The organism is Pleomorphomonas oryzae DSM 16300, from assembly GCF_000422965.1.
GTDB lineage: Bacteria > Pseudomonadota > Alphaproteobacteria > Rhizobiales > Pleomorphomonadaceae > Pleomorphomonas > Pleomorphomonas oryzae.
In genome coordinates this window covers 111881-227223 of record NZ_AUHB01000001.1, presented here as the reverse complement: position 1 = coordinate 227223, position 115343 = coordinate 111881, and the positions used below count along the sequence as shown (strand labels likewise).

94 protein-coding genes, 2 tRNA genes and 1 pseudogene (2 of these 97 running past the window's edge) are annotated in these 115343 nt (G+C 62.8%); 49 read left to right on the top strand and 48 right to left on the bottom strand.

The genetic code is table 11. The features are described from left to right. Positions 1-3292: the 3' portion of an error-prone DNA polymerase gene (locus G522_RS24980; RefSeq protein ID WP_051227997.1), read on the top strand. It extends 68 nt beyond the left edge of the window; only the last 3292 of its 3360 coding nucleotides appear in the window; its start codon lies off the left edge, out of view; it ends in the stop codon at positions 3290-3292. Between the two features lie 59 nt (positions 3293-3351). Then, on the top strand, positions 3352-3987 hold the full coding sequence (locus tag G522_RS0101070; RefSeq protein ID WP_026789467.1) for a LysE family translocator: 636 nt from the start codon (positions 3352-3354) through the stop codon (positions 3985-3987). A 9-nt stretch (positions 3988-3996) separates the two neighbouring features. Here G522_RS0101070 and G522_RS0101065 read toward each other — a convergent pair whose 3' ends face one another. From G522_RS0101065 to G522_RS0101055, 3 genes are all read right to left on the bottom strand, one after another. Continuing rightward, positions 3997-5484, bottom strand: coding sequence for a UxaA family hydrolase (locus G522_RS0101065; protein ID WP_026789466.1), 1488 nt, complete (start codon positions 5482-5484; stop codon positions 3997-3999). A gap of 84 nt (positions 5485-5568) precedes the next feature. Beyond that, complete coding sequence (locus G522_RS24975; RefSeq protein ID WP_036837542.1) at positions 5569-7038, bottom strand: tagaturonate reductase; 1470 nt, start codon at positions 7036-7038, stop codon at positions 5569-5571. Positions 7039-7054: 16 nt separating this feature from the next. Next, entirely contained in the window at positions 7055-8068 is a 1014-nt protein-coding gene (locus G522_RS0101055) for a zinc-binding alcohol dehydrogenase family protein (protein ID WP_026789465.1), read from the bottom strand. A 247-nt stretch (positions 8069-8315) separates the two neighbouring features. Between G522_RS0101055 and G522_RS0101045 the strand changes: the two genes are divergently transcribed. Next, on the top strand, positions 8316-8825 hold the full coding sequence (locus tag G522_RS0101045; protein ID WP_026789464.1) for an HXXEE domain-containing protein: 510 nt from the start codon (positions 8316-8318) through the stop codon (positions 8823-8825). A 136-nt stretch (positions 8826-8961) separates the two neighbouring features. Then, positions 8962-9444, top strand: a complete 483-nt coding sequence (gene fldA, locus G522_RS0101040; RefSeq protein WP_026789463.1) for a flavodoxin FldA — start codon at positions 8962-8964, stop codon at positions 9442-9444. Between the two features lie 67 nt (positions 9445-9511). On the opposite strand, the gene G522_RS0101035 is transcribed toward fldA, so the two are convergent. From G522_RS0101035 to G522_RS24970, 3 genes are all read right to left on the bottom strand, one after another. Next, positions 9512-10231, bottom strand: coding sequence for an LrgB family protein (locus G522_RS0101035; protein ID WP_026789462.1), 720 nt, complete (start codon positions 10229-10231; stop codon positions 9512-9514). Beyond that, complete coding sequence (locus tag G522_RS0101030) at positions 10228-10614, bottom strand: CidA/LrgA family protein (RefSeq protein ID WP_026789461.1); 387 nt, start codon at positions 10612-10614, stop codon at positions 10228-10230. Before G522_RS0101030 ends, G522_RS0101035 begins: the two co-directional genes overlap by 4 nt. Before the next feature lie 106 nt (positions 10615-10720). Continuing rightward, entirely contained in the window at positions 10721-13189 is a 2469-nt protein-coding gene (locus G522_RS24970) for a putative bifunctional diguanylate cyclase/phosphodiesterase (protein WP_051227994.1), read from the bottom strand. Between the two features lie 193 nt (positions 13190-13382). On the opposite strand from G522_RS24970, the gene G522_RS0101020 reads away from it, so the two are divergent. The 5 genes from G522_RS0101020 to G522_RS24965 all read left to right on the top strand — a co-directional run bounded on the left by G522_RS0101020 (position 13383) and on the right by G522_RS24965 (position 16533). Continuing rightward, complete coding sequence (locus G522_RS0101020) at positions 13383-13742, top strand: ArsR/SmtB family transcription factor (RefSeq protein WP_084632672.1); 360 nt, start codon at positions 13383-13385, stop codon at positions 13740-13742. A gap of 89 nt (positions 13743-13831) precedes the next feature. Further along, positions 13832-14182, top strand: coding sequence for a rhodanese-like domain-containing protein (locus G522_RS0101015; protein ID WP_051227991.1), 351 nt, complete (start codon positions 13832-13834; stop codon positions 14180-14182). Positions 14183-14328: 146 nt separating this feature from the next. Further along, entirely contained in the window at positions 14329-15120 is a 792-nt protein-coding gene (locus tag G522_RS0101010) for a transporter substrate-binding domain-containing protein (RefSeq protein WP_051228196.1), read from the top strand. Between the two features lie 7 nt (positions 15121-15127). Next, positions 15128-15952: an amino acid ABC transporter permease gene (locus G522_RS0101005; RefSeq protein ID WP_026789457.1), complete on the top strand. Its 825-nt coding sequence runs from the start codon at positions 15128-15130 to the stop codon at positions 15950-15952. 68 nt (positions 15953-16020) lie between these two features. Further along, positions 16021-16533, top strand: coding sequence for a dihydrofolate reductase family protein (locus tag G522_RS24965; protein WP_051227988.1), 513 nt, complete (start codon positions 16021-16023; stop codon positions 16531-16533). Between the two features lie 58 nt (positions 16534-16591). Here G522_RS24965 and G522_RS24960 read toward each other — a convergent pair whose 3' ends face one another. From G522_RS24960 to G522_RS0100980, 4 genes are all read right to left on the bottom strand, one after another. Beyond that, positions 16592-18211 (bottom strand): methyl-accepting chemotaxis protein, encoded by a 1620-nt coding sequence (locus G522_RS24960; RefSeq protein ID WP_051227985.1) that lies wholly within the window; start codon positions 18209-18211, stop codon positions 16592-16594. Continuing rightward, entirely contained in the window at positions 18186-18710 is a 525-nt protein-coding gene (locus G522_RS0100990; RefSeq protein ID WP_026789456.1) for a PAS domain-containing protein, read from the bottom strand. Before G522_RS0100990 ends, G522_RS24960 begins: the two co-directional genes overlap by 26 nt. 282 nt (positions 18711-18992) lie before the next feature. Beyond that, positions 18993-21437, bottom strand: a complete 2445-nt coding sequence (locus G522_RS0100985; RefSeq protein ID WP_026789455.1) for a glycoside hydrolase family 94 protein — start codon at positions 21435-21437, stop codon at positions 18993-18995. 318 nt (positions 21438-21755) lie between these two features. Continuing rightward, complete coding sequence (locus G522_RS0100980) at positions 21756-22679, bottom strand: ketopantoate reductase family protein (RefSeq protein WP_026789454.1); 924 nt, start codon at positions 22677-22679, stop codon at positions 21756-21758. Between the two features lie 167 nt (positions 22680-22846). Between G522_RS0100980 and G522_RS0100975 the strand changes: the two genes are divergently transcribed. Continuing rightward, positions 22847-23686: an aldo/keto reductase gene (locus G522_RS0100975; RefSeq protein WP_210162864.1), complete on the top strand. Its 840-nt coding sequence runs from the start codon at positions 22847-22849 to the stop codon at positions 23684-23686. A gap of 99 nt (positions 23687-23785) precedes the next feature. Here the strand turns inward: G522_RS0100975 and G522_RS0100970 are convergent, their stop codons facing one another. From G522_RS0100970 to G522_RS0100945, 6 genes and pseudogenes are all read right to left on the bottom strand, one after another. Continuing rightward, positions 23786-25222 (bottom strand): gamma-aminobutyraldehyde dehydrogenase, encoded by a 1437-nt coding sequence (locus G522_RS0100970; RefSeq protein WP_156886781.1) that lies wholly within the window; start codon positions 25220-25222, stop codon positions 23786-23788. 33 nt (positions 25223-25255) lie between these two features. Beyond that, a complete protein-coding gene (locus tag G522_RS0100965) occupies positions 25256-26062 on the bottom strand; it encodes an ABC transporter permease (protein WP_026789451.1) in 807 nt (268 codons plus the stop codon). Continuing rightward, positions 26052-26990, bottom strand: coding sequence for an ABC transporter permease (locus G522_RS0100960; protein WP_245586563.1), 939 nt, complete (start codon positions 26988-26990; stop codon positions 26052-26054). The genes G522_RS0100965 and G522_RS0100960 overlap by 11 nt, the downstream gene beginning before the upstream one ends. Then, entirely contained in the window at positions 26980-28002 is a 1023-nt protein-coding gene (locus G522_RS0100955) for an ABC transporter ATP-binding protein (RefSeq protein WP_026789449.1), read from the bottom strand. The genes G522_RS0100960 and G522_RS0100955 overlap by 11 nt, the downstream gene beginning before the upstream one ends. Positions 28003-28190: 188 nt before the next feature. Further along, a pseudogene (locus G522_RS0100950) lies at positions 28191-29267 on the bottom strand (ABC transporter substrate-binding protein); the annotation flags it as partial. 213 nt (positions 29268-29480) lie between these two features. Further along, on the bottom strand, positions 29481-30392 hold the full coding sequence (locus tag G522_RS0100945) for a LysR family transcriptional regulator (RefSeq protein WP_026789447.1): 912 nt from the start codon (positions 30390-30392) through the stop codon (positions 29481-29483). A gap of 344 nt (positions 30393-30736) precedes the next feature. On the opposite strand from G522_RS0100945, the gene G522_RS0100935 reads away from it, so the two are divergent. Next, positions 30737-31879: an AI-2E family transporter gene (locus tag G522_RS0100935; protein ID WP_245586562.1), complete on the top strand. Its 1143-nt coding sequence runs from the start codon at positions 30737-30739 to the stop codon at positions 31877-31879. Between the two features lie 24 nt (positions 31880-31903). Here the strand turns inward: G522_RS0100935 and G522_RS0100930 are convergent, their stop codons facing one another. Both G522_RS0100930 and G522_RS0100925 read right to left on the bottom strand, forming a co-directional pair. Next, entirely contained in the window at positions 31904-32500 is a 597-nt protein-coding gene (locus G522_RS0100930; RefSeq protein WP_026789445.1) for a deaminase, read from the bottom strand. A 218-nt stretch (positions 32501-32718) separates the two neighbouring features. Next, a tRNA-Gln gene (locus G522_RS0100925) sits at positions 32719-32793 on the bottom strand. Between the two features lie 232 nt (positions 32794-33025). On the opposite strand from G522_RS0100925, the gene G522_RS0100920 reads away from it, so the two are divergent. Next, positions 33026-33102: transfer RNA gene (locus tag G522_RS0100920), tRNA-Pro, on the top strand. A 144-nt stretch (positions 33103-33246) separates the two neighbouring features. On the opposite strand, the gene G522_RS24955 is transcribed toward G522_RS0100920, so the two are convergent. Then, positions 33247-34038: a sugar phosphate isomerase/epimerase family protein gene (locus G522_RS24955; RefSeq protein ID WP_245586561.1), complete on the bottom strand. Its 792-nt coding sequence runs from the start codon at positions 34036-34038 to the stop codon at positions 33247-33249. 301 nt (positions 34039-34339) lie between these two features. Continuing rightward, positions 34340-35680, bottom strand: a complete 1341-nt coding sequence (gene guaD, locus G522_RS0100910; RefSeq protein WP_026789444.1) for a guanine deaminase — start codon at positions 35678-35680, stop codon at positions 34340-34342. 166 nt (positions 35681-35846) lie between these two features. On the opposite strand from guaD, the gene G522_RS0100905 reads away from it, so the two are divergent. Together G522_RS0100905 and G522_RS0100900 are read left to right on the top strand one after the other, a co-directional pair. Further along, positions 35847-37520 carry a formate--tetrahydrofolate ligase gene (locus tag G522_RS0100905; protein ID WP_026789443.1) on the top strand — a complete coding sequence of 558 codons (1674 nt, stop codon included), beginning with the start codon at positions 35847-35849 and terminating at the stop codon, positions 37518-37520. Positions 37521-37637: 117 nt separating this feature from the next. After that, entirely contained in the window at positions 37638-38024 is a 387-nt protein-coding gene (locus G522_RS0100900) for a winged helix-turn-helix transcriptional regulator (RefSeq protein ID WP_084632636.1), read from the top strand. Between the two features lie 36 nt (positions 38025-38060). On the opposite strand, the gene G522_RS0100895 is transcribed toward G522_RS0100900, so the two are convergent. Together G522_RS0100895 and G522_RS0100890 are read right to left on the bottom strand one after the other, a co-directional pair. Further along, positions 38061-38369 (bottom strand): PilZ domain-containing protein, encoded by a 309-nt coding sequence (locus G522_RS0100895; RefSeq protein ID WP_026789441.1) that lies wholly within the window; start codon positions 38367-38369, stop codon positions 38061-38063. Positions 38370-38466: 97 nt separating this feature from the next. Then, positions 38467-39396 (bottom strand): carbohydrate kinase family protein, encoded by a 930-nt coding sequence (locus G522_RS0100890; protein WP_026789440.1) that lies wholly within the window; start codon positions 39394-39396, stop codon positions 38467-38469. Between the two features lie 543 nt (positions 39397-39939). Between G522_RS0100890 and G522_RS0100885 the strand changes: the two genes are divergently transcribed. From G522_RS0100885 to G522_RS0100850, 8 genes are all read left to right on the top strand, one after another. After that, a complete protein-coding gene (locus G522_RS0100885; RefSeq protein WP_026789439.1) occupies positions 39940-41436 on the top strand; it encodes a sugar ABC transporter ATP-binding protein in 1497 nt (498 codons plus the stop codon). 21 nt (positions 41437-41457) lie between these two features. Further along, positions 41458-42420 carry an ABC transporter permease gene (locus G522_RS0100880; protein ID WP_026789438.1) on the top strand — a complete coding sequence of 321 codons (963 nt, stop codon included), beginning with the start codon at positions 41458-41460 and terminating at the stop codon, positions 42418-42420. Positions 42421-42450: 30 nt separating this feature from the next. Further along, a complete protein-coding gene (locus tag G522_RS0100875; protein WP_026789437.1) occupies positions 42451-43455 on the top strand; it encodes a substrate-binding domain-containing protein in 1005 nt (334 codons plus the stop codon). A gap of 225 nt (positions 43456-43680) precedes the next feature. Further along, positions 43681-44697, top strand: a complete 1017-nt coding sequence (locus G522_RS0100870) for an ABC transporter permease (RefSeq protein ID WP_084632635.1) — start codon at positions 43681-43683, stop codon at positions 44695-44697. An 83-nt stretch (positions 44698-44780) separates the two neighbouring features. After that, positions 44781-45719: a sugar-binding protein gene (locus tag G522_RS0100865; RefSeq protein WP_026789435.1), complete on the top strand. Its 939-nt coding sequence runs from the start codon at positions 44781-44783 to the stop codon at positions 45717-45719. A 57-nt stretch (positions 45720-45776) separates the two neighbouring features. Continuing rightward, complete coding sequence (locus G522_RS0100860; RefSeq protein WP_169453447.1) at positions 45777-47306, top strand: sugar ABC transporter ATP-binding protein; 1530 nt, start codon at positions 45777-45779, stop codon at positions 47304-47306. Continuing rightward, positions 47300-47731: an L-fucose mutarotase gene (fucU, locus tag G522_RS0100855; RefSeq protein ID WP_026789433.1), complete on the top strand. Its 432-nt coding sequence runs from the start codon at positions 47300-47302 to the stop codon at positions 47729-47731. Before G522_RS0100860 ends, fucU begins: the two co-directional genes overlap by 7 nt. Positions 47732-47885: 154 nt before the next feature. After that, positions 47886-48905: a LacI family DNA-binding transcriptional regulator gene (locus G522_RS0100850; protein WP_026789432.1), complete on the top strand. Its 1020-nt coding sequence runs from the start codon at positions 47886-47888 to the stop codon at positions 48903-48905. A gap of 17 nt (positions 48906-48922) precedes the next feature. On the opposite strand, the gene G522_RS0100845 is transcribed toward G522_RS0100850, so the two are convergent. Further along, positions 48923-49846, bottom strand: coding sequence for a carbohydrate kinase family protein (locus tag G522_RS0100845; protein WP_026789431.1), 924 nt, complete (start codon positions 49844-49846; stop codon positions 48923-48925). Between the two features lie 120 nt (positions 49847-49966). Continuing rightward, a complete protein-coding gene (locus G522_RS0100840; RefSeq protein ID WP_026789430.1) occupies positions 49967-51214 on the bottom strand; it encodes a D-amino acid dehydrogenase in 1248 nt (415 codons plus the stop codon). Positions 51215-51467: 253 nt separating this feature from the next. Here G522_RS0100840 and G522_RS24950 point away from each other — a divergent pair, with 253 nt between their 5' ends. Then, entirely contained in the window at positions 51468-52061 is a 594-nt protein-coding gene (locus G522_RS24950; protein WP_051227979.1) for a DUF1131 family protein, read from the top strand. A 38-nt stretch (positions 52062-52099) separates the two neighbouring features. On the opposite strand, the gene G522_RS0100830 is transcribed toward G522_RS24950, so the two are convergent. The 5 genes from G522_RS0100830 to G522_RS0100810 all read right to left on the bottom strand — a co-directional run bounded on the left by G522_RS0100830 (position 52100) and on the right by G522_RS0100810 (position 59165). Next, positions 52100-53584, bottom strand: coding sequence for a C13 family peptidase (locus G522_RS0100830; RefSeq protein ID WP_026789429.1), 1485 nt, complete (start codon positions 53582-53584; stop codon positions 52100-52102). A 162-nt stretch (positions 53585-53746) separates the two neighbouring features. Then, entirely contained in the window at positions 53747-55063 is a 1317-nt protein-coding gene (xylA, locus tag G522_RS0100825) for a xylose isomerase (protein ID WP_026789428.1), read from the bottom strand. 40 nt (positions 55064-55103) lie between these two features. After that, on the bottom strand, positions 55104-56567 hold the full coding sequence (xylB, locus tag G522_RS0100820; RefSeq protein ID WP_026789427.1) for a xylulokinase: 1464 nt from the start codon (positions 56565-56567) through the stop codon (positions 55104-55106). A gap of 47 nt (positions 56568-56614) precedes the next feature. Further along, entirely contained in the window at positions 56615-57637 is a 1023-nt protein-coding gene (locus G522_RS0100815; protein ID WP_036837540.1) for a LacI family DNA-binding transcriptional regulator, read from the bottom strand. A gap of 142 nt (positions 57638-57779) precedes the next feature. Further along, positions 57780-59165 (bottom strand): M20/M25/M40 family metallo-hydrolase, encoded by a 1386-nt coding sequence (locus tag G522_RS0100810; RefSeq protein ID WP_026789425.1) that lies wholly within the window; start codon positions 59163-59165, stop codon positions 57780-57782. Between the two features lie 716 nt (positions 59166-59881). Between G522_RS0100810 and G522_RS0100805 the strand changes: the two genes are divergently transcribed. Then, positions 59882-60592 (top strand): helix-turn-helix transcriptional regulator, encoded by a 711-nt coding sequence (locus G522_RS0100805; RefSeq protein WP_036837537.1) that lies wholly within the window; start codon positions 59882-59884, stop codon positions 60590-60592. Between the two features lie 167 nt (positions 60593-60759). After that, on the top strand, positions 60760-62400 hold the full coding sequence (locus tag G522_RS0100800) for a helicase HerA-like domain-containing protein (RefSeq protein WP_026789423.1): 1641 nt from the start codon (positions 60760-60762) through the stop codon (positions 62398-62400). Positions 62401-62436: 36 nt separating this feature from the next. Here the strand turns inward: G522_RS0100800 and malQ are convergent, their stop codons facing one another. Both malQ and G522_RS0100790 read right to left on the bottom strand, forming a co-directional pair. Continuing rightward, entirely contained in the window at positions 62437-64434 is a 1998-nt protein-coding gene (gene malQ / locus G522_RS0100795; protein WP_036837534.1) for a 4-alpha-glucanotransferase, read from the bottom strand. Between the two features lie 124 nt (positions 64435-64558). Beyond that, on the bottom strand, positions 64559-65218 hold the full coding sequence (locus G522_RS0100790; protein WP_026789421.1) for a haloacid dehalogenase type II: 660 nt from the start codon (positions 65216-65218) through the stop codon (positions 64559-64561). A gap of 206 nt (positions 65219-65424) precedes the next feature. Here G522_RS0100790 and G522_RS0100785 point away from each other — a divergent pair, with 206 nt between their 5' ends. Both G522_RS0100785 and G522_RS0100780 read left to right on the top strand, forming a co-directional pair. Further along, positions 65425-66279, top strand: a complete 855-nt coding sequence (locus G522_RS0100785) for a branched-chain amino acid aminotransferase (protein ID WP_342663862.1) — start codon at positions 65425-65427, stop codon at positions 66277-66279. Positions 66280-66397: 118 nt separating this feature from the next. Further along, on the top strand, positions 66398-66706 hold the full coding sequence (locus G522_RS0100780; protein WP_026789419.1) for a hypothetical protein: 309 nt from the start codon (positions 66398-66400) through the stop codon (positions 66704-66706). A 3-nt stretch (positions 66707-66709) separates the two neighbouring features. Here G522_RS0100780 and G522_RS28720 read toward each other — a convergent pair whose 3' ends face one another. From G522_RS28720 to G522_RS24940, 6 genes are all read right to left on the bottom strand, one after another. Continuing rightward, positions 66710-67480: a response regulator gene (locus tag G522_RS28720; RefSeq protein ID WP_051227977.1), complete on the bottom strand. Its 771-nt coding sequence runs from the start codon at positions 67478-67480 to the stop codon at positions 66710-66712. Between the two features lie 191 nt (positions 67481-67671). Continuing rightward, entirely contained in the window at positions 67672-68268 is a 597-nt protein-coding gene (locus tag G522_RS0100770; RefSeq protein ID WP_026789418.1) for a superoxide dismutase, read from the bottom strand. Between the two features lie 147 nt (positions 68269-68415). Beyond that, positions 68416-70503 (bottom strand): S9 family peptidase, encoded by a 2088-nt coding sequence (locus tag G522_RS0100765; RefSeq protein ID WP_026789417.1) that lies wholly within the window; start codon positions 70501-70503, stop codon positions 68416-68418. An 83-nt stretch (positions 70504-70586) separates the two neighbouring features. After that, positions 70587-70940: a DUF1491 family protein gene (locus G522_RS0100760; protein ID WP_026789416.1), complete on the bottom strand. Its 354-nt coding sequence runs from the start codon at positions 70938-70940 to the stop codon at positions 70587-70589. A 163-nt stretch (positions 70941-71103) separates the two neighbouring features. Beyond that, positions 71104-72024 (bottom strand): peptidoglycan-binding domain-containing protein, encoded by a 921-nt coding sequence (locus G522_RS0100755; protein ID WP_026789415.1) that lies wholly within the window; start codon positions 72022-72024, stop codon positions 71104-71106. A 3-nt stretch (positions 72025-72027) separates the two neighbouring features. Beyond that, positions 72028-73812 (bottom strand): sensor histidine kinase, encoded by a 1785-nt coding sequence (locus tag G522_RS24940; RefSeq protein WP_051227974.1) that lies wholly within the window; start codon positions 73810-73812, stop codon positions 72028-72030. 507 nt (positions 73813-74319) lie between these two features. Here G522_RS24940 and G522_RS0100745 point away from each other — a divergent pair. Then, on the top strand, positions 74320-74697 hold the full coding sequence (locus tag G522_RS0100745; RefSeq protein WP_026789414.1) for a DUF5330 domain-containing protein: 378 nt from the start codon (positions 74320-74322) through the stop codon (positions 74695-74697). Between the two features lie 159 nt (positions 74698-74856). After that, the gene (locus tag G522_RS0100740) at positions 74857-75279 is read left to right on the top strand and encodes a SufE family protein (RefSeq protein WP_026789413.1); all 423 of its coding nucleotides are present in this window, start codon (positions 74857-74859) and stop codon (positions 75277-75279) included. Positions 75280-75420: 141 nt separating this feature from the next. Here G522_RS0100740 and G522_RS0100735 read toward each other — a convergent pair whose 3' ends face one another. Both G522_RS0100735 and G522_RS30240 read right to left on the bottom strand, forming a co-directional pair. Continuing rightward, positions 75421-75840: a Ros/MucR family transcriptional regulator gene (locus G522_RS0100735; RefSeq protein WP_026789412.1), complete on the bottom strand. Its 420-nt coding sequence runs from the start codon at positions 75838-75840 to the stop codon at positions 75421-75423. Positions 75841-76300: 460 nt separating this feature from the next. Beyond that, on the bottom strand, positions 76301-77434 hold the full coding sequence (locus G522_RS30240) for a DUF2336 domain-containing protein (protein ID WP_026789411.1): 1134 nt from the start codon (positions 77432-77434) through the stop codon (positions 76301-76303). Between the two features lie 484 nt (positions 77435-77918). On the opposite strand from G522_RS30240, the gene G522_RS30235 reads away from it, so the two are divergent. Beyond that, positions 77919-78794, top strand: a complete 876-nt coding sequence (locus G522_RS30235; protein ID WP_169453444.1) for a hypothetical protein — start codon at positions 77919-77921, stop codon at positions 78792-78794. Between the two features lies 1 nt (position 78795). Here G522_RS30235 and G522_RS0100715 read toward each other — a convergent pair whose 3' ends face one another. Genes G522_RS0100715 through G522_RS24930 form a run of 3 tightly spaced genes read right to left on the bottom strand, consistent with a single transcriptional unit; the run spans position 78796 to position 81995 of the window. After that, the gene (locus G522_RS0100715) at positions 78796-79332 is read right to left on the bottom strand and encodes a hypothetical protein (protein WP_026789409.1); all 537 of its coding nucleotides are present in this window, start codon (positions 79330-79332) and stop codon (positions 78796-78798) included. Next, positions 79329-79910 carry a DUF1214 domain-containing protein gene (locus G522_RS0100710; protein ID WP_026789408.1) on the bottom strand — a complete coding sequence of 194 codons (582 nt, stop codon included), beginning with the start codon at positions 79908-79910 and terminating at the stop codon, positions 79329-79331. The genes G522_RS0100715 and G522_RS0100710 overlap by 4 nt, the downstream gene beginning before the upstream one ends. A 12-nt stretch (positions 79911-79922) precedes the next feature. Beyond that, positions 79923-81995 carry a transglycosylase domain-containing protein gene (locus tag G522_RS24930; RefSeq protein ID WP_210162863.1) on the bottom strand — a complete coding sequence of 691 codons (2073 nt, stop codon included), beginning with the start codon at positions 81993-81995 and terminating at the stop codon, positions 79923-79925. Between the two features lie 243 nt (positions 81996-82238). Between G522_RS24930 and G522_RS0100700 the strand changes: the two genes are divergently transcribed. Continuing rightward, positions 82239-82745 (top strand): YcgN family cysteine cluster protein, encoded by a 507-nt coding sequence (locus G522_RS0100700; RefSeq protein ID WP_026789407.1) that lies wholly within the window; start codon positions 82239-82241, stop codon positions 82743-82745. A gap of 1 nt (position 82746) precedes the next feature. Here G522_RS0100700 and G522_RS0100695 read toward each other — a convergent pair whose 3' ends face one another. Then, positions 82747-82956, bottom strand: a complete 210-nt coding sequence (locus tag G522_RS0100695; RefSeq protein WP_026789406.1) for a TOBE domain-containing protein — start codon at positions 82954-82956, stop codon at positions 82747-82749. A 266-nt stretch (positions 82957-83222) separates the two neighbouring features. On the opposite strand from G522_RS0100695, the gene G522_RS0100690 reads away from it, so the two are divergent. Beyond that, entirely contained in the window at positions 83223-83837 is a 615-nt protein-coding gene (locus tag G522_RS0100690) for a YitT family protein (protein WP_245586560.1), read from the top strand. Between the two features lie 9 nt (positions 83838-83846). Here G522_RS0100690 and G522_RS24925 read toward each other — a convergent pair whose 3' ends face one another. Then, positions 83847-84593, bottom strand: a complete 747-nt coding sequence (locus G522_RS24925) for a helix-turn-helix transcriptional regulator (protein ID WP_051227968.1) — start codon at positions 84591-84593, stop codon at positions 83847-83849. A gap of 693 nt (positions 84594-85286) precedes the next feature. On the opposite strand from G522_RS24925, the gene bluB reads away from it, so the two are divergent. Beyond that, positions 85287-85916 (top strand): 5,6-dimethylbenzimidazole synthase, encoded by a 630-nt coding sequence (gene bluB, locus G522_RS0100680; RefSeq protein WP_215905469.1) that lies wholly within the window; start codon positions 85287-85289, stop codon positions 85914-85916. A gap of 1241 nt (positions 85917-87157) precedes the next feature. Here the strand turns inward: bluB and G522_RS0100675 are convergent. Continuing rightward, entirely contained in the window at positions 87158-87409 is a 252-nt protein-coding gene (locus tag G522_RS0100675; protein WP_026789403.1) for an HP1242/YdcH family protein, read from the bottom strand. Positions 87410-87759: 350 nt separating this feature from the next. Between G522_RS0100675 and G522_RS0100670 the strand changes: the two genes are divergently transcribed. The 13 genes from G522_RS0100670 (at position 87760) to G522_RS0100610 (ending at position 103394) form a co-directional block, all read left to right on the top strand. Beyond that, positions 87760-88023, top strand: coding sequence for a PepSY domain-containing protein (locus G522_RS0100670; protein ID WP_156886780.1), 264 nt, complete (start codon positions 87760-87762; stop codon positions 88021-88023). 16 nt (positions 88024-88039) lie between these two features. Further along, entirely contained in the window at positions 88040-88702 is a 663-nt protein-coding gene (locus tag G522_RS0100665) for a response regulator transcription factor (RefSeq protein ID WP_026789401.1), read from the top strand. Beyond that, on the top strand, positions 88699-90081 hold the full coding sequence (locus G522_RS0100660) for an ATP-binding protein (protein ID WP_036837528.1): 1383 nt from the start codon (positions 88699-88701) through the stop codon (positions 90079-90081). The genes G522_RS0100665 and G522_RS0100660 overlap by 4 nt, the downstream gene beginning before the upstream one ends. A gap of 165 nt (positions 90082-90246) precedes the next feature. Beyond that, positions 90247-90708 carry an RT0821/Lpp0805 family surface protein gene (locus G522_RS0100655; protein ID WP_026789399.1) on the top strand — a complete coding sequence of 154 codons (462 nt, stop codon included), beginning with the start codon at positions 90247-90249 and terminating at the stop codon, positions 90706-90708. Positions 90709-90852: 144 nt separating this feature from the next. Next, positions 90853-92250, top strand: coding sequence for a hypothetical protein (locus tag G522_RS0100650; RefSeq protein WP_026789398.1), 1398 nt, complete (start codon positions 90853-90855; stop codon positions 92248-92250). A 132-nt stretch (positions 92251-92382) separates the two neighbouring features. Then, positions 92383-93501 carry a c-type cytochrome biogenesis protein CcmI gene (ccmI, locus tag G522_RS0100645; protein ID WP_026789397.1) on the top strand — a complete coding sequence of 373 codons (1119 nt, stop codon included), beginning with the start codon at positions 92383-92385 and terminating at the stop codon, positions 93499-93501. 8 nt (positions 93502-93509) lie between these two features. Continuing rightward, positions 93510-93980: a cytochrome c maturation protein CcmE gene (gene ccmE, locus G522_RS0100640; protein WP_026789396.1), complete on the top strand. Its 471-nt coding sequence runs from the start codon at positions 93510-93512 to the stop codon at positions 93978-93980. Between the two features lie 11 nt (positions 93981-93991). Continuing rightward, entirely contained in the window at positions 93992-95974 is a 1983-nt protein-coding gene (locus G522_RS0100635) for a heme lyase CcmF/NrfE family subunit (RefSeq protein ID WP_026789395.1), read from the top strand. An 11-nt stretch (positions 95975-95985) separates the two neighbouring features. Further along, positions 95986-96459, top strand: a complete 474-nt coding sequence (locus G522_RS0100630) for a cytochrome c-type biogenesis protein (protein WP_026789394.1) — start codon at positions 95986-95988, stop codon at positions 96457-96459. A 142-nt stretch (positions 96460-96601) separates the two neighbouring features. Next, on the top strand, positions 96602-98125 hold the full coding sequence (locus G522_RS0100625; protein ID WP_026789393.1) for a Do family serine endopeptidase: 1524 nt from the start codon (positions 96602-96604) through the stop codon (positions 98123-98125). A 122-nt stretch (positions 98126-98247) separates the two neighbouring features. Beyond that, the gene (locus tag G522_RS24920; protein WP_036837524.1) at positions 98248-98967 is read left to right on the top strand and encodes a response regulator transcription factor; all 720 of its coding nucleotides are present in this window, start codon (positions 98248-98250) and stop codon (positions 98965-98967) included. Further along, complete coding sequence (locus G522_RS0100615; protein WP_026789392.1) at positions 98946-100334, top strand: sensor histidine kinase; 1389 nt, start codon at positions 98946-98948, stop codon at positions 100332-100334. Before G522_RS24920 ends, G522_RS0100615 begins: the two co-directional genes overlap by 22 nt. A gap of 111 nt (positions 100335-100445) precedes the next feature. After that, positions 100446-103394, top strand: coding sequence for a bifunctional [glutamine synthetase] adenylyltransferase/[glutamine synthetase]-adenylyl-L-tyrosine phosphorylase (locus tag G522_RS0100610; RefSeq protein WP_026789391.1), 2949 nt, complete (start codon positions 100446-100448; stop codon positions 103392-103394). A gap of 3 nt (positions 103395-103397) precedes the next feature. Here G522_RS0100610 and G522_RS24915 read toward each other — a convergent pair whose 3' ends face one another. Then, on the bottom strand, positions 103398-105845 hold the full coding sequence (locus G522_RS24915) for a sensor histidine kinase (protein ID WP_084632631.1): 2448 nt from the start codon (positions 105843-105845) through the stop codon (positions 103398-103400). A 272-nt stretch (positions 105846-106117) separates the two neighbouring features. After that, entirely contained in the window at positions 106118-108766 is a 2649-nt protein-coding gene (gene pepN / locus G522_RS0100600; protein ID WP_026789390.1) for an aminopeptidase N, read from the bottom strand. A gap of 353 nt (positions 108767-109119) precedes the next feature. On the opposite strand from pepN, the gene G522_RS0100595 reads away from it, so the two are divergent. The 3 genes from G522_RS0100595 to preA all read left to right on the top strand — a co-directional run bounded on the left by G522_RS0100595 (position 109120) and on the right by preA (position 114838). After that, complete coding sequence (locus tag G522_RS0100595) at positions 109120-111327, top strand: anthranilate synthase component I (protein WP_026789389.1); 2208 nt, start codon at positions 109120-109122, stop codon at positions 111325-111327. Positions 111328-112183: 856 nt separating this feature from the next. Then, positions 112184-113518: an NAD(P)-dependent oxidoreductase gene (locus G522_RS0100590; RefSeq protein ID WP_026789388.1), complete on the top strand. Its 1335-nt coding sequence runs from the start codon at positions 112184-112186 to the stop codon at positions 113516-113518. 12 nt (positions 113519-113530) lie between these two features. Next, on the top strand, positions 113531-114838 hold the full coding sequence (preA, locus tag G522_RS0100585) for an NAD-dependent dihydropyrimidine dehydrogenase subunit PreA (RefSeq protein WP_026789387.1): 1308 nt from the start codon (positions 113531-113533) through the stop codon (positions 114836-114838). A gap of 120 nt (positions 114839-114958) precedes the next feature. Here preA and G522_RS0100580 read toward each other — a convergent pair whose 3' ends face one another. Then, positions 114959-115343, bottom strand: partial view of a LysR family transcriptional regulator gene (locus G522_RS0100580; RefSeq protein ID WP_036837521.1) — the 3' portion only. The gene runs 503 nt beyond the window's last position; the window shows 385 of its 888 coding nt (coding positions 504-888); its start codon lies off the right edge, out of view; its stop codon occupies positions 114959-114961.

Sequence of the window (115343 nt, the reverse complement as noted above, 5' to 3'; positions counted from 1 at the left end):
GGAGATGGTGGGAACGGCCGGTCAGCTTGGTTATGCCGGCATCGGCATCGCCGACCGCAACACGCTGGCCGGCGTGGTGCGCGCCCATGTGGCGGCCAAGGAATATGGCGTGCGGCTTGCCGTCGGTTCCCGTCTCGTCTTCACCGATGGCACGCCGGACCTTCTCGCCTATCCCAAGGATCGCGCCGCCTACGGCCGGCTCTGCCGGCTGCTCACCAACGGCAACCGGCGAGCCGAAAAAGGCGACTGCATTCTGACGGTTGCTGATCTCAAGGAGTTTTCGGAAGGGCTCAGGTTGATCGTCGTGCCGCCGCGCCGCCTGCTGCCGGCCTTCAGTGCTCAGGTGAAGAAGCTCGCTGCCGATTTGCACGACCAACTTTGGCTCGGCATCACCATGCCGCGGCTTGGCGACGATCGTCGGCGGCTTGCCGCCTTCGCGAAATTGGCCAAGTCGACCGACTTGCGGTCAATCGCCCTTGGCGATCCGCTCTATCATACCCCGGAGCGACGGCCGCTGCAGGACATCGTCACCTGCATCCGCGAGCATGTCACCATCGACGAGGCCGGCTTCCGCCTCGAACAGAATGCCGAACGCCACCTCAAGCCACCGGAAGAAATGGAGCGGCTGTTTGCCGACCTGCCACAGGCGGTGAGCGAAACGGTACGCTTCCTCGACGGGCTCGACTTCTCGCTCGATCAACTCCGCTACGAATACCCCCGCGAGTCCTTTGTTGGCTACGACACGGCGGCCGAAGCTCTGGTGGCGCTGATAGAGGAGGGGGTTCGGCGACGCTTCCCGGACGGAGTTGACGATCGGATCCGCAAGACCATCGAGCATGAACTCGCCATCATCGCCACGCTCGAATATGAGCCCTATTTCCTCACTGTCTACGATATCGTCCGCTTCGCACGATCGAAGCGTATCCTCTGCCAGGGGCGCGGATCGGCCGCCAATTCCGTCGTCTGCTATTGCCTTGGAATTACCGATGTCGACCCCAGGCGCGGTGAGCTTCTGTTCGAGCGCTTCATCTCGGTCGAGCGGGGCGAGCCGCCGGATATCGACGTCGATTTCGAGCATGGCCGGCGCGAGGAGGTGATCCAATACATCTATGAGCGCTACGGTCGGGAGAAGGCTGGCATCGCTGCCACGGTGATCACCTATCGCGGCCGCAGCGCCGTGCGCGAGGTGGGTAAGGTGTTCGGTCTCACCGATGACGCGGTGACGGCGCTGTCCGGTTCGGTCTGGGGCTCGCCATCGAAGGGACTGAAGGACGACGACGCCCGCCGCACCGGTTTCGATCCCACAGAGAAACGCCTTGCCATGGTGCTGCAATATGCCCGCGAACTCTCTGGCTTTCCGCGCCATCTCAGCCAGCACGTCGGCGGTTTCGTGCTGACGGCGGGCCGGCTCGACGAAGCGGTGCCGATCGGCAACGCCGCCATGGCCGATCGCACCTTCGTCGAGTGGGACAAGGACGACCTCGACGCGCTCGGCATGCTGAAGGTGGATGTGCTTGCCCTGGGCATGCTGACAGCGCTGGCCAAGGCGCTGAAGATGCTCGGGGAGCATTACGACCGGCACTGGACGCTCGCCAGCCTGCCGGCCGAGAAGAAGGCGGTCTACGCCATGATCCAGCGCGCCGATACGCTCGGCGTCTTCCAGATCGAAAGCCGGGCGCAGATGAGCATGCTGCCGCGCCTGAAGCCGGCCAATTATTATGACCTCGTCATTGAAGTGGCCATCGTCCGTCCCGGCCCCATCCAGGGCAATATGGTGCATCCCTATCTCAGACGACGACAGGGCCTCGAAAAGCCGAAGTATCCCGAACCATCACCCGAACATGGCCCGAAGGATGAACTGGAGCAGGTGCTCGGCAAGACGCTGGGCGTACCATTGTTCCAGGAGCAGGCGATGCGTATCGCCATCGTCGCCGCCGGCTTCACGCCGGGCGAGGCGGACAAACTCCGGCGCGCCATGGCCACCTTCCGCCGCATGGGCACCATCAAAACCTTCCGCGACAAGATGGTGGAGGGCATGGCCGGGCGCGGCTACGACCGCACCTTTGCCGAGAATTGCTTTCGCCAGATCGAGGGTTTCGGCGACTATGGTTTTCCCGAGAGCCACGCCGCGAGCTTCGCGCTGCTGGTCTACGCCTCGGCTTTCATTAAATGCTATTACCCCGATGTTTTCGCCGCTTCGCTGCTCAATGCCCAGCCGCTCGGTTTCTACGCGCCGGCCCAGATCGTCCGCGATGCACGCGACCATGGCGTCACCGTACGGCTGCCGGATATCAACCTCTCGGAGTGGGACGCGACACTGGAGCCGGGCGCGCCGGAAGTGACCCCGCATCCGCGCCACGCCTCGATGGCAGGTCGGATACTGACGACGCATGCCCTCCGCCTCGGTTTCCGTGAGGTGAATGGCCTCAAGGAGGCGGATGGCCGACTGATCGCCGAGCGTCGGGGCGGGGGATACGATTCCATCCGCGACGTCTGGCTCCGAACCGGCTTGCCGAGTTCGACACTGGAACGGCTTGCCGACGCCGATGCCTTCGCCTCGCTCGGTCTTAGCCGCCGCGATGCGCTGTGGGTGGTGCGTGGTCTTGGCCGATCCGGCGACAAGGACGACCTGCCGTTGTTCCTGGCAGCCGAAGAGGCCGGGCGCGAGATTGAGCCGGACATGCATCTGCCACCCATGCCGCTAGGCGAAGAAGTGGTGATGGATTATCGCCATCTCCGGATGTCGCTGCGCGCCCACCCGGTGAGCTTCCTGCGCTCCCATCTCGATCGTTTGCGCGCCATGCCTTGCGACGATCTGACGCGCACCGCCGATGGTCGCCGTGTCACCGTGGCGGGCCTCATCGTGGTGCGCCAGCGGCCAGGCACCGCCAAAGGCACCATCTTCCTGACCCTTGAGGACGAGACCGGCATCGCCAACATCATTGTCTGGGCGAAGGTGTTCGAGGCGCACCGGGCCATCGTGCTGGGCTCGCGCATGGTGTCGGTCACCGGCCGCATGCAGTCGGAGAGTGGCGTCATCCACGTGGTGGCCGATCGCATCGTCAACCTGACGCATCTGCTCGGCCATCTCGCGGCCGATGATGTGGCGGCCGCGTTGACGCCGCCCGGCGAAGCGGTACGCGCCACCGATAAGGGCGGTGGGCTCCCCGATCTCATCGATCAGGTGCCGCGTCCGGCCAACGCACCGTTGCCGCTCGAACCGGAAGTGGCCGCCGATCTCGACGTGCCTGCCCGGGCGACGCGGCACGTGCCGGCCCGGCGGCGGGCGTAAGACGCGTGCATCGTCGCTGCTGAGCCTGTAAACCAGAGGCTCATGGCATGAGGATAGACATGTTGGGTTATGACTGGACGCACTGGGCGACCTTTTTCACAGCGGCCTTCCTGTTGAACGTGTCGCCGGGGCCGGACATCGCCTTCATCCTGGGGCATACGGCGCGCGGCGGCCGTCGGCAGGGGCTTGCCGCCATGTTCGGCCTATGGGCCGGTGCCTTCTGTCACGTGCTGTTCGCCGCCATCGGCCTGTCGGCCATCGTCGTCACCTCGGCCGCCGCCTTCTCGCTGGTGAAGTGGGCCGGTGTCGCCTATCTCGCCTACCTTGGCATCTCAGCCCTGCGGTCGAAGGCGAGCGCCTTCAACGTCGAGGCAGCGCTGGCCGAGAGTCGCCTGTCCGCCGTCTTTCTGCAAGGCATGTTGGTCGACATCCTCAATCCCAAGGTGGCGATCTTCTTTCTCGCCTTCCTGCCGCAGTTCGTCGTCGACGGTGCCGGACCGGTGCCGCTGCAACTCCTGCTGCATGGCATCCTGATCATCGTCGTCGCCGCCATCGTGGAACCACTGGTGGTACTCGGTGGCGCTTGGCTGACGGCGAGGCTGCGCGCCAGCAATCGGCTCGCCTTATGGCTCGACCGCTCGTTGGGCGCGCTGTTTCTCGGCCTCGCTGCAAAACTCGCCGCCTTGCAGCGGTAAGGGGTCACCTCAGAGGGTGACGCCCGTTTTGAAGATGACGATTTCGCCGATATCGTTGGTTTCGTTTCGGGTGGGTTTGCCGGAGGCGACGGCGAGGACGGCCTCTGCGAAGCTGTCGCGGAGACCTGATACGGTGGTCTCGCCGGTGGCGATCGGGCCGGCATCGAAGTCGATCCAGTGCGGCTTGCGGCTGGCAAGGTCGCTGTTGGTGGCGATCTTCATGGTCGGCACCACGCCACCGAGCGGCGTGCCGCGGCCGGTGGTGAACAGCACCATGTGGCAGCCGGAGGCGGCCAGCGCGGTGACCGCGACACCGTCATTGCCCGGAGCCGATAGAAGATTGAGGCCGGGCTTCTTGACCTTGCCGGTATAGCCGACCACGTCGCGCACGGTGGAGAGGCCGGCCTTCTGGGTGCAGCCGAGCGACTTCTCTTCGAGCGTCGAGATGCCGCCATCCTTGTTGCCCGGCGACGGGTTCTCGTAGATCGGCTGGTTGTTGTCGACATAGTAGCGCTTGAAGTCGTTGATGAGCGTCACCGTCTTGTCGAACACCTCGCGGTTTTCCGCCCGCTCCATCAGCATCTGTTCGGCGCCGAACATCTCCGGCACCTCGGTGAGCACCGTGGTGCCGCCGATACCGGTCAGCCAGTCGGAGAAGGCGCCGAGCAGCGGGTTGGCGGTGATGCCCGAGAAGCCGTCCGAGCCGCCGCACTTGAGACCGATCCTGAGCCGGTCGGCACCCACTTCGGTGCGCTTGTCCTCTTTCATCTTCGCCGTCAGCTCGCGGCAGATGGCCAGCGCCTCAGCCATCTCGTCGCCGGCCTCCTGGCTGGTCAGGAAGCGGACGCGGTCGGGATCGGGCAGCTCCAGCCCCTGCTTGAAGTAGGCCTTGGTGTTGTTCTCGCAGCCGAGACCCAGCACCAGCACGCCACCGGCATTGGGATGGGCCACATAGTTCTGCAGGATGCCGCGCGTGTTGGCCAGATCATCGCCGAGCTGGGAACAGCCATAGGGATGGCTGAGGACGGTGACCTTGGAACCCTCCGGCAGCATGCCTTGCTTCTCCACCGCCTTGGCGATGTTGTCGGCAAGGCCGTTGATGCAGCCGACCAGCGGCACGATCCACAGGTCATTGCGGATGCCGATGTCGCCGTTCACCCGCTCGTAGGCCGAGATGGTCGGCACCGGGCCGCCGTTCTGCGGACGGGCCGCGACATTGCCGGCGTAGCTGTACTCCAGGATGTCGCCGAGCGCGGTCTTGAGATTGTGGACGTGGACGTGCGCCCCCTTGGCAATCGCCTCGCGGGCAAGGCCGATCACCGCGCCATATTTGATCACCTTCTCACCCACGGCGATGTCGCGCAGGGCGAACTTGTGCGCCTGCGGCACATCATCGAGCAGCGTCAGGGAGAAGGCGGGGATCGCCGTGCCCTTGGCGAGCGGTTCGAGGGCAACGGCAACGCTATCGTCCGGATGGATCTTGAGAACGCGCGGCATGGCTCTCATCCTGAAATCTGAGGCAAGGGAACCGGCGCCGCGACAGCGCCGGTCTTTGACATATGGGGGCGACAAGCCGCCCCGTCAGCGGGCGTCGATCAGCGCGCCCAACCGTTCGAAGGTCATTGGCTGCTGGGTCAGCGCCGTAAAGTCGGCAAGCACGGCTGCTCGGAGCGCCGGCGTATCGATCGACTTGCCCCAGAAAGCAGTCTCGCCGAGATAGGCCGAGACCATCGCCTCGCGGCCCTTGGCACTGCTGTCGTCGAGCGCGCCGATCGCCTTGACCTTGTCGACGATCTCGGCGGCGTCGCGCGGTGGGTAGGCATCCGATCCCTTGAAGCGACCGAGATAGAACGCCAACCAGGAAGCGAGCGACAGCGTCAGAAGCGGCGCCGGTTTGCCGTGGCGATCCATATAGGCCGTGAGGCGGTCGAGATCGCGCGTCTGGTATTTGACAAGGCCGTTCAACGAGATGTCGTACCAGAGGTGGCGGATATATGGATTGGCAAAGCGGCGGAGCACCGCATCGGCAAAGGCCTTGAGCTCATCCTTGGGCAGCGTCAGGAAGGGGATGACTTCCTCGGCGAGCAGCCGGTCGAGGAACTTGGCACCGACCGGCGTGGTCACCGCCTCGCCCACCGTCTCGACGCCGGAGATCAGGCTCAAGGCACAGAGCGCGGTGTGCGCCCCATTGAGGATCGCCACCTTGCGCGCCTTGTAGGGCGTGGCATCCGGCACGACGACAGTTTGCTGATCATGCGCGGCGAGCGGCAGGCGCAAGTCCGGCTGACCAGGCTTCTGTTCGATGACGAAGAAGTGGAACAGCTCGCCGGTGGTCATGAAGCGGTCGGAGTAGCCGAGCTCTTGCTCGATGGCTTCCGCGTCGGCCTTGGGGTAGCCCGGCACGATGCGGTCGACCAGCGTGTTGTAGAAGGCGTTGGCCTCCTTCACCCAGGCGATGAACGCCGGCTCGAGGCCCCACTCCTCGGCGTGCTGCAGCACGATGCGGCGGAGTTCGTCGCCGTTGTGGTCGATCAGTTCGCAGGCGATCATCTGCCAGCCGGCGTCGGCCTTGCCGGCGAACGCCGTCCAGCGCTCGTGCAACAGGCGCGTCATCTTGGCCGGGAAGGACGCCTGAGGCGCGTCGTCATACTTGACCGTCGGCACATAGGCGATGCCGGCGTCGGTGGTGTTGGAGATGACGACGGTGATCTCCGGCGAGCGGGCCAGCTCAAGCACTTCGTCCCAGTGCTGATAGGCACCGATTTCCTTCAGCACCGAGCCGACGACCCGCGCCTCCGATACCTTGCTGCCATCGTCGGCCACGCCACGCGACAGCACTGTGTAGAGACCGTCCTGTTCGTTCAGCCAATGTGGGTTGCCGCCGGCGATGGGACGGACGACGATCACACCCCAATCGAGGCCGCCGGCCTCGTTCATGCGATCGATCTTCCAGTCGACAAAAGCGCGCAGGAAATTGCCCTCGCCCCATTGCAGAATGCGGGCCCGCGGCCGGGGGCGGCCGTTGAGGGCAGAAGCGTCGATGGTCTTCATGATGGATTCCTCGCCCTCAGCACTCGATCAAGATCTTCAGCGTCGAAGCGCGCGCCTCGGTCCAGTAGGGCAGGGCCTTGTCGGCTTCCTTGAAGGGAAACACTTTGGAGATCAGATCATCGGGGGAATGGTCGAGCCCTTCGAGATAGGCGATCACGGCCCGGAAGTCGTGGATGGTGGCGTTACGGGAGCCGTGGATGTCGAGCTCCTTCATGTTGAAGTACTTGGTGTCGTAGGTGACCGGCGCCTTGGAATAGCCGATGTAGACGACACGGCCGGCAAAGCAGGCGAGATCGATCGCCTGGGTAAAGGTCGCTGGCAGGCCGACCGCCTCGATCACCACGTCGGCGCCGTCGCCGCCGGTGATCTCGTTCACCCGGGCCACCACGTCGTCCTTGCCGGCATCGATGGCATGTTTGGCGCCATACTTCAGCGCCATCGCCGTCTTGTCGCCAAGATCGACGGCGATCACCTCGGCGCCGCGCGCCACCGCGCCGGCCACCGCGCCCATGCCGATCATGCCGCAGCCGATCACCACCACCCGATCACCGGCTTCGACACGGCCACGATCCACCGCGTGGAAGCCCACCGACAGCGGCTCGACCAGCGCCAGATGGCGCGGCGCCAGCGTGTCGTTGAGGATCAGCTTGCCGTAGGGAAGCACGATCTTCTCGGCGAGGCCGCCTTCCTGCTGGACACCCAGCGTGCGGTTGTAGCGGCAGGCGTTGACGCGACCCTTGCGGCAGGACGAGCATTTACCACAGGCCGTATAGGGTACGACGATGACGCGCTTGCCGGGCGCATACTCGGACGGCACGTCCGCGCCGACGCAGACGATCTCGGCGCCGATCTCGTGGCCGGGAATGCGCGGCAGGCTGACCAGCGGATTGAGGCCTGAAAATGTGTTGAGATCGCTGCCGCAAAGCCCGACGTGCTTGACCGAGATCAGCACTTCGCCGGCCCCGCCTACCGGCTCCGCAATCTCGTGAAACGAGTTCGCTCCCGCACCGTCGATTTTCAAAGCCCGCATGACCCATCCTCCCGGTGAGGCGCGGTCTGCCGATATTTGTTTTCGGCCTACGCCTCTTTGTCTATTATCGATATCTAGACAAACTGGCTTTGGATTGTCAAAGCGTATTTTGGACTGATGGGGGCCGGCAGCCTCGTTCCAGCGGCGTATTCGCAGCGTCGCCTAGGCCGTGTTATGATCGATCGACACTGACGAGACCGCCGCCGCCTTCTCCCAGTCGTCGGCGAGTTCGGTAAGGAGGTGCGCCATGACACCTGCTGTGCTCTACTGGCTCTTCGCGCTGGCCTTTACAGTTCATAACATTGAAGAAGGGCTCTTTCTGCCGGCCTATACAGCCGACAAATCGCGCCTCGCCGGCCGTGTGACGCCATTCGCCCTGCGCTTTGCCTTGGTGATCCTGACCGCCGCTTTGTATGTGATCGCCGCATTCGCGGCTGCCGGCAATCATCTCGCCGTTCAGCTCCTGGCCGGGGTTGCCGCCGTCATGGTGGTCAACGCCATGATCCCGCATCTGACGTTGACCTTGATTTTCCGTCGCTACGCGCCAGGCACCGGAACGGCGATCTGCCTCGTGGTGCCGCTGTCGCTGCTCGTCATCATCAACGGCCTTGCGGCGGAGGCGCTCACCCCGCGCAGTCTGCTTTTTGCTACGATCGCAGTGGCTCTGGCGTTGCTTTTGGCCATTCCTTCGCTGTTCTGGGCGGGCCATTACGCCGAGCGGCGTTTGCCTGGGCTCTCGGCCGGCGGAACGATATAGCCTTCGCCTGTTTCTCTCCTGCCGACATTGCCGACACCCCTGCGGGATTGCCCTAATTGCGAATGCATCGCAGCTGCAATTAGCTTTTCCCCAGGGTCGAAGCTGAGTGCTCCGTCGCCATCGAGAGGAATAGGAAATGACCGTTCACATAATCTATGGCTCGGACTCCGGCCGGACCAAAGCGGCCGCAGGTAAGATCGCCGCCAAGCTTGACGGCAAGGTCATCAACATCTCGGATGCGACGACGGCCGATTTCGAGGGCTGCGATCTTCTGGTGCTGGGGTCTCCCACCTATGGCGGGGGCGACCTCCAGGCGGACTGGGAAACCGGTATCGACCTGCTTGCCGAAGCCGATCTCACAGGCAAGAAGGTGGCCCTGTTCGGCCTGGGAGACCAGAGCAACTATCCGGACAGCTTCGCCGACGCCCTGGGCGCGCTTTATGACGTGGTGGTGGAGAAGGGTGCCGAGGTGGTCGGCTTTACCAATACCAAGGGCTACGAGTTCGAGGTCTCGACGGCCGTCCGCGACGGGCAGTTCGTTGGCCTCGTCCTCGATCAGGACAATCAGGCAGGCAAGTCCGAGAAGCGGATCGCGTCATGGACCAGCCAGATTCTCTGATCTCCGTCAGCGGTCGCATCGTCAACCACGCGTTTTGCGAGTTGGACAAGGGCGCGCGGCACTAAGGTCAGCTGCCGATGAATGACGCGGCCAGCGGCACCAGTACGGCCGTCATCAGGCCATTGAGGCTCATGGCGACGCCGGCGAAAGTACCGGTGAGCGGATGCACCTGGAAGGCGCGGGCGGTGCCGACGCCATGGGCGGCAAGACCGACCGCGAAGCCGCGGGCCCGGCGGTCCTGGATGCGCAGGAGGTTCAGGAGCGGCGTTGCCATGACGGCGCCGACGATGCCCGTGGCGACGACGATGATCGCCGTCAGCGAAGCGTCGCCCCCCACCGACTGCGAAATGCCCATGGCAACCCCCGACGTTGCCGACTTCGGCAGCGAAGAGATGGTGATCACCGCCGGAAGATTGAAAATGGCGGCGCAGGCGATCACCGAACCGATCGTGGTAACCGAACCGACGACCAGGGCGACGACGATCGGCACCAACGAGCGCATGACGACCCGCCGGTTCTCATAAAGGGGCAGGGCGAGGGCCACGGTGGATGGCCCGAGCAGGAAGTGAATGAAGTAGGCGCCGTTGAAATAGGTCTGGTAGGGCGTGCCGCTCGCAACGAGGATCACACCGATCACCCAGACCGAATGCAGCACGGGGTTGGCGAGGGGATTGCGCTGGACTAGCAGGGACAGCCGATCGGCGATCGAATAAACGACGAGCGTCAGCGTCAGCCAGAGCAGCGCGCCGCCGGAAAGATGAGCCCAGAGGCCTTCGGCGGGGGTCATTCCTGACTCTCCGTGGGGGCGGGAAACCAGCGCGAAACGAACCTGAAGGTGAAGGCCGTGACGGTGATCGAGATAGCGGTGGTCACCAGCATGATGGCGAGCACGCCGAATATGTTCGCCTCGAGAATGCCGAGGCGCTGGACGATGCCGACGCCGGCCGGCACGAACAACAGCGCCATCTGCTGCACCAGCGTTTCGCATGTCTTGTCGATCTCCTCGCTGCGGAGCGAGAAGGGTAGCCATTCCCAGCGGTCGCGCAGGAGAAAGAAGCCGAACAGCAGCACCAGCCCGACAACGGGGGCCGGCACCGGCAGGTGCGTCGTATAGGCGAATATTTCACCGATGAGCTGGCACAGCAGCACCACCGCGAGTCCGACGATCATGGGAGATCCTCAGGCCAAGTTGCAAACTGGCTTCCGAATAGTCGAACCGGCCGACCTCGTCCAATGCGTAGTGCGCGACGCAGCCGCGCGCCGCGACCCGGACGGATCAGGCGCTCCGCTCGATTGTCTCAGTGACTTCATCGCTGGTCAGCCTGGCGGGCCGGCCGAACAGGAAGCCTTGCGCCTCCTCGCAACCCTCTTCTTCGAGGATGCTGAGCTGGCCGACCGTCTCGACGCCCTCGGCCAATACCGGCACGTCGAGGCTGCGGCCGAGCGCCACGACCGCTTTGACAATGGCGCGCGAGTCTTCCTTCATCTCGGCTTCCATCAGGAAAGAGCGGTCGATCTTGATCTTGTCAAAGGGGAAGGAGTTCAGCGTATCGAGCGATGAATAGCCGGTACCAAAGTCATCGAGCGCCACGGTAATGCCCAGCGCTTTCAGCTGCCTCAGCACATGCAAAGCATGAGCCTTGTCGCCGATGATGGTCGACTCGGTGATCTCAAGCTCAAGTCTTTGCGGCACGAGGCCCGTTTCCAGCAGCGTCTCATGCACCAGCTTGACGATATCGTCGTTGGCGATCTGCACCGGCGACAGATTGACGGCGACCCTGAGGTTGTCGTTCCACGCAATGGCGTCCTGGCAGGCGCGCCTCAGCACCCAGCGTCCGATCGGCAGGATGGCGCCGCACTCCTCGGCGATCGGGATGAAGGCGTCCGGCGGAATGGCGCCGCGCGTCGGGTGCGTCCAGCGGATCAACGCCTCGTAACCAATGGTTTCCCGCGAGCGAATGTTCTTCTGCACCTGATAAGTCAGATGGAATTCGTCACGTTCCAGCGCATCCCAGAGATCGCGGGCCATGGCACGGCGCTCGCGGGACACCTCGTCCATTGCCGCTTCGTAGAAGCAGACGTTCTGCGTCACCGACCGTTTGGCGCGATATTTTGCCAAGTCGGCATTGTTGACCAGTTGCTCGGCGTCGACCGCGTCGTCCGGGTAGATGGCAACGCCGATGGAAACGCCAACGGAAATGTCGTTCTCCTCGACGCGAATTGGCTCATGGAAGCAGCGTTCGATGCGAGCGATGAATTCGCTGACTTCCGCCTGGCTGCGGAACTTCTTGAGTGCGCAATATTCGTCACCGCCAATGCGGCCCACGAACTCGCCCTCCTGCATCGCGCTGTCGAGCCTACGGCCGATCGCGATCAATACGGCATCGCCGGCGCTGTGACCGCGTTGGTCATTGATCTCGGTGAATTTATTGAGGTCGAGACCGATGGCTGCCAGCTTGATACCGTTGTCGGCGGCCCAGGCGAGGTCCATGGTTAGGCGGTCATTGAACTGGGTGCGATTGGGCAGGCCGGTGAGCGAGTCAAAGCGCGAGAGATAGGCGAGGCGCGCCTCCTGGGCCCGGCGTTCGGTCACGTCCTCGACGGTGGTGACCCAGCCGCCTTCGTCGGTGATGACGTGGGTAAAAGCAATCATCCGGTCGCCGAAGGCTTCCTCGCCGGAGACCGGCTCCGCCTGCGTGAACAGCTGGCCGAGGTGGCGGCCGAACAATTCTCCACCTGCCGAACGGTCGATTGCGCCATGTGTAGCGGCAATCCGGGCGGTGATAACATCTTGGACGTCCTGAGCGGATAATTTTGCGCCGAATGCCTTCTCGGAAAGATCGAAGATCTCGAGAAAGCGTTGATTGACCAGCAGCAGGCGATGGTGCGCGTCGAATAGGGCGAGGCCCTGCGTCATGGAGCGAAGCGCCATGTCGAGATTGCCTGTGGCTCGCTCCAGCTTGCGCATGGCAACGACATTGGCAGCCTCGAGAGCATCTTTCTGGGCAAGGTTGTTGCGGAATACGACCAGTGCTTCCGACAGATCGCAGATCTCCTGGGCGCGATCATGTGATTTCGGGACCTCGACGAGTTCGCCGGCGGCGAGGCGACGTGTGAGCCCGGATAACCGCTCCAGCGGACTGATCACGGTCGCCCGCATGAGCAGAACGGCCAGCATCAGTACCGAAAGAACGATGAAGGCTGCGAGCTGCGCCCGCTTAAGAATGTCGTTATGCCAGACGGCATAGTCGTCCGTGAGATCGATGCGCGCCGAGAAGAAGCCGGAGATGCGTGCACTGCCATCGCCCAGAACGAAAGCACGGCGGACGTTGAGATCGTTGTCGCCCCAGGTGACGATGTCGTTCGCCGCGCTGGGCTGATCGTCTACCTCCCTGCCGGTTTCGATCAGAATCGTCTCGCCCGGATGATTATGCGCGTAGACGTCGGCGATGGACCGAAGAGAGACCAGCAAGGCTCCGGCGTCGGTGTGGCCTCGGCCGGCTTCGGCGCCACGAGCTGGAATAGCTGTCAGAAGGTCGAGCCCGGCCGTTGCCCGATACATGGCTTCCGACTGAATGCCGTCGAGCTGCCTGACGGTTTCGGTCACTCCGACGGCCAGCTGAAGCACGGATAGCATCAGGCCGACGATGCCGACCACGATGGCTTGCAAGGATAGGACACGCGGCTTCCAGGAGGAGGCTTCGTGGGGAGCTTTCTGTTCCGAGAACGTTTTCAGGCGTTTCATGACACCGACGCTCGCCACCTGATATTTGAACAGCCGACGATATCCGTCTCTTTGATAATATTTCCCTAAATCGTCGCGACCGGCATTGCCGGTGACATACCAAAAAGAGTGAGCGACACAAAGCGAATTGCCAAATTGCGTATATTTGAATATTATGAGCTTTATAAAATATGAGAGGCTTCAGATCATGTCGATGCCTGGCGAATCCAACCTGTGCGACTCTTTCGGCAATCCGGTCGACCTGATGGAGACGCGGGCCGAGGAAGCGGCTCGTCTGCTATCGGCGCTGGGCCAAACCAAGCGATTGATGGTGCTCTGCCGTCTTGTCGACAATGAGATGTCGGTGGGGGCACTTGCCGAAGCCGTCGGCCTTGGTCAGTCGGCGCTATCGCAGCATCTGGCTCGTCTGCGGGATCTCGGCATCGTTGCGACCCGCCGAGAAGCGCAGACCATCTATTATCGTCTCGCCTCCGACAACGCGCGCCGGTTGATCGGTCTGCTATACGAGCTCTACTGCGCTCCTGCCGCCCAAGGCGCGGCTAGAAAAAGCTGATAGACGGTGGGATGTCTCGAGTAGGTAGTTTCCTTGACTGATGCTTAATATTAGTCTATACGAATTTAATAACCCAACAGAAATGTAAGATGGGCTTCTCCATGGTTTCCCTGTTTGCCCGCAATGAATCCAAGACACTGTCGCCGCAGGAAGTTGAAGAGCTGCTGGACCGCAAGGCCATCCATCTCGTTGACGTGCGCGAAGCGCATGAGTGGAATGAGGGGCACATTCCCGGCGCCGTCCACCAGCCACTCTCGGAACTGGCAACCTGGGCCGGTGCTCTGCCAACCGATAAGCCGGTGATTTTCTATTGCCTTTCCGGCGGTCGATCGGGGCAGGCGCTCGCTTGGTGCAAGTCGGCCGGGCACGCCGTGGACGGTCACATGGGTGGCGGCATCACGGCGTGGCGGATGCAGGGGTTGCCGGTGACGCGGGACTGAACGACCCGGCGCTTTTCTAGCCGGAACGACGGCAAGTAAACCCTTGCCAGCCTTGCGCGAAAAAGCCAATAGTGGCCGTCACGCGCCGGTAACGGAGGGATCTCGTTCCGGCTACCTCAGCGACGGAGGATCCTTTCGTGCAGATTATTGCAAACGCGGCCGCGGCCGCGGCGGTTTTGTTGTCGGCTCTCGTATCTCAGGCCAGCGCGGCCGACCTTCCCGACCTCAAAGGTCGCACCATCATCGCGGTAACCGAAAACGCCTACGTGCCGCTCAATTTCGCCGATCCCAAGACGGGGCAGGGCATCGGCTGGGAATATGATGCGTTCAACGAGATCGGCAAGCGTCTCAACGCCAAGGTTGAGTGGAAGCTGACCTCCTGGGACGCCATGATCCAGGCGATCCGCGATGGCCAGTTCGATGTCGGCATGGATGGCATCACCATCAACGACGAGCGCAAGCAGCAGATCGACTTCTCCGACCCTTACATGGTCTCCGAGCAGCTCATGCTGGTGCGCGCCGATGAGAAGCGCTTCACCGACGGTCCGACCTTTGCCGCCTTGAAGGACGGTCTGGTCGGTGCCCAGCCTGGCACCACCAATTTCTACGTTGCCGTCTACAGTGTGCTTGACGGCAATGAGAAGAATCCGCGCATCAAGCTGTTCGAAACCTTCGGGGCTTCGGTGCAGGCGCTCAAGGCCGGCGATGTCGACACGGTGCTGATGGACAAGACGTCGGCCGATGGCTACATCGGCGCCCAGCCTGGTGCTTTCAAGGTGGTTGGCGGACCGCTCGGCCGCGAGGAGTTCGGCTTCATCCTGAAGAAGGGGTCCGATCTCACGGCGCCGATCAATGCCGCCATCGCCTCCATGAAGGCCGACGGCACGCTGGATGCCCTCAACAAGAAGTGGCTCTACGACTACAAGAGCCAGAACTGAGCCGGCCTTGACCTTAAAAGAGACCCGTCGCCGCGAACTGCCTTGGTGGCTGCTCGCGGCGATCCTCCTCGCGATTGCCTTTGGACTCGTCATCGGTTCGAGCGCAAGCTACCGCGTCATCTTCGGGGCCGTGGCGAGCGGCATTTGGGTGACCGTCTTCGTGACGGTCATCGCTTACGCGTTCGCCTGCGTCATCGGCCTCGGCATCGCGTCGGCCGGCTTGTCGAGGCATCGCCTCCTGCGCGAGGCGGCCACCTTCTACGTCGAGATCATCCGCGGCGTGCCCGTCTTGGTCTTGCTGTTTTATATGGCCTTCGTCGCCGCGCCGGCGCTGATCGTCCTTTGGAATCTCATCACGGCGCCCCTGCAAGCCATCGGACTCATCGGGCAAGCCAGCGTTCGCGACTTCGATCTTCTATGGCGAGCGGTGGTGGCGCTAGTCATCTCCTATTCGGCATTTCTGTCGGAAATCTTCCGTGCCGGCCTTCAGTCGGTCGATCGCGGCCAGATCGAAGCGGCCAAGGCGTTGGGTCTCAGTCGTTTCAAGGTCTTTCGCTTGATCATCCTGCCGCAGGCCTTTCGTACGGTACTGCCGCCGCTCGGCAATGACTTCGTGGCGATGCTGAAGGATTCCTCGCTGGTTTCCGTGCTCGGCGTGCAAGACGTGACGCAGCTCGGCAAGGTCTATTCGTCGGGCACGTTTCTGTTCTTCGAGACCTATAACGTCGTCGCCTATGTCTATCTGTTGATGACGGTATCGCTGTCGCTTGCCGTGCGTGGACTGGAGCACCGCCTGCAGCGGCATCGCGATTTCATCGGCGATCGACGTTGATCAGGGACTGCTGACGGGATCCGGTAGGGCTGCCGATACTATCCAGCAGCCAAAATCGGAGACCCGACATGATCTGCGGATACATCGCCTCGACGCTTGACGGCTACATCGCCGGCCCCGACCACAGCTTCTCCTTCCTCGATCCCTATCCGGCGGAAGACGCGGGCTACGAGGACTTCTATGCCGGCATCGGCACGCTGGTGATGGGGCGCAACACCTATGAGGTCTGCCGACGGTCCATGCCGGCATGGCCATATGCCGGCAAGCGTCTGATTGTCGTTACGTCCCACCAGATCACCGATCTACCGGCCGATGCCGAGATATGGACGAAGGGCGTCGACGCCCTGATCGAGCACCTGCGGGCCGGCGCCAAGCAGAACGTCTGGATCGTCGGCGGCGGTCAGCTGCAGCAGGCTTTCATCGACCGCGATGCGCTCGACCGGCTCGATCAATTCATCGTCCCGGTCATCCTCGGCGGAGGCATTCCGCTTTATCCAGCCGCAGCGCGGCCACGGACGCTGAAGCTCGCCGAGGTCGGACGCTTCGGTGAAATCGCCCATCTCCGCCTTGAACGGCAGTGAATGCCAAGGCGGTGCCAGGCAAGGCATACGCCCTCATCCCTCAAGAACGGCGCTGCCCTCAAGCGGCGGCGGCGACTGTCTTGCCTCTGCTTACCAGCTTGCGCAGACGCTCCGAGGCCGCCGCCTTCATTTCGGCAAGCCTGAATTCGACGCCGACCTCGCTGCCCCGAATCCAGCGTATCGTGGCCGGCAAGTCGATATCCGTCTCGCCGGTGATGTGGACCTCGTCGCCGATCATGAGGGGCGGTAGCTCACCAGCAAATCGGCCGCCGGTCATGGAAATGTCAACGCAGGTCGCCTTGGCCTTGCCTCTCGGCGAGGCGATCGTAACGACATGACCACCCGGCACACGCTCCGCCGCCTGACGACGGTCAAGCGGCCCGCGCCGCAGTCTGACCAGGAACTCGCGAACGGTGACCGCCAGCCGATCACCCTCGGCCGATAGAGTGCCCGAGGTGGAAAACAGATTCTGGGCCAGCGCCGATGTCTCGCGGGCAATGCCCGTGATGCCCGAAATCCGATCGGACACCTGTCTGGTTCCTTCCGAGGCATTGCTGACGCCTTGAGCGATCTCCGTCGTGGCGGCGATCTGCGCCTCGATGGAGCCGCGCATGTCGGCGGTAATCGCATCGATCTCGGCGATGGTGCCGCCAATACCGATAATGCTGCCAACGGCGGCGCGGGTTGCAGTCTGCACTTCCGAAATATGCCGGGTAATCTCACTGGTGGCGGCTGCAGTCTGTGAGGCGAGTGCTTTCACCTCCTGCGCAACGACCGCAAATCCCCTGCCTGCTTCGCCGGCGCGCGCCGCCTCGATAGTGGCGTTGAGGGCCAAGAGGTTGGTCTGGCCGGCCACTTGCTCGATCAGGCCAATGACCGCGCCGATCTTCTCTGCGGCTTCGGAAAGACCGTCGACGATGCGCTTGGTCTCCTCGGCGCGCGCAACGGCATCCTTGGCGATGGCGGCGGAGCGTCCGATCTCTCGGCCGACATCACGAGCGGAGTCGCTGAGCTGTGTCGCAGCATGGGCAACCCGCTGCACGTCGCTTGACGCCATGCTTGAACTTGAGGCCGCATCGCTGGCGCGCTGGCCGGTCGAACTGGCTCCCTCGCCGAGGCGGGTTGCCGCGCCGCCCATGTCGCGCGAAGCGCCGACGAGGCTGTCCACGATGGAATTGATGGTGGCACCGAACTCGTCGGTCGATGCTTCGAAGGCTTCGACACGATCCTGGATCATGTCCGTGGCGTCGTTGATGGTATTCGAGGCGCGGAGCAACGCGCCGTGCATGCCGTTTGGCAGGATGCGGCGATAGTAGCGGTTCAGACGGACGGCCTCCATGGCCGCGCTGGCCTCGCGCACGAAGGCATCGATGTGGTCAGCCATGTCGTTGATGGCTTCGGCAAGCTCGCCAGCCTGACCCCATTGGTCAAAGACCAGATCGCGTGTTTCGAAATCACCCTTTCCGAGCGCGCGGGCCACGTTGGCCGATCGTTCGATCGCCCCGAAGAGGCGCAGGGACAAGACCAGACCTACCGCGGCGCCAATGATCGCGCCGGCGATAGACAGAAGCGCAAGAGTTGGCATTTCGGCCACCAGGGCGCCGACAGCGCCGACCAGCAGCAGAATGACCGCCGCGCCGGGGGCGAACGCTTCAAAGCGAGAAGATGAGTTCGTCATAACTGGCGGCTTTCGATTTTACGACATGCATGAGCTGGGCGAACGAGGCGACGAGCCCCTCTTTGGCACTGGCGTGTGACGCCTCGGTCCGAAGTAACTCGCCGTAGAGAGGCTCAATGACCTCTCGGACGACGCGCCGATCCGGCACGCGGCGGCTGGAGTGATAACCGTTGACCTTGCCGGCATTGTCGAATGACGGCGTGACGTGGGCAAACACCCAATAGAACGCGCCGGTGCGTGCCATATTTTTCACGTAGGCGAAGATTTCGCGCTCTTCGCCAAGCTGGTCCCAGAGAAGTTTAAAGACACAACGCGGCATGTCGGGGTGCCGGATAATCGAGTGCGGCGCATTCATGAGCTCGGCGCGGCTGTAACCGCAGATCTTCGAGAACGTGGCGTTTGCGTAAGTAATCCGTCCCTTGAGGTCGGTTTTGGAAACAATGATTTCGTCGGGTAGGAATGTAATTTCTTCGGAAGTTGGTTGAACGCGCGGCTTCATAAGCTGCACCTCGATAAACCAGACAATAACAATGTAACCATGGCTGGGTAGTCGTAAACAAAGAATAACGCGTCAAGAATATGACGGTTCGGCAAGGCAAAAAGGTAATATTACGTATATAGACTCACGCGTTTTGGCGAACGGACAAACTGTAGTTCAATCCGTTGAAATGAGCTTTCATACGATTGGGCGCCCAATGGAGATCGATCGGCTTGCCTTAGTGCATAAGAAAAGGGCGCCTCCGAGGGCGCCCTTTCCCATTTTATTCTCTGGCGTTGGTGGTCAGCCGAGGACGGCCTCGACCTTCACCGTTTTGACGCCCTTGGCCGGCGGCGGCACGATGTCGCCATCGACAGGCTTGCCATCGACGATGAGCGACACCTTGTTGCCGGCACCGTTCCGCTTGATCGAGATATCATAGGTGACGCCCCGGAAGACGCGGCTCGCCGTGAAGCCGGTCCAGCGCTCTGGCACCACCGGTGCAATGCGCAGGCCGGTGTATTCGGGGCGAATGCCCAGGATCCACTGGGTGATGGCATAGTAGTTCCAGGCCGCCGTACCGGTCAGCCAGGAGTTCTTGGCCTCGCCGTGCGTCGGCGCATCGCGGCCGGCGATCATCTGGGCGTAGACATAGGGCTCGAGACGATGGACGTCCGAGATGTTCTCGCGTACCGACGGCGAGATGCGGCTGTAGTAGTCGAAGGCCGCGTCGCCGTTGCCCAGCACCACTTCGCCGATGATCACCCAGGGATTGTTGTGGCAGAAGATGCCGGCGTTTTCCTTATAGCCGGGCGGGTAGGTCGAGATCTCGCCATACTCGATGTAGTAGCGGCTGTAGGCCGGCTGCTGCAGTACGATGCCATGTGGAGTGGCGAGATGCTTGCGCACCGCGTCGAGTGCCGAGCGGGCCTTGCCGTCGTCGACGCCGATGCCGGCCAGTGCCGCGAAACCCTGCGACTCGATGAAGATCTTGCCTTCTTCATTCTCCTTCGAGCCGATCTTGCGGCCGAAGTCGTCATAGGCGCGGACAAACCACTCGCCATCCCAGCCATGGGTACGGACGGTCTCGTCCATCTTCTTGGCGACGTCGGCATAGAAGGTGGCGTCATCGGCCTTGCCGACCTGGTTTGCCAGAGCGGAGAGCTCGCGGGCTGACAGCACCATCAGCGCGCCGATGAACACGGATTCCGCAACCTTGCCGTCCTTGCTGGTGGTCGTCTGGAATGACTGGCCGGGCGTGTCGGAGAAGCAATTGAGGTTGAGGCAGTCGTTCCAGTCGGCGCGGCCGATCAGCGGCAGGCCGTGCGGGCCGAGCCGGTCGAGCGCATATTGGATCGAGCGGCGGAGATGCTCGTAGAGCGGTGCCTCGGTGCCCGGCTGGTTGTCGAACACGACGGGCTCCTCAAGGATCGAGAAGTCACCGGTCTCCTTGAGATAGGCGGCAACGCCGATGATCAGCCAATGCGGATCGTCGTTGAAATCGCCGCCGATGTCGTTGTTACCCTTCTTGGTCAGCGGCTGGTACTGATGGTAGGCGCCACCGCTAGAAAGCTGCGTCGCCGCAAGGTCTAGAATGCGCTCGCGGGCCCGCGACGGCACCATGTGCACGAAGCCGAGAAGGTCCTGGTTGGAATCGCGGAAGCCGAGGCCACGGCCGATGCCGGTCTCGAACGACGAAGCCGAGCGCGACATGTTGAAGGTGGCCATGCACTGGTAGGCGTTCCAGATGTTGACCATGCGGTTGGCATGCTCGTCCGGCGAGGCGACCTGATACACACCGAGCAGCTCATCCCAGTGCTTGCCGAGCGCCGCGAAGGCCGCTTCTACCTTCTTGGCGTCGCGATACTTGGCGATGATCGGCTTGACCGTCGTCTTGTTGATGGTCTGCGAGCCCGGCGGGTCGAACTTCTGTTCGTTGGGATTCTCGTGATAGCCGAGCACGTAGATGATCTCTCGGCTCTCGCCGGGGGCGAGCGTCAGTTTCACATGGTGCGAGCCCATCGGCGACCAGCCATGGGCGATCGAATTGCGCGACTTGCCTTCCTCGACTGCCACCGGACGGTTCCAGCCGCGCCACGGCCCAAGGAAGCTTTCACGCTGCGTATCGAACCCGGCGAGCGGCTCCGAGCAGGAAAACCAGGCGAAGTGGTTGCGGCGCTCGCGGTACTCGGTCTTGTGGTAGATGACCTCGTCTTCAACCTCGACCTGGCCGGTGGAGAGGTTGCGCTGATAGTTGGTGGCGTCGTCGTTGGCTTCCCACAGGCAGAATTCCACCGACGAGAAGATCGACACGTCAGCCGGCGTCAGCCGCTCGTTGGTGACCGTCGTCTGCCAGATTTCCAGCGTCTCATCCAGCGGCACGAAATAGCGGGTGGCGGTGCGGATGCCCGAGCGCTTGGCCGAGATGGTGGAGTATCCCATGCCGTGCCGGCAGCTATAATCCTCAAGGTCCGACTGGGTCGGCATCCACGACGGCGACCAGTAGTCGCCGCTGGTGTTGTCGCGAACGTAGACGTAGCGGCCGCCGAAATCGGCCGGCACGTTGTTATAACGGCCGCGCGTCAAACGACGCAGACGAGCATCGCGATAGTAGGAATAGCCGCCGCCGGTCGCGGACAGGATGCCGAAATAGCCCTGGCAGCCGATGTAGTTGATCCACGGCAGCGGCGTATCCGGCCGGGTGATCACATACTCGCGGGCTTTGTCGTCGAAATAACCATACTTCATGGCGGCATCCTGCTTGTCGATGCTGTGTTCCCGCCTGGGCGGGCAGAGGATTCGAGGCGAACGCGTCCTCTCCGGCGTATCCGGCCGGCGTTCGGCGCACCTCTTAGCATAGTTGGACGAAAGGCAGAAGCGTAACGTTTCGAATTTGGTAGAAGGTAGGGGTTATCCCTGTAATATACAGCCTGACGTTGCTATCGAACCGAGAGAATCCGGCGGAAGAGACGGAAAAATGGCGATCGCCTCTGCCTTTCGTTAGGTCCGGACTTCGCGAGAGTCCTCCCAAAATGCGGTAACGTTGACGATGCTCTCTAGACCAGCTTATTCGGCTAGGCGGCGTGCGGCGTAGATGCCGAGATGGATGGCCGCAAGATGCAGATACGGCGTCTTGATGCCCACCGAGGCGGCGCGGGCGAGCAGGTCGTCGAGGATCTCGTCGTTTTCCACGGGCAGCCCCTTCAGGAGATCACGATACATGGAAGCCGTCATTGGCGAGCCAGGCGTGGTCAGCAGCTTGCGTGTGGCCTCGAGATAGGTGGGGTCGGGCGCCTTGCCGTGAGCGGTGGCAACGGCCGTCATCTCGCCGAGTAACGCCTCGATGAAGGACTGGCCACCCGGGCGGGCGATGATGTCGCCGATGGTGCCGCGCATCAGGCAATTGGCGGCCCCGAGACTGGCGAGCAGCACCCACTTTTCCCAAAGCTCACGGCCGACATCGTTCGATAGCCGCGCGTCGAAACCGGCGCCTTTGAAGAAGCTGTCGATTGCTTCGATGCGCGGGGTGCGGCTACCGTCATATTCGCCATAGATCATGTCGTGCATCGGCGACATCTGAACGATGCGGCCATGATCGTCGAGCCGGGCGTTGATCTTGCAGAAGCTGCCGATCACCCGCTCGGAGCCGAAGCGCTCGGACAGCACGTCGAAATGCTTGAGCCCGTTCAACACCGGCAGGATCAGCGTATTGGGACCGATCGCCGGTGCGATGTCCTCGATGGCCGCGGGAAGCGAATAGGCCTTCACGCTCATTAGCACGAGGTCGTAGGTTCCCCTGAGCGTCTCCGTTGTGACGATCTTGGGCTCGATGCGCGTTTCGCCCTTCGGGTCGACGATGACAAACCCGTTCTTGGCGATCTCCGCCGCTCGCTTGGGGCGAATGAGGAAGGTGACGTCGCGGCCGGCGGCTGCCAGCCGTCCACCGAAATAACCGCCCGTGGCACCGGCGCCGACGACGAGAAGCCGCATGAAATGTCCTTTCGAGTATGTGCCGAGCCCTGACGGCGCAGAAGTTACCGCAGGATAGAGGATTCTCGCCACGCCCGTCACGCATTCGCAGTGGAGTGCACGGAAACGAACTGCAATCATCCGCCGATGTGTGTCGGCTGCTATACTTAACCGGAATCAAGGGAGAGATGCCGATGAAGACCGTTCGCTTGCCAACGGGCGAAGACGTGCCGGCGCTGGGCCTTGGCACCTGGATGATTGGGGATGAGCCGCGCAGGCGCGCCGATGAGATCGCCGCGCTGCGCCGAGGCCTGGATCTCGGCATGACGTTGATCGACACCGCCGAGATGTATGGCGAGGGCGCTTCCGAGCAATTGGTGGGCGAAGCGATGGCCGGCCGGCGCGACGAGGTGTTTCTGGTTTCCAAGGTCTATCCGCACAACGCATCGCGTGAGGGCACCGTCACCGCCTGCGAGCGCTCGCTGAAACGCCTCGGCACAGATCGCCTCGATCTCTATTTGCTGCATTGGCGCGGGCGTTATCCGCTTGGCGAGACTGTCGCCGCCTTTGAGGTGCTGAAAGCGGCCGGCAAGATCCGCGCCTGGGGCGTCTCCAATCTCGACGTGACCGACATGAAGGAACTCGTCGGCGTGCCGGGTGGCGATAGGGTCACCGCCAACCAGGTGCTCTACAATTTGTCGCGCCGCGGCATCGAATGGGATCTGCTCCCCTGGATGCAGGCGCGGGGCGTGCCGGTGATGGCCTACTCGCCGGTCGAACAGGCAAAGCTCTTGAACGACAGACGCCTTGCCGCGCTGGCCGCGGAGCACGGCGTCAGCGTCGCGCAACTTGCGCTCGCCTTCGTGCTCGATCGCGATGGCGTCATCGCCATTCCCAAGGCTGGGCGGGCCGCCCATGTTGAGGACAACGTCGGGGCGCTCGACATCGCCATCACCGATGAGTTGCGTGCGGCTCTCGATGCGCTGTTCCCGCCGCCTCGGCGGGCAACGTCGCTTGAGATGATCTGATACGATCGGTTGCCACGACGAAGCGATGGAGGTCGCCCAAGCAGCCTCAAGCCGCGCAAGTCCCCTCGCGCGGCTCTTTCATCTCCACCTGATCTGCTCTCAGAGCTTGATCATGACGTGGCGGACCACCGAATAGTCTTCCAGCGAATAGACGGACATGTCCTTGCCATAGCCGGACTGCTTCATGCCACCGTGCGGCATCTCGCTCGTCAGCATGAAATGGCAATTGATCCAGCTGGCACCATATTGCAGCCGCGCGGCAGCATTCATGGCCTTCGACACATCTCGGCTCCAGACCGACGACGCCAGCCCATAATCGCTGTCATTGGCCCAGCCGATCACGTCGTCCTCGTCAGTGAAGCGGGTAACGGATACCACAGGCCCGAACACTTCCCGACGAACGATCTCGTCGCTCTGCAGCGCACCGGCCACCACTGTCGGCTGGTAGAAGAAACCGGGGCCGTCGACGGCCCTGCCGCCGGTGGCGATCTCGATATGTGTCTGCTCCATGGCGCGTTCGACGAAGCTGGCAACGCGTGCCCGCTGGCGTGCCGAGATCAGCGGTCCGATCTCGTTGTCGCCATCATCGGCTTCGTTATACGTGATCGTTGAGACCGCAGAGGCGAGTTCGGCCACCAGCTTGTCGTAGATCTTCGAGCCAGCATAGACCCGGCAGGCGGCCGTGCAGTCCTGGCCGGCATTGTAGTAGCCAAAGGTGCGCAGCCCTTCGACCACCGATGCAATATCGGCGTCGTCGTAGACGATGACCGGCGCCTTGCCGCCGAGCTCGAGATGCGTGCGCTTCACGGTCTTGGAGGCCGCCTGAAGTACTTTCTTGCCCGTGGCGATATCGCCTGTCAGCGACACCATGGATACACGCGGATGGTTGATCAGCGGGCTGCCGACGCTCTCGCCACGGCCGACGATGACGTTGACGACGCCCGGCGGGAAAATGTCCGCGGCGACTTCGGCCAGCTTCAACGTGGTGAGCGGGGTCTGCTCGGAGGGCTTGAGCACCACTGTGTTGCCCGCAGCCAAGGCCGGCGCGATTTTCCAAGCCGCCATCATCAGCGGATAATTCCATGGCGCGATCTGGCCGCAGACGCCGATGGGGTCGCGGCGGACCATCGAGGTGAAGCCTTCAATATACTCGCCGGCCGCCATCGCCGGCACCACGCGCGCCGCACCGGCGAAGAACCTGAAGCAATCGACAACGGCGGGGATCTCGTCGCGCAGCACAGCATGATAGGGCTTGCCGCACTGAAGCGCTTCCAGGCGTGCGAAGGTTCCCGCCTCTGCCTCGATGAGGCTGGCAAGCTGCAGCAACAGGGCCGAACGAGCAGCGGGCGTCATTCGTCCATAGCTCACGAAAGCTTCGGAGGCGGCAGCAACGGCCGCCTCCACCTGATCGATGGAGGCTTCCGGCATGGCGATCAGTGTCTCGCCGGTGCGCGGATTGAGCACGTTCTCGGCCGTCTCCGTTCCGGCAACGAATTCCGATCCGATCAGCATCTTGGAGGGCAGGACGATAGTCATTTTTGGCTCCGTCTGGGTCTTGTCTGTCTGAAGTCAGCGCGAGCCGCCGGCAACATGCTCACCCTCGCGGGTCAGCCAATAGGCGGCGAGAATGGGGAAGAAGGTGACGGCCATCACCAGCACGGCCACCACGTTGGTCACAGGGCGTTCGCGTGGGCGGACCAGTTCGTTGAGCATCCAGATCGGCAGCGTTGTCTGCTGACCGGCGGTAAACGTGGTGACGATCACCTCGTCGAACGACAAGGCGAAGGCGAGCATGCCACCGGCGAGCAGTGCCGTACCGATATTGGGCAGCACGACGTAACGAAAGGTCTGGAAAGCGTCGGCGCCGAGGTCGAACGACGCCTCGACCAGCGACGGCGACAGGCGACGAAAACGGGCCACCGCGTTGTTGTAGACAACGACGATGCAGAAGGTGGCGTGCCCCAGCACGATGGTGAACACCGAATAGGGCAGATCCATCAGGTTGAAGGCTGACCGCAAGGCAATGCCGGTGATGATGCCGGGCAGGGCGATCGGCAGGATGAGGAGCAGCGAGACGTTGTCGCGGCCCCAGAACTGAGCACGCGATAGCGCGGCCGCTGCGAGCGTGCCCAGCACCAGCGCCAGTCCAGTCGCCACCAGTGCCACATTGAACGACAACGTCAGGGCTGCCCAGATGTCGGGCCTTGCCCACGCCACCGAAAACCAGTGCAGCGTCAGGCCCGGCGGCGGGAACTGATAGCTCTTGTCCTCCGTCGTGAAGGCGTAGACCACGATGATGGCGAGGGGCCAATGCAGGAAAATGAGGCCGCCGATGGCGGACAGCTTGAGCAGCAGAGAGGGTTCGTCAGAGCGCATCGAATGCCCCCAGCTTGCGGGCAAACGTCAGGTAGACGCCCATGATCAGGATCGGCACCACCGAGAAGGCGGCCGCCAGCGGTATGTTGCCGGCCGTGCCCTGCTGGGCATAGACCGCCTGGCCAAGATAGTACTGCGAGCCGCCGACGATCTGCGGGATGATGTAGTCGCCAAGCGTCAGCGAGAAAGTGAAGATCGAGCCGGCCACCACGCCGGGAAAGGCAAGCGGCAGGATGACATGGCGGAAGGTGGCACCCTGGCTGGCACCAAGATCGGCGCTAGCCTCGATCAGGTTGCCCGGCACGCGCTCCAACGCCGCCTGTACCGGCAGGATCATGTAGGGCAGCCAGACATAGCAGAAGACGATGAAGGTGCCGGTGTAGGAGGCGGAGAGCGACGGACCGCCGATCACCGGCAACGACAGATACCAGTCGAGCAGCGGCTTGAGGCCGATCTTGTCCAGCACCCAGGTATCGATGCCTTCGCGCGCCAGGATCAGCTTCCAGGCATAGACCTTGACGAGATAACTCGACCACAGCGGCATCATCACCAAGAGGTAGAAGGCCGCCTTCATCGGCCCCCGGGCATAGCGGGCCGCGTAATAGGCGATCGGGAAGGCCATGATGGCATCGGCCACCGTCACCAGGGCCGACATCAGCACCGTGCGAATGATGACGTCGAGGTTGGCGGGCGCCATCAACTGCACCCAGGTGGACAAGGTGAACTCGCGAACGATCACCCCGGAGAAGTCATCCAGACTGAAAAAGCTCTGTGCCAGAAGGGCAAACAGAGAGCCAAGATAGACGACGCCAAGCCACAGGAGCGGCGCCGCAAGCAGAACGGCGAGGAAGAGACGCGGACGGCGATAGACGGCGTCAAGCAACGAAGACAACGGCCCGCGCCGTCGCAGGGCAAGATCAGACATCATTGCCCTCCCCATCCATGGCATGCAGGGCGCCGTGAGACCAGCCGACCGTGGCCGCTTGCCCCACGCCGAGCGTCTGCGAAGCCGGCGCCATGGCGCAGATCTCGAGCCCGTTGATCTTGAGCCGCGTCTTGCGCATGGCGCCCTGGAACTGCTGATCGATCACCTCGGCCGTTTGCCGGACATCCATGGCATCGGCCGCCGCGCCGATCAGGATCGATTCCGGTCGCAGGCTGGTCCAGCGACTGACACCGCCGAAGCGGGGCGCCTGATCCGGCGTCAAGATGTTGGACGAACCGACGAAGTCGGCCACGAAGCGCGTCGTCGGCCGCTGATAGATATCTTCGGGCGTACCGACTTGCACGATGCGGCCCTTGTTGAACACCGCCACGCGGTCCGCCATGGACAGCGCCTCGCCCTGGTCATGGGTCACGAAGACGAAGGTAAGCCCGAGCTGCTTGTGCAGGCGGCGCAATTCTTCCTGCATTTCCTCGCGCAGCTTGAGGTCGAGCGCGCCGAGCGGTTCGTCGAGCAGCAGCACCTTCGGTCGATTGACTAGGGCGCGGGCGAGCGCCACGCGCTGCCTCTGACCGCCGGAAAGCTGCGCCGGGCGCCGCGCATCCATGCCCTCGAGCCGAACGAGCGACAGCGCTTCCCGGGCGCGCTTTTCACGCTCCGCGCGCGGAACGCCACGCACCATCAGCGCATAGGCGACGTTGTTCAGCACGGTCATGTGCGGGAACAGCGCATAGTCCTGAAACACGGTGTTGACGTCGCGCCGGTTGGGCGCCAGCCCTTCCGCCGTCTCGCCGAAAATTTCGATATGGCCAGCCGTCGGCTGCTCGAAGCCGGCGATCAGGCGGAGGCAGGTCGTCTTGCCCGAACCCGATGGCCCGAGCATGGCGAAGAACTCTCCCTGGCCTATCTCGAAATCCACCCCGTCCACGGCACGCACCGTACCGAAATGGCGGCTGACGTTTTGGAAGAGGACAGCGGTCGCGGATGTGGATGTCATCGGGAAGGCTCGTTGGAGAACACAAGATGTCGCGACCTAGGCCCAGCCAATGCGCGCTTGCACAAAGGAGCAAGAGCAGGGCGGATCAGGGAAACCTGTCGGTCGCGACGCGGCTGCGCCGTTTGGAACAGGCGGCCGGGCAGGCCGGCCCGGAGAGATAGTCCGGACCGGTACCTCCAAGCGCCGGTTCAGCGGCCGCCGAGGATCGCCATATAATCCGACACCCAGCGGTGATACGGCACGCAGCCCTCGGCCGCCGTGCACTTGGCGACGGGCGTGCGCCAGAAGCTGATCTTGTCGAAGTTATCGATGCCGTTGGTCTTGCAGCCTTCATCGGTCAGATTTGCGTTGCCCTTGCAGGCCGCCGGAACCGACGGAACGGACCCGAACCACGCAGCGACGTCGCCCTGCACCTTTGGCTGCAGCGAATGCTCCATCCAGAGATAGGCGCAGTTGGGATGCTTGGCACTGGCGTGCATCATGGTGGTGTCGGCCCAGCCCGTGGCGCCTTCCGACGGAATGACCGAGGCAATCGGCTTCTTCTGGGAGGCCAGGAGATTGACCTGGAATGGCCAGGACGACGACGCGACGACGCCCTCGTTGTTGAAGTCGTCCACCTGCTTCATGGCATCATGCCAGTAACGCTGCACCAGATCCTTCTGCGTGCGCAACAGGTCGAGGGCGGCCTTGTACTGCGTCTCGGTCAGCGCGTAGGGATCGGTGATGCCGAGCTCGGGATTATGCGCCTTCAGATAAAGCGCGGCGTCAGCGATATAGATCGGTCCGTCAAAGGCCTGGATGCGCCCCTTGTTGGACTTGCCGTCCGGCAGCGTCTGCTCCTGAAACACCACGTTCCAGCTCGTGGGTGCGCTGCCCTTGAAGGCTTCGGTGTTATACATCAGCACGTTGGCGCCCCATTGGTAGGGCACGCCATAATGAACGCCATCCACCGTATGCCAGGGGGCGTTCTGCAGGCGCTCGTCCACCGTCTTCCAGGACGGGATCAGGTCCAGGTTGATCGGCTGCACCTTCTTGCCGGCGATGAGACGCAACGATGCGTCGCCCGAGGCGGTGACGAGGTCGAACCCGCCCTCGTTCATCAGCGACACCATTTCATCTGACGTGCCGGCTACCTTCACCTGCACCTTGCAACTGGTCGCTTTCTCGAAATCGGTGACCCAGTCGTAATTCTTGTCGGTTTCGCCGCGTTCGATATAGCCGGCCCAGGCAACGATATCGACTTCCCCTTCACCGGGGCCGATCGAAGCGGGCTGAGCATAGGACGGCGTGACACCCAGAAGCAGCGTTGGCACCATTCCCAACGCAAGCATGCGCTTTGCGAAAGTGGTCATCTCGGTTCCCCTTATGGTGGGCGCGATCAGTGGATGCCGCGCCCTTAGGAAAAACCCTAACAAAACCCTGCCATCTCGCAATTTCAAAAAATCAAGAAATAATATCGGCAATTCCGATATTGCACGCTACGGCATCAGACGACCGGCATTATGGGAGAGCGTGACTTCGATGAAGCGTCGCGCATTCAGGTTGTCGCGATAGCCCCGCCGGCGCACCAGAGCCGCCTTCACCGTGGGCATGGACACGGAAATCTGCCGCGCTTCCAGGCGCAGACCATCCAGCGACCAGGGGCGAAACACAAGATCGGGCAAAATGGCAACGCCGACCCCGCCAGCCACCAGCGCACGCACCGCTTCGACCGAGCGCGAGCGGAATGCGATGTGTGGCCGCAAGCCGGAACCGCGCCAGAGGTGATCGACCGCTTCTTCGATTTCATCGATATTGAGTGTAATCTGCGGAAATTCCGAAATCATCCCAAGGTCCAGTTGATCGCGCTCCGCCAGCACATGGCCGGACGCCACCCATAGTCGGTAGCGATAGGCTTCGAGCTCGTCGGCCGCCAGAGACTCGGGATTATGCAGGCCGGACATGGTGACGAGTGCCAGATCGATCTCGCCATTGAGCAGCAGATGCTCAAGATAATCGTGCCCGTCTTCCACCAGATCGACGCTGACACCAGGAAAGGCACGCGAAAATCGCGCCAGCAGATCCGAGAGCACGTAGCCGGCCACCAGCGACGTCACGCCGAGCGTCAAACGCCCGGTCACTTCGGGTGCGACATTGGCAAGCGCGCCCCGCGCGTCGGCGACGTCCTGCCAGATGCGCTCCGCGTGCCGGCGAAACAGCTGCCCCTTGTGCGTCAATCCAAGACCGCGCGACTGCCGTTCCAGCAGCTTCACGCCGAGATCCGCTTCCAGATCCTTCATCGCTTCGGTGATCGTCGACTGCGACGTCGAGAGGTGTGCGGCTGCCCTCGAAACAGAACCCGTCTCGGCGATCGCAAGGAAATACTGAAGCTGACGCAGAGAAAAGGACATGGCGGCGCCCGCGGGTGGCGTGGTTGGCGGTTGATCAGCGAGGCACGCCGATATGGACATGGACGTCGGCCGCCTCGTTGAGCAGCCTTGGAAACGACGGGATCATCGCCGATCGATCAGGTGGTTTCCAGTCTCATCTGGTGGCAACGGTGCAGCCATTCGTCTTTCTGCTCCAAGAGGATGGCGCCAGCCAAGCCGACAACGGCGTCGTCGTGGAGAAATAGAGGGCGATGTCGCCCCGAAGGGGCCAGGCAGTGGTTGCGGCTATCCCGGCTATCGCCCATAACTCAGGCTGCCCGAGACGCTCTGACGAGAAGCCGCCCGTGACCGATCCGAGACCGCCCGTGACGAAAGATCAGCCGCGCTGGCTTGGCGCCGTTCCGTCGGGGCGCGTGCCGATCGTGCCGCTGATTGTTGCCGCGCGCTGGCTGCTGTTGGCTGTCGTCATCGCCGGCATCTACTTTTTCAGCGGCTTCATCGTTCCGGTGCTGGCCGCGCTGGTGATCGGGTTTGCCACCTGGCCGCTGTTTGCCGACCTGACACGGCTTTGCGGCGGCAACACCAAACTCAGCGCCTCCATCGCACTCATCTGCATTCTTTTCTTCCTGATCGTGCCCATGCTGGTGGCGGTCACCTTCGCGTTCGACGAATTCAAGGTCTGGTTCAACTGGCTTCTGGAGGCCAATCGCAGCGGCGTGGCCGTGCCGCCATGGATCGCCGCGCTGCCGATGGTGGGGGATTGGCTGGCCGAGCAATGGGCTCTGCACGTCGGCCCGCCGGGCGCCATCGGCGAGCTCATCCAGATGACGTCCGGCGCCAATATCGGCAACATATACAGGGCGATCATGACTGCCAGCGGCGAGGCCTTCCGTCTCGTGCTGACACTGCTGTTCATGATGATCGCGCTGTTCTTCGTCTACAAGGACGGCAGTGCCCTGGTGGCGCAGATTGATCTCGTTGGCGAGCGCATCCTGCCGACCCGCTGGGCCCGCATCTCGCGCATCGTACCGGCCACCATCAGTTCCACTGTCACTGGCATGACTCTGATCGCCATCGGCGAAGGCATCGTGCTCGGCCTTGCCTATTGGATTGCCGGTGTCCCATCGCCGGCCATTCTTGCGGTGATCACCGGCGTCATGGCGCTCATTCCGGGCGGCGCTCCGCTCTGCTTCACGCTGATCTCGATCTACCTTCTCGCCAGCGGACATGCTGTGGAGGGCACAGCCCTGTTCGCCTGGGGAACGGTCGAGCTGTTCATCGTCGACAAGACGCTGCGGCCACGCCTTGTCGGCGGCCCTATCAAACTGCCGTTTCTGCCCACTTTCTTCGGCCTCATCGGCGGCGTGAAGACCATGGGCTTTCTCGGCCTGTTCATCGGGCCGGTGCTGATGGCCTTGCTCGTCGCCATCTGGCGCGAATGGCTCATCGAACTCAAAGGTGAGGAAGCGCCCCTCACCGTGCTGTCGCGCGAGCCGCCTGACGCCTGATGCAATCCAGGCGCCGGATGGTCTCTACTTGAGAGGAATGGCGTTCTGGGTCTTGTCCTGCTGGTAGATCCCCGATAGCGCCGCGTATTCCGCCCGGATCCTTTCGGCGCGCGTCACAAACGTCTCGCGCGCGGCAGCGTCGCAGACCGCGATCAGATCGGCGATGTGCTCGCTATGCCAGAAGGCATTGCTTCGTCGGTAGCCGCCAGGCTCGAGCGTGAACACCTCCTTGAGGATGCGAAGGTCATGCGGAATGGAGAAGGCGTCTCGCGAATCTTCATGGCTGAAGAAATAGAAGAAATTGTCGAAGCCAGCCCAGGTGATCGCCGAAAGACACATCGAGCAAGGCTCGTGCGTCGACAGGAAAAGCAACTGACTGGTATTCGGCCGATCTTTGATCTCATAGAATTTCTTGATGGTATGCACTTCGCCGTGCCACAGCGGGTTTTCCGTCTCGTTGTTGGTGCCGGCAAGCACCACCGAATAGTCTTTCTTGTCGAGAAGGGCGGCCCCGAACACCTTGTTGCCGGCTGCAACGCCATTGCGCGTCAACGGCAGTATGTGACGCTCGATCGTTCTCAGCAGTGCATCAACGAGGCGTTCCGGTTGTCTCTCGGCCATCTAGGCATTCCCATCCGTTGTTATCGGACAATCTTCGCCGGTCTCGTCGGACGGTGCAAGGTTCCGTTGCTTTCCGAATCGGAGCGAAGGAATCCGCTTCCAATCAACAAAGCCCAAGCTCCGAGACCGCCATTCCGGGACGCCTTATTGCATCGTGGCCGATCGCACCGAAGGGCAACGCGCGCTTTTCCAGAGACTGATTTGGGTGGAAAAACAGATGGCTGGGGTGGCAGGATTCGAACCTACGGATGGCGGAATCAAAATCCGCTGCCTTACCACTTGGCGACACCCCATCCGGCGGCCTTGGCCGCGGTCCGCACGATATAGCCGCAACGCAATCCGACTGCAACAACGCTGACGTTGACCAATACGACGATAAGGTCGCCTGTGTGCGGGTTCGATCGACGCCGCTGGAGGCGGTTTCGGAGCAGGATCGCGGACGCGCAAAATCCCTGATCCACAAGTGTGATTTTGGGGCTTGCGGAGGCGGGGAGGGGACGCTATACACCGCCCCACCGACGGTTACGGAGTGTAGCGCAGCCTGGTAGCGCACCTGCTTCGGGAGCAGGGGGTCGAGTGTTCAAATCACTCCACTCCGACCATTCTTCCCGCAAATTCAACAAATTGACGATGGCCGGGCGCTAAGCGCCAGGGATCGTTGTCTCTTTTCGCCGCCGACGAAAATGCTTTGCCGCGTTTGCTGTAAGGCTCGTCGCGGGGGGCGGGGAAATCGTGTTGCTGCGCCTCTACCTTGCCGAGAGTGCCGGCTCAGCCTTGGTCATGTCGGCAAAGGCGCGCATGGCGTCGATGCTTCGACGGGCGAAACGGTCGAAGTCGGTGGGATTGTCGTGCTCGGCGATCAGCAGCGAAGCGCCGGCGGCAACCGCCGTTTTCCATAGCTTGGGCCAGGGCACGATGCCTGTACCAACGTCCGCCCAGCCATCCTCACGGACGTGGCTGCCGCGTGGCGCGACATCCTTCACGTGGACGGCGGCGATCCGGCCCGTGTAGCCTTCCAGCCAAGGCTGGGGATCAACGCCGGCCAGAGCCACCCAGGCGACATCCACTTCAAGATGCACGGCCGGGTCGGCGGCGATATGCTGGATCGGCATCGACCCGTCCCGAAGCGGCCGGAACTCGTAGTCGTGATTGTGCCAGGCAAAATCGAAACCGCGCGACCGCAACAGACGGGCGATTGCCGCCAGGCGGTCCCCGAAGCGTCGCCATTCGTCAGTGACGGTGGGGCGTGCTTCGATCGGCACGAAAGGACAAACGACAAGGTGCATGCCCAACGTTTCGGCGATGCGGCAGGCGGCGTCGGCATCGCTTTCCAACATATGCAGCGGGAAGTGGCCGCTCAGGGCGGTGAGGTCGCTTTCGTCGAGCGACTCGCGGAGCGCGCCGGGGTCGTCATAGAGAATGTCCGTTGGCTCGACATTGGTGTAGCCGAGCGCGGCAAGGTGCGGAAAATGGTCCGTCACGGGCGGAAACAGCCGCGCCGAATGCAGCTGAATCGAAAACGGCAGGTCACGCGCCACATCGTCCTCCCAGGGCCGGCTTTATGACGGATAGCCGGTATTTTATTCAAGGCAGAGCGGAAGCCTCCCCTTCCGGCGCTCTGCCGCAAATCGAAACGTTGCGAAAATATGGAGGAAACGCAAGGCCCAGCCATTATCCCACATGCCTGCGGGGCCGGGGCTTTCAAATCTCGTTTGTCTCGCTTTTTCAGCAATCGATTTCATCGATGCTAGCTTGGCCTGTCCCTGGGTGGCAAGCTATTCTTTATAGGGGTCGAAAAAACGACGGAGCCGTCAACCCCAGGAGCTTCGCACCAACCAGCTATTCATCGGCCCGGTGCAATCCCTGCGGCTGGCCGCCGATGAACACTTCCTGCACATTCTGCTCGCCGCCAAGCGTCATGAGGACGAACAGTTCCTCTTCCAGGTCGCAATTGCCGGCCGCGAGGCGATGCGCCATTGCCGGCCTGGCGGTGCTGTCGAGCACGACGAGATCGGCGTGCGCGCCGGGCTCGATGCGCCCGAGGTCCGGCTCACCGAGTGCCTCGGCGTTGCCACGTGTCATCAGGTGGAACGCCTCGATGGCCGAGAGCTTCTGTCCCCGAAGCTGCATGACCTTGTAGGCTTCCGCCGCCGTTGCCAGCATCGAGTAGCTGGTGCCGCCGCCGACATCGGTCGCCAGGGCGATGCGCACGGGATACGGTTCACCTTCGAGCCCCTTGTAGTCGAACAGGCCCGAACCGATGAACAGATTGGATGTCGGGCAGAACACGGCGACGGCGCCGCTCTCCGACATGCGAACGATCTCGCGCGGCGTCAGGTGGATCGCGTGCCCCATCAGGCTTTTCGGGCCGACGAGGCCATAGTGATCGTAGACATCGAGATAGTCGGAGCGCTCGGGGAAGAGGCGCTCCACGGTGGCGATCTCTTCCAGGTTTTCCGACAGATGCGTCTGTACAAGGCAGTCCGGATGAGCGCGGGCAAGGTTGCCCAGCGCTTCCAACTGCTCCGGCGTCGAGGTAATGGCAAACCGAGGCGTAATGACTACCTTCTGGCGGCCGCGACCATGCCAAGCCGTGATCAGTGACGCCGTGTCGTCATAGGCCGATTGGGCCGTATCGAGCACGTCGGGCGGCGCATTGCGATCCATCGCCGTCTTGCCGACGAACATCGCGGTGCCGCGCCGCTCGCTTTCGGTGAGCAGTGCCTCGGCCGCTCCTTTATGGACCGAGCCGTAGCAAACCGCCGTGGTGGTGCCATTGCGGAGCAGTTCGTCGATGAAGAAGCGAGCCTGGGCCGCTGCAAAAGCTGGATCGCCATAGCGCGACTCGGCGGGAAAGGTGTACCTCGTCAGCCATTCCAGCAGTTGTTCGCCATAGGAGGCGATCACCTGCGTCTGAGGAAAATGGATATGGGTGTCGATGAAGCCCGGCAGGATCAATTTGCCGGAGAAATCGTGCAGAACGACGCCCTTGCCGCCCACTCGTCCGATCTCGCTGGCGTCGATCACGTCAGTCACTTTCCCCGCGTCGATGACGATGACGCCATCCTCGAGATAAGTATAAGCATCCGTATCGCCGGCTCTTTGCGGGCGCCGCTTGAAGCTCAGCACGCGACCGCGTACCAGGGTGCGGTCGGACGGAAATCGATCGGAAAAGGTCAACGGGGGCTCCGTTTGGGAGGAGGAGGGCCAATGGTCGTCTTGCCGCTCAGAAGAGACGAGATGCTCAGTCGAGACAATAGAAAAGTCCGCTGCGGTTACATCTTTTCACTTACCGACGACCGTTTGGCGGAGCGACCGCCGGCGTCCGGAAACCATGAGTGCGCCTATGCTTGACGACATCGAGATTGCCCGCGCTGCCCGCCTCCAGCCCATCCAGAAGGTGGCGAATCGCCTGGGCATTCCGGGAGATGCGCTGATTCCCTACGGCCGTCACATTGCCAAGATCGAGCATGGCTTCGTATCCGAAGCGCGCCGGCGGCAGCGCGGCAAGCTGGTGCTGGTCACCGCCATCACGCCGACAGCGGCCGGCGAGGGCAAGACAACCACCACCGTCGGGCTGGGCGACGCGCTCTCCCGCCTTGGCCGCAAGGTGAGCATCTGCCTGCGTGAGCCCTCGCTCGGCCCCTGTTTCGGCGTCAAGGGTGGGGCGGCCGGCGGAGGCCATTCCCAGGTGGTGCCGATGGAGGCGATCAATCTCCATTTCACCGGCGATTTTCACGCCATCACCTCGGCGCATAATCTCCTGTCGGCGTTGATCGACAATTACATCTATTGGGGCAATGAGCCGAGGCTCGATGGCCGGCGCATGACGTGGCGCCGCGTTCTCGACATGAACGACCGCATGCTGCGCCACCAGGTCAACGGCCTCGGCGGCAGCGCCAACGGATTTCCGCGCGAGGACGGCTTTGACATCACCGTCGCGTCGGAGGTGATGGCGATCTTCTGCCTGGCGACCGATCTCGCAGACCTCGAGCGGCGTCTCAAGCGCATCGTCATCGGCGAACTCGATGCTCATTCCTATGCGACGGCCGATATGGTGAGCGCCGCCGGTGCCATGGCGGTCCTGCTGAAGGACGCGCTGCAGCCCAACCTTGTCCAGACGCTGGAAGGCACGCCGGCCTTTGTTCACGGCGGCCCCTTTGCCAACATCGCCCACGGCTGCAACTCGGTGATCGCCACCGAAACGGCGCTCGGTCTCTCGGATGTGGTGGTGACCGAGGCCGGTTTCGGCGCCGATCTCGGCGCCGAGAAATTCCTCGACATCAAATGCCGCAAGACCGGGCTTCAGCCCGACGCGGCCGTCCTGGTGGCCACCATCCGGGCTCTGAAGATGCATGGCGGAGTCGCCAAGGAGGATCTCGGCGTCGAGAATGTCGCGGCGATGGAGGCGGGCTTCTCCAACCTCTCGCGCCATCTCGAAAACCTGCGCAAATACGGCCTCGACGTGATCGTCGCCATCAATCGCTTCGGCAGTGATACCGACGCGGAAATTGACCGCCTCGGCGCACTCTGTGGCGAGGCCGGCGCACCGGTCGCGCTCGCCAGTCATTTTGCCGATGGCGGCCGCGGTGCCGAGGATCTGGCACGGGCGGTCCTTGACGTTCTCGATGCGCCCCGCCGCCAGCCGTTCAGCCTTCTCTATCCGGACGCGCTGCCGCTGGCGGCCAAGATCGAGACGGTGGCGCGCGAGATCTATGGCGCGGCGTCCGTCGAATATGACGGTCGCGCAGCGCGCAAGCTCGTCGAATATGAGGAGCGCGGCTTCGGCAATCTGCCCGTTTGCATCGCCAAGACGCAGTCGTCCTTCAGTGCCGACCCGCAGCGCAAGGGAGCGCCAAGCGGTCACATCCTGCCGGTTCGCGATGTGCGCCTTGCTGCCGGCGCTGAGTTCATCGTGGCTATCTGCGGATCGATCATGACGATGCCAGGACTGCCGCGCGTGCCGGCCGCCAACCGTATTGGCCTCGACTCCGATGGACGGGTGGTCGGCCTCAGCTAAGCTGCCACGCACGCTCTTGTGATGACCAGACGCACGGTTTGCGCTTTCGCACCGGGGGCAATGACCCTATTTCATGGGGGCAACGGTATGCTTTTTTAGCGTTATTTGGAGAGTGCGATGTCTTTCGACCTAGGATCTGAGCCAGCGGCATCGGGCCGGCTCAATTGTTCGGTCGAGCTGCAGGAATACCTTACGGTCGTTCAGCGCGGTCTCAAGGCCATCACCGGCAAGTGGAAGGGCGAGATCATGTGCCTTCTGTCGGAAGGGCCGAAGCGCTTCAACGAGCTGAGGCGAGGCATTCCTGGTGTGACCCAGCACATGCTGGCCGCACAACTGCGCGATCTTGAAAAGTCCGGCCTCATCGTCCGTCACGATTACGAGCAGGCGCCGCCGCGCGTTGAGTATGAGCTGTCGGAAGCCGGCAAGGCGCTCCGTCCGGTGGGAGATGCGCTGCACGACTGGGCGAAGGCCTACGCTCCGGCTTCCGAGGCCGGCAAGCACTGAAAACCCTGGCCAGTCGCTGACCGCAGGCGGATGCCGTTACATGAAGCGGAAGCGGGCGTGCCGGGGATCATGGCTCTCGTGAATAAAGATGGGCTCGCCTGTGAACTGCAGGCCGAGCTCATTTTCGCGTCGCCACATCACTTCGGCCCGGCGTAACGATTGCTCCGTCGGGTCGAAAATGAAGAAGTCTTGCGGAATCTCGCGGGAGTGCTCGCAGCGCACGCGCATGCCACCGGTACTGGTGTCGCGCACGACGCAGTCGACGATATAGCGATAGTCGCCGTAGACGATTTTCGCTGCCCTGAGCGTTCGCCGCCTTACTCCGCTTCTCTGTTCAACCGACATCGCACATGTCCCACCTGTCGCGGGAATCTTGGCAGTGACAAGTTAAGATTTGCCGAAGTTCACATACCGTCGTTGGTCTCGCGACAGGCTAAACCAACTATCCCAGGAGCTCTTTCCGCCAGGGCGGGTTGGCGCCGGCGCGTGAGCAGGTGATGGCGGCGCATCGGGTGCCGAAGGCGAGGGAGGTGGCGAGTTCATCGCGGCTGATGCTTTCGAGCGCCGGCCTTGCGATCCGCCCCGCTTCCTTGAGCGCCACCAGGAACGAGCCCTGGAAGGTATCGCCGGCACCGATGGTGTCGACCACCTTGACCTTCGGAGCGGGAACCTCGACGCGGCCGGCCGTCGGATGCCAAGCGGTGACGCCATCGCCGCCGCGCGTGACGATGAACAGCGCCGCGCCATCGGCCAGGATTTGCTTGGCCTTGCCGTCGAAGTCGTTGCCGCCGAACAGGAAGTCGAAGTCCATGTCGGACATGCGGACGATATCGGCCGCCCGGGCGAACTCGGCCATGCGCGCCGTATAGGCGGTCTTGTCACGGGTCAGCGTCGGCCGGCAGTTGGGGTCGAACGACAAGGTCGTCTTGCCCTTGGCCGCCTTGAACAGGGTGAGATACTCGGAGGCCACCGGCTCGTTGATCAGCGTGGTGGAGCCGACATGCAGCGCCTCGATGGCCGGGAAGGGGATGCTGTCGGGACGATAGGTCCACAGGCGCGCCGCAGTCGTCTCGTCATAGAAGGCGTAATGCGGCTCGTTGTTCACGAAGCGGACGAAGGCCAGCGTGGTCTCGTCATCGGAGTGGCGAACGTAGCGCAGCGATACGCCGGAGGCGCCGAGATGGTCGGCGATCATCGCTCCGAACATGTCGTTGGCAATGCCGCCGACGAAGCCGGTGGGGGCGCCGAGGCGCGACATGGCGACGGCGATGTTGAGGCAGGAGCCGCCGACCGCCGGCACGTAGGCGTCCCGGCCGTCGGCCGCCTTCACAGGCACGAAATCGATCAGCGCATCGCCGCAGGCCAGTAACATGTGATTCCCCCCGAGATTGACCGACGCTTTGTCGCTCAAGCGGCAATTGCCGGTTACCGCGAATTTTTACAATGCTCCCTTAGCCAAAAGAATATCATTCAGGAAAGCGCTTGCGCAAGCGCTTGCTTATGCTATTTTGCGCCCATGGTCGACCTAGGGGAGGCGATGATTGGGAGGAATTCAATCGTCGTCTTGAGGGTTCCCGGCTTTCGGAGCCTGGGCTGGGTTGGCGGAGAAGAGGGAGAGTCCTGTGACCGACTTCAATTTATCGACGAGCGGCTAGGTATTCGCCGAGCGGATTGAATCACCGGGCCGAATGGCGGTGCTCTTCTGTTTTGGTAGAGCATCGTATCGCCACCCAGTTTCAGTCGCCGCGTCACTTCAATTTCAAAGAGCCCGAACCCAGCGGCGCCTGACAGGCCGCCGATGGCGGGGGCTCGTCCGGGCCAGACCGGCATAGGCGTGGGAGCGGTCCCGGCCATGCCCCTTCATGCCCGATCCAACCGGCCGGCGGCCCACCGTCGACAGCAGGAGCCGACACGCATGCCTGAATCAACCGCCCTGGCACTGCAAGGCATCACCAAGTCCTTTCCAGGCGTCAAAGCCCTGAAGCAGGTCAGCTTTTCGCTTGAAGCCGGCGAGATACGCGCCCTTGTCGGCGAAAACGGCGCGGGCAAGTCGACGCTGATGAAGGTTCTTTCGGGGGCTTATAGCGCCGATCAGGGCAAGATCAGCGTGTTCGGCGAAGCCATCGACAATCCCACCCCCGCCACCATGATCGGCAAGGGCGTCGCCGTCATCTATCAGGAAATGGCGCAGGCGCCGCACCTATCGGTGGCTGAGAATGTCTTGCTCGGCCGCCTGCCGCGCCGTGCCGGCGGGCTGGTCGATTGGGCCGAGGCGCGCCGGCAGACCGCCGCCGTGCTGGAACGGCTGGGGTTCGACATCGACCCCGCCGCCCGCATCGACACGCTGTCGGTGGCCAAGCGCCAGATGGTGGAGATCGCCAGGGCGCTGACCCGCAATGCCCGTATCATCGTCCTCGACGAGCCGTCGGCGGTGCTCGCCGCCTCGGAAATCGCCCAACTGTTCGCCATCATTCGCAAGCTGTCGGCCGAGGACGGCGTCGCCTTCGTCTACATCTCCCACCGCCTCGTCGAAGTGTTCGACATCGCCGAGACCGTGACGGTGATGCGCGACGGCGAGGTGGTCCACCAGTGCCGGACCAGCGAGATCGACAGCGAAACGCTGATCCGCCACATGGTCGGCCGTGAAGTCGGCGACATCTTCCCCAAGCGCGTGCCGAAGATCGGCGAAGAGGCGCTGCGCGTATCGGGCCTGTCGGCCGGTGGCTTGGTCAAGGATGCCGACCTCTACGTCCGCCGGGGTGAAATCGTCGGCCTGTTCGGCCTTGCCGGCGCCGGACGCACCGAGACACTGAAGGGCCTGTTCGGTGCCGACCGCGCTTCGCGCGGCGCGCTGACGCTCAACGGCAAAGCCGTCCATCTCGTCTCTCCGCGCGACGGCCTTGCTCATGGCCTCGGCCTGGTGCCGGAAGACCGCAAGGTGGCCGGCCTGTTCCTCAAGCAGTCGGTCGGCTTCAACATCACCATCTCCTCGCTGAAGCATCTGATGGCCGGGCCGCTGCTGTCGCGTGTCAAGGAGAGCGCCCTTGTCGACACCATCATTCGCCGGCTGCGCGTCAAGACGCCTAACGCTCGCGCTGCCGTGCAGAACCTTTCCGGTGGCAACCAGCAGAAATGCGTCATCGGCCGCCTCGTCGGCGCCGAATGCACCATCATGCTGGCCGACGAGCCGACGCGCGGCGTCGACGTCGGCGCCAAGCGCGAGATCTACGACCTGCTGTTCGAGCTGAGCGACAGCCGACAGCTGGCCATCGTCATCGCCAGTTCCGAACTGCCGGAAATCCTCAACCTTTGCGACCGCGTCTACGTGATGCGCGAAGGCCGGATCACCGCCGAACTCGACGCGCGTCAGACCTCCGAAGAGGAAGTCATGCGCTACGCCACCCACAACTGAGCCGAGCCGAGAGGCCTTAAAATGTCAGCCACCACTGCTTCCCGCCCGACGTTCCGCAACCTGCCACGCGGCTTCGGCCTTATCATTGCCCTTGTCGTCCTGATCGTCGCGGCCAGCCTGATCTCGCCGCATTTCCTCAACCCGATCAACGTGCTGAACGTGCTGAGGCAGGTCGCTCTCTACGGCATCCTCGGTGTCGGCATGACCTTCATCCTGCTGACGGCCGGCATCGACCTGTCGATCAGCTCCATCGTCGGTTTCGTCGGCGTGGTGGCGGCGACGCTGATGGGCATGGGCTATCCCATCCTTCTCGCCTGCCTGATCGGGGTAGGGGGTGGCCTGTTGATCGGCGTCATCAACGGCCTCGGCATCGTCATCGGCCAAGTGCCCCCCTTCATCATGACGCTCGGTTCCATGGTGATGACGCGTGGCATCGCGCTGATGATCGCCGACGGTTCTACCGTCAACCTCGGGCCACGCGGCGACGAGTTCTTCTTCCTGGGCGGCGGCTTCATCCTGGGCGTTCCGACGCCGATCTGGGTGTTCGCGCTGGTCTGCGTCATCGCCTTCGTCGTGCTGCGCCTCTCGCCCTTCGGACGAGCCATCTACGCCGTCGGCTCCTCGCCCGAGGCCGCTCGCCTTGCCGGTATCAACGTCGGCCTCGTCACCTTCTCAGTCTACCTGATTTCGGCCGGCCTCGCCTCGCTGTCGGCCCTCATCTTCCTGTCGCGCCTTTCGGTCGGCGACCCCAACTCCGGTGTTGGCCTGGAACTCGAGGCGATTACCATCGCCGTCATCGGCGGCACCAGCCTGTTCGGTGGCGAAGGCGGCATCGCCGGCACCATCGGCGGCGCCATGGTGCTCGCCATCCTGGCCAACATCCTCAATCTCGCAGGCGTCTCACCATTCTCCCAGCAGGTGGTGAAGGGCCTGATCATCGTATTCGCAGTCCTGTTGGAGGCAGGGCGGCGGAGGCGCGCCTGATCGGCGCGAAACCCAAGGAGGAACAGTGACATGAATAGGATCAAGACCATCGGCGCCACGCTCGCCCTGCTGCTCGCCACCACCGCCTTCGCCGGTTCGGCGCTGGCCGCCGACAAGGTCGTCATCGGCTTCTCGCAGGCGGCGTCCAACTCGGCCCACCGCAATACCATGACCGAGCGCAACAAGGCCTACGCGGCCGAGAACTTCAAGGACACCACCCTCATCGTCACCAATGCCGAGGGCAAGTCGGCCAAGCAGATCACCGACATCGAGAGCCTCGAGGTACAGGGCATCCAGGCGCTGATGATCTCGCCGCAGGACTCGGCTGCCGTGACGCCGATCATCAAGGACGCGCTGAAGCAGGGCATCAAGGTGGTGACGCTGGAGCGCTCCATCGAGGGTGTTCCCGTCACGCTACACATCGGCCCGCACAACAAGCCGATCGGCGCGCTGGCCGGCCAGTATGTCGTCAAGGCGCTCGGCGGCAAGGGCAATGTCGTCGAGATCAAGGGCGATCCGGCGGTGGCGCCGGCCGTCGAACGCTCCGAGGGCTTCCACGAGGCTATCGCCGGCTCGGAGATCAAAATCATCGCCGAGCAGCATGCCGACTGGGACGAGGAAAAGGCCCTCAAGTTCATGGAAGACACGCTGCAGCGCTTCGGACCCGGCGAGATCCAGGCCGTCTACGCCCATAACGACAACATGGCCTTCGGCGCCCTCAAGGCCATCAAGGCGGCCGGCCGCGACAAGGAAGGCATCCTGATCATCGGCATCGACGGCGAGAACCGCGCCATCCGCGCCGTGGCCAAGGGCGATTTCGCCGCCACCTTCACCTACTCGACGGTGGCTCCGGAAGGCGTGATTGCCGCCCATGCCCTGGTGACCGGCGACACCGCCGCCCTCGACAAGCTCGGCAAGATGACCAAGCACCCCGACGGTACCATGGAGATCGAGATCCCCTCAAACATGGTCACCAAGGACAACGCCACGCAGTTCTTCTGCAAGGGATTCGGCGACGATCCCGAGTGCAAGTGACCACCACGCGATAACCGGGGAGAGGCGCGGCAACGCGACTGTCTCCCCGGCAGGCCCGCCGGCATCGCTCCTCTCCCTCGGGTCGGCGGGCCCTTTTCCTAGAGCAAATCCAGCAAAAGTGTACCGCGGTTTTGCGTCAGTATTTGCGTGAAAACAAAGAGCTAGAGAATTTCCGGTGAACCGGCTTTCACCGGAAATTCTCTAGAGATCAAGGACCCGAAATCGATGAACGACGTCCACACCGACGCCAAGGTCGACATCTCCGCCGAGGGCTCGGTCGGCGGTCGCTTTATCCGCTCGATCCTGCGCTCGCGCGAAACCGGCATCGCGCTCGCCATCGTCATCATGGTGGCGGTGCTGGCGATCCTGGCGCCCAGCTTTCTCAGTGCCGACAACGTCTCCAACAACGCCCGCAACATGTCTTTCGTCGGCATCGCCGTGCTGGGCGAGGCGCTGGTGCTGATCATCGGCGGCATCGACCTGTCGGTCGGCTCCATCTGGGGCGTCACTGCCGTCGCCTCGGCCGCGCTGATGGGTTACGGCCTGCCAACTCCGGTGGCCATTGCCGGCGGGCTGTCGCTCGCCGCCCTGTTCGGCCTGTTCAACGGTCTCTGCATCACGCTGCTGCGCATGCCGCCCTTCGTGCCGACGCTCGCCACCATGAGCATCGCCCGCGCCACGGCGCTGATGATCACCCGCGGCCGCTCCATCGACGAATTCCGCCCCATCGGCGACAGCTTCTTCGAGCTCGGTGGCGGCTCCATCCTCGGCGTGCCGACACCCTTCGTGCTGTTTGCGGTGCTCTCGATCGTCATGTGGGTGCTGCTCGACCGCACCATCTTCGGTCGCCGCCTCTACGCCATCGGCGGCAACGAGACCGCCGCCCGCCTGTCCGGCATCGACGTCGACCGCATGAAGATCGCCGTCTATGTGCTGTCGGCGCTGTTCGCCGGCCTCGCCGGTCTTGTCGAGGTTAGCTACCTGTCGTCGGCGATCGCCAACCAGGGCACCGGCAAGGAACTCAACGTCATCGCCGCGGCGGTCATCGGCGGCACCAACCTCATGGGCGGCGAGGGCACCATCCTCGGCGTCTTCTTCGGGGCCATCATCCTGGAAATTCTGCGCAACGGCCTCGTGCTCATCGGCACCGACGCCTACTCGCAGGGCATTTTCGTCGGCCTCGTCATCATCATCGCCGTCTTCATCGATCAGCTCCGCAAGGGCGTGTGGAGACGCAAGTGAGGGAGAGAGCGGCCCGTCGTGGGGCGTCCCGCTCGGACAAACTGCCCGGCAGGTGTCGGGGCAGACAACAAGGAGGAAATGACATGAAGAAGCTTCTGCTTTCGACGGCCGCGGTTCTCGCCGTCAGCCTATCCTTCGCCGGCGCGGCCAATGCCGCCGGCAAGACCTTCGCCATGGTTCCCAAGCTGATCGGCCATCCCTTCTACGCCGAAGTCGAGAAGGGCTGTGAGGACGCGGCCAAGAAGCTCGGCGTCGAGTGCCTGTTCACCGGCTCGCCGCAGGCCGACGAGGCCGAACAGGCCCGCGTCATCCGCGACTTGATCACCAAGGGCGTCGACGGGCTGGCCATCGCCCCCAACAACGCCGCCTCGATCGCCCCGGTGATTGCCGCTGCCAAGGCCAAGGGCATTCCGGTCATCACCTTCGACAGCGACGCGCCGAAATCCGAGCGGGCGCTGTTCGTCGGCACCAACAACGTCCAGGGTGGTGCAGAAGGCGGCAAGGCCTTCGTCGGCGCGCTGCCCGAGGGTGGCAAGTATGCCATCATCACCGGTGGCCTCGCCGCCGCCAACCTCAACGACCGTATCGCCGGCTTCAAGTCGGCCCTGACGCCGGCCTTCACCGAGGTGTCGGGTTCACCCTTCCCCTGTGACGACGACTCCAACCGGGCCATCCAGATCATCCAGGACCTCCTGGTGAAGAACCCCGACCTCAAGGGCATCTTCATCTCCGGCGGCTGGCCGATGTATGCCTATGAAGCCTTCTCGCGGGCGCTTGCCAGCCGGCATGACGACATCAAGGCGGGCAAGCTGGTCATCGTCTCTTACGACACCGTCACCTCGCAGCTGAAGCTTCTGAAAGACGGCTATGCCACGGCTCTGATCGGCCAGCGCCCCTACGCCATGGGCACTGAGTCGATGGATATCCTGAAGAAGCTCTCCGAGAAGGCGGCCGTGCCGGTAGTGGTCGACACCGGCGTCGACCTCGTCACCTCGGCCAACGTCGACACGTTCCTGAAGTAACTCCCGATGGGCGGCGACCCAGCCGTCGCCGCCCCAATTCTCCGGATGGAAAATGCCATGCCCGCGCTTCTCGCCATCGATGCCGTCAGCAGGACCTTTCCCGGCGTCAAGGCGCTGGAAAACGTCAGTTTCGAGATCGAGGCGGGTCGGATCCACGCCATCGTCGGCGAAAACGGTGCCGGCAAGTCGACGCTGATGCAGATCATCGCCGGCGTTCAGCAGCCCAATGGCGGCCGCTTGCTGCTCGATGGCGAGGAGATCCACCTGAGCGGCACCCGGCAAGCCCGCGAGAAGGGCATCGGCATCGTCTTTCAGGAACTCAACCTTGCCCCCAACATGACGGTGGCTGAGAACATCTGCCTCGGCATCGAGCCTCCGCGCGGCGTGGTCTTTCTCGATCGCCCCTACCAACGGCGCCTGGCCCGCGAGGCGCTTGCCCGCATGAGCGTCGATATCGACATCAACAGGCGGGTCGGCGATCTGTCCATCGCTCAGCAGCAGCTGATCGAAATCTGCAAGGCGCTGATCCACAACCCGCGCCTGCTGATTCTAGATGAGCCGACGTCCAGCCTGTCGGACGCCGAAACCGCCTTCCTGTTCAAGGTGATGGCCGACCTCAAGGCGGTCGGCGTCACCATGCTCTACATCTCCCACCGCATGCCCGAGATCTTCTCGGTGTGCGATGCCATCACCATCCTGCGCGACGGCCATCACGTGCGCACCATGGCGCTCGCCGACACCAGCCCGGAAGAGGTGGTGCGCCTGATGGTGGGGCGCGATCTCTCCAATGTCGGCCGCAGTCCGGCCGCTGATCCCGAAAAGCCGGTGGTGCTGGAAGTGAGCGGTCTGACACGCCAGCCATCCTATCGCGACATCTCCTTCCATGTGCGGGCCGGCGAGATCGTCGGTTTTGCCGGCCTTGTGGGCGCTGGCCGCTCCGAGGTCATGCTGGGACTGTTCGGTTCGCCACCACCGGAGACGGGCGAAATTCGCATCGACGGCCAGCCGGTGACCATCGATCGCGCCGCTACGGCCATCGCCAAGGGCATCGCTCTGCTGCCCGAGGATAGAAAACGCCAGGGCCTGGTGCTCGGTCTATCGGTGTCCGACAATCTGGCGCTCGCCGCCCTCGGCCAGAAGGCCCGCGTCGGCTTTGTAGATTTTGCCGCCGAACGCCGGCTCGTCGACAGCTATGTCCGGCGGCTGCGCATCAAGACGCCCAATGTCGAAGCAAAGGTCGGCAATCTCTCGGGTGGCAACCAGCAGAAGGTGGTTCTCGCCAAATGGCTGGCCACCAATCCGCGCGTGCTGATCGTCGACGAGCCGACGCGCGGCGTCGACGTCGGCAGCAAGGCGCAGATCTACGCCTTCCTGCGCGAACTGGCCGCCGCCGGCCTTGCCATCATCGTCGTCTCCTCCGACCTGCCGGAGGTGATCACCATCTCCAATCGCATCCTGGTGATGCGCGATGGCCGTCTGGTGGGCGAACTGCAAGGCGCGGATGCCGACGAAGAACAGATCATGGCGCTTGCCGCGCTCGACCAGACGGCGGCGGCAGGACGCAAGCTGAGAGGACAATCATGCTGAAAGGTATTTCCCCGGTGGTCAACGGACCGCTTCTGTCGGTTCTCGACCGCATGGGGCACGGCGATGAGATCGTGCTGGCCGATGCGCATTTCCCGTCCTTCTCGTCGAATGCCACGGTGCTGAGTGCCGCCGGCATCGGTGTGACGGCGCTGCTCGACGGCATCCTGCCGCTCCTTGAAATCGACACCTATGTTGCCGATCCCCTGGTCATGGTCGATCCGGTGCCCGGCGACAGCATGGACCCCGACCTGCTTGCCGATTGCCGCGCAGCCATTGCCCGCCACGCGCCGACGGCGGCCCCGATCGTCTTCATGGAACGCTTCGCCTTCTACGAACGCGCGCGCCAGGCCTTCGCCATCATCGCCACGGGAGAAACGCGCAAATACGGCAACATCCTCCTGAAAAAAGGTGTGACGCCGGTTTGAACGCCGGCCAACTCCTCATCAAGGGCGGACAGCGTGGTGTTGTCCGGTATAAGCCCTTGAGGCGACAAAGCGCATGGGCGAAGATCGGCCCATGTGGCGGCGGAGGAATCGTTGCCGCGCCGGTTCCTGTGCCGGGTGAAAGAGAGGTTTGACGGTGGCTACCATTTTCGACGTCGCGCGCCATGCCGCGGTTTCGACCTCGACGGTATCGCATGTCGTCAATGGCACGCGGAAGGTCAGCGCCGAAACGGCGCGGCGCGTACAGGAGGCGATCGCCGCCGTCGGCTACACGCCCAACGGCATCGCCCGCGCCCTGGCCGTCTCGACGACCAATAGCGTCGGTATCGCCGTTTCCACCATATCCAACCCCTATTTCGGCGATATCATCGGCGCCATAGAGCGCGAATGCACGCGCCTCGGACTGATGGTGTTCCTCTCAGACACCCACGACAATCCCGAGCATGAGCTGCGCGTCGTCAAGGCGCAGCACCTCCGGCGCGTCGACGGCATCATCCTGGCCCCATCTGAGACCGGCGACAGCGAGACGCTGAATTACATCGAGACCAACAAGATTCCCTGCGTACTGGTCGACCGGCTGACGTCGTCGAAGTTCGATCGTGTCGGCATCCAGAACAAGCATGCCATGGGCATGGTGGTCGGCCATCTCGCCGACCACGGTCACCAGCGCATCGGCTTCATCTCCGGCCAGCCGGGCTTTGCCACGGCCATCGAGCGCACGGAAGGGTTCCGCGCGGCGATCTCCGAACGCGGCCTCTCCTTCGACGAGACCCTGATCCGCGCCGGCGACAGCATCGTTGGCGCGGCGGCGGCGGCCACTGAACTCTTGTCGCGACCGGACCGGCCGTCGGCGCTCGCCGTCGGCAACAACATGTCGATGATCGGTGTCATGCGGGCGATCCGCGCCATCGGTATGCGCGTACCTGAAGATATCGCGCTTGTTGGCTTCGACGATTTCGAATGGGCCGACTGCTTCGAGCCGCGCCTCACCGTCATCGCCCAACCGGTCGAGGAAATCGGCCGCAAGGCGGCCGAACTTCTGGTTCGCCGCATTGCCGCCGACCAGAATGGCGATCTGCTGAAGCCGCAGACCGTCCGCCTGAAGCCGACGCTGGTGATCCGTCAATCCTGCGGATGCAATCCCTCGGCCACCTAAGTCTCGCCAAGCCTCGCCTAGATTTCCTTCCGCCACGGCGGGTTGGCGCCGGCCCGCGAGCAGGTGATGGCAGCGCAACGGGTGCCGAAGGCGAGGGCGGCGGTGAGTTCGTCGCGGCTGATGGCTTCCAGCGCCGGCCGTGCAATTCGTCCGGCTTCCTTGAGCGCCACCAGGAACGAGCCCTGGAACGTGTCGCCAGCACCGATGGTGTCGACCACTTTGACGGCGGGCGCGGCAACCTCGACCCGGCCGGCCGTCGGGTGCCAGGCAATGACGCCGTCGCCGCCACGCGTGACGATGAACAAGGCCGCTCCGCCGGCCAGGATGTCCTTGGCCTTGCCCTCGAAATCACTGCCGCCGAACAGGAAGTCGAAATCCATGTCGGACATGCGGACGATATCGGCGGTCTTGGCGAACTCGGCCATGCGCGCCGTATAGGCGGCCTTGTCGCGGGTCAGCGTCGGCCGACAGTTGGGATCGAAGGACAGCGTCGTCTTGCCCTTGGCCGCCTTGAACAGGGCGAGATACTGCGAGGCCACCGGCTCGTTGATCAGCGTGGTGGAGCCGACGTGCAGCGCTTCGATGGCCGGGAAGGGAATGCTGTCGGGACGATAGGTCCACAGGCGTGCGGCGGTGGTCTCGTCGTAGAAGGCGTAGTGCGGTTCGTTGTTCACGAAGCGGACGAAGGCCAGCGTGGTCTCGTCATCGGAGTGGCGAGCGTAGCGCAGCGATACGCCGGAGGCGGTCATGTGCTCGGCGATCATGGTGCCGAACATGTCGTTGGAGAGGCCGCCGACAAAGCCGGTGAGGGCGCCGAGGCGCGACATGGCGACGGCGATGTTGAGGCAGGAGCCGCCGACGGCCGGCACGTAGGCGTCCCGGCCGTCGGCCGCCTTCACAGGCACGAAATCGATCAGCGCATCGCCGCAGGCCAGTAACATGTGATTCCCCCCGAGATTCTGGACGCCTCGGTTTCAGTGCTAGCCAATCGTTGGGGCGCCTTCAATCTCTCCGATGGGCATGGGGAGTACTTCTGATCGTGTTGGCAATCGCTTGGCAGCTCAATAACGGGCGATCGACAGGTCGGTCGTGTCGATGTCTGGCTTGCGACCGGAAATCAGATCGGAGAGCGCCCGGGCCGAGCCGCAGGCCATCGTCCAGCCGAGCGTGCCATGGCCGGTGTTGAGCGAGAGATTGCCATAGCGCGTGGCGCCGATGATCGGCGTGCCGTCCGGCGTCATCGGCCTGAGGCCCGACCAGTAGCTGGCCGCCTTGAGATCGCCACAGGGGAACAGACTATCGGCGACATATTCCAGCGTATCGCGCTGTCTAGGCGGCAGATCATTGTTATAGCCGCTGATTTCCGCCATGCCGCCGACACGCAGGCGGTCGCCTAGCCGTGTGAGCGCCACCTTGTAGGTTTCGTCGAGCACGGTGGAGACCGGCGCGCGTGTCTCGTTGGTGATGGGGGCGGTCAGCGAGTAGCCCTTGACCGGATAGACCGGAAGCCGCAGACCGATCGCCCGGCCAAGCACAGGCGACCAGGAGCCGAGCGCCAGCACATAGTGGTCGGCTGTGATCTTGCCTTCGGAAGTGACGACACCACTCACCGTGCCGCTGCCCGTCTCAATCCGCGAAATCGAGACGTCATAGCGAAACCGAACGCCCAGCCCCTCCGCAATCTTCGCCAGCGCGTTGGTGAAGAGATAGCAATCCCCCGTCTCGTCGAGCGGCAGGCGCAGTCCACCAACGAAACTGTCTTTGACGGCGGCGAGCGCCGGTTCGGCACGGGCGACGCCGTCGCGATCGAGCAGTTCGAACGGCACACCATCGCTGGCGAGCACCTCGGTATCCCGATCCGCGTGGTCGAGCTGTTTCTGGGTTCGGAACAGCTGCACCGTACCCTGCGAGCGATGATCATAGGCGATGCCGGTCTCCTCGCGCAGGGCGATCAGACATTCGCGCGAATAGCCGGCAATGCGCAGCATGCGACCCTTGTTGCGCACGTAGGCGGCCGATGTGCAGTTGGCGAGCAGCGACAGCATCCAGGGCAGCGCGTAGCGATCCAGCGTCGGCCGAAGAATGAGCGGCGCGTGCTGCATGAACAGCCATTTCAGCGCCTTGAGCGGAATACCCGGCGCGGCCCAGGGCGTGGAGTAGCCGGGCGAAATTTCGCCGGCATTGGCAAAGCTGGTTTCAAGCGCCGGACCGGACTGGCGATCGTAGACGGTGACCTCGTGGCCAGCCTTGGCAAGATAATAGGCGGTGGTGGTGCCGACAACGCCGGCGCCGAGAACTGCAATTCTCATGTGAATATCCCTGCTTCACAAGTCTCCATGCGGGATGGACGACGGCCGAAATCGCCATCTTCTGTGGCGTCTCTGGTTTCGTGCAAGGCCGTCCAATGCATGCCTCGAACTCTAGGAAGACGACCCGACGGGGTCCACATGAAAAAGGCCGCGGCAGGCGCTTGGGAGGGTTGCAGGAAAGGGCGATCCCGATTGGACGCCCTCCAACTGGCCCATCGCTTCATTCGGTGAGGCGCCTGTGCTATCGAGGGGCATGATTCACATTCGTGACCTCCTGCGCCTGTCCGGCGTTCTGATGTCGGCGGCCCTTGCGGGCTGCTCCCTCCTCAGCTCCGACTCGGACTTCACGCCGCCGCCGCCGCGCGCCGCTTCCACTCTCCACATCACGACCGCCGGTGTGCCGGGGCTGCCGCCAGACACTGCCTTTTCGAAGAAGGCCATCGAGTCGTTGGAGCCCGGCTATGTCGTCTCGCCGGTGACCATGGCGACCGAGCAGAGCGAGAGCGTCGCCGCACTGGCTCTGTTTCGGGATGGGCTACAAGTGTTGCAGGTGCTGCCGGGGCAGGGCGGGCGGATCGGCGCCGTTCACGGCGTGTCGGAGAACCTCTCCGGCCCCAATGGCGAACGCATCGGCATGACATTCCGCGAGACGCACATGGATCGCGCGTCCTGCCGGGAAGGGCAGGGCAATTGGCTCGCCATGCCGATCTGCACGGCGCGCGGCGCGCCCAATGTCACCTTCGTCTTTGCCATACCCGGCTACATCTCGGCCGGCGGCTTGCCCGACGATGCCACGCTGGCCAGCGCTACATTGCAGCGCATCATCTGGGTGCCGCAGGTGGGGTGAACAGAATCCTTGTCGCGGCCGCCGTCGAGGCCGGTGGGCTAATTGCTGACACTAGCCGCTGGGGAAGTGTTCGCTTGACCATTCTCCCTCGACTCTGGAGCAAACGGCTTCAGATCGGCGAGGTCGCCTAATATCTCTGGAAACTGGGCAGCAATGACGCTGCCAACATGTGCCTGAGGGTTGGAATGGGTTTGGGATTTGGTTTCCCAGTCCCACACCAACTCACGTGCTCTGACGAATGCGCCTATCAAATTGCGCTTCTCAAGAAGACCGTGTTGGAAAAAGGCACTGCCAAAATAAGTCCAGTCGTTGGTGTCGTTGCAGCCGAACGAGACATTCTCAGTTGAGGACGCTGTAAACACGGCAGACCGCTCATCTGAAAATAACGGAACGAATACGCCTGAGTGGCAGGCCGAAACAATGATGATACGGTTCTTGATACCGGCCCGATCGAGTGCGAATCTCAGATCGAGTGGACGAATTGTGCTTTGATGTGCATGTGGCCCGCTCAAGGAGACGCCTGTCGTGCCACCGTGAGACGTGATGAACAAGACTAATGCATCACGCTCGGGATTCATCCGGGTACCGATTGTATCGATTGATCGGGCAAGTGTTTGAAGCGTTGCCACAGGCGTGTTGATCGAGTTTTGGTCGTTGACCAGCCGAATGGCATGTGGCCCGATGTGAAACAGCTTGTCCATGATGGCAGCCGCTGAACCGCTCTCCCGATCGAAGACCGCTTCCGACATGCCGCCGACAGAGATCGAAAACACGGTCGGCTTGCTGGGGTCGGTCGGCGCGATTCGAGCAAGACTGTCGCTCACGACCGACGCTTGCTCCCACTCCGAACGATACCAGGCTTCCTCAGCCGCTTGCGCGATCGCTGGATCTACGTCTGGGTTAGTCCCTTCATTATCCGGAGACAGCCAATCATCAAGCCGCGCCCAGACGGTTCGGGGTGCTGCGATGGCAAACACATCGGAATAGAAAGCCGGCTCGAACCGAATAACGAACGGAGAGGCAAGGTCGAGTGCAAGAAAGCCAAGTGTTGCGAGTATGGGGCGGCGCCAGTGGAAGGGGTCATAAGATCGCAAGACGATCATTGGGACAGCTAGACCCCAGACCATCGAAACTAGCGCTATTGAAATTAACGTGAGCCAATATGTTCCTGTGTTCAGGTGCTCGGTCCATGCAAGTAGGCCTAAAGAAATAAGAAGAACTATGTTGGAGACAACATGCACGACACTGAATGCCCATGACGAAACTGCTATCATGGAGAGATAGTTGGGGCCGACAAATAACACCAAAGCGAGGATAAAGTAGAGAGCGTGGGTCGCAACGAGCGCGGTGAGCCCATACTCATCAAAGCTCCAGTTTGCTTGCGATATCACCCACTGGCCGAAAAGGTTGGTCAGGATAAGCGCAAAGAAGCCAACCAAGACCGCGTACGGACTGGCCGGAACATCATACGGATCAAATCTGCGAAACGAAAGACAGCGCAGAACTGCACGGAAAATAGCCATTTCCAACCGGTTTCATATCCTGAGTTGAAACGAAGTAGGCGAGCCGTGCGGGAATATGCAACCAATAGTGATTGATATGGTAAAATATGACCTGTCATGTGTGCTGATAAGAACGGCCGGGTTTAACAACCCGGCCGCACTCTTTTCTATGTCGACCGTCGATCAGCAGAACTGATTGACGATGGCTTCCAGCTGCTCCTGCTTGCCGCTCTTCGGTTCCGGATTGATGTTGTTCTTGGCAACGTAATCCGCGAGGTCTTCGAGCGAGCGCTTGCCGGCAAGAATGGCCTGGCCCTCGGCGCCCTTCCAGCCCGCGTAGCGCGCTTCGAGGTTCTTGGCGAGGCGGCCGTCCTCGATGATGGCGGCGGCGTTGAGCAGGGCCTTGGCAGCGGCGTCCATCGACGCGGCATGGGCGATGACCAGATCTTCCGGATCGATTGACTGGCGACGAACCTTGGCGTCGAAGTTGAGGCCGCCGGTGGTGAAGCCACCCGCCTTGATGATCTCCAACATGGCCAGCGTCAGCTCGGGCACGTTCATGCCGAACTGGTCGGTGTCCCAGCCGAGACGGTCGTCACCGCGGTTGAGGTCGACCGAACCGAAGATGCCGAGAGCAGCGGCCATCCCCAGCTCGTGCTCGAAGGTGTGGCCGGCCAGGATGGCGTGGTTCTGCTCGATGTTGACCTTGACTTCCTTCTCGAGCCCGTAGGCCTTCAGGAAGGAATACACCGTGGCAACGTCGAAGTCGTACTGGTGCTTGGACGGCTCCTTCGGCTTTGGCTCGATCAGGATGGCGCCCTTAAAGCCGATCTTGTGCTTGTAGTCGACGACCATGGTCAGGAAGCGGCCGAGCTGGTCCTGCTCCTGCTTGAGGTCGGTGTTGAGCAGGGTCTCATAGCCCTCGCGGCCGCCCCACAGCACGTAGTTCTGACCGCCGAGTTCCTTGGTGATGTCGAAGACGTTCTTCACCTGCGCCGCCGAGTAGGCGAACACGTCCGGATCGGGGTTGGACGCGGCACCGGCCATGAAGCGGCGGTTGGAGAACAGGTTGGCCGTACCCCACAGGAGGTTGATGCCGGTCTCTTCCTGCTTCCTGGCGAAGATGTCGGCAATGGCGCGGACATTCTTGTTGGACTCGGCGAGCGTCTTGCCTTCCGGCGCCACGTCGCGGTCGTGGAAGCAGTAGAAGGGCACGCCCAGCAGCTGGAACAGGTCGAAGGCGACGTCGGCCTTGACCTTGGCGAGCTCCAGCTCGTCGGAACCGTTGAACCACGGACGCAGGAACGTGCCGTTGCCGAACGGATCGCCGCCACCCCAGGCGAAGGAATGCCAGTAGGCGACGGCAAAGCGCAGATGATCCTCCATGCGCTTGCCGAGAACGACCTGGTCCTTGTTGTAGTAACGGAAGGCAAGCAGGTTGCGGCTTTCCGGCCCCTCATACTTGACGGGCTTGATGTTGCCCCAGAACGGATGGGTCATGTCTTTCCTCTTTTTTTGAACTCTGTTGTAGGCGAAAAGGTCAGGCGAGCGCGTCGCGAACGGCCGGATAGAGCGCGCGATACTTGGCGTAGCGGTCGGCATAGGCAGCGACGAGCGATTTGTCCGGCTCGACGGTGCGGGCGACCGGCGGCGGGGTCAGCGTCTCGAAGGGATCGTCGCCGGTGGCGGCGATGCGGCCCAGACGGGCGGCGCCGAAGCCTCCGCCGTAGTCACCCTCGGCGGTGATGTCGAGCGGCCGGTCGAGCACCGCCGCCATGATCTGCAGCCAGGCTTCCGAGCGCGAGCCGCCACCGACCGCGAAGGCGCGGTCAATGTCGGTGCCGGCGTCGTTGAGGACGCGCAGGCAATCGCGGAAGGCGAAGGCGACGCCTTCCAGGACCGCCTGCGTCAGCTCTGCGCGGCCGGAGGTGTGGCTCAGCCCGACGAACACACCTCGGGCGGCAGCATCGTTGTGCGGCGTACGCTCGCCCGAGAGATAGGGCAGGAAGGTAACCGGCGACGGCTTGGCCGGCTTCGGATCGAGCCCCTTGGTCAGCTCCGGTGCCGGCGTCTCCAGGAGGTGCGACAGCCACTGCAGGCTGTCGGTGGCCGACAGGATCACGCCCATCTGGTGCCAGGTGCCGGGAACGGCATGGCAGAAGGCGTGCACGGCGCCCTCGGTATTGGGCGAGAAGGAAGCATTGGAGACGAACAGCACGCCGGAGGTGCCGAGCGAGGCGAAGGCGGCGCCCGGTTTGACGGCGCCCATACCGACGGCACTCGCCGCGTTGTCGCCACCGCCACCGGCCACCACCGGCGCCTTGGCGAGGGACCAGCGAGACACCAGTTCGGCGCGCAGTGCACCGGAGGACTCGGTGCCCTCGACGAGGCGCGGCATGTGATCGAGCGTCAGATCGGTGGCGGCCAGCAACTCCTTCGACCAGGCGCGTTTGCCGACGTCAAGCCACAGTGTGCCGGCGGCGTCCGACATGTCGGACACGTAGTCGCCGGTCAGCCAGAGGCGGACGTAGTCTTTCGGCAGCAACACCTTGGCGGTCTTGGCGAAAATCTCCGGCTCGTGCTTCTTCACCCAGGCAAGTTTGGGCGCAGTGAAGCCGGGCATGGCGATGTTGCCGGCAATGGCGCGCAGCTCAGGGCAGCGCGCTTCCAGCTCGCCGCATTCGGCAGCCGAGCGCACATCGTTCCAAAGAATGGCGGGGCGGAGCGGCTTGTCGGCCTTATCCAGGAGCGTCGCGCCGTGCATTTGGCCGGAAAGACCGATGCCAGCCACCACCGAGAGCTCCTTCGGATGGCTGATCTTCAACTGATCGATGGCGCTTTGCGTGGCAGCGATCCAGCTGTCGCCCTCCTGCTCCGACCAGCCGGCATGCGGCCGCGTGACTTCGAGCGAGGCCGAGGCCGTGGCGATGATCTTCTCGCCGTCGCCGACGAGAACAGCCTTCACCGACGATGTGCCGATGTCGAGGCCGAGGTAGGTGGTCATGGTCTCCTCCCAGTGTACTTAAGATCTGGCTTTTTCCAGGCCCAGGGCTACAGCAGATTGTCGCGCAGAAAGATGTCGATGCGGATCCGCTCCTGATCGTCGATGATCTGCCAGTCCGATGTCAGCGACATCAGCACGCGGGCTGCTGAGCGCACTTCATGACCGGGATCTTGATTGATCACCGCGTCGATGGTCCCTCTCACCAGCGCTTCGCGGTTCTCCTCGATGAGCTCATGGGCGATGTAGACGATCTCGCGTGCCCGGCCGCTCGCTTCCAGGGCCGAGATGACGCCTGCATTGCCGGCGCCGGCGTTATAGATGCCGGCAAGATCGGTGTGCTGGCGCAGCAGATCCTCGACCAGCTTGTGAACGCGGGCCGGGTCGTCGCGTCCTTCGCGGAGCGCGATGACGTGGACGGCGGGAAAGTCCTGGGCGATCACCTGTTCGAAACCGAAGCGACGCTCGGCGTGATCGCGCAGCGCCAGCGAGCCGGCCACCAAGGCTACCTTGCCGGTCTGGTTCGGCAGGAAGCGGCCGATCAGCGAGCCGGCGGTGCGGCCGGCAGCGGTGTTGTCGATACCGATGAAGCGATCGCGGCGGGAACTCGGAACGTCCGACACCAACGTCACCACGGCAACGCCGTCGGTCTTCAGTGCGTTGATCGCTTCGCGCACGGCGGGATGGTCAAGCGCGGCAACGGCGACGCCCGCATAATCTTCTTGCCGTATTTCCCTCAGCGCTTCCGCGAGCACCTCACCGTCGAACACATCAACGTGGCGGATATCGAAACTGGCGCCCTTATAGGGCAGCCAGTCGCCCAAGCGCTGGATCGATGTTTCAAGCGCTTCGAAGAACGGATTATGGCCGCGCGGTAGAACGAATGCGAAGCGGCTGGTGCCGGGTTGGACGCGGCCGGCGAGGCTCGATGGCGCGTATCCAAGCTGACGGATGGCACTTTCGACCTTTTCAATGGTCACCGAACGCACGCCGTCGCGCCTGTTCAGCACGCGATCCACTGTCGCTACGCTGACGCCAGCCGCCTCAGCAACAGTCCGCAGGGTGATCTTCATTGAGGGGTCCAGCCTTACAAATGATTTCTTTCACTCAATAAGGCTATGCAATTCCATCGTCAATGCGCAATAGGCTGGTTCAAACACTCATCCGGTGAAAACGGCGACGCCGGCTTAACTCCGCCGGCGCCGCTTTCTGGTTTCAGTTGGAAAGGGCGTCGAGGATGCGGACCCAGGAGCGGATGCCGCCGTGGTAGCTCGACACTTCATATTTCTCGTTCGGCGAATGGATGCGGTCGTCGTCAAGCCCAAAGCCGATCATCAGGCTGTCCATGCCGAGGATGGACTTGAAATGGCCAACCACCGGAATGGAGCCGCCTGAGCCGACCAAGGCCGGCGCCTTGCCCCATTCCGCCTGAAGCGCGGCTCGCGCCTTGCCCATCGCTTCGCCGTCGATGGCGAGATGGACGGCTGGGCTGCCACCATGCTCACGGAACTCCACCTTGGCGTCCGGCGGCAGCCGATCCGTCACATACTGACGAAAGGCAGTCCGAATCTTCTGCGGGTCCTGGCCGGCGACGAGGCGGAACGACACTTTGGCTTCGGCACTGGCTGGCAGCACCGTCTTGAAGCCGGGGCCGGCATAACCGCCAGCGAGGCCGTTGATCTCGCAAGTGGGCCGCGACCAGATCTTTTCGAGCACCGTTCGATCGACCTCGCCGGCCGCCGTCGTCAGCCCGGCACCACTCAGGAAGGCTGCGGAATCAAAGCCCAAATTGTCCCAGTTGGCCCGGAGCTCAGGTGAAATATCAGCAACACCATCGTAGAAACCGGGAACGGTGACGCGTCCCCGATCGTCGTGCAGGTCGCCGAGAATCTTCGTCAGCACGTGCAGTGGATTGAGCGCCGCGCCGCCAAAGGCGCCGGAATGAAGATCATGACTGGCGCAGCGCAGCGAGATCTCCTCACCGACGAGGCCGCGCAACATGGTGGTCACGGCCGGGGTCTTGCGATCCCACATTTCGGTGTCGCAGACGAGTGCCACGTCGACGGACAGTTCTTCGCGGTTGGCTTCGAGGAAAGGGATCATCGAGGGCGATCCGGATTCCTCTTCGCCTTCGGAGAAGAACGTGACGTTGACCGGCAGCTTGCCCGTCTCGGCGATCAAAGCCCGGCATGCCTCGAGAAAGGTCATCAACTGGCCTTTGTCGTCCTGCGCGCCACGAGCAAGGATGCGCTCGCTGCCGTCGGCCAGTTTCTTCACCACCGGCTCGAAGGGCGGAGAGTCCCAGAGATCCAGCGGGTCGACGGGCTGGACGTCGTAATGGGCGTAGAACAGCACGTGGGGCTTGTCCGGGCCGGCCTTCGTATAGTGGCCGACCACCATGGGATGTTTCGGTGTCGGCCGCACCGAGGCGTCAAAACCCAGCGCGCTCAGTTCGCCAGCCAGCCAGGCCGCGGCCCGGCCGCACTCATCCTTGTAAGCCGGGTCGGCCGAGATCGAGGGAATGCGCAGGAAGTCGAACAGTCGATCGAGGCTCTTGGGAAAGTCGGCGTCGACGCGGGAAAGAACAGCATGAACGGACATTGGGGTCTCCAGATAAGGTGCCCCTTATAATCCAATCCCGGTCGATGCGACGAGCCCAAAGGAAGCGGCTGCGGGTGTGTGAAAGCGGGTCACGTAGCTCGATGCAAAGTTCATGTTGTTACTCATGTATAATACATAGCGAAAGGTCGATACATGCAATTGGCGCGGCATGGCAGGCCCGAACCATTGTCAAAATTTTTGGCCCGGCATGTTTTACCAGACTGTCAGGCAATGAAATTCAGAGTGGTAGAACTCTAAATTGTAATCAGGGGCGGTGGCTGCTGTCAGACCAAGATGGAAGAATTTCAGCCGGACAATCGAAAGAGGCCTACATGCCAATTCTCAAGTTTGTTTCCAGCTAAATACATATAATTTTTCTCATATACTCTACTGATAAATTTCAATTCGCAAGTTGATACTCGAAAAGATTCCGGAAAAACTGTCTTAATTGCGCCTCATCCAGCCAAAGAACAAAGTTTATGCAGAAGCATAAATAGGATAAATGGGCGGTGAATGGAGTTTTTGAAAACGAAGGGCATATCAATTCGTTGGATATTGTCCGCTTCGGCCACCAAAGCCTTTATCTGGCTCCGAATGTGCTCTAGAAGGAACCTATTCGGTTGGTTGTGCGTTTTTCATGCGAAAAGCAGCTTTAGCATGCAAACACATTCCCGAACTGACGACCTTTCGGGTGGGCTGGAGGCAGGGTCGAAATCATGAACACGCCGGACGATATCCTCGCTGACGCAGTCGGTCTTCGCACATATTCCAGTGCAAACAAGATTTTTGAGGTTATCGAGCGCCGTCTCATGGGACATGGCGCCAGTCATGTGCTCATCTCCGGCTTGCCGATGCCGGGACGGCCCGTCGAACCCTTGGTTCTCCATATCCGCTGGCCTGACATCCGATCCGAACGCGGGCAGCTCATCACGATCAGCAAGGGCGACCCGGTTTTGGAGCGTTGCCGCGTCGCTCACCGACCCTGTCTGATCGACGGGGTCAGCATTTCAGGGCATTCCGATCTGGTTGCCGCCGCCGGCCCAGAGGCTTCGGCACGTATCGTGGCGGTGCCGATTACCTCCATCACGCCCTACCAGGCGGCTGTTATCGGCCTTGGGGAGGCTCTGTCGCTGACCGAGCTCGATCTCGTCGCCTTCGACTTCCTTTGCAACCAAGCGTTCCGGCGCCTGAGGGCGCTTGGCTACTTGGTGGATTCCCGCCCCGGCGACTTGTCGGCTCGCGAAAGACGAGTCCTCGAACTGACGGCGCTCGGCATGACGGCGCAAGATATTGCCGAGAATCTCAACATCTCGCAGCGAACGGTGCATGCTCACCTTCAGAACGCCGGCGAGAAGCTCGACGCCGGCAACAAAACGCAGGCGGTTGTCGAGGCATTACGCTACGGACAAATCTCGCTTGCCGGCTGACGGTGTTTGGCGATTTTGATTTTGCAAGGCCCGTTGGCTCGCCAGCGGGCCTTTCTTCTCTTTAGTCAATGAAAAGTCTCCTCCGCCCATAGATGGCGTTGAGACACAGCCATTGACCGGGGTAGAACAGGTTGAGGTTCGCCGAGCCCACCGGGAAGGATTTGCACATGTTGGAAGAAGGCAAGGTTTACATCGGGTCGAGCACGAAGCCGGAATACCTGACGCTGAAACTTGCCAACAGGCATGGTCTCATCACGGGTGCTACCGGTACCGGCAAGACGGTTACGCTACAGGTGCTGGCCGAAGGGCTGTCGGATGCCGGCGTGCCGGTTTTCTGCGCCGACGTGAAGGGCGATCTTTCTGGGATCGGAGCCCCGGGCGAGGCCAAGGATTTCCTTGAAGAGCGGGCTCGCACCATCGGCTTTTCCGAAGAGTACCAGCTCAGGGCGGCTCCGGCCGTCTTCTGGGATCTGTTCGGTGAAAAGGGGCATCCGGTACGGACGACGGTGTCCGAAATGGGACCGCTTCTGCTCTCTCGCCTCCTGGAACTCAACGAGACGCAGGAAGGTGTGCTCAACATCGTCTTCAAAGTGGCCGACGACGAGGGCTTGCTGCTCCTCGACTTCAAGGATCTACGCTCGCTCCTCAGCTATGTCTCCGAGAATGCCGACGCGGTAACCGCCAACTACGGCAACGTCGCCAAGGCGACGGTGGGGGCCATCCAGCGGCAGCTCTTGGTGCTGGAGCAGCAAGGCGCCGAGCACTTCTTCGGCGAGCCGGGCTTGCAGATCTCCGACCTGATGAAGGTGACCGGTGACGGTCGTGGCGCCGTCAATGTCCTGGCAGCCGACAAGTTGATGCAGACGCCGCGCCTCTACGCCACCTTCCTGTTGTGGCTGCTTTCGGAGCTGTTCGAGGATTTGCCTGAAGTCGGCGATCTCGACAAACCCAAGCTGGTCTTCTTCTTCGACGAGGCGCACCTGCTGTTCGACGAGGCGCCCAAAGCGCTGGTCGATAAGGTGGAGCAGGTGGTCAAGCTGATCCGCTCCAAGGGCGTCGGCATCTACTTCGTCACGCAGAACCCGCTGGACATTCCGGAAAGCGTTCTTGCCCAGCTCGGCAATCGCGTGCAGCACGCGCTGCGCGCCTATACGCCGCGCGAGCAGAAGGCTGTGAAGGTGGCCGCCGAAACCTTCCGGCCCAATCCCGCCTTCGATACCTTCGCGGCGATCAGCGAACTCGGCCAGGGGGAAGCTTTGGTTTCCATGCTGGAAGGCAAGGCCGTGCCATCGATCGTCGAGCGGACGCTGATCCGGCCACCGTCGTCGCGGCTTGGGCCGCTGAAGGACGAGGAGCGCGCGGCGCTGATCGCGGCAAGCCCGCTGGCCGGCTATTATGACGAGGCCGTTGACCGCGAATCCGCCTTCGAGGTGCTAAAGGCACGCGCAAACGGCGTGCAGCAAGCGCACGAACCAGTCGAAACACCCCGTACGACGCGCCAAAGCCCCGGTTTCAGCGTGCCCGACTTTGGCTGGAGCCGCAGTCGGGAAAGCGCACCGGCACCTGAACCCCGTTATGAAGATCCGGCCCGGCGGCCGCGCCTTGATGAATACGAGAGCGCTGACGAGCGTCGCCGTCGCGAAGATCGTGAGGAACGGGCGAACCGGAGCGGCGGCTATGGCTATGGCGGTCGGCAGACCGTCGCGGAAGCCGCCATCAAATCGGTAGTTCGCTCGGTTTCCAGCCAGGTTGGCTCGCAAATCGGCCGGGCGCTTGTGCGTGGCGTGCTCGGCAGCCTGCTGAAGTAGGGACATTCGAAAGACGGATATTGAACGATATCCGTCTTACCACTTTTCTGCCGGAGGCTCCTTGCGCGCCGCCGCCAGCGTTTCGATGCGATGCGTCGTATCGGGCGTCGCGAGCAGATCCTCGAGGGGAGCCGTCATACGACGGCGCCAGTTGGGATGCTCGGTGATCGTTCCCGGCAGGTTTGGTTGCTCTTCGAGCGCCAAAAGGTCTTCGAGCGGTGCGATGGCAAGGCGCGAACCCGCCCGTCCGATGTGGCGAAGCGCCGCCTCGACGGCCGGAGCCGGATCATCGGGCGCCGGTCGCGGCTCGCTGCCGCCAAAGGTCGCCCACAGGAGACCGCGGTCCCAGGCTCGCCGCTCGTCCTCCCGCTCGCGGTTTGAGTCGAGCGGAAGACGGCCGAGTTTGTCGGCCCAGTCGAGATCGTGCCCGGTCCACCAGCCGGCAACGGTGGCCGTATCATGCGTGCCGGTCATGGCGACGCTTTCGGACGGATAATCCTGCGGACCGATAAACCCGTGGTCGACCGCCCGTTCGAACCACAACACCCGCATGCCCAGCATGCCCTCGGCGTCGATCGCCTCGGCAAAGCCGCCCGGCTTGGTGCCGAGGTCCTCGGCGACAATCAGCGCTTTGGCGCGGTGCGATTCGAGTGCCGCGAGCCTGGTAAGCTCGCGGAACGGATAAACGAGATAGGCGCCATCGTTTGAGGAGCGGCCCTCCGGCATTATCCAGAGGCGCGACAGACCGAAAGCGTGGTCGATCCTGAGGCCGCCGGCACGGCCGAGCGTCGATCGGAGCGTCGCAATCCAGGGCGCATAGCCGCTCTCGGAGAGGCCACGCGGCGAGAAGGTGGTTAGCATCCAGTTCTGCCCGAGCGGGCCGAGCGGATCGGGCGGCGCACCGATGGTCAGGCCATGCAGCAGATGGTCGCGCTGGCTCCAGCTGTCGCTGCCGCCCGTGTGGACGCCGACGGCAAGATCGGCCAGCAGACCGACGGTCATGCCCGCCGCTTTGGCATGGCTTTGTATGGTCGCCAGACTTTCGTGGGCCAGCCACTGGACGAAAAGATGGAAGGCGATTTCGTCGGGGTTTTCGGCGGCGAACTGGCGCACTGCAGCGCCGTCTGGATCATGGAAGGGCGCCGGCCACGTGCGCCAACCGTCTAGGCCACGCGCCCGGAAACGCACGTCGAGCGCATCGAAGATGGCATGACGACGCAGTGCATCGCCGTCGGCGAGGCTGTCCTTGAGAACACGGGACCGGAAGTCTGGTGCCAGGTTTTTGAAAACCGTTCGGAGCTGGGCGAGGCGCTTGGGTAGGGCGCTTTCCCAGTCGATCAACGTTTCGCCGTCTTCTCCCGGCGGCAGCGGCGGCAAACCGACCAGGGCCGGATCGCCCATCGCGCCATTCAGAAACAGCCGGCTTGACGGCGAATAGGGGCTGAAGCCGATGCCATGGCCGGGAAACAGGGCATGGACGGGGTTGATCATCACCACGTCGGCACCGCGGGCGGCGAAGCGCGTCACCGCGTCGTCGAGATGGCCGAAATGGCCAAACGGCTGCGGCACCCGGCCCCGAAGCGATGGGATTTGGATCGACGGTCCCCAGACGCGTCGGCCGTCTTGCAGCTGTTCCAACCCATGGCAGCGCGGCGGAGCAACGGCGAGCGTCAGCTCGTGCGAACCGATGGCGAGGCGATAGTAACCGGGTTCGGCGATCGCCGGCAGATAGCCCCCTTCGACCAATAGAGCACGGCTGGCACCATCCTCGGCGACGAGCTCGGCGCGGGCAAGGCTGGACGGGATTTGGATTGGACGACCGGCGTCGGCGACGAGAAGGGCAGGCGGCCGCTGGCGTTCATCCTCGATGCGAGAAAGGCTTTGGGCAATCGCTGCCGCGCTGTCGGCGGGATAGCCAAGCGCGGTGGCGATGGCACCGAGCGCCTCATCACTCACCTCCTGTTGCCGGCCGGCGACGTCCCACCAAACCCGCACCAGGCCGATTGCCGCGGCGAGCGCGTGAAGCTCGGTCATGTCTGCCTCCCCTGAGATCGCGGCGAGATATCTGCCCGACGTTGCCAAAAACCCTTTCGGATCCGGCGGATGGAACCTTGGTGAGATGACGTTACGTTTTCCGGAACAGGCGGGCAATCGCCCGTCAAAGCTTCGTCAGGCCTGTGAGGTCGGAGAGTTCGGCGGCCGGTCGCATGTCCGGATATTCGTCGAGCGCACCGGTGCGGTTGATCCAGACCGTCCGGAAGCCGAACTTTGAGCCGCCTGCCACATCCCAGCGGTTGGACGATTGGAAGGAAATGGCACTCGGGAAGACGCGAAAATGCGTCGTCGCCATCTCGTAGACGCGCGGGTCGGGCTTGTAACAGCCGATGGTGTCCACCGACAGCACGTCGTCGATGATGTCGCCGAGGCCGGCGGCCCGGATCGCCCGGTTCAGCATCAACGGACTGCCGTTCGACAGGATGGCGACACGAACGCCGGCGATCTTCAAATCGCGCAGCACGGCGGGCACTTCCGGAAAACAATCGCAGCTTCGATAGGCTTCGAGCAGCTTCTCGCGAAGATTTGGGTCCACCTGCGGATAAGCGGCGAAGGCCGCGTCGAGCGCGTCCTTGGTCAGCGCCCAGAAATCCTTGTAGGCACCGGTCGCCGACCGGATCCAGGAATATTCGAGCTGCTTGGCGCGCCACAGTTCGGATAGACGCTGCGCATCCGGCCCGAGTTCGGCGGCGTGCTGGCGAACGGCGGAGTGGACGTCGAACAGCGTGCCATAGGCATCGAACAGAAAGATCGGATGGTACATGCCGCTGTCTCCACTCACAGCCGTCGATTCGTGAATCCAGCGGCTTTCGCAACTTTGGTATCGGATATATTCGGTTATCTGGAAACCGATAAAACAGACATGCGGAAAAGCCTGCAGAGGGGCAGGTTTTCATCCGGCCGTTGTCGTATCGCCGCGTTCGGCGGTGCCAGCCCAGCGGCCGCAACGAGAAACGGAAGGACAGTATCGTGGCGTGGTCTCAGACCTGGACGTGGTTGGACGGGAAATGGCACGAAGGCAACGTGCAGATCATGGGCGTGAGGACGCACTCCTCTTGGATGGCCTCGTCGGTATTCGACGGCGCTCGCTATTTTGAAGGCGTGGCACCCGACCTCGGCCTCCATTGCCAGCGCGTCAATCGTAGCGCGGTGGCCATGGGCCTTGAGGCTCTGCACTCGGCCGAAGAGATCGAAGCCCTGGCACGCGAGGGGTTCAAACGATTCTCCAGTGATGCTGCGCTTTACATCCGCCCCATGTACTGGGCCGAGGAAGGGGGCTTCATGGGCGTGCCGCCGGAAGCCGGATCGACCCGCTTTTGCCTCAGCCTTTACGAGGCGCCCATTCCCTCGATGGACGAAGGCTATGCGGTGACCACCACGCAGTATCGCCGGCCGCTGCCGGAAACGGCGCTGGTCAATGCCAAGACGGGCTGTCTTTACCCCAACAATGGCCGCGCCATCATGGAGGCCAAGGCCAAGGGCTTCGACAACGCCGTTTTGCTCGACCTGCTCGGCAACGTCAGCGAACTCGCCACGGCCAACCTGTTCATCGCCAAGGATGGCGTGGTGAAGACGCCGGTTGCCACCGGCGTGTTCCTGGCCGGCATAACGCGCTCCCGCATCATCCAGTTGCTGCGCGACGATGGATTCGATGTGCGGGAATGCGTGCTGAAAACAGAAGATCTGGCGGCAGCCGATGAGATGTTCGCGGCTGGCAACTACGGCAAGGTGACGCCGATCCTTCGCTTCGAGACCCGCGAATTCGAGGTGGGGCCAGTAACGCGGCGGGCCCGCGAACTCTATTGGGCCTATGCCCACGCTTGAGAAAAGACGTTCTTTTCCTTGGCCCATCCCCTTGAAATTGCCGCCTCTCAGACGGACATCAAGGGGATATGGCCCGGCTGCACGGAGCCGCCGACTGATCTATGGCGAGGAGGCCGACATGCGGATGTCCACGGCTCTAGGATTGACAATAGCGCTTTCGTTGGGCGCCGCCCTTCCGGCCGCCGCCGCCTCCGCAGCATTTATCGCCAGACCGACCGAACCCTTGGCTTGCCCGAGCGGCACCGGCGGAAATCTGTGGCAGGGCTACTTTCACGGCCGCAAGGAAGTCGACTTCGGCTTTATGAAGTATGAGGACGTCGCCCAGCGCTATTGTTTCAGAACGGAGAAACAATGCCGCAACTGGCTCTACAACATGCAGAGCGAGTATAGCGAGAACGTCTGGTCGGCCGTCTGTACGCGCTACTGATAATCAGCGGTCTCGCGACGGCTGGACCGGCGCTCGCGGTCGGCGTGATCGCTTGACCACCACCGGAATGACGGGGGCGGCGCGCTCGCCTACCAGATCACCATAAACGGCTTCGTTCGCCTTTTGGCGAAAGCCGATATGAATGATTGAAAAGCCGGGATTTTCGGGTAGTGGCGGCGGTGGGACGTCCGGAGACGCATCCTGCAACAGGCCACGATTGCGCAGTGAGGCCGCTTCACGCAACGCCAGCAGCCGTTCCTCCGACAGGATTTCCGCCGGTTGTCCCGAGCGACGCTCCGGGCCGCGATAGGTCGGATCGTTGCGCCGCCGGCGGTCGGGGCCGAAATAGCCAGATCCGGTCTTCACATAGACGCGGGGGCGGCCGAACACCGTCAGCAGCCGCTCGGCCAGATAATTGGATGACATCGGCTTGACGGCGATTTCGTCGATACCGGCCATCACCGCCTTCTGAACGTTCTGCCGACTGGCATGGCCGGTCATCAGCAGAATGGGGACCATGCGATTGACGACCGCGCCGCCGTGCCGAATGCGATCGGCAAATGCGAAGCCGTCCATCGGCTCCATGCCGAGATCCGACATCACCAGATCGACATGCTGGCTGGTCAGGAATTCGAAGGCTTGGTCGGTGCCGGAAAACTCATGAATGTCGCGAAAGCCGAATTCGGTGAGCATACCCGCGACGAACCGGCGAAAACGGGGGCTGTCGTCGACAATCACGATCGTTCGCGCGATAAATTCCGTCAGCTTAGGCATGGCGCCCCGTCAACCGTTGCACAACTAGAACCAAAAAACCGGAGCACGAACCGCCCCGGTGCCCACCAGGATATTGATAGTGGCTAGCACTGCGCCGGACAACATTTATTGCTGAACAAAAACGGGGTCCCGAACGTGCCGGGGCCCCGATGAGAAACTATACCGATCAAAGCGCCTCAATGGCAGCGTGGTCAGCGCGCCTTGGCGTAGAGCTCGGCGACGAACTCCCAGTTGACCAGATTGTCGAAGAAGGCTTCGAGATACTTCTGACGCAGGTTGCGGTAGTCGATGTAGTAGGAATGCTCCCACACGTCGACACCGAGCAGCGGCGCCGCGCCGGCAACCAGCGGGTTCTCGCCATTCGGCGTCTTGGAAATCGTGAGCTTGCCGTCCTTGAGCGCTAGCCAAGCCCAGCCGGAACCGAACTGCGTCATGCCGGCCTGAATGAAATCGGCGCGGAACTTGTCGAGCCCGCCGAGGTCTTCATTGATCTTCTTGAGAAGTTCGCCAGGAATGGCGCCGCCGCCATTCGGCTTCATCCACTGCCAGAAATAGAAGTGGTTGTAATGCTGCGCGACGTTGTTGAAGAGCGCCGGGTTCTTGCCGAAGGAGCCCTTGACAACGTCCTCGACGCTTTTGCCTTCCCACTCGGTACCCTTGATCAGGTTATTGCCGTTGTTGACATAGGCGAGATGATGCTTGTCGTGATGATACTCAAGCGTCTCGCGCGACATGTACGGGCCAAGCGCGTCATAGGCATAGGGAAGGTCGTTGAGCTCGAAAGCCATGGTCGTCTCCTCAAAAAGTGCGTTCTAAAACGGAGCATCTCCGCCCGGCGGTGGTGCGTGCAGAATAGATAGTCACTTTTCCTGATATCGGCAATGAGTCGCGAGTCGATTCATGGCTCCCATGCGCTATTCGGTGAACGAATCGAATTAGTTAGCTCTGCCCATCACCTTTAACGCAAAGGCATATTCGAGAGCCGTTTCCTTCAACTCGTCGAAACGTCCGGATGCACCGCCGTGGCCGGCATCCATGTTGACGTGCATCACCTGCGCGTTGGTGTCGGTCTTGAGTGCCCTGAGGCGGGCCAGCCACTTCGCCGGTTCCCAATAGGTGACGCGCGGATCGGCGAGCCCGGCCAGGACGAACATCGGCGGATAGTCCTGCGTCATCAGGTTTTCATAAGGGCTGTAGGAGGCGATCAACTGGAAGTCGTCGATGCTTTCGAGCGGGTTGCCCCACTCGGGCCATTCCGGCGGGGTGAGCGGCAGCGTGGCATCGAGCATGGTATTGAGTACGTCGACAAAGGGTACAGCGGCCATCACCCCGCCCCAAAGCGACGGCGCCAAATTGGCGACAGCGCCCATCAGCATGCCGCCCGCCGAGCCGCCGTGGGCGACGATGCGGCCCTCCGACGTGAACTTCTGCTCGCAGAGATAGCGGGCGGCGGTGATGAAGTCCTTGAAGGTATTCGGCTTGTTCTGTCGCTTGCCGGCGAGATACCAGCGGTGGCCCTTTTCATTGCCGCCACGGATATGCGCGATGGCGTAGACGAAGCCGCGATCCACCAGCGATAGGATGCGTGTGGAGAACGACGCCGGAATGGCGATGCCATAGGCGCCGTAGCCATAGAGAAGGCAGGGCGCTGAACCATCGAGCGGCGTATCGGCGCGATAGAGCAGGGTGACCGGCACGGTCTCGCCATCGGCCGTGGGCGCCATGACGCGACGGGTCACATAGTCGGAAGGCTCGTGGCCCGAAGGCACTTCCTGCGTCTTCCTCAGGAAGCGTTCGCCGGTCTCCATGTCGTAGTCGTAGACCTGCGCCGGCGTGGTCGGCGAGGAATAGGTGAAGCGGACGACGTTGGTGTCGAACTCATAGGAGCCCGACAATCCCAGCGAATAGGCTTCCTCCGGGAAGGCAATGGCATGCTCGTGGCCGCTCGACAGCTCGCGAATGACGATGCGTGGAAGGCCGCCGACGCGCTCGAGTCTCACCATCCGCCCCCTGAAGACGGACATCGACAGAATGAGGCGGCCCGGTTCGTGAGCGACGACATCGATCCAGTTGTCACGGCCGGGATTCTTGAGCGGCGCGTTGACGATCTTGAAATCCTCGGCGCCATCGGCATTCGTCAGGATATAGACGCGATCGTCGCCGTCGTCCTCGATGGAGTATTCAACCTCGGTCTCCCGCGCCGTGACGAGGCGCAGCGGACTGTCCGGCGCCTCGGCGTCCACCAGGCGAACCTCGGAGGTCTGGTGGTCGTGGGAGTCGATGACGATGAATCGACCGGATTGGGTCTTGTCGACCCCGCAGAAAAAGCCCGGGTCCTCTTCGACGTAAACGACGATGTCCTCGGAGGCCGGCGTACCGATTACGTGCCGAAGCACCTTCTCGGTCCGGTGGTTGTCGTTGATGAACGTATAGAAGAACGAGCGGGAGTCGGCCGCCCAGGCAACGCCACCGGAGGTGTTGGGAATCTCGTCGGGGAGATCGGCGTCGGCATCCAAGTCGCGAACGCGGATCACGTGGAACTCCGAGCCGGTGTCGTCGACGCTGTAGGCGAGCAGCTTATGGTCGGGGCTGTGACTGGCCCCGCCCAAGCTGAAATAGGCCTTGCCGCGGGCAAGCTCGTCGGCATCGAGCAGCAGCTCCTCGGGGCCGCCGTCCCGCAGCGTGCGGACGAGCCTTGGATGCTGGGCGCCGACAAGATACCGGCTGGCGTAGGCATAGGGGCCGTCCGGCAGCGGCACCGAGGAGTCATCCTCGAGGATACGACCGCGCATTTCGGCCACCAGCGCCTCCTGCAGGCCCACGGTGTCGGCCATGAAGGCGTCGCAATAGGCATTCTCGGCTTCGAGATGAGCCCGAATGGCCGGGTCCAGCAGGTCGGGGTCGCGCAGCACGTCCTGCCAATTGTCGGCGCGAAGCCAGGCGTAGTCGTCGACAAGGTCGACGCCGTGGATGGTCGTCACGACGGGCCGCTTCTCAGCGCAAGGGGGCTTCATCTCGGTCATGGACGCTCCGGAAACTGCAAAACGGCTGGAGGGATATCCCCAAAAGTAGCAAGGGGGCAACAGCCAAACACATCGCCGCTCGATCAGGTTCCGATAATATCGAGATCGGCGGTGCCTTGGCGGTCCTCAGTTTCGACGATCCAGCAATCGCTATCGAAGCGCTGTTCGGACTGCAGGCGGGCGTCGATGTCCCCCTCCGGCACAGCGGCGAGCAGCTGTTCGAACACGCGGCCGCCGGCGATCGACGGGTCCACATCGTCGAGATAGATCTGCGGTACTGGGCCGTAAAGATCGGCGGTGCCATCGAGACGAGAGACTTTGACGAAAATGGCGCCAGCTTCTGCCGCGCCTTTGCGAACGACGGCGGTAAAGAAACCGGCGTCGTTACGGCGGCGAACGTAGGCGGAGACAAAAAAGTCGGAGGTGATGCGGGCCATGGCCGTGCTCGAAGGCGGAACCTTCCGTTCAAATCACGGACGGGTGCCGGGGGCAAGGGCTGGCGACAGCAACGGACGGCAAAGCGGAATCCGGCTTTGGGTAATCCGGCGCGACAACAAGGAACTGGATTGTCGCTTTGCAGCCGTCAGGGCGCGCGATGATCTAGAGGCCGCCAACCTTGACAAGCTGAGCGATGAACGCCTGGTCGATCACGCCGGTCTGCGGCAAGTTGTAATAGGCCTGGAACTGCTTGATGGCGTCGCGGGTCTCGGTCGACATCACGCCATTGACGGCCACCGGGCCGAACCCCTGTTGCGACAGCGACCGCTGGATGCGCGCCAAGTTGTTGTCGACCGTCGGGGCGGCTGGGGCGGCGCTGGCCACCGGGGCGGTGGGCGGTGCACTCGCGGCGGGCGCGGGGCGAGCGTTGGTCGGCGCGGTCGAGGCGATGAGGTCGGCGATCCCATCGCTGGAGACCGCCGCCGTGTCCGTATCGCCAGGCGCGGCCTGTACAGGCTGTACGACAGACGCGTTCGGCTTGGGCCGTGGCACCGGCGCCGAAGAGGCTGCTGACGGTAGCGACCCGACCGTCACTGGGTCAGCGGCGACCGGCGTTGCGCCATTGAGGCTGGTCTTGGGGCGTACGGAGCGGATGGCGAGCAGGACGTTGTTCGACGGCGCGCCTGTCGGCGTCAGACGGAACGCTCTCTCGAAAGCGAGAATGGCTTGCGACGTTTGCGGACCGTCAAGACCGTCGACGTCGCCCTTGTAATAGCCGAAGTCCTTCAGGCCCTGCTGAATATCGGAGATCAGGCTGTGATCGGTGGCTCCGACTGTGGAGCCGTCCGTGGTGCGAAGCACCGGCGGCTGGGCGACGACCTGGGCGGCCGGCGCAATTGGGCGAGTGCCGACGAACAGCGGGGCCGGATGGGCACGCGGCTGCAGCATCAGGGCATTGGTCATGATGGCAACGGCGGTGGCCGTTATCATCAGGCCGCCGACCGTGGCCATCGGATTCCCGATGGCTCCCCGGAAGAGGAGGGCGACAAGTCCCGTTTTGGTGTGGGTCTTGCGTCCTGCCATGTATCAGGCCCTCCGCGCCACGCGCTGGATCTGGTCGACATCCAGAACGCGGGAAAGTGGTTCCACGCCATCGCGTGACGGCTGCATCGGCAGGAGAACCGTGACGGTCGTGCCCTTGCCAAGGTCGGAGTCGATCATCACTTGGCCGCCGTGCAGCGCCACCAGACCTTTGACCACCGACAGCCCAAGGCCGGTGCCCGCCTGCTTGCGGTCGTAGCCGGTATCGGCCTGGAAGAAGGGACTGCCGACGCGCTCGAGATCCTTCTCGGCGATGCCGATGCCATTGTCACGCACAGCGATGGCCAGGCGGCGCCCCTGGCGGCGGACCGAGCACACGACAACGCCACCGCGGTTGGAGAATTTCACCGCGTTGGACAGAAGATTGAGGACGATCTGGCGGCAGGCGCGCGGATCGGCAACCAGTTCCGGCAGGTTGGGCTCGATCTCGGAAGCGAGCGTAATCCCGGCTTTCTCGGCCTGCGGCTCCATCATCTGCCGGCAACGATCCACCAGCGGTCCGACGCGAAACGCCTCGGGATTGACGTCAAAGGAACCGCACTCGATCTTCGAGAGATCGAGAATGTCGTTGACCACCTGCAGGAGATGCTCGCCGGACTCCTTGATCAGGCCGGAGTATTCCCGCTGACGATCGAACTCGAACTGGCCGAACAGTTCCTGATTGAGCATATCGGAGAAGCCGATGATGGCGTTGAGAGGCGTCCGGAGCTCATGACTCATGTTGGCGAGGAAACGAGTCTTGGCGAGATTGGCCGCTTCCGAATCGGCGCGCAGGTGCTCGAGCTCGGCCTCGTGCCGCTTGCGCTCGGAAATATCGCGGGTAACGGTCACCACCGCGTCGTCGCCTTGCTCGTCGGCGAGATGGCGCATGTGCGATTCGACCCAGATCCAACCGTCGGTGTCCTGCTCGTCGCCGCAGCGCAGGCGATATTCGACGCGGGCGGCGCCCTGATGCAGCGCCATGGAAATAGCCGACAGGTAGGCGGGACGATCACCAATGTGGACGCGGCGGAACAGACCTTCTGCCACAAGGTCGGTCGGCCGCACCGACAAGAGGCGCATGGCTGCCGGAGAGACGAAGGTGACGTCGCCGGAGGGGTTATGACAGGTCACGAGGTCGCTCATCGCCTCGGCGAGCAGGCGGTAGCGCTGCTCCTGACGGGCGATGGAGAGGGACGTGGCCCGCTCCCGGCGCTCGATGCTGATGGCGACGCCCGACGCATAGCCAAGGGCAACGACACAGGCGAGGAAGTTCATGGTCGTGCTGTCGCCCGCAAAGCTGAATGCGCGCGCGGCATAGCCGGTGGCGGTTAGCGCGGCGGTCAGCAGGAAGCCCGCGCCGGCGATCAGCGCGGCGCCAGTGACGGTCGAACGACGGCCGGACAGTCCTGCCTCGATGGGCGCGATGGCGAACCAGACGACGGCAAACGAGCCGAGGCCTCCGGTGTGAAGTGCGACCCAGACGGCAAGGGTGGTCAGAATACCGGCCGACAGAAGATAGCCTTGCGCCAGGCGCCCCGTGCGGGACACAAACAGCGCGACGAGAATTTCCAGGCCGAGGACGGAGAGAGCGGTCGCGGTGAACCCAGCCGACGACGCATCGACGGCGAGGGCCGGCGGGATGAGTCCGAAAGCGGCGAACCCGCTGATAAGATGCGAGGCGATGAATCCCCGGTGTCTGTTGACCTCGACCGGGTCGTCAACCACCGAGCTGTGAACAAGGTGATCGAACGAGCGCTCCAGCGCGGCTCTGATCTCACGGTTACGCAACACGCATCCCCATCGCAGGCGGATCGGCAACCACCGCGGGAACTACCCCCGAGGTCACCGCCGACATGCTGGCCCTGAATTTCCGAAGTTTTCCCATTGTAGGTAGGTCGGCTTCGGAGACGGGCCATTTGTCTTTTCTGAAACCACGGTGCCACGTGCCCCTTTATGGAATGTTGATAGGAGGCGTGACGCGAGGGGGTGAGACGGCTTCAAAAAGGGATTTGGTCGAAAAGATCGAATTCACGGTTAAGCGGGGGTGAACAGTCCTGCCGGATAACCCGAAACCCGCGATAAACCTCGCGAATTCCTGGCGTTTGGTTGTGGAAAGGACAGATCGATAAAATTGGACTCAAATTTTCGTCGAATTTCTCTGCAATTTGAATGATCGGCCTAATTCGATCCTAAAACGTCCCTGCTAGAACCGGGAACATTGATCGGACAGCGACGGTCTCGGCCGCGAAAGATCCGAACGCTCCTCAAGGGCGATGAATAACAGGGAAGTGCAACATGATGTTTCTCCTGAGGACGGCATTCTGGCTGTCCATCGTCATCTTCCTGATCCCCGTCGACCACGCGGCTGAGCAACAGGCTGAGACCGCCAAGGTGCAACCGATCGGCGCGCTCGAAGCGGCAAGCGCCGCTCAAGCGACCTTGTCCGATATGAGCGGCTTCTGCGGCCGTAATCCCACCGCTTGCGAGATCGGCGGCCGCGTTGCCACCACCTTCCTGTTGAAGGCCCAGACAGGCGCCCGCATGGTCTATGATTTCATCGACCGTTCGCTGGCCGACAAGACAGGTGCCACGGCCGTTGATCACGGCACGCTGACGTCAACCGACCTCTCCCCCGCCTGGCGCGGACCCGGCAAGGCGCCGCAGGGCATCTGATCCGACTCGCTGAGCCCTTCGGCCGCCGCCATAATTTCCCTGCCCGTCGGTTCATATCCGCCGGGAACTCGACCGCCGCGCCCCAGGGTTCGGCGGTCTCTTTCTTTACGGGCATCGGCGGTCTATACCGTGGCGGCGTGACTGACATGGAGACGGACCGTGGCGACAACTCTCGAGGAAATACGGGAAAATTTCTCGCTTCTCGACGATTGGGAAGATCGCTACCGCTACGTCATCGAACTCGGCAAGGAGCTGGAGCCGCTCGCCGAGGGCGACCATAGCGAGGATTACAAGGTGCGCGGTTGTGTCAGTCAGGTCTGGCTCAAGCCGCATCTTTCAGACGATCGGGTCGACCCAGTGTTGACCTTCATCGGCGATTCCGACGCGTTGATCGTCAAGGGGCTGATTGCCGTCCTCCACGCCACCTACTCGGGCAAGCACGTCTCGGATGTGTTATCGATCGATCCCGAGGCCATCTTTAACGAACTGAACCTTCGCGAGCATCTCACGCCGCAGCGTTCCAATGGCCTGCGGTCGATGGTGGAGCGCTTACGCAAGATCGCCCAAGACGCCAAAGGCTGAAGCCGCATAGTCAGCGAGCGACCTCTGCAACCGCCACGCGGGCATCGGTGGCGACTGGCATGCGATCGCGGTAACGCCAAGCCTCAAAAAGAAAGCCCGGCCAAAAGGCCGGGCCTGTCATGATCCGTCGGGACGTGCCGATCAGCGGGTGCGGCGGCGCTGCTGGCCGAGGCCCATCTTCTTGGCGAGATCAGAACGAGCCGCCGCATAGTTGGGGGCGACCATCGGATAATCCGCCGGCAGGCTCCACTTCTCGCGGTACTCTTCCGGCGACATGTTGTAGTGCGTGCGCAGGTGGCGCTTGAGCGACTTGAACTTCTTTCCGTCCTCAAGGCAGATGATGTAGTCGTTGGTCACCGACTTCTTGACGGGGACGGCCGGGCGAACCGGCTCGGCTTCGACTTCCTGAGGAGCGCCGCCCTGCACGCGGTTGAGAGCACCCACAACGTCGAAGATCAGGTTCGGCAGTTCCGAAACCGGTATGGAATTGTTGCCGACATAAGCGGCGACGATATGCGCAGCAAGGTCGATTATCGTCAGGTCGTCTTCCATCTCGCTCATCTTTGTACCTGTCCTGCTTGAATTCGGATATTTCTGTTGCGTCTCGTTAACTTCTCAGCCAGGTGAGAACTTTTTGACCAATTCTACCTGCAAAACCGCAACAAACCCATGATCTGTTGTCGGACATCTCATTACAGCGCTTCAAAAATGAAAACAAGTGGAACTTGGACAAGAGTGAAGCCAATACGATGAAAACCGCGTTCCTACCCAGCGAATGCTAGGAAAGTTTCCACAAGACGCTTGCATCACACGAGAGTTGCCTGTGGCTGGACAGGCTGCTGCCGACGCGAGGCTACAGGAATTACCGCCCAGAGCGCGTGTCCGCTCGAATCGGCACGTTTATCTTGGGTCTGCTTTCGTGGATATGCCGGTACGGCCCGAAAGAAATGAGTCTTGCCCAAGCACCGCGGACTCTCGCGAGAACGACGCGAAATATGCCTCCAGTATAATACTTGAACTGTCAGGCGCGGTCGCGTTTGGTCTGGGGCATCTCGGCTGGTTTGTCGCCGTGGCTGGCTCCGGCCCCGGTCGCACGAACGGGTGTGCCAGCCTGAGTCTGCGGCATGTGCATCGGGGTGCGCTTGGCGGAGGGAAGCGCTCCACGCCAGCGGTCGACCAACAGCAACGCCGAGCGAAGCGACACCATCTCGTAGAGATCGACGAGGCGCTTGACGTCGAAGTAGTTGCGCGTGTCTTCGACGCCGGAGAACAGAATGACGCGGGTCGCGATGCCGGTGTCGACGCCGGCTGCCTTGAGGCAGATCGACAGCGGTTCGCCTCCGGTATCGGCGAGCAATCGCACCAGGAAGGGAGCGTCAAGACCAGTGAGGTCCGACAGGATTCGCGACATCGCCTCCGTGTTCCGCTGCAGACAGGCGCGTGCAAGCGTTGCCACTTTCTCCGGATCGGGCATCGGCACCCGTTGCAATGGCCGGCGCGCCGCGAATTCTCGGAGCGCGGCGATCTCCAATGCCTGGATGACGCGGCGGCGGCCACGACTGTCGAGATCGAGGAAGAGATCGATCAGGTCGGTATCCTGCACATCATCGATGCGAGCCGCGAGAAGGCGGGCCAGCCTCGGATTGCCGCGAGCGTTTTCCACCAGGTGCCGGACGGCGCTGGCGGGAAAAGTGATGCTCAGGTTGCCGGCGAGCGTCGGCAGGCCATCGGCGCGCATGCGTCCGAGCAGCGCCTCCACAACGGCCGGCTGAAGGTTCTTTCGAACGGCGATCATCTCGAGATGGCTGGGTGAAGCGGTGGCCACCAGCGCCAGCAACTGCCCTTCGGATATGCTTTTCGACTTTTCCAGCATGACCGAGGACACGGGGAAGATATCGTGCAGCAAGGCCCGCATGACCGATGCCGGCACTTCATCGTAATCGGCGAGCAGAGTGGCGATATGGATCCGATCCTGGAGCGCCGTCACTTTGAGCAGTTGCGCCGCCAGCTCTTCATACATGGCGACTTCGGAGCGCGTGTGGCCAGGTTCCGACACATAGAGTTCTGTCGCATCCTTGAGAAGCGAACGGGACCGCGCGCCGTCAGTGTCCTTGACGAGGCCGAAAATGCCGCTTGAAAAGGGGGGCGACGCCATTCCAAAGCCATCCCGAACACGAGTGTCTCGCCGGCCGACTCTGGCAAGAACAGTCGGCAGCCGAACGTGATGAGAATGCCGCCCAAATCGTAAACCATTTGTTAACTCTGACGGCCGAATGATGATCTGGCGCGGCAAAAGTACTTGAGCCCGACGATCGTCCAAGTGCGTGATGCGCCGTGAAGCCGTTCCGCCCTGGAGGGCGCCGTGGGTAAGGTGATAGCTTTCGGTCTGCCAATGCTTCGCGCACGTCGAAAACCGACGACCGGTTTTTGCGAGGTGACCGTTCTGCCGACCCGCCCTGGCGATGATCGTGATCCGACGACTTCCACCAAATCGCCCAAAGGCCGGACGGCGCGCAAGTCGGGCGGCGTGCCACGCCCGGCCGGCGTCTGCCGGAAGTAAGGTCGCCGCTGCGATCGACGGGCTTGCGCCAGCCTCGCGAATCCGGAAGACTCTCGTTTGGATCGGCCGGAGAAGCATTGTGGCTGCGCGTTTGGGTGACTGGAGAGCCGGCGGATCGCTGGCTCTGGTGATGATCACGGTTACCGCCTGCGGCCGTCCGACCGGTGACTTTGGGCGAGCCGAACCCTCCTTCCTGCACGATACGATACTGCCGGCGGCCGGTAATCTGGTGGCGCCGGTGGCGCGCAAGGAACCGGTTTCCGGCTTTCCATTGACTGACGACGAGATCGAGTTGCGCAACCGCGCCTGGGCTTTCGTGCGCGCGCCGCATGTTCGCGATTGGTGGCTCGATACGCTGGTCGAAGGCGAGCGAACGCGCATCCTGCCGATCCTGAAGGGCGGCGACAGCATGTCGCCCGAGATCGTCGCCATGTTCCCTCAGATAGCTCTGCCGCTGATCGCCCCGGCCTATGATCGCAGCCGCTATCACGGCTATCTTCTGTCGGATGGCCGCGTCTCCACGGAAACGTTGTGGGCTCGCGTCATCGATGACGCCGGCGCCGATACGGCCCTGATCCCGCCCTTCTGTGCTGTCGCCGCACGCGTGCGGCGGGACGACATCGAACGGCTTGGCGCGCTGAGGCGTCAACGCCTCGTCGAGGCGGGACTCCACGAGGGCGCCGAGGCGAGGGTGTGGGAGAATGAGGAGACCATTGCCTGGGTCTGGCAGGCGTTGGGCTATCGGGCATCCTCCTATCGCTATGCCATCAATCATTTCGAGGTGGAGGCGCCATCCGGTCAGCTGTCCGCGGCCAATCGGGCCTACGATACGCTGGTATCCTCGAAATGCTTTGGCGCTCCGTCGATCCGCACCGCGATGCCACGCGGACCGGAGCGCCATTCCCGGTTGATGAATCCACCCGACCCATTCGACGAGCCAGTACCGCAGAAATAGGTCAATCGGAGAGTGCCGGCCGGCATTCCAGCCGTCCGACGGCTTCCTGGGCGCGCCCTAGATCATCAATGTCGCCGGCAAATAGACGGACCAGCAGGAAGCCGGTGTCGACGGGCAACGACATGGTTTCGATGGAATCGATACCCGCCGACTGGCGCGCCGCATCGAGAGCGGCCGTGCGACCGACGAGAAGGTCGATATCGCTTCCGCGCAGATCTTCCCGAGACAGGGTCGACAAAATCCGCCCGTCGTCCGCCATCGCCGCGATCGACCAATAGGTTGCAGGCATCGAACCGGTGAGGCGCACCGGTCCGGTGTCGTCGTCGAAGCGGCAGACGGCATTGAGGAAGGCCGGATCCAGGTCGGCGGCGGTATTGCTGTCGTCGACGCGTGCAAGCTTGCCATCCGTTTCGCTGAAATCGATACCGGTGAAGGCAAGATTGCGTGAATGGCTGGGTGCGAGGAGAACCGCGCCGATGTGGGTGAGCCCCGCGATACACAACATCGCGGCGAACCAGCGAAGGCCGGTGTCGATCATGACGCCCCCCCTTCATCGCAGCCCAGCAGAGTGACCGCCGGCAGCTGATCGGCGCTTGGCGCACGGGTGGCAAGGGTGGGCGAATAGAGACGCAACGTCAGCCGCAGGCTGGATAGGCCGACGGTCGAGACGAAGTCGCCGGGCCGAACATCGCGCCCAATCGAGATGCGAACTTGCCGCGTCGGTCCGAAGGTCATGGCATCGAACGCCGTGAAGCCGAAACGGCGGGCCGGATTGTGAGGAAGGTGGCCGCTGCGATCGGAGACCGTCAATGTCCAGAGCACCCCCTGGGGCATCGGGCCGGCGATCTCATAGGCGCAGGCCGCGTTGAGCGGCTTATTGTCGGCGGTGGTTTCGGTGAGGAGCTCGATGCCCTCGCTCGGTCCCAGACCGCCGCCACGCCTGACGGCTCGCGCCGCCTCATAAGGGTTGGATTTGGCGCCGCCATTTTGCGTCGACCATTGTCCGACCGTGCGCGCCCCTTCGAAACGAAGGTTACCCACTGCCCACCAAGCCGAAGTGAGGCCGAGAAAGACGCCGGCGAGTATGACGAGGATGAAGCGGAGCGTAGCGAGCACAGGTGCGACCGGTCAGCGAGGGGAAGTGGCGTCGGACGCACCGAGCAGCGAAAGGCTGTTGAGAACGGTATTCAATGGTCCGCCGTCGGACGGGGTACCGAGGGCGAGCGGCTGCTCACTCGGTGTCGAGGTTGGCGTCAGAGCCGCCTCCCGGGCCTTTGCCTCGGGAATGCGGGCACGCATGCTTGTGCCGACGTCGCGGATCACCGACACCGCCGCCGGCGTCAGCGATTGTGGTGAAACCGTAGCTTCCGATGGTACGGCCGCGACCGTCGCCGGCTTGCCGGTCGAGGCCACCACATCAGCCGGCACCGGTACGCCGGGGATCGGCTTGAAACCGAGGCCGGCGTGGATCGGCTCCATGATGGCGTGCCAGGTTATGGCGGGAAGGCTGCCGCCGGTCATGTTGGCGGTCGATGTATAATCGTCATTGCCGAACCAGACCGAAGCGGCATACCAGCCGGTGAAACCCACGAACCAGGCGTCCCGGTAGGCCTGTGTCGTTCCGGTCTTGCCGGCCTGCATCTGACCGGGGAACTTCGCTTTGCCGCCTGTGCCGGCGTTCACCACGGTCGACAGCACGCTGTTCATTTCATAGGCGATCTCTTCGGGCAACACTTGCTCCGGAGGCGGTTCATCGCGCGCCCGGTCGTAGGTGATGACGCCGGCCCGCGTCTTGGTCCACTCGATAGCGTAAGGCGTCGATTTGAGACCGCCGGTGGCAAACCCAGAATAGGCACCGACCATATCGATGGGGGTGACTTCGGCAACGCCGAGCGGCAGGGCGCGGGTGATCTTGAGTTCCGTGCGAATGCCCAACTTGTGGGCCGTTTCGACGATCTTGCCACGGCCGAAACTCTCGGCGAGACGCACCGGCACCGTGTTGATCGATTTGGCGATGGCCGTTCTGAGCGAAACCCGGCCGGCGTAGGACCGACCGTAGTTGCGAGGGCTCCAGTTGCCGATGCTGATCGGGGCGTCGGAGATCATGTCATCCGGGGCAAAGCCGTTCATGAAGGCCGTGGCGTAGACGAATGGCTTGAAGGAGGAACCGGGCTGGCGCAGCGCGTAGACTGCCCGGTTGAACAGGCTCTCGCCATAGTCGCTGCCACCGACCATGGCGCGGACCGCACCGTCGAGGCTCTGCACGACGGTGGCCGCCTGCTTCACTTTATATTGCGGGCCGTATTGCCTGAGACTATCGGCAATGGCGGTATCGGCCGTCTTCTGGATCATCGGGTCGAGCGTGGTCCGGACGGTGATGGTGCGGTCACCGGGCGGGGCGATGCGCTTGACTTCGTCGAAGGCCCAGTCGAGGAACCAGTCCGGCGCGTTGCCGTTGGCCGAAGGCACCGGCGTTGCCGGATTGCGGCGGGCGGACGCGACCTGCGCCTCGGTCATGAAGCCGGCTTCGACGAGGTTGGACAGGACCTGATTGGCGCGGGCGCGGGCGGCGGCGAGATTGTTGTTGGGCGAGTATTTGGTTGGCGCCTTGTAGAGGCCGGACAGCATGGCCGCCTCGGCCAGCGTCAGCGACTTGACCGACTTGCCGAAATAATACTCCGACGCTGCGGCGACGCCGTGCGTGCCGCCGCCCATGTAGGCGCGGTCGAGATAGAGTTTCAGGATCTCGTCCTTGGAAAGCTGGGCTTCGAGCCACAGGGCGAGATAGGCTTCGTTGATCTTGCGCTGGATGGTGCGCTCGTTGGACAGGAACAGGTTCTTGGCGAGCTGCTGGGTGATGGTCGAGCCGCCCTGCACGACGCCGCCGGCTTTGGCATTTGAGACGATGGCGCGGAAGGTGCCGAGCGGGTCGATGCCGAAATGGTCGTAGAAGCGCCGGTCTTCGGTGGAAAGCGTCGCCTGGATGAGATAGGGCGGCATTGCCGAAAGCGGAACGCTGTCGTCGAGAAACATGCCGCGTCGGCCGATGACCGCGCCGTTCTTGTCTTCGAAGGTCACGGCATAGTCGCCGCGCGCGCGCCAATCGCCTTCCGTCGCCTTGAAGGCGGGAATGGCGAACACCAGCAAAACAATGAATCCGGCAGAGCCAAGCGTCGTTCCCTCGGACGCCAATTCGAACACGGCCCGTTTCCATCCGCGCATGCGGATCAGGCCGGAATAGTCGATCAGGCTACTCCAGAATCGCGAGAAACCCTGCGAAAAGTTCCAGGCTGCCGAATCCACAAAGGCATCGATTCGGAGAAGCCAGAGGCGCCAGCGCGGATTACTCTTGAATTCCGGCACGGTAGAGCCCAAGCGTTAGGGATGTTCGGAAGCCGAAAACTAACCTTTTCCGGCCCCGGTTACCAGATCGCAGAGAAAAAGATGGCGGACGATACCGGTAAAGATGAGGAACTGCCGTTCTGGCGCACCAAAAGCCTCGAGGAGATGACGGACACGGAGTGGGAAAGCCTGTGTGATGGCTGTGCCCGCTGCTGCCTGAACAAGCTCGAGGATGAGGACACCGGTCGCATCGTCTACACCGACGTCGGCTGCTCGCTGCTCGACGGCGAGAGCTGCCGTTGCCGCGACTATGCCCATCGCTCCGAGACGGTGCCGGAATGCGTTCGCCTGACGCCGCACGAGGTGCGGACGCTCACTTGGTTGCCGGCCACCTGCGCCTATCGCCTCGTCGCCGAGGGCCGCGATCTCTACGATTGGCACCCGCTCGTGTCGGGTGATCCGGAAAGTGTTCATCGGGCCGGCGTGTCGGTGCGCGGCAAGACGGTGCGCGAGCAGGACTGGCCGGTGGAAGAGTGGCAGGACCGAATCGTCACATGGCCGACCCGGCTGCCTGGTCTCATGGGGCGCAAAAGGCGCCGGCGGGCTTAGGTCAGTCGATGGCGATCAGCACGTCTGACGCCTTGACCACTGCCTTGGCAGCGTCGCCAACCTTGAGCCCCAATTCGTCGGCGGCCTCGTTGGTGATGGCCGCGGTCACTTTGATGCCGCCGGCAATTTCGAGAACGATATGGGCGGTGGTGCTTCCCTTGGTGACTTTGACGACCTTACCCTCAAGGACGTTGCGGGCGGAAATCTTCATGGTGACGTTCCCTGTTCGAACCAGCGGTTCCGGCGAGATGTGACGCCCTGGTCGAGACGCTCACGGTAGGAAGAATAAACCGAGCCCGCCTTTCCACAATGCCAGAACGGCGGCATTCGACCATCGTCGGCGCAATATTTGCTGAAGACTCGTACAGGATCGGCGAAAGGCAGGAAAACGCCGTCGCGGGCCAGTCCGTCACTGGCAAAGTCTTTGATGATATGACAATGAGCGAAAGAGGAACGTTTGGGAAAGGCTTGTATGTGGTGAGCATCGACACGACCGACGACAGCCGGCATGGAGTTTGGGACGATGTGCAGGCCATCGTCATGGGAACGTTCTTTGCCGCCATCGGTATTGAATTCTTCCGCGACGCCCATCTCGGCACCGGCGGCACGGCCGGCGTCGCTTTCCTGATCCACTATGCTACCGAATTCGGCATCGGCCCGGTGATCTTCCTGTTGAACCTGCCGTTCTATGCTTTCGGCTGGGTAACCCTCGGTCGGGAGTTCACCCTGAAGACCTTCGCCGCCGTGGCGCTGCTATCGCTTGAAAGCTATTTCATGCATGACGCCTTCGCCATCGGGCACAGCACTCCTTGGTTCTCGGCGATTACCGGCGGCGCGCTGACCGGTGTTGGCATGCTGATGCTGTTTCGCCACAAATCCAGTCTGGGTGGCATCGGCATTCTCGCCGCCTTCGTCCAGGAAAAGCTGGGCTGGCGGGCCGGCAAGTTCCAGCTCACCACCGACCTCATCATCCTCGCGACGTCTTTCCTGGTGCTCGATTGGCAGCACGTGGCCCTGTCGGTGCTGGGCGCCGTGGTGCTGAACCTCGTTCTCGCCGTCAACCATAAGCCGGGTCGTTACAACGGGTATTGAGCCGCGTCCTCAGGCCGACTTGCGGCGCGGCACGGGTACGGGATCTGCTGCGTCGGCTACCTCTCGCCAAGCCGGAGCGGCGCCCTCAATCTCTCGCCACTCTTTGAGGAGCACGCGGCGACGGCGCGGATAGCGGGTGCCCAAGTCCACAGCGTCCGACATGCGGTCGATGCGGAAATGGCGATAGTCGGCCCTCAGCTCACACCAGGACGTCAGAACACGCACCCGTTCGAAAAACGCGACGGCGATCGGCCAGACGATGCGACGTGAGGCAATGCCCTTCTCGTTGACATAGGAGAATTCCAGACGAGTCTCGTTGCGGATGGCCGTGCGCACCAAGGACAGGTCGATACCGTCACGATTGGCATTCCAGGCTGGTGCGACGATCAGGCCGGTAGCGTCCATCCGATCGGCGAGATCGGCCGGCAAAACGGCGGCAATCTTGGCAAGCGCATTCTCGGCTGACGAGGCGAGCCGCTCGTCGGCGCGTGTCGCCGCAAGACGCGCACCGAACACCAGGGCCTCGATCTCGTCTTCGGTGAACATCAAGGGCGGCAACATGAAGCCCGGCTTCAGCACGTAACCGACGCCGGCTTCGCCGTCGATTGGCGCACCCTGGCCGATCAACGCCTGAATGTCGCGATAAAGGGTGCGCAGCGACACGCCGAGTTCAGCCGCCAGCTCCGCTCCAGAGACGGGACGGCGGCGGCGGCGCAAGGCCTGCACCAGGGTAAGAAGGCGCTCTGCGCGAGACATCGGATAACCCAGAGGTTCTGGCAACGGATTCGAACATCAAATACGAGCCAATCATGCCAGCCCAAACGGCCCGCGTCCAGAACAATGATCTTGTTTTGTTCTGAGGTGGTATCTCAAGATGTCTGTCAGCGATTGTTGGTGTGGACTCCCTTGGGGATCTTGGCCGCCGCAAATTGAGTCCAGACCATGCGAATTTGCCGGGCGCTTACAAAAGGAGGCGGGACAATTGAAGGCCTGCGACGGGCTCCGGCCGCCGGTTATGACCGTACAATGTTTCCAGACAGGCGATGCGTGCGACTGGCAGAACGACCCAACATAGCCTCGCTGGTTGGACGAAGTGTTTGGAATACCAATCACCAGCTCCGTCTACGATCGTGCGTTGACTCGATGAACGGGGCAGCAAGAGCCAGAGGTATGCGGCGCGAACCGTACTGATCGAGCATTCTTCCAAAGAACTGGAGCTTGTAAGCGCCGGCTCGGAGCCAGGGCTTGATTGACTGTCTGTCGCTGGACGAGGTACCGAGGTTCTCGTTGAGCGGTGCGAGATTGGTTATGCCTTCGTCACCGGGCGCACCAAGCCCGCTGCTTGACCGATGCGACCGGTCCTGTGACCGAAAAGACCATGATGAAGCGCTCCTTTCGCTGGAGCGTGAAGGCATAGGCAGGAATTGAATTCTGAGTAAGTGCGCGCCCTTGTTCGATTCGGATTTCGCGGATCGTTTCGTGCAGTTGCTGCGCTGGCGCCGCGACGTCCGGCATTTTGCGCCGGATGCTGTGCCGGAACAGGATATGCACGAGCTTCTGACCTGCGCGGCACTGGCGCCTTCAGTCGGCAATTCGCAGCCTTGGCGCTTCGTCCGGCTACGGTCGGTCACTGTCCGGGATGCACTGGTTGCTCACGTCGATGAGCAGAATGCGCTGGCGGCCGAGCGTTATCAGGGCCAAGAGCGCTATGAGACCTATCGCAAGCTCAAGCTGCACGGCCTGCGTGAAGCACCGGAACTGCTGGCTGTGTTCTGCGACGAAAAGCCCGAGGCCGGTCATGGACTCGGTATTGCGACCATGCCCGAAGCGCTGCGCTATTCCTGTGTGACGGCGATCCACACGCTATGGCTGACCGCCAGACTGCGTGGGATAGGTGTGGGATGGGTTTCGATCCTTGATCCCGCGGCCGTTCGCGCGATGCTGGATGTTCCGGCTGACTGGTCGCTCATCGCGCTTCTTTGCATCGGTTTCCCGCAAGACGAATTCGATACCCCCGAACTCGAGCGACAAGGCTGGCAGCTCCGAGAGCCGTTGTTGGATCGGGTATTCGAGCGATGAGACCTTAATTACGGCCGGCGCCGACTGACCTGTCGTTAGGGCTGCCAGTGCACGGCCTGATAACGGACAATCGATCACATCGAACCGGAAGGATTGCCTGGGGTCGCATCTTCGAGAAGTGCGCCCGTGAAGACGCCGATTGAAGGTCGCCGACGGGTTGGGAAATTTGCCTTTCCGATTCATAGGATCGCCATCTTTGCTTCTCGACCGGCGGCCTGAATCTTTGCATGAACTGCAAGCTCATCACTTCAATGGCCACTCGCAAAGGATTCAAAAGACTCGCGAATTTGCGCCCCCTTGAATCAGTGCCTGAGGCGAGTTCGGTAGTTTTTGTGGCTTTCCTGAATCAGAACCTCAACCGCTGGAATCGAACTGTGAGCTTGATGACTCATTTGACGAAGTGGGGAAATCTGGGGTCTTGGGGCGGTTGAGGTATGGGTTGATTGGTTCGTTTCCCTTGGTTCGCGTGAACCATCTGCATCTCCGATGCTGATGAATCAGAGCTGGTGCGATGGCGCGCAAGTGTCGGCACGGACTCGCGTTATGAGCACGTTGAATCACTGCCTGAGGGGCATGATCGAAGCGCCGGATCCAAGCCCAGCGATTTCAAGTGAGGATAAGGAAGAGGACCTCTGTGCCCCTGCTTTGTCGGACACTCGAAACCGAGCCCGCAAATGCTCGAAGCGAAGACCCGTACGCTCGCGAAGCGATCTGTCGGCAAGGCCAGCCCCACGACCCACATCGCTTGCTCCTCCATCGCCATGCCTTACTGGCCGACACTGATCGCATGTAAGGTGTGGCTGCATAGATCGGCACGGTCCATCTTCGAACCTCCGAACCTCATGTCCGGGCTGAGCTGCCTTCTGTCGTTTCACTGCAAGCCGCAACGACAGGTTCCATATCGGGCGCTTCGATAATGATGGCTACTGGATATTGGCCCCGCCGGCATCGAGATACTGTTCAATCTTTCCAGGCTGAAGGACAGGACGACGCTGCATCCAACGAGCCAGACACTGAAGCTCCGGACCGACGAAGCCGTCGCTGACGAGTGGAGAATGGTTGTCTTTGGCTGTTAAGAAAACAGAACGCCTGACTTGGAGCGAAGGGCTGTGTGCCGCAACGTCACAGCGATACGTGGCGAGCGTATTTCGCTTTGAAGGGGAAGCTGATGACGAAGCTAGCCCGCGCCGTCGGACGGGGACGGCGCGGGCTATAGCGCTGAGGCCCAACGAGGAGGGGTGTCAAGCCACGGCGCATTTGGTCGCGGCGACGGCGGCCGCGATTTCTTCCTTGAGCAGAGACCGGTGGCGCTTGAGATCGGCGAGGACGTCCGGCCCAGCCGGCTCTTCCAGCGTCTCGATGCGGAAAATACGCCGGTTGATCTCCTGATAGGCACTGGCGAGGTCGCAGAAGACCGCATCAAACAGCATGAGCTGCTCAATGGCGTTCCAGCTCTGCGGGAATTCCAACGAAAGCTCGTGCGGGATGCTCATGTTCGCTGCCCCCTCTTCTCATCGTCCTGAGGCTAAGCTCCTTGTGGCAACAAGGCCTTGAGGTGGATCAAAAGTCGTATGCGTGCCATCCACCAACAGGGGTTTTCCTATGCCCCCTCTCTGAGAGACGCGGACTCCGGCGCGACGTTTGGCGCCGGCGGCAGGGTAGGGCACCGATTGGACGAGGATATTGGGCGCCGCTGACAAGGGCCGCAGTCGGGCAGGACTGAACGGAATTGCCGCCAGCCGAAAGCATGAATGGCGGGCGTCGCCGGTGTTCATGGACCGTTCAGCCTCAGGTAGCTAAAGTCCGGCTTATGAACACTAATCGCAAGCGATTCCGTCTCGCGTTGGCGTGTCTCACGATACTGCCGATCCTAGCGGGACATGCCGCCGAGGCGCGCTGCCTGACGCCTGCCGAAACGCAGGCCGTCGTCGGCAAGGGGGCCGTTCAGAGGCTGAGCGTCATCGCCCGCGTCATCGACGGAGAAATCGTCGACGCCAGGCTTTGCGAAGGTGGGGGATTGCTCGTCTATCAGTTGGCCGTCATGCGAGAGGGCGGACGGGTGGACAACATCATGGTCGACGCCACGTCGGGCCAGAAACTTCGCTGAAGCGGGAAATCTAACAATGCGGATTCTGGTGGTCGAAGACGACCGCGATCTGAACCGGCAGCTCGTAACGGCTTGCCGCGACGCCGGTTATGCCGTCGACGTCGCTTTTGATGGTGAAGAAGGGCATTTTCTCGGCGACACCGAGCCCTATGATGCGGTGATTTTGGACATCGGCCTGCCCAAGATGGACGGCCTTAGCGTGCTCGAGGCGTGGCGGCGGGATGGCCGGCTGGTGCCGGTTCTGCTGCTCACCGCCCGCGACCGCTGGAGCGACAAGGTGGCCGGCATCGACGCCGGTGCCGACGACTACGTCGCCAAGCCGTTTCATATGGAGGAAGTGCTGGCCCGTCTCAGGGCTTTGACGCGCCGCGCCGCCGGCCGCGCTTCCAATGAAGTCGAGGTTGGCCGGGTCCGGCTCGACGTCAAGGCTGGGCGTCTCACCGTCGACGGCAACCCGATCAAGCTGACTTCCCATGAGTTTCGTCTCATCCAGTATCTGATGCTGCATATGGACAAGGTGGTCTCGCGGACCGAACTCGTGGAGCATCTCTACGATCAGGACTTCGACCGCGATTCCAATACCATCGAGGTATTCGTCGGTCGTCTGCGCAAGAAAATGGGTATCGATTTCATCGAGACCGTGCGCGGTCTCGGCTATCGCATCGTGTCCGAAAAATGAAGTCGCGTCTTCGGAAACTGGGCGAATGGCTGACAAGCTCGCTGGCGCTCAGGCTGGCGCTCACCTCCGCTTTGTGGGCGGCGATCGCGCTGGCCGCCTTCGGTTGGCTGCTCACCGAGCTCTATCGGGCCAGTCTTATCCGCTCTTTTGACGAACGCATCATTGTCTACGAGAAAACATTGGCTGGCGTCGTCGCCTCGACGCCCGACGGCGGCGTGCCTGATCCCGGCACCATGGGAGACCCGCGTTTTGGCCGCTATCAATCCGGCTGGTATTGGGTCGTGGTTGACGTCAAATCGCAGAGCACCATCGCCACCAGCCAGTCGCTGTTTGGCGAAGTGCTGGCGCTGCCGCCGCCGCCCAATAACGGCGTGGTGGTCACCAATGACGCCAGCGATCCGGCCGGCACGGCACTTCGCCACGCCACACAGCGTATCTTCCTGAGCAACGGGCGGATGTTCGATCTGCATGTCACCGGCAACGTGGCCGAGCTTGCCGATGAGATCTCCACCTTTCGCTTCCAGGTATTCGCCACGCTCGCCGCTTTCGCGCTTGGTCTCGTCGCTGCGGCGGGACTGCAGGTCAGTTTCGGCCTGAGGCCGCTCGCCGCCATGAGTCGCCGCCTAGCCGACATTCGCGAAGGCCGCGCCAACCGCCTCGAAGGCCGCCTCCCGCGCGAGATCGCTGCGCTCGGCAAGGAACTCAACGCCCTCATCGAGACCAACAGCGCCATCGTCGATCGGTCGCGAACGCAGGTCGGTAACTTGGCCCATGCGCTGAAGACGCCGTTGGCCGTCATCTTGAACGAAGCGCGCGCCGAGGGCGGGCCGCTGGCTGACAAGGTCGTCGAGCAGGTGACGGTGATCCGGGCGGAGGTCGATCGCTACCTCGACCGGGCGCGGCTCGCCGCCGATCGCAAGGTGATTGGCGCGGTGGCCGATGTCCGCCATTCGCTGGAAGGGCTGATCCGCGTTCTCAGCCGTGCCTATCCCGATCGCAGCCTCTACCTCGAAGCGCCGGGTGCCGGGCATCCCAAGGCCCGCATCGAGAGGAGCGACCTTGAGGAACTCGTCGGCAATCTCATGGACAATGCCTGCAAATACGGGCGCGAACAGGTACGGATCGCACTGTCGGTCGATCGGGCCGACCGCGACCGGCCGATGGTGGTTATTCGTGTGGAGGATGACGGTCCCGGCCTGCTGCCCACCTCCTATGCCGAGGTGCTTGGCCGCGGCAGGCGCCTCGACGAGACTTTGCCGGGGTCGGGCTTCGGCCTCGCCATCGCAACCGAGATTGCCGAGACTTACGGTGGCTCGCTGGTTCTCGATCGAGCCGGACTTGGCGGCCTTTCGGTAACCTTCCGCATTCCCCTGAGTTGAAATGGATTGACAGGACGACGCGTGACGAAGGGAGTGAACGACAAGATGTGGAGGCAGCGGCGGCAAGAATAAGTCGCAACCAAAATTCGGCCATGGTTTCAGGCCATTACAAGTACCAAAGGCGATTCGACTAACGGAACAGATTCCTTTTTGGAGACCGGAGACATGTTGTTGAAGAAACTAGTGATCGTCGGCCTGACAGCTTCTCTGCTGGCCGGCTGTGCGACGGGGCCTAACCAGAACCAGACGCTCGGCACGCTGGCCGGTGCTGTTGGTGGTGCTGCCCTCGGCTCGGCTTTCGGCTCGGGCAGCGGCAAGGTGGCAGCCATCGCCGCCGGTGCGCTGGTTGGCGGCTTCCTGGGCAACCAGATCGGCGCGTCTCTCGACGCCGAGTCGCAGCAGTATAATTACAACGCCAGCGTCCAGGCGCTCGACACTGGTGCTCCGCAGCAGTGGCGGAACCCGCAGAACGGCGTCTACGGTACGGTCGCGCCTGGCCCGGTCGCTTATGTCAACAACCGCACCTGCCGCCCCTACACCAACACGGTGTATATCGACGGTCAGCCACAGGTGGCCCGCGGCACCGCCTGCCAAAATCCGGATGGCAGCTGGCAGGTTGTCGGCTGAACCAAGCCGATCTTTGCATAATCCTGGAAAGGCCGGCTCATCGAGCCGGCCTTTTTGCGTCCCGTCATAAGCTCCGTTCGTTACCAGTCATCAACCATCTTGCTGCAAGATCATTTGGTAAAGGACTGGTTTACGGGATTCGATATGGACGGACGGGCGGCGGTGACCGACAAGGCCGAGACTTTCCTGCGGGGCCTGACGCCACGGGCGCGCGGCATGCTGGTCCGTCGTCTTGAAAGCGATCAGGCTGTCCCCGTTGAAGTCGATGCCCGCCGTCGCCTCATTCTCGAGGCGGCCCGTACCATTGTGGAAAGCCGCAGGACCACCAAGCAGGTGACATCGGGCGGAACACCCGACATGCGCCGGCTGGTCTTTGCCGCCTTCGAGCCCTACCTGATCGAGGAAAGGCTGACCGTTCCGGCGCGCGGGTTCGTCACCTCCGCCACCCTGTCTCATCTCTGGGCCTACGTCAGCACCGAGCTTCTGCCAAAGGAGTTCGGCATTTGGAATGATCCTGCAACCGCACCGTCGTTTCCAAACGATGCTGCCTACCGCGAAGAGGCCGCCCGGCTGGAGGCGCGGCTCTTCGAGGCTTTGACGCGCCATATCGAAGCGATTGCCGACGAGCCGAAGCTGCAGCAGCGCTTCATGTCGCGCATCGGCGGCGAGGTGGCCCGCGGCGAAGTGGACGACATCATCGCCGTGCGCGACCGGCTGGATGACCTGCCGACGCTGAGCGCCGCCATTGTGCATCTGCTCGACTCCGGTTCCGCCGACCTGGGGCTCCTCGAACAGATCGCCACCTATCTCACCAAATACCCGGAGACGGCCGGCTGGGTGGCTGGCGGCGTTTTTCGCCGGCAGTCGTCCGTGGCGCCCTTGATCGCCTTCGCCAAGTTGCTGGCCGGCGGCGAAACGGCTCGCCGCATGCGCACGACGCCGACGGCCACGGCCTTTATCGATCTCGGCTTCGCCGCAGCCGACCGCGCCGCCTCGCGTTTTCTCACCACTCTTCGCAGCAGCCGCAACGTCGCCGACGCCGTCGCCCAGATCGGCACATTCCGCTCGGTTCTCAACGAGCTCACCAATGGTCTCGATGTCGACGGCGACGGCTGGTGGCAGCAGCGGATGGTGGTTATCAAGCGGCGCTTTTCAGAAATGCTGTTCGCCGAGTTCGATAAGCTGTTACCGGCCCTGCGCCGGGCGTTTCGTGTGCAGGAGGCGCCTTATCCCGGCCCCGCCGACGGTGCCGAGGCGGTCTTCTTGTGTGCCATCTTCGCGGCGGCGGGCAAATGCCGTGACACCCTGGCGATCAATGGCTTGATCGGCCGTCTGACGCCCCTGGTCGATCAGGCCATCGAGCTCTACGCCCTCGATCTGCCGGCCCGGCTACGCAGCCGCGACGGCGAAACGCGCGCTGTGGCGCTGTCGGCGGTCGATCATCTCATCAAGGCCTCAGGCTTCCTCTACGGCGAGGACTATGCCTCCCACCTCAGGCGCAGCAAGGAGCAACAGCTCAAGGCGCCACGGCCCGCCGCTTGATGGTCCCAACTGCTTTTTTTGAATCCTTCTCAAATTCGTCCAGAAGTCCATTGAGAAACCGCTGCCGTTGCCCTATTCGGCTGGGACATCGGGGTTCCGGCGCATGGCCGGCGGCTCGGGAAAGAGCGAAGGATGATTTTCTGGGTTTTGCTGGCCTTGATGACGGCAGCGGTCGTCCTCGTCGTGATTGCTCCGCTTGCGCGGCCGGCTGCCAGTTTCCCGGCGGCCAGCGGCGAGGAGACGCGCGTTTATCGCGATCAGCTCAGTGAACTCGACCGCGACCGGGAGCGCGGCTTGATTGGCGGCGAAGAGGCGGATGCCGCCCGCGCCGAGATCGGCCGGCGCCTGTTGGCAGCCACACGGATGCCGGCGGCGGCTGGCGAGCCGAGGCCCACAGCCAATCGCTTCATCGCACTGATGACGGTGATCGCCATTCCCGCGATTGCGCTGCCGCTCTACCTCGTTCTCGGCCAGCCCGACATGCCCGATGCACCGCTGGCCGAGCGCCTGTCGGCGGCGCCCGCGTCCGGCAATATCACCGATATGATCGGCCGCGTCGAAAAGCACCTGGCCGCCAACCCCGGTGATCTCTCGGGCTGGCGCGTCATCGCCCCCATCTACGCTCGCATGAACCGGCTCGATGACGCCGTAAAGGCCTGGGGCCGACTGGTTGCCGCGGGTGAGAAAGACGCGGACACGCTTGAAAACTACGGCGCCGGTCTCGTCGACACCAATGACGGCATCGTCTCGCCGGAAGCGCAGTCCGTACTGGCGCGCGCCGTCGCTGCCGATCCGGACCGCGCCCGCGCCCGCTTCTACTATGCCGAGGGACTGCGGCAGGCCGGCTCGTTCGATGAGGCTCTGAAACAGGTCGACGAGCTGATACGCCGTTCGCCGGCGGATGCGCCTTGGCTCGATACGGTGCGCAAAAAGCGCGGCGAGATTCTTGCCGCGCTGAACAAGCCCACCGACGCGCCGGAACCGGCGACGCTGCCGGCCGCTGGAACGGGTGTCGACAAGGCGACAATCGAGGGCATGGTCGATGGCTTGGCTGCCAAGCTCGCTGCCGATCCCAACAATCGCGATGGCTGGATCCGGCTGATGCGCTCCAACATGGTACTTGGCCACGCTGACAAGGCGAAAGCGGCGCTCGCCGACGCGCGGAAAGCGTTCGCCGGCAATACCGATGCGCTGGCGGCGATCAATGCCGCCGCCGAAGAGCTGGGCGTCGACAAGCGGGAAGGACAATGACCATGGTCATGACGCGCAAGACGCGGCGTCTCATCCTGATCGGCACGGTCGGCGCGGTTCTCGCCGCTGCCGTTGGTCTCGTCCTTTTTGCGCTGTCCGGCGAGATAACGCTCTACAAGACGCCGACCGAGATCGTCGAAAAACACGTGACGGAAGGCCGCCGCCTCAGGATTGGCGGCCTTGTCGAGGTTGGCAGCGTGATTCGCCAGGATGGTGGGCGGGTGGAGTTCAAGGTGACCGACACCGCCAACGCAGTGCCTGTCACCTATACCGGCCTGTTGCCCGACCTGTTCAAGGAGGGGCAGGGGGTGGTGGCCGAGGGAAAGCTCGATCAAACCGGTCTTTTCCAAGCCGATACCGTGCTCGCCAAGCATGACGAGCGCTATATGCCCAAGGAAGTGGTCGACGCACTGAAGGCGCAGGGCGTCTGGGAAGAAGGCCAGCCGGGCGGACCAAAGCCGCCGACGGCGAAGAACTAGGTGAGGGCGGCATGATCGTTGAATTCGGCCATTTCGCACTGATCCTGGCGTTGGCTGTGGCCGTCGCTCAGTCTATCTTGCCGATTGTTGGCTTTTTCCGCCGCGACCCCGCACTCATGGCGGTAGCGCCGAAGGCATCGTTGATGCAGCTCCTGCTGGTCGCCATCGCCTTTTCGGCACTGACCTATGCCTATCTCGTGTCCGATTTCTCACTGGTCAACGTCGTCGAGAACTCCCATTCGGAAAAGCCGCTGATCTTCAAGATCTCCGGCGTCTGGGGCAATCACGAAGGCTCCATGCTGCTCTGGGTGCTGATTCTCGCGCTGTTCGGGGCGGCGGTGGCTGTGTTCGGTGGCAATCTGCCACAGACTCTCAAGGCCAACGTGCTGGCCGTCCAGGGCTGGATCAGCACAGCCTTCCTTGCCTTTATTCTGACGACCTCCAATCCTTTCCATCGACTTGCCGAGCCGGCGATGGAGGGCAATGACCTCAACCCCGTTCTGCAGGATGTCGGCCTCGCCATCCATCCGCCGCTGCTCTATCTCGGCTATGTCGGCTTCTCCATTGCTTTCGCTTTCGCCATCGCGGCGCTGATCGAAGGGCGGATCGATGCGGCCTGGGCGCGCTGGGTGCGGCCGTGGGTTCTGGCCGCCTGGATCTTCCTCACCGCCGGCATCGCCATGGGGTCCTACTGGGCCTATTACGAACTCGGCTGGGGCGGCTTCTGGTTCTGGGACCCGGTGGAGAACGCCTCGCTGATGCCGTGGCTGGTTGGCACGGCGCTGCTGCATTCCGCCGTCGTCATGGAGAAGCGCGAAGCGCTGAAGGTGTGGACCATACTGTTGGCCATCCTCGCCTTCTCGCTGTCGCTGCTTGGAACCTTCCTGGTGCGCTCCGGTGTGCTGACGTCGGTGCATGCCTTTGCCACCGACCCGACGCGCGGCGTGTTCATCCTGGCCATCCTCTGCCTGTTCATCGGCGGTGGTTTCGCCATGTTCGCTGTCCGCGCCGGCACCCTCAGGCAAGGCGGTCTCTTCGCCCCGCTCAGCCGTGAAGGCGCGCTGGTGCTCAACAACGTATTTCTGACGGTGGCTGCCGGTGTCGTGCTGTTCGGCACGCTTGTGCCGTTGATCGTATCGGCCTTCGGCGGCGCCATCTCGGTGGGCGCTCCCTATTTTAATACGGTATTCGGCCCGCTGTTCGGCGCGACGCTGCTGGTGGTGCCGTTCGGGCCGCTGCTCGCCTGGAAGCGCGGCAATCTCCTCGGTGCCCTTGAACGCCTTTGGGCGGTGTTTGCCTTCGCCGCACTGATCGGCCTCGGCATTGCCTGGCTGAACGGCGCGACGCATCTCCTTGCCGCCGTCGGTCTCGGCGGCGCCGTCTGGGTGCTGGTTGGTGCCTTCGCCGAACTCTGGTCGCGGGCGCGTTTCCGCCAGGTTGGATTGGCGGTCGGCTTTCGTCGCCTTGCCGGCTTGCCGCGCTCGGCCTTCGGTACGGCGCTCGCCCACGCCGGCCTTGGCGTGACGCTGCTTGGCATTGTCTCGACATCCGCCTTCCAGAGCGAGGCCATCCTGGAGATGAAGCCGGGCGACACCGCCACGGTCGGCGGCTACTCCGTCACCTTTGACGGCGTCCGGAACGGCGCCGGCCCCAATTATACCGAGCAGGTCGTGAGCATGACGGTGCGGCAGGGCGGCACCGTGCAATTCATCGTCGAGCCGACGCGTCGGTTCTATACGACGCGCCAGATGCCGACCACCGAGGCCGGCATTCGCACGCATGGCCTGTCGCAATTCTACGTGACGCTGGGCGGTGAGGGGCGTCAGACAGGATCGCTCGTGGTCCGCATGTGGGACAAGCCGCTGGTGACGCTGATCTGGCTTGGCGCCCTCGCCATGATGGCCGGCGGTGCCCTGTCGCTTACCGATCGTCGCTTGCGTGTCGGTGCGCCGAAGCCGGCCCGGCAGGTGGCGCCGGTCATCGTCGCCGACTGACGGAGGAACCCATGCGTCTTTTCTCCGTCCTCGCACTTCTGTTCGCGCTGTCGGGTCCGGCCTTCGCCGTCGATCCGTCCGAGCGACTCGCTGATCCGGCGCTTGAAGCACGCGCCCGACAAATTTCCGAAGAGCTGCGGTGTCTCGTTTGCCAGAACCAGTCGATCGATGCCTCCGACGCCCAGCTCGCCAAGGACTTGCGAGTCATCGTTCGCGAGCGCATCACCGCCGGCGATAGCGATGATCAGGTCCGCGACTTCCTGGTCGACCGTTACGGCGAATTCGTGCTGCTGAGGCCGCGCGCCCACGGCGTCGGCCTGCTGCTCTGGGTTCTGCCGCTGGCGCTGCTGCTGGTGGCAGGCGGCGGGCTGTTCATCGCTTTTCGGCGGCGGACTGCATCTCCCGAGGCCGAACGCCTTTCTCCGGAGGAAGAGGCGGCTCTGAAAGCGCTGTCGCGCGAGGATGATGGGCGCGCAAATATTTGAAATAAGGCAACTTTCTGGCGGCCTTTCTTACAAAAGTTTAATACGCTCGCAATCTCCAGGTTAGGGACGGGGTGGCTATATGTCACCATCGAAACCGGATCGACGCCGGTTCCCGAGAGTTCATCCCTCTGGAGATCATTCCATGCTCAGGACTTCCGACAAGCCGACCAGATCCCGCGTCAAGGCACTGCTGCTGGGATCGGTCTTCGCCGTCGCCCTCGGTGGCATCGTCGCCGGCGAGACGGCCCTCATTTTCGACAACACGGCGCAGGCGCAGAACCTGTCGCAGCCGCAAAACAGCCAGCCGGTCTTCTCTTTCGCCGACATGGTGCAGCGGGTCCAGCCCGCCGTCGTCTCGATCCGCGTCAAAACCGACGAGACCGTCGGCCAGGGCGACACTGATGCCGAGGGTTTGCCGCCCGGCCTCACGCCCGACAGCCCCTTCTACGATTTCTTCAAGCGCTTCGGAATGCCGGGCATGCCAGGTGGCCACAATGGTTCGCCGCAGCACCGCTATGGCCTTGCACAGGGCTCGGGCTTCTTCATCTCCGCCGACGGCTATGTCGTCACCAACAACCACGTGGTCGAGAACGCGACCGACGTGAAGGTGGTGACGGACAACGGCACCGAGCACGCCGCCAAGGTGATCGGCACCGATCCCAAGACCGACCTCGCGCTGGTCAAGGTCACCGATGGCAAGGATTTCCCGCATGTATCCTTCGCGACCAATGAATCCCGCGTCGGCGACTGGGTCGTCGCTGTGGGCAACCCCTTTGGTCTCGGCGGCACGGTGACGGCCGGCATCATCTCGGCCCGTGGCCGCGACATCGGTGCCGGACCCTACGACGATTTCCTGCAGATCGATGCCCCGATCAACAAGGGCAACTCCGGTGGCCCGGCCTTCAACGCCGGTGGCGAGGTGATCGGTGTCAACACCGCCATCTACTCGCCGTCGGGCGGTTCGGTCGGTATCGGCTTTGCCATTCCGGCGCATACGGCGCAGCAGGTTGTCGCCTCGCTGATGGATGGCGGCAAGGTGGTTCGTGGTTGGCTCGGCGTGCAGATCCAGCCAGTCACCGAGGAGATCGCCAGCTCCATCGGTCTCGACAAGGCGCGTGGCGCCATGGTGACCGAGCCGCAGGACAACTCGCCGGCCAGCAAGGCGGGGATCAAGGCGGGCGACACGATCCTGTCCGTCAACGGCCAGCAGATCGAGGACGCCAAGGACCTCGCCCGCAAGATTGCCGCCTTCCCGCCGAAGACCGTCGTTGACGTAACGCTGTGGCGCGATGGCAAGGAGCAGACCGTCAAGGTCGACCTCGGCGAACTGCCGAACGACCAGGTTGCCTCCTCCAAGTCGAGCGATAGCGGCACCGACGAGCATACGTCGCTCAGTGACTACGGGCTGACGCTTGCGCCGGCCAACAGCGTGGGCGCTGGCGATAGCGGTGCGGTCATCACCGATATCGACCCGAACAGCAAGGCTTCCGACCGTGGCCTGCGCCAGGGTGACGTCATTCTCGAAGCAGGTGGCCAGACCATCGAGGCCCCGCGGGATGTGTCGAAGGCGATTTCCGGCGCAGAGAAGGCCGGCAAGAAGGCCATTCTGCTGCGCGTGAAGTCCGGAGATAGTGTTCACTTCCTGGCTCTCCCCCTCGGGAAGTGATCGGCTGATCTCCAAATTGTATCGGCGGGCGGGCTCGGCGCCCGCCGCTACGCTTTTCCCTTGCGCTGCCATGCGTTGGCGCTAAACAACAGTCGACGAGCACCTTTGCGGGGCGGGGCGACATGCGCATTCTGGTGATCGAAGACGACAGCGAGGCGGCGGCCTATCTCGTCAAGGCATTGGACGAGGTCGGGCATGTCGCCGAACATGCGGCTGATGGCGAAGCCGGCGCCTTCATGGCCGAAGAGGGCGTCTTCGACGTGCTGATCGTCGACCGGATGCTGCCCAAGCGCGACGGCCTTTCCATCATCGAGGACATGCGGCACCGCGGCGATCATACGCCGGTGCTGGTGCTCTCCGCGCTCGGCCAGGTCGATGACCGGGTGCGTGGCCTGAGGGCTGGAGGCGACGACTATCTCACCAAGCCCTACGCTTTCACCGAACTCTTGGCCCGTGTCGAGGCACTCGCCCGCCGCAATCGTCCGGCCGACGTCGAGACCACCTATCGCGTTGGCGATCTGGTGCTCGATCGCCTGTCGCACACCGTGACGCGCGCCGACACGGAGATTCCGCTGCAGCCGCGCGAGTTCCGTCTGCTGGAATATCTGATGCGTAATGCCGGGCAGGTGGTCACCCGCACCATGCTGCTCGAGAACGTCTGGGACTACCATTTCGATCCGCAGACCAACGTCATCGACGTCCACGTTTCCCGCCTGCGCGGCAAGATCGACAAGGGTTTCGACAAGCCGCTGCTGCACACCGTGCGCGGCGCCGGCTACATGATCCGCGAGGCCGGCCCCGAGAGGGGCGGGGAGGCCGCATGGGCGCGCTCGGGCGGCTGATCCGGACGACGGCCTTCAAGCTGTCGCTGGTCTACCTTGTCGTCTTTTCCGGTCTGACGCTGTTCCTGACCGCCTATATCGCCAACAACACCGCCGAACTGCTCGATTCCCAGATCACCGAAACCATCGACAGCGAGATCAACTCGCTATCCGATCAGTATGAGCGTGGTGGTCTCCGTCAACTGGTCAGCGCCGTCGATCTGCGCAGTCGCCGTCCAGGTGCCAGCCTCTATCTCGTCGCCGATTCATCCGGCCGCACCGTGGTCGGCAATGTCGCCGATCCCCCCCTATCGATCCTCGGTCTATCGAACGGCGACACCACCTCCGTCACCTATCAGCGGCTCGATGGCGATACCGGTCGCCGCTATGACGCGGTGGTCAGGGTGTTCGCCTTGCCGGGCGGTTTCAAGCTGCTGGTTGGCCGCGACGTCAGCGAAATCGGCCAGCTGCGGTCGCTGATCTTCGGCGCCTCCCGCTATGCCATCATCATCATGGTGCTGACGGGCTTTATCTCCTGGTTCTTTGTCGGGCGCTCAGTGCTGAAGCGCGTCGAGAACATGGCCGAGACCTCCAGACGGTTGATGTCCGGTGACCTCACCCATCGGCTGGCCGTCAAGGGATCGCACGACGAATTCGACAATCTCGCCCTCAGCCTCAACGAGATGCTCGACCGCATCGAAGCGCTGATGACCGGCCTGCAGGAAGTGTCCGACAACATCGCCCACGACCTCAAGACGCCACTCAACCGGTTGCGGGCGCGCCTTGAGGAAACGCTGCGGCGCGGAGGTGAGGTCGAGGACTATCGCGAGGCCATCGCCTCGGCCATGGAGGAGGCGGACAACCTCATCCGCATCTTCGATGCGCTCCTCAAGATCGCCCGCATGGAGGCAGGCTCCTCGGGCGACAGCTTCGAACCGCTCGACGCGGCCGACATTCTCGACGAAATCGTCGAGCTCTACGAGCCGGTGGTGGAGGATGCCGGCGGTCGGCTCACGCTCGAAACGGCGCGACCGTTGCCCCTAAAGGGTAACCGGACGCTGCTCAGCCAAGCCTTGTCCAACCTGATCGACAATGCCATCAAGTATGGCCAACCCGAAGGCGGGGAGGGGCTGTCAATTGCTCTGGCCGGGGCCGTCGATGGCGAAGAGATCTGCCTGACCGTGACCGACAACGGCCCCGGTATTCCCGAGGCCGACCGGCAGAAGGCACTGTCGCGCTTCGGCCGGCTCGATGAGGCACGCAGCCGACAGGGGTCGGGGCTAGGTCTGTCCCTGGTGGCAGCCGTGGCCCGTCTGCATGGTGGACGGGTGACGCTCGGTGATAGCGAGCCCGGCCTCAAAGCCAGTCTCTACCTGCCGAAGGCTTGATGCGTCCATCTGACAGGATGGAGCCGAAAAAGAACAAAAGCGTAAGACCATCAGGCCATGATGGACCTTTCGCTGAGGGCATTGGAGCGGGCAATGGGGGACGGAGACGGCATGACTGAGCGGGCTGAAGGCGCATTCGAGGACCGCATTGCCATCATACCTCCCAGAGGGCCCGATTTCGTTCTGGCCGGTTCGCTGCTTGACGATTGTCTGGCAGGTCCGGGCGGTGAAGCGTTGGCTGCCTTGTTCGCGCGTTCGCCGATCGCCCGCGAACTGGTGCTCGCCGTCGCCTCCAACAGCGCCCATCTGCGCGAGGCGGCGTTGCGCGACGGCGAAAGGCTGTGCCGCGTTCTTTCCAATGATCCGGCGGCGCTGGTGGACGGCTTGATCGCCTCCCTGTCGGACCCCATCGCCGATGAGCCGTCGCTGCGCCGCCGCCTCCGCCGCGTCAAGGCCGAGGCGGCGCTCGCCATCGCCTTGGCCGACGTTGCCGGCCTTTGGGAGGTGATGGAGGTGACCCGCGCGCTGACCCGGCTCGCCGATGCCAGCCTTTCCGCCGCCATTCGCTTCCTGCTGCTCGAGGCCGATACCACCGGCAAGCTGAGCCTGCCCGATCGTTCCGAACCGGAACGGGATTCCGGCTGGATCGTCCTCGCCATGGGCAAGCAGGGCGCCTTCGAGCTCAACTATTCCTCGGACATCGACCTCATCGTCTTCTTCGATCCGGCCGTCGTGCCGTCGGCCGACAAGGACGACCTGACGACCTTGTTCGTCCGCCTGACGCGTCGCCTGGTCGCCATTCTGCAAGAGCGGACGGGCGACGGCTATGTGTTTCGCACCGACTTGCGCTTAAGGCCCGACGCCGGTGCCACGCCGGTCGCCATGTCGACCACGGCCGCCCTGATCTACTATGAGAGCGCCGGTCAGAACTGGGAACGGGCAGCCATGATCAAGGCGCGCCCGGCCGCCGGCGACATTGCCGCCGGCGAGCGTTTCCTGGCCGATCTCAAACCCTACGTCTGGCGCAAATATCTCGATTATGCCGCCATTCGCGACATCCACTCCATCAAGCGTCAGATCCATGCCCACAAAGGGCACGGCGAGGTCGCCGTCGCCGGCCACAATGTCAAACTGGGGCGGGGCGGCATCCGCGAAATCGAATTCTTCGTGCAGACGCAACAGCTCATCGCCGGTGGCCGCAACATCGACCTGCGCGGCCGGCAGACGCTTGCCATGCTCGACGCGCTGGTGGCGCAAGGCTGGCTCGACGAACCGGCGCGCGATCTCCTGGCCGAGGCCTATCGCTTCCTGCGCCGCGTCGAACACCGCGTCCAGATGCTCAACGACGAGCAGACCCATACACTGCCGGATGATGTCGAGGGGCTGGCGCGCGTCGCCCACCTGATGGGGTACGAGGCTTCCGAGGCGTTTGCCGCGGCACTGCGGCAGCGATTGATTGCGGTCAGCGACCAGTATTCCGAGTTGTTCGAGGAAGAGGCCGACCTCTCTTCGCAGCATGGCAACATGGTGTTCACCGGCAACGACATCGATCCCGGCACGCTCGACACCTTCACCCGGCTCGGCTTCGCCCGACCGGAAGATTCTATTCGCATCGTCGCCTCCTGGCATTTCGGTCGATATCCGGCCATGCGGTCGTCGCGCGCGCGCGAACTTCTCACCGAGATCACGCCGCGTCTCATGATCGCCTTCTCGGAGACCGAGGCGCCGGATGCCGCGCTGATTGCCTTCGACCACTTCCTTGCCCGCCTGCCGGCCGGCGTGCAGCTGTTCTCTCTGCTGTCCTCGAACCAGTCGCTGGTGACGCTGCTCGCCATGGTGATGGGCAATTCGCCCTATCTGGCTGAGACCGTCGCTCGGCGGCCGCATGTGGTGGATGCTCTGCTGGAGCCGCAGTTCTTCGGCGCACTGCCCGGCCGGGCCGAGCTGACGCGCCGGCTGGACGTCTTCTTCGGCGAGGCGAGCGGCTATGAGGACGTGCTCGACCGTGCCCGCATCTTTGCTCAGGAACAGAAGTTCCTGATCGGCGTGCGCGTCATCACCGGCACCGCCGCCGCTCGCCAGCTCGGGCAGAGCTTTTCACGCCTCGCCGACCTGCTGCTCGAACGCGTGCTGACCGCGACGGCGGCCGAACTGGAGCTTCAGCATGGCTCCGTGCCGGGCGGCCGCGTAGCGCTCATTGCCATGGGTAAACTCGGGAGCGAGGAGCTGACCGCTGCCTCAGATCTCGATCTCATCCTGCTCTACGATCACGACCGCGACGCCACGCAGAGCGATGGCCGACGGCCCATCTCGCCCAACCAGTATTACGCGCGGCTGACGCAGCGCCTGGTCACGGCGATTACCGCGCCGACGGCCGAGGGCACACTCTACGACGTTGATTTCCGTCTGCGTCCATCGGGCAATGCCGGACCACTCGCCACGCGCATCGACGCCTTCGAACGCTACCAGCACGAGGAGGCCTGGACCTGGGAGCACATGGCGCTGACCCGCGCCCGCGTCGTTGCCTCGACCGGCGGCCTCGGCCAGGAGGCGGAACGGGTGATCGCCGAGACGCTCTGCCGGCAGCGCGACCCTCAGAAGGTGCTTGGCGATGCAGCGGACATGCGCGCCCGTCTTGAGCAGGAAAAGGGCTCGACCGACATCTGGAATCTCAAGCGGGTGCCGGGTGGCCTCGTCGATCTCGAATTCATCGCCCAGACGCTACGGCTCATCAACGATTGGCGGGAACCCGCCATTCATCTGCGCAATACGGAAGCGATCCTGCTGTCGGCGGCCACCCACGGCCTTCTCTCGACCGCCCATCGCGATGTGTTGCTGCCGGCCATCCGGCTGTTCGGTGACCTGACCCAGGCTCAGCGACTGACGCTGCCGGTGAAGGCGTCGGTGGCGGAAGCGCCGCGCGGCGTTCACGACGTGCTCTGCCGCGTGGCGTCGGCCCCGTCGCTCGCTCAGCTCGAAGCAGAATTGCGCGAGCGGCAGGCGGCTGTGCGGGACGCCTTCGTCGAGATTGTCGGTCCGGTGGTTCGACGCGCTGAATAAAATCTAGTGTACGGTTCGCCTGGGCTCGGTGAAGGCATCAGGCCCGGCGACGACCCGAGGGTAGGTGGTGGCTGTTGCCGACCCCGCCTGTGATGTTGCCACGGCGGCGGTGCCGTCGCTGGCCGTTGGGGCGGCGATGCGCGGCATCGAGATGGTGACTGTCGTCCCCGATCCTTCCACCGACTCGATCGTCATGCGGCCGCCGTGCAGCGCCACCAGCGACTGGGCGATGGCAAGGCCCAGGCCGGAGCCGGGGTGCTTGCGCGTCAGCTGGTTCTCCACCTGTACGAACGGTTTGGCGATCTGATCGAGCGAGGCGGCGGGAATGCCGATGCCGGTATCGCTCACCGAGAACAACACGTTGTCGCCCACTTGCCGCGTTCGCACCGTCACGGTGCCGGAGATCGGCGTGAACTTCAGCGCGTTGGACAGAAGGTTGAGCGCCACCTGCTTGACGGCGCGGCGGTCGGCCACCATCGGCTCGGCCGCTTCGAAATCGGTGGCGAGGATGATCTGCCGCGTCTCCGCCTGCGACGACATGATGCGCACGCATTCGCCGAGCACATCGTCGACCACCACGGACTCGAGCGCCAGATTGACCCGGCCCGCTTCGATCTTCGACATGTCCAGAATGTCGGAAATGACGTTGAGCAGGTAGATGCCGCTGTCGTGGATGTCGCGGCAGTAGCCGGTATACTTGTCCGAGCCGAGATCGCCGAACATGCCAGACATCATGATGTCCGAGAAGCCGATGATGGCGTTGAGGGGTGTCCGCAGCTCGTGGCTCATCGAGGCGAGGAATTCCGACTTTGCCCGGTTGGCCGCCTCGGCGCGGGCCTTTTCCTCGGCATATTTCTCGGCCAGTTCGACCAACTGCGTCGTCTGGAGCTGCATCTTGTGGCGATGCTGGCGGAGGTCGGCGACCGTTGCCATCAACTGCCGCTCGCTTTCCAGGAGGTTCTCCTCATGGCGCTTCAGCTGGGTGATGTCGGTACCGACCGATACGAAGCCGCCATCCTTGGTGCGACGTTCGTTGATCTGCAGCCAGCGGCCGTCGTCAAGCCGCGCTTCGTAGGAGCGCTCGCCGCCCGACAGTGAATAGCGCAGGCCCTCGCTGGATACTTTCGGCTGGCGGGCCGCCGCCATCACCTCGGCGTAGGGCGTGCCGGGGCGGGCGACGCTGTCCGGTAGCTGATGCAAGCTCTGATATTTCGAGTTGCACATCACCAGTCGGTTTTCCGAGTCCCAGATGACGAAGGCTTCGGAAATGGTGTCGATGCCGTCGCGCAGGCGGATGGCGGCCGTGGCATTCTCCTCGGCCAGCGTCTTCTGTTCGGTGACGTCGACGGTGATGCCGATGAGATGGGGCGAACCGTCGCGGTCGCGAACCACCTCGGCCCGCATCCTGAGCCACACCCATTCGCCGCCGGCGTGGCGAATGCGAAATTCCAGGTCGACGGATGGCTGGCCGGTTTCCAAAACCTCTTTGGCCAACTCATAGAGATCGACGTCGTCGGGATGGATCATCCCCTGCAAGTCGTTGAAGCCCATCAGGTCCGAGTTGGGCTCCATGCCGAGGATGACATACATCGACGGTGACCAGAACAACCGGCCACGGGCAAGATCCCAGTCCCAAAGACCGCAGCGGCCGCGCCGGAGCGCCGTGTCGACGCGGGCTTGCGTGGCGTTGTAGATGCGGTCGGCCTCACGCGCCCGGCTCATCTGGGCAAAGAAGGCATAGACGACGGCGATCAGGATCAGCGAGGTGCCAACGAACAGCACGGCGGTCATGGTGACGTCGTGTCGCCAGCCGACATAGACTTGGGCCAAAGGCTGGTAGACGGCAATCGTGCCACGATCACCAGGGAGGTTGCGCACCGTGGCGAGGGCCTCGGTACCGCCGGATAGCGTCACATCCAACACGCCGGCACGCTTGCCGAACACCAGCATCGGCTGGTCGGCGCCGAACAGGTCGGCAACGGTGCCGTTGCCGACAAATGCTCCTTCCGGCGCGGTCGCTTTGACGTTACCCGCCGCATCGGCAAACAGAATGACCCGTCCGTCGCTGGTTGCCGACGGCGGCAGGCTGTCGCGTAGCGCCGCGCGCATGACCCCGGAATAGCTGCCTTCGGCCTTATCGAGCGAGGGATGGGTGGAAAGGTCGGCGTCGAGCGCCTCGGCCAGCAGCGCCACCATGTCGGAGGCGGAGCGGTAGGTGTCGGTCCGCTGCTGCAGCAGGTTGGAAACGTGGAAAATGCCGCCCACCATCAGGAAGGCGGAGATCAGCACCGGGATGGAACGGCGAAACAGCGGTTCGGCCTGAAGGAGGCGCAGATAGGAGGGGCGAACCAGCAGGCCGGCATGCCCCTTCAAAATACTGTCGGTGTTGGCGTCGCCAAAAAAGCGCGTTCGCCACGTTCCCGACCCTCTGCCGAGGTCGCTGTCCGCCATGTCGTTGCCCCGCCGCCGCACGTTGTTGGGGAAACGCGAAACACCCCCGAATCAAGGGCAGTTTGAATCATCGGGAATCGCTCTGTCCATAGGTTAAAGAGCGTTGAATCTTCTTTTTGAATCGCCGCGGGCAAATGGAAGGGCCTGTGACATTCCTGCCGAGTCTGAACGGCGAAATTTAGCGTGCGACCATAGGCTTTTACGGGCTGTTGCCCTCTCCCGCTTCTCTAGAAAAGAAAACCGGGAGAGGCATATTTTGTGAGAGCCGTCGATCAGGCGAGCGTACGCTCTAGGATGTCGGCAACGTCGCGCGACAGTTGCGGCTTGATCTGGATCGAGTGGAGGGCCGTCTCAGCTTGAGCCCGTCGCTTCGGCTCGTAGGACCGCCAGGAGCGGAAGGTGACGAGCAGCCGGGCAGCGAGCTGCGGGTTGGCCGTGTCGATCCGTGAGATGACGTCGGCTACGAAGCCGAAGCCCTTGCCATCTGCACGGCCGAACTGTGTGGGGTTCGACGTGGAGAAGGCGCCGATCAGCGCCCGCACCCGGTTCGGATTGCCGAAGGAGAAGGCCGGATGCCGCGTCAGCGCCATCACCTTGTCGAGCGTGCCGGGGAGTGGCGCTGAAGCCTGCGCCGACAACCACTTGTCGACCACCAGCGGCACGTTGCCAAAACGCTCGAAGAAGGTGGCCAGCGCCGCCTCGGCGCCCGCGTCGCCGCGATGCACGAGAATGGTCAGCGCCGCCAGTCGGTCCGTCATGTTGGTTGCCGTCTCGAAACGCCGGCGCACCAGCGCCATCACATCGGCCGAGCCGGTGATCGACAGGAGATCGAGAGCCGTGTTGGCCAGCAATCTCCGACCCGAGCCGGCGGCATCCGGCACATAAGGAGCACCGGCCGCAGCTTTGTCGGCCTCGATGATCGCCTTGAGGCGCCCTTCGATCCGTCCGGCGATGGTGCGCCGATAGGCCTGATGGGCGGCGGCGACCGCGTCGGGATCGACGTTTTCAGCCACCTCGCGGGCAACGTCGTTTTCGCTCGGTACGGCGATCAGCAACGCCTTGAAGGCGGCATCCAGCCCCGGATCGCCAAGAAGCTCACCCAGCGCGTCGATGGGAGCCGTTTCAAAGGTGGGTGCCTGACCGGCGCGCACCTGTTGGGTCGCCTTGACCAGCGCCGTCATGGCCAGCGTGGTGCCGGCCTGCCAGCGGTTGAAACTGTCGGTGTCGTGGGCCAGCAGGAAAATGAGATCGGCCGACGATAGCGATTGCCGCACTTTGACGGGCGCCGAGAAGCCCCGGAACAGCGACGGCACCGGCCGGGACGGCAGCCCTTCGAAGGTGACGGTGTGCGACGGCTGCGTCAGAATCAGCGTGTCGCCGTTCAGTTCGGCGCCCGTGATCGATGACGGCTGCATGTCCTTGCCGTTGGCCCCAACCAGGCCGAAGCGCACCGGAATGACGCGTGGCTTCTTGGTCTGCTGGCCGGGCGTTGCCGGCGTCTCCTGGGTCAGCGTCAGCGTGTAGCGCCGCGTTGCTTCGTCCCAGCTCTCCTCAATGGTGACGGTCGGCGTGCCGGCTTCGCGATACCAGACCATGAAGGGCTCGAGATCGCGGCCGGACGTTTCCGCAAAGCACGCGATGAACTGCTCGATGGTGGCGGCCTCGCCGTCATGCCGGCTAAAGTAGAGATCCATGCCGCGCGCGAAGGCATCGCTGCCGATCAGCGTCTTCAGCATGCGGATGACCTCGGCGCCCTTCTCATAGACGGTCGCCGTGTAGAAGTTGTTGATTTCCTTGTACTGCTCTGGACGGACCGGGTGGGCGAGCGGGCCGCCATCCTCCGGGAACTGCTGGCTCCTGAGCAGGCGGGCATCGGAGATGCGCTTCACCGCTCGCGATCGCATGTCGGAGGAGAATTCCTGGTCGCGGAAGACGGTGAGGCCTTCTTTCAGGCAGAGCTGGAACCAGTCGCGACAGGTGATGCGATCGCCGGTCCAGTTGTGGAAATACTCGTGGGCGATCACCGCCTCGATGCCGGCGTAGTCGGTATCGGTGGCGATCTCCGGGTCGGCCAGCACGTATTTGTCGTTGAAGACATTGAGGCCCTTGTTCTCCATGGCCCCCATGTTGAAGTCGGACACGGCCACGATGTTGAAGACGTCGAGGTCATATTCGCGGCCGAACACGTCCTCGTCCCATTTCATGGAGCGCTTGAGCGAGTCCATGGCATAGGCTGCCTTGGGCGCGTTGCCTTTCTCGACGTATATGGCGAGCTTCACCTTGCGCCCGCTCATGGTCGTGAAGCCGTCTTTGAGCGCATCGAGATCGCCGGCAACCAAGGCGAACAGATAGCTCGGCTTCGGCCAGGGATCATGCCAGACAGCGAAATGGCGGCCGTCATCAAGGTCACCCGATGACACCGGGTTGCCGTTGGACAGCAGGATCGGCGCCTCAGTCTTCGGAGCGGTGATCTTGACGGTGAACACCGAGAGCACGTCCGGCCGGTCATAATAATAGGTGATGCGACGGAAACCCTCCGCCTCGCACTGGGTGCACCAGGTTCCGGACGAACGATAAAGGCCCATCAACTTGGTGTTGGCGGCCGGATCGAGGCGGGTCGTCATGTCCAGGCGGAAGCTGCCGGCCGGCGGCGCCTTGACGGTCAGGCGATCGGCACTGGCTTCATAATCGCCTTCGAGCAGCTCACGGCCGTCAATCGCAACGCGAACGAGCGTCAGCTCGTTGCCGACAAGCACGAGAGGCTCGCCGGACACGGTGCCGGCGCGCGGCGAGAGCACGAGCGTTGCCGCGACCAGCGTTCTCTCGGCCGTCAGGTCGAAATCGAGATCGACCTTGTCGATGGCGTAGGGCGTGGGCCGGTAGTCGGCGAGGCGGATGACGGGGGAGGTTTCCTGGGACACGGGCGCAACCTATGATCAAAGCATGCAGCGCAAAGCGCCAAAATCGGGTGGTCCGGCGCAGCCGGCGATGCAAGGGTTGTAAGGTCGATCGGGGGAAATGCAAACTCCCCTCTGCGAACGTGTCGCGATGTTGATCAACTTTACAAGCCGACGCGCTTCGCCTATGGAGATGGCATGAACGGTTTTGTCGCCCTGAACGCTTCGTGGTGGTGGCGCTTCTCATAAAGAGAGCGGCCGACGCGGTGTGTCCAGATGGGACGAAATGAGCGAGGGCTGCTCCGGGAGACCGGAATGGCCCTTTTTGTTTAAGGTGCCCAAGGCGGTCTCTCCGAGTGGCGACAGGGGAGATTGCGATGGTCAAGAGCGAAGCCGAGGCCGGTTCGGCCGGCAACAGAGAATCCTTCGTCACCGCCGGCGGTGTGGAAGTGGCGCGTAGCGCCCGGCCCGACCAGTATAAAACGGCGATATCCGGCTATTTCGACAAACTCGATACGCGGCGCGGCGCTGTTCTGTCCTCCAACTATGAGTTTCCCGGCCGCTATTCGCGTTGGGATATCGCTTTCGTCGATCCGCCGGTGGCGATCACCGCGCGCGGTCGCAAGATGACGATCGAGGCACTCAATGCGCGCGGCCGGATCCTGCTCCCCGCCTTCGCCGCCGCCGTCCGTGGTCCCGATCTCGTCTCCCTCTCTATTGGCGATGCGCTGATCTCGCTCGAGGTAACGATCCCCAAGGACGGTTTCGCCGAGGAAGACCGCTCGCGCCAGCCGTCGGTGTTCTCGGTGCTGCGCCGCATCATCGCGAAATTCGCAACGCCCGAGGATGACAAGCTCGGCCTCTGGGGCTCCTTCGGCTACGATCTCGCCTTCCAGTTCGACAGCGTCGATTTCAAGCTGCCGCGGCCCGACGACCAGCGCGACCTCGTGCTCTATTTCCCCGATGAGATTGCCGTCGTCGATCACCATCGCGCCGCCGCCACCGTCTATTCCTATGACTTCGTCGTCGAGGGGAAGCTGACCGTTGGCCTGCCGCGCGATGGCGAGCCGCAGCCGTTCCAGGCAAGTGACCGCACTCCCGGACGAGGCGACCATCAGCCCGGCGAATATGCCGCATCCGTGAGCAAGGCCGTTGAGTATTTCCGGCGCGGCGATCTGTTCGAGGTGGTGCCTGGGCAGGTGTTCTACGAAAAGCCCTCGTCGCCACCATCGGCCATTGCTCGTCGCCTGCAGCAGATCAACCCGGCGCCCTTTGGCTTCATGTTCAATCTCGGCGCCAACGAGTACCTGATCGGCGCCAGCCCCGAGATGTTCGTGCGGGTAACCAATGGCAAGCGCGTCGAGACTTGCCCGATCTCGGGCACCATTCGGCGCGGCCGTAACGCCATCGAGGACGAGGAGCAGATCCGCATCCTGCTCAATTCCAAGAAGGACGAGGCCGAGCTCACCATGTGTTCGGACGTCGACCGCAACGACAAGAGTCGCATCTGCGAGCCGGGATCGGTGCGGGTCATCGGCCGTCGCCAGATCGAGATGTACTCGCGCCTCATCCACACCGTCGACCACATCGAAGGCCGGCTGCGCGACGGCATGGACGGTCTCGACGCCTTCCTCAGCCACGCCTGGGCGGTCACGGTGACCGGCGCGCCCAAGCTTTGGGCGATGCAGTTCATCGAGGACAATGAGAAAAGCTGCCGCGCCTGGTACGGCGGCGCCGTCGGCGCCTTCCTGATGAATGGCGATGTCAACACCGGCCTGACGCTCAGAACCATTCGTCTCAAGGATGGCATCGCCGAGGTGCGAGCCGGCGCGACGCTGCTCTATGATTCCGTGCCCGAAGACGAGGAGAAGGAAACCGAGCTCAAGGCATCGGCGCTCATTTCCGCCATCCGCGAGGCCGGCACCACGCCAGTTGCCGCTGCATCGGTGGTTCGCGAGGCAATAGGTTCCGGCACCAAGATCGTGCTGGTCGACCACGAGGACAGCTTCGTTCATACGCTGGCCAACTACTTCCGCCAGACCGGCGCCGAGGTAAAGACGTTGCGGGCCTCGAAAGGGAAGGGCATCGATCCGGCGCTGATTGCCGCCGAGAAGCCCGACCTTCTCGTCATGTCGCCGGGGCCGGGAAACCCATCAGATTTCCAGTGTTCGCGTACGATCGCGGCCGCACGAGAGCTCGGCTTGCCGGTCTTCGGCGTCTGTCTCGGCTTGCAGGCCATGGTGGAAGCCTTCGGTGGCCGGCTGGCTCAGCTCGACGTTCCCTATCACGGCAAGCCATCGAAGGTGACGGTATCGGCCAACTCGCTGCTGTTCAACGGTCTGCCCTCGGAGATCGTTATTGGCCGTTACCACTCGCTTTATGCCGACAAGGTACATCTGCCCGAGGCATTCCGCGTGACAGCGGAGACCGGCGACGGGGTCATCATGGCCATCGAACACCGGAGCGAACCTTTCGCCGCGGTGCAGTTCCATCCGGAATCGATCATGTCGCTGTCGGCCGATGCCGGTCACATCATCATCGAGAATGCTATCCAGGGTTTAGTTCGCTTCCGCCGAGATGCTTAGTTCACGGTTGTCTGGGCCGATCGAACCTGGAAGCGGCAGCTGATGCATGTGTTGCAGGTGAGGGAGTGCAACCATTCGCAGTTTGCCGCTCTCACATCCCAATTAAGTCGACAACGGACCCGCGAATGCGGGCCGCTGTGGCTGTTTCATAAGGTCTTTAGCGGATAGATTCGCAATAAATATCAAATATTTACGCGGGATGCGCAATTCTTGATCGCCGAGTGCCACGTTGTTGCAAGGATGTCGCACCCTAATAAGGAATTGAATGTTTCTAGCAAGATACATGCAAAAAGAGACGTCGGACAACTTTTGGTGCTGGAAGATTGCGTGCGACGCGCTATCATAAAAATTGCGACAACGTTGCTGGCTCAACTCGTCGCGGGGTTTAGCAGCCCCTTCCGCGGTTTTCGCGGACTAGCGGTCCAAACAACTAGAGGGCGCAAGCCCTCTTTTTTTGTTCTGAGGCGATCAAGTTTTTTCTGTCGCCCTGCAAGGACCCGTTACGGGATCTTCACCGCCTCTCCCCTGATCGCCCCTCTATTCAGCAGGTTGGAGACGTCGAACAACTTCTATTTTGGTGCCGTCGCTTACGGAAAAGGCTCGATTGCCCGGTTTATGCTCAAATTTGCGCCTTGACCGCTTGATTTTTTTACCGAAAGATCAAGGAAACAAGCGAGCGGAGAAAAACCGCCGGGGAATAGCGGACAAGACAATCGAAAAACCTGGTTCTGGCTGGTCTTGGCCATCCTGAATCGCGTTTGCATCAAGGACATCGGACGCGCCGCGCTGGCCGTTTCGATGAACGGGAGCGTATTGTCTTTGTCGTTACTGTGCACCAGCCACGGGATCAATATCCATGCCGGACATTTCTGCGGGGCGCCTCGACGCGGCCGATTACGGAAAGAATTTCTCGGACGTTCATCCGCCGCTCGGCGCGCATGAAGCGGTCGTTGAAAGCGATCGCTGCTATTTCTGCTTCGACGCGCCTTGCACCAATGCGTGCCCGACATCGATCGACATTCCCATGTTCATTCGCAAAATCGGCACAGGCAATGTTGTCGGCGCCGCCGAGACCATCTTTTCTTCCAACATTCTTGGCGGCATGTGCGCCCGCGTCTGCCCCACCGAGACACTCTGCGAGGAAGCCTGCGTCAGGAACCTTGCCGAGGACAAGCCGGTGCGCATCGGCCTTCTCCAACGTTATGCCACCGATCACTATCTCGACCGCCACGCCGCCTATGGTGTTCGCGCGCCTGCTACCGGTCGCAAGGTGGCCGTGGTCGGCGCGGGGCCGGCAGGGCTCGCCTGCGCGCACGAGTTGGCGCTGAAGGGCCACGAAGTGACGATCTTCGAAGCACGTGGCAAGGCCGGCGGCCTCAACGAGTTTGGCATCGCCGCCTATAAGGCGACCGATGATTTCGCCCAGCGCGAGGTGGATTTCATCCTCGGCGTTGGCGGTATCACGGTTGAGGCGGGCAAGGCGCTCGGTCGCGATATCACGTTGGCTGGCCTCAAGGCCGACTTCGATGCGGTCTTCCTCGGTCTCGGCCTGCAGGCCGTCAACGCTCTGGGCGTCGAGGGAGAGGAGACCGCTGGTGTTGTCGACGCCGTCCGCTGGATCGAGAATCTCAGGCAATCGCCCGACAAGTCGGAGATCGAGGTGGGCGCGCGCGTTGTCGTCATCGGTGGCGGCATGACGGCGGTGGACGCGGCGATTCAGGCCAAAAAGCTCGGTGCCGACGATGTAACCATCGCCTACCGGCGTGGTGCCGCCGAGATGGGGGCCAGTCCTTACGAGCAGGAGCTGGCGCAGGTCAACGGCGTGCGCATCCTGCACTGGGTCGCGCCGAAAGCCGTGGTGTCGGAAGGCAACGCCGTCGCGGCAGTCGATTTCGAACGGACCGCCCTGAATGAAGCCGGCCGTCTCGTCGGAACGGGGCGGATGGTTCGCCTCGCCGCCGATCAGGTGATGAAAGCGATCGGCCAGACCTTCGTTGCCGGACCGATCGAAGATGGCGAGACTGTCGCTCTCGAAAGTGGCCGTATCGCCGTCGATGAGGACATGCGCACCTCGCTCGCCGGCGTCTGGGCCGGTGGCGACTGCGTCCGCGGCGGTGAGGACCTCACCGTCCAGGCCGTCGATCACGGCAAGCGCGCCGCCCTTTCCATCCACGCCACCCTGAGCGCTTGAGGGAGTTCCCAAATGGCCGATCTCCGCACCAACTTCCTGGGCATCAAGTCGCCGAACCCCTTCTGGCTCGCCTCGGCGCCACCCACCGACAAGAAGTACAACGTCGAGCGCGCCTACCGTGCCGGCTGGGGTGGCGTCGTCTGGAAGACGCTCGGCGAGGATCCCGCCGTCGTCAACGTCAACGGCCCGCGCTATGGCGCCATCCACGCCGGTGACCGCCGTCTGGCCGGCCTCAACAACATCGAGTTGATCACCGATCGGCCGTTGGAGTTGAACCTTCGCGAAATCACCGAGGTGAAGAAGGCCTGGCCCGACAGGGCGCTGGTCGTCTCGCTGATGGTGCCCTGCGAGGAGCAGAACTGGAATTCCATCATAGCCCGCGTCGAGGAGACCGGTGCCGACGGCATCGAGCTCAACTTCGGCTGCCCGCATGGCATGAGCGAGCGCGGCATGGGATCGTCGGTGGGGCAGGTGCCCGAATACATCGAGATGGTCGCCCGTTGGTGCAAGGCGGCGACGCGCATGCCGGTGATTGTCAAGCTGACGCCCAACATCACCGATATCCGCTATCCCGCTCGCGCCGCCAAGCGGGGCGGGGCGGATGCGGTGTCGCTGATCAACACCATCAATTCGATCGTCGCCGTCGATCTCGACAGCTTTGCGCCCGTGCCGACCATCGACGGCAAAGGCAGTCACGGCGGTTATTGCGGGCCGGCGGTGAAGCCGATCGCCCTCAATATGGTGGCCGAGATCGCTCGCGATCCCGAAACCTTCGGCCTGCCGATTTCCGGCATCGGCGGCATCGAAACCTGGCGCGACGCTGCCGAATACATTGCGCTCGGCTGTGGCACCGTGCAGGTCTGCACGGCCGTGATGACCTATGGCTTCAAGATCGTCGAGGAGATGATCGATGGCTTGAAGCAGTACATGGACGGTCACGGCTTCTCCACCATCGAGGATTTTCGCGGCCTCGCGGTCAAGAACCTGTCGGACTGGAAGTATCTCAACCTCAACTACATCGCCAAAGCCAAGATCGATCAGGATCTCTGCATCAAGTGCGGCCGCTGTCACATCGCCTGCGAGGATACCTCGCACCAGGCGATCACCCACATGGTCGACGGCATCCGGCATTTCGAGGTGAAGGACGAGGAGTGCGTCGGCTGCAATCTCTGCGTCAACGTCTGTCCCGTCGATGGTTGCATCACCATGGAGGCGATGACGCCAGGGTCGGTCGATCCACGCACCGGCAAGGTCGTGCCGGCGCAATATGCCAACTGGACGACTCATCCCAACAACCCGTCGGCTGTTGCGGCTGAGTGAGCGCCGACCTGACCGAGCGTCAGGGAATCTGATGCCAGTTTCGCAGATTCCCGAACGCTCGGTCGGCCAGAGCTTTGTGTTTTATGAAATGGCGCTTTCCAGGATACCCCGTGGCGGTCATCAGCCGAAACGGGAGACAAGAAAGTCGATCGCGCTTCTCAGCATCGCAGTCGGACGACGATCCGGTGCATAGACCAGAGACATTGGCGTCGGTCTGTAAGACCAATCGGGCAGCACGGGCACCAGCGCTCCGCAAGCAAGATCGGCCTCCAGCAATAGTTCCGGCTGAAGTACGATACCGGCACCGTGGAGCGCCGCCATGCGCAATGCTTGACCCTGATTGGCGGTAAAGCCGCCTTTTGTGACAACCTCGCATGTTTGGCCGTTGGGCCCCACGAGATGCCAGCGCCCTTGCGTTCGCCAGTAAGTATGGCCAAGACACTCATGTTCGGTCAAATTTTCCGGGGTCAGCGGCACGCCAAAACGCGCAAGATAGTCCGGCGAC

Bases quoted from the DNA above. Each gene is read 5' to 3' on its own strand.
- G522_RS0101070 (WP_026789467.1), top strand. From the start codon at position 3,352: ATGTTGGGTTATGACTGGACGCACTGGGCGACCTTTTTCACAGCGGCC.
- G522_RS0101065 (WP_026789466.1), bottom strand. From the start codon at position 5,484: ATGCCGCGCGTTCTCAAGATCCATCCGGACGATAGCGTTGCCGTTGCC.
- G522_RS24975 (WP_036837542.1), bottom strand. From the start codon at position 7,038: ATGAAGACCATCGACGCTTCTGCCCTCAACGGCCGCCCCCGGCCGCGG.
- G522_RS0101055 (WP_026789465.1), bottom strand. From the start codon at position 8,068: ATGCGGGCTTTGAAAATCGACGGTGCGGGAGCGAACTCGTTTCACGAG.
- G522_RS0101045 (WP_026789464.1), top strand. From the start codon at position 8,316: ATGACACCTGCTGTGCTCTACTGGCTCTTCGCGCTGGCCTTTACAGTT.
- fldA (WP_026789463.1), top strand. From the start codon at position 8,962: ATGACCGTTCACATAATCTATGGCTCGGACTCCGGCCGGACCAAAGCG.
- G522_RS0101035 (WP_026789462.1), bottom strand. From the start codon at position 10,231: ATGACCCCCGCCGAAGGCCTCTGGGCTCATCTTTCCGGCGGCGCGCTG.
- G522_RS0101030 (WP_026789461.1), bottom strand. From the start codon at position 10,614: ATGATCGTCGGACTCGCGGTGGTGCTGCTGTGCCAGCTCATCGGTGAA.
- G522_RS24970 (WP_051227994.1), bottom strand. From the start codon at position 13,189: ATGAAACGCCTGAAAACGTTCTCGGAACAGAAAGCTCCCCACGAAGCC.
- G522_RS0101020 (WP_084632672.1), top strand. From the start codon at position 13,383: ATGCCTGGCGAATCCAACCTGTGCGACTCTTTCGGCAATCCGGTCGAC.
- G522_RS0101015 (WP_051227991.1), top strand. From the start codon at position 13,832: ATGGGCTTCTCCATGGTTTCCCTGTTTGCCCGCAATGAATCCAAGACA.
- G522_RS24965 (WP_051227988.1), top strand. From the start codon at position 16,021: ATGATCTGCGGATACATCGCCTCGACGCTTGACGGCTACATCGCCGGC.
- G522_RS24960 (WP_051227985.1), bottom strand. From the start codon at position 18,211: ATGACGAACTCATCTTCTCGCTTTGAAGCGTTCGCCCCCGGCGCGGCG.
- G522_RS0100990 (WP_026789456.1), bottom strand. From the start codon at position 18,710: ATGAAGCCGCGCGTTCAACCAACTTCCGAAGAAATTACATTCCTACCC.
- G522_RS0100985 (WP_026789455.1), bottom strand. From the start codon at position 21,437: ATGAAGTATGGTTATTTCGACGACAAAGCCCGCGAGTATGTGATCACC.
- G522_RS0100980 (WP_026789454.1), bottom strand. From the start codon at position 22,679: ATGCGGCTTCTCGTCGTCGGCGCCGGTGCCACGGGCGGTTATTTCGGT.
- G522_RS0100975 (WP_210162864.1), top strand. From the start codon at position 22,847: ATGCCGATGAAGACCGTTCGCTTGCCAACGGGCGAAGACGTGCCGGCG.
- G522_RS0100970 (WP_156886781.1), bottom strand. From the start codon at position 25,222: ATGACTATCGTCCTGCCCTCCAAGATGCTGATCGGATCGGAATTCGTT.
- G522_RS0100965 (WP_026789451.1), bottom strand. From the start codon at position 26,062: ATGCGCTCTGACGAACCCTCTCTGCTGCTCAAGCTGTCCGCCATCGGC.
- G522_RS0100960 (WP_245586563.1), bottom strand. From the start codon at position 26,990: ATGATGTCTGATCTTGCCCTGCGACGGCGCGGGCCGTTGTCTTCGTTG.
- G522_RS0100955 (WP_026789449.1), bottom strand. From the start codon at position 28,002: ATGACATCCACATCCGCGACCGCTGTCCTCTTCCAAAACGTCAGCCGC.
- G522_RS0100945 (WP_026789447.1), bottom strand. From the start codon at position 30,392: ATGTCCTTTTCTCTGCGTCAGCTTCAGTATTTCCTTGCGATCGCCGAG.
- G522_RS0100930 (WP_026789445.1), bottom strand. From the start codon at position 32,500: ATGGCCGAGAGACAACCGGAACGCCTCGTTGATGCACTGCTGAGAACG.
- G522_RS0100905 (WP_026789443.1), top strand. From the start codon at position 35,847: ATGCTTGACGACATCGAGATTGCCCGCGCTGCCCGCCTCCAGCCCATC.
- G522_RS0100900 (WP_084632636.1), top strand. From the start codon at position 37,638: ATGTCTTTCGACCTAGGATCTGAGCCAGCGGCATCGGGCCGGCTCAAT.
- G522_RS0100895 (WP_026789441.1), bottom strand. From the start codon at position 38,369: ATGTCGGTTGAACAGAGAAGCGGAGTAAGGCGGCGAACGCTCAGGGCA.
- G522_RS0100890 (WP_026789440.1), bottom strand. From the start codon at position 39,396: ATGTTACTGGCCTGCGGCGATGCGCTGATCGATTTCGTGCCTGTGAAG.
- G522_RS0100885 (WP_026789439.1), top strand. From the start codon at position 39,940: ATGCCTGAATCAACCGCCCTGGCACTGCAAGGCATCACCAAGTCCTTT.
- G522_RS0100880 (WP_026789438.1), top strand. From the start codon at position 41,458: ATGTCAGCCACCACTGCTTCCCGCCCGACGTTCCGCAACCTGCCACGC.
- G522_RS0100875 (WP_026789437.1), top strand. From the start codon at position 42,451: ATGAATAGGATCAAGACCATCGGCGCCACGCTCGCCCTGCTGCTCGCC.
- G522_RS0100870 (WP_084632635.1), top strand. From the start codon at position 43,681: ATGAACGACGTCCACACCGACGCCAAGGTCGACATCTCCGCCGAGGGC.
- G522_RS0100865 (WP_026789435.1), top strand. From the start codon at position 44,781: ATGAAGAAGCTTCTGCTTTCGACGGCCGCGGTTCTCGCCGTCAGCCTA.
- G522_RS0100860 (WP_169453447.1), top strand. From the start codon at position 45,777: ATGCCCGCGCTTCTCGCCATCGATGCCGTCAGCAGGACCTTTCCCGGC.
- fucU (WP_026789433.1), top strand. From the start codon at position 47,300: ATGCTGAAAGGTATTTCCCCGGTGGTCAACGGACCGCTTCTGTCGGTT.
- G522_RS0100845 (WP_026789431.1), bottom strand. From the start codon at position 49,846: ATGTTACTGGCCTGCGGCGATGCGCTGATCGATTTCGTGCCTGTGAAG.
- G522_RS0100840 (WP_026789430.1), bottom strand. From the start codon at position 51,214: ATGAGAATTGCAGTTCTCGGCGCCGGCGTTGTCGGCACCACCACCGCC.
- G522_RS24950 (WP_051227979.1), top strand. From the start codon at position 51,468: ATGATTCACATTCGTGACCTCCTGCGCCTGTCCGGCGTTCTGATGTCG.
- G522_RS0100830 (WP_026789429.1), bottom strand. From the start codon at position 53,584: ATGGCTATTTTCCGTGCAGTTCTGCGCTGTCTTTCGTTTCGCAGATTT.
- xylA (WP_026789428.1), bottom strand. From the start codon at position 55,063: ATGACCCATCCGTTCTGGGGCAACATCAAGCCCGTCAAGTATGAGGGG.
- xylB (WP_026789427.1), bottom strand. From the start codon at position 56,567: ATGACCACCTACCTCGGCCTCGACATCGGCACATCGTCGGTGAAGGCT.
- G522_RS0100815 (WP_036837540.1), bottom strand. From the start codon at position 57,637: ATGAAGATCACCCTGCGGACTGTTGCTGAGGCGGCTGGCGTCAGCGTA.
- G522_RS0100810 (WP_026789425.1), bottom strand. From the start codon at position 59,165: ATGTCCGTTCATGCTGTTCTTTCCCGCGTCGACGCCGACTTTCCCAAG.
- G522_RS0100805 (WP_036837537.1), top strand. From the start codon at position 59,882: ATGAACACGCCGGACGATATCCTCGCTGACGCAGTCGGTCTTCGCACA.
- G522_RS0100800 (WP_026789423.1), top strand. From the start codon at position 60,760: ATGTTGGAAGAAGGCAAGGTTTACATCGGGTCGAGCACGAAGCCGGAA.
- malQ (WP_036837534.1), bottom strand. From the start codon at position 64,434: ATGACCGAGCTTCACGCGCTCGCCGCGGCAATCGGCCTGGTGCGGGTT.
- G522_RS0100790 (WP_026789421.1), bottom strand. From the start codon at position 65,218: ATGTACCATCCGATCTTTCTGTTCGATGCCTATGGCACGCTGTTCGAC.
- G522_RS0100780 (WP_026789419.1), top strand. From the start codon at position 66,398: ATGCGGATGTCCACGGCTCTAGGATTGACAATAGCGCTTTCGTTGGGC.
- G522_RS28720 (WP_051227977.1), bottom strand. From the start codon at position 67,480: ATGCCTAAGCTGACGGAATTTATCGCGCGAACGATCGTGATTGTCGAC.
- G522_RS0100770 (WP_026789418.1), bottom strand. From the start codon at position 68,268: ATGGCTTTCGAGCTCAACGACCTTCCCTATGCCTATGACGCGCTTGGC.
- G522_RS0100765 (WP_026789417.1), bottom strand. From the start codon at position 70,503: ATGACCGAGATGAAGCCCCCTTGCGCTGAGAAGCGGCCCGTCGTGACG.
- G522_RS0100760 (WP_026789416.1), bottom strand. From the start codon at position 70,940: ATGGCCCGCATCACCTCCGACTTTTTTGTCTCCGCCTACGTTCGCCGC.
- G522_RS0100755 (WP_026789415.1), bottom strand. From the start codon at position 72,024: ATGGCAGGACGCAAGACCCACACCAAAACGGGACTTGTCGCCCTCCTC.
- G522_RS0100745 (WP_026789414.1), top strand. From the start codon at position 74,320: ATGATGTTTCTCCTGAGGACGGCATTCTGGCTGTCCATCGTCATCTTC.
- G522_RS0100735 (WP_026789412.1), bottom strand. From the start codon at position 75,840: ATGAGCGAGATGGAAGACGACCTGACGATAATCGACCTTGCTGCGCAT.
- G522_RS30240 (WP_026789411.1), bottom strand. From the start codon at position 77,434: ATGGCGTCGCCCCCCTTTTCAAGCGGCATTTTCGGCCTCGTCAAGGAC.
- G522_RS0100715 (WP_026789409.1), bottom strand. From the start codon at position 79,332: ATGATCGACACCGGCCTTCGCTGGTTCGCCGCGATGTTGTGTATCGCG.
- G522_RS0100700 (WP_026789407.1), top strand. From the start codon at position 82,239: ATGGCGGACGATACCGGTAAAGATGAGGAACTGCCGTTCTGGCGCACC.
- G522_RS0100695 (WP_026789406.1), bottom strand. From the start codon at position 82,956: ATGAAGATTTCCGCCCGCAACGTCCTTGAGGGTAAGGTCGTCAAAGTC.
- G522_RS24925 (WP_051227968.1), bottom strand. From the start codon at position 84,593: ATGTCTCGCGCAGAGCGCCTTCTTACCCTGGTGCAGGCCTTGCGCCGC.
- G522_RS0100675 (WP_026789403.1), bottom strand. From the start codon at position 87,409: ATGAGCATCCCGCACGAGCTTTCGTTGGAATTCCCGCAGAGCTGGAAC.
- G522_RS0100665 (WP_026789401.1), top strand. From the start codon at position 88,040: ATGCGGATTCTGGTGGTCGAAGACGACCGCGATCTGAACCGGCAGCTC.
- G522_RS0100660 (WP_036837528.1), top strand. From the start codon at position 88,699: ATGAAGTCGCGTCTTCGGAAACTGGGCGAATGGCTGACAAGCTCGCTG.
- G522_RS0100655 (WP_026789399.1), top strand. From the start codon at position 90,247: ATGTTGTTGAAGAAACTAGTGATCGTCGGCCTGACAGCTTCTCTGCTG.
- G522_RS0100650 (WP_026789398.1), top strand. From the start codon at position 90,853: ATGGACGGACGGGCGGCGGTGACCGACAAGGCCGAGACTTTCCTGCGG.
- ccmI (WP_026789397.1), top strand. From the start codon at position 92,383: ATGATTTTCTGGGTTTTGCTGGCCTTGATGACGGCAGCGGTCGTCCTC.
- ccmE (WP_026789396.1), top strand. From the start codon at position 93,510: ATGACGCGCAAGACGCGGCGTCTCATCCTGATCGGCACGGTCGGCGCG.
- G522_RS0100635 (WP_026789395.1), top strand. From the start codon at position 93,992: ATGATCGTTGAATTCGGCCATTTCGCACTGATCCTGGCGTTGGCTGTG.
- G522_RS0100630 (WP_026789394.1), top strand. From the start codon at position 95,986: ATGCGTCTTTTCTCCGTCCTCGCACTTCTGTTCGCGCTGTCGGGTCCG.
- G522_RS0100625 (WP_026789393.1), top strand. From the start codon at position 96,602: ATGCTCAGGACTTCCGACAAGCCGACCAGATCCCGCGTCAAGGCACTG.
- G522_RS24920 (WP_036837524.1), top strand. From the start codon at position 98,248: ATGCGCATTCTGGTGATCGAAGACGACAGCGAGGCGGCGGCCTATCTC.
- G522_RS0100615 (WP_026789392.1), top strand. From the start codon at position 98,946: ATGGGCGCGCTCGGGCGGCTGATCCGGACGACGGCCTTCAAGCTGTCG.
- G522_RS0100610 (WP_026789391.1), top strand. From the start codon at position 100,446: ATGACTGAGCGGGCTGAAGGCGCATTCGAGGACCGCATTGCCATCATA.
- G522_RS24915 (WP_084632631.1), bottom strand. From the start codon at position 105,845: ATGGCGGACAGCGACCTCGGCAGAGGGTCGGGAACGTGGCGAACGCGC.
- G522_RS0100595 (WP_026789389.1), top strand. From the start codon at position 109,120: ATGGTCAAGAGCGAAGCCGAGGCCGGTTCGGCCGGCAACAGAGAATCC.
- G522_RS0100590 (WP_026789388.1), top strand. From the start codon at position 112,184: ATGCCGGACATTTCTGCGGGGCGCCTCGACGCGGCCGATTACGGAAAG.
- preA (WP_026789387.1), top strand. From the start codon at position 113,531: ATGGCCGATCTCCGCACCAACTTCCTGGGCATCAAGTCGCCGAACCCC.